This window comes from Aeromicrobium duanguangcaii, assembly GCF_024508295.1.
GTDB lineage: Bacteria > Actinomycetota > Actinomycetes > Propionibacteriales > Nocardioidaceae > Aeromicrobium > Aeromicrobium duanguangcaii.
The window spans coordinates 1,182,362-1,296,308 of sequence record NZ_CP101990.1 but is presented as its reverse complement, the minus strand read 5'-3'; the positions used below and the strand labels follow the sequence as shown (position 1 = coordinate 1,296,308).

Sequence of the window (113,947 nt, the reverse complement as noted above, 5' to 3'; positions counted from 1 at the left end):
GAGATGGTCTCGGCCACCCGGATGGACTGCATCCTCGGATCGGCCTCGATCATGCGCAAGGCCTTCGCCGAGGCGGCGTGGCACACCCGGCACCGCTCGGCATTCGGTGCCCGCCTGATCGACCAGCCCGCCATGGTGGGCGTGCTGGCCGACCTCGCCCTCGAGTCCGAGGCCGGCATGCTCGCAGGACTGCGCCTCGCCGCCGCCATGGACCGCCCCGACGACGAGCACGAGCGCAACCTGCGGCGCATCGGGCTGGCCCTGGAGAAGTACTGGGTCTGCAAGCGCACGCCGATGATGGTCGGCGAGGCGCTGGAGTGCCTCGGCGGCAACGGCTACGCCGAGGAGTCGGGCATGCCACTGCTGTTCCGCGAGTCGCCCCTGAACTCCATCTGGGAGGGCAGCGGCAACGTGAACGCCCTCGACGTCCTGCGGGCACTCTCCCGCGAGGACGGCACGCTCGACGCCTGGCGCACCGAGGTCGGCACCGTCCGCGGCGAGGACGCGCGGCTCGACGCGGCCGTCGCCGAGGTCATGCAGCGCCTGGCCGATCCGCACGACGCGGCGGCCTCGGCACGCTGGCTGGCGTCGCGGATGGCGGCCATTCTTCAGGGCGCCCTGATGATCCGGTACTCCACCCCTGCGGCGGCCGACGCGTTCTGCGCGTCGCGGCTCGGTGGTCAGTGGGCGGGCACGTTCGGCACCCTGCCGGCCGGACTCGATCTGCAGGCGATCCTCGAGAGGGCTCAACCGGCCGTGTGACTTTTCGCTGGAATCCCGGACCAAGTGCTCTCATAATCTTGCCATTCGGACAACTGTCTCGTCATTCGAGACGTCCGCTTGTTGGACGGGCGTCTCAGTGGACAGACTGTCTGCATGCTCGCCGCACAGACCGTATGGCTCGTGGAACGACTCCACGTCGACCTCGGTCGTGCGCGCTCGATGATGTGTCGTTGATCCTGCCCGCCTGCAGTTCCCGCGCCGAGGCGACGCCGCCCGCGCACCAGCCACGCGACAGAGAGCACCATGACCTCCACTTCAGCCGCACCTGCTCGTCCCCGCCGCCGTAAGGGCGAGGGCCAGTGGGCCCTGGGCTACCGCGAGCCGCTCAATGCCAACGAGCAGTCCAAGAAGGACGACAACCCGCTCAACGTGCGCGCCCGCATCGAGAACATCTACGCGCACCGCGGCTTCGAGAGCATCGACGGCGGCGACCTGCGCGGCCGCTTCCGCTGGTGGGGCCTCTACACCCAGCGCAAGGCCGGCATCGACGGTGGCAAGACCGCCACCCTCGAGCCCGAGGAGCTCGATGCCGACCGCTTCATGCTGCGGGTGCGCGTCGACGGCGGCCAGCTCTCGCTCGAACAGTTGCGCACGATCGCCGACATCTCGGTCGACTTCGCCCGCGGCACCGCCGACGTGACCGACCGTCAGAACATCCAGTACCACTGGATCGATGTGCGGGACGTGCCCACGATCTGGCAGCGGCTGGAGTCGGTCGGTCTCTCCACCCAGGAGGCCTGCGGCGACTGCCCCCGCGTCATCCTGGGCAGCCCTGTCGCCGGCGTCTCGGCCGAGGAGATCATCGACGGGCGCCCCGCGATCGAGGCCATCGAGAGCCGGTACATCGGCGACCAGGCCTTCTCGAACCTGCCGCGCAAGTTCAAGTCGGCCATCAGCGGCCACCCGGGGCACGACGTCGTCCCGCAGATCAACGACGTCGCGTTCATCGGCGCGATCCACCCCGAGCACGGGGCCGGCTTCGACGTGTGGGTCGGTGGCGGTCTCTCGACGAACCCGCACCTGGCCAAGCGCCTGGGAGCCTGGGTCCCGATCGACGAGGTGCCCGCGGTCTGGGAGGGCATCGTCAGCATCTTCCGCGACTACGGCTACCGCCGCCTGCGGTCGCGTGCCCGCCTGAAGTTCCTCGTCCAGGACTGGGGCATCGAGAAGTTCCGCGAGGTCCTCGAGACCGAGTACCTCGAGCGGACGCTGATCGACCTCGACGCTCCCCCGGTTCCGGACACACCCGTCGACCACGTGGGCGTGCACCGCCAGGTCGACGGCCGCTACTACGTCGGCGCGGCCACCACGGTCGGCCGTATCTCGGGTCCGATGCTGCAGCAGCTGGCCGACGTCGTCGAGGCGCACGGATCGAGCCGGATCGCGCTGACCCCGATGCAGAAGATCGTCGTGCTCGACGTCGAGGAGACTCAGGTCGAGTCGCTCGTCGCCGCCCTGGCCAACCTCGGCCTGCACGCCCGGCCCTCAGCCTGGCGCCAGCACACGATGGCCTGCACCGGCATCGAGTACTGCAAGCTCGCGATCGTCAACACCAAGGACCGCGCGGCGCAGCTGATCGACGAGCTCGAGCAGCGCGTGCCCGAGCTGGACACGCCGATCACGGTGAACGTGAACGGCTGCCCCAACTCGTGCGCACGCATCCAGACCGCCGACATCGGCCTGAAGGGCCAGCTCGTCCTGGACGACGAGGGTCGCCAGGTCGAGGGGTTCCAGGTGCACCTCGGCGGCGCGCTGGGCATGGACGCCGGCTTCGGCCGCAAGCTCCGGGCCCACAAGGTCACCGGCGACCAGCTGCCCGACTACGTCGAGAAGCTGTCGCGCACCTACCTGGCCCACCGCGACCAGGGCGAGTCCTTCGCCCGCTGGGTCGCCCGCGCCGACGAGGAGATGCTGCGATGAGCGAGCGCCTGGTCCCCTACTCGTGCCCGTACTGCGCCGACGAGAACCTCCGTCCGCACGGCGAGACGCACGGCGAGTGGGAGTGCCGCAGCTGTCTGCGGGCCTTCCGCCTCAAGTTCCTGGGCCATCTGGCCCGCCACACCGACACCACCACAGCACCGCAGGAAGGGAGGAACGCACGATGACCGCACCCGCATTGATCGCCCTGGCTCATGGCAGCCGCGATCCGCGATCGGCCGACACCATCAACGCCCTCACGGAGGTGGTGGCCTGCATGCGTCCCGACCTGCGTATCGAGACCGCCTACCTGGACCTGTGCGGACCGAGCTTCGACGAGGTCGTCGAGCGCCTGGCCGCCGAGGGCTTCGGCGAGATCGTCGTCGTGCCACTGCTGCTGACCGACGCCCACCACGCGAAGGTCGACGTCCCGCAGGCCGCGCAGGCGGCCGCCGCCAAGCACGACGTCCGCATCGAGGTCACGAAGGTCCTGGGCATCGAGGGCACGTTCCTCAACGTCCTGGACCGTCGCCTGCGCGAGGCGCTGGCCAAGAACCGGGTCCGCGAGCTCGACGCCCTGGTGCTGGCCGGCGCCGGCTCCTCGGACTCGCTGGCCAACGCGATGATCGCCCGGGCCGCTCGCGCCTGGGGCGCCCATCACAAGCTGCCGACGATCGCGGCGTTCGCGTCGGCCGCTCCCCCGGCCGCCAGCGAGGCCGTGCGGGCGCACCGTGCCGACGGCCGTCGACACATCGCCGTGGGCATGCTGTTCCTGGCCCCGGGCGTCCTGCCCGACCGGGTCACCGAGCTCGCTCTCGAGGCCGGCGCCGTGGCGGTCGCCGAGCCGCTGGGCGTCGCCGACGAGGTGGCCGAGGTCATCTTGGCCCGCTACGCCGTGGGCGCCGTCGACCTCGTGCCGATGGACGCGCTCTTCGCGGACGTCTGAGTCGAGCGCTCGGAGAGGCGCCTGGTCACATCGTGGCCAGGCGCCTCTTCTGTTCCGCGACGTCGAAGTCGGCGCGGGGCCAGTCGAGTCCCAGATCGGTCAGCGTCTCGGCCAGCATGGTGGCGACCGCCCAGTTGCGGTACCACTTGCGACCGGACGGGACGACGTGCCACGGGGCGTGGTCGGTCGAGCATCGCTCGAGCACCGTCTCGTACGCCGCTTGGTACTCCGGCCACAGCTGACGGTCGTCGAGGTCGCCGGGGTTGTACTTCCAGTACTTGGTCGGGTCGTCGAGCCGAGCCGCGAGCCGCTCCTCCTGATCGTCGGGGCTGATGTGCAGGAAGCACTTCAGCAGGACGCCCCCGCCGTCGACGAACCGCTCCTCGAAGTCGTTGATGGCGTCGTAGCGCCGCTCGATCTCCTCGGCCGGCGCCAACGCGCGGACGCGCCCGACGAGGACGTCCTCGTAGTGCGACCGGTCGAAGACGCCGATCATGCCCGGTGCCGGCAGGCGCTTCTCGATCCGCCACAGGAAGTCGTGCTCGCGCTCCTCGTCGGTGGGCGCCTTGAACGCGGTGATGGCCAGGCCCTGGGGATCGACCAGGCCGGCGGCGTGACGCAGCGTGCCGCCCTTGCCCGACGTGTCCATCCCCTGCAGCAGGATCAGCACCTTGCGGTCGGTCGTGCCGGCGATGCCGTTGGCGAACAGCAGCTCCTGGGAGTCCATCAACTCCTCGCCGATCTGCGGCAGTCTTCGCTTGGCGTCCTTCTTCTTTCCCTCGAACCCCGGGGTCTCGTCCGAGGCCCGCGAGGAGAGGTCGATGGGGCCGCTGGTCGCCAGCGTGGATCGCAGGTCCGTCATGATCGGCAGTATGCCCCAGGTTCCCCTACCGTGGCTCCATGCCGGATCTGAACGAACTCGCTGACCTGTACGCCTACCCCGAATCCCACAAGCCGTGGCTGCGGACCAACTTCGTCGCATCGATCGACGGCGCCGTCCAGAATCCCGAGGGCTTGTCCGGCAACCTCGGCGGCGAGCCGGACGCCAAGGTCTTCAAGGTGCTGCGCAGTCTGAGTGACGTCATCCTCGTGGGGGCCGGCACCGTTCGCGCGGAGGGCTACCACCCGATCTCGGCGGACTCGATGCACGAGTCGCTGCGTGAGGGCCGCTCCCGCGTCCCCGTCCTGGCCGTCGTCAGCCGCAGCCTGGACCTGCCCGAACAGGTGGTCGCGCCCGGGCTCATGGTCATCACGCCGGCGACCTCCTCGGTCGAGAAGCGCCAGGAGCTGTCGCGCACGGTCGAGGTCATCGTCGCGGGCGAGACCGAGATCGACTGGGCCGCAGTGCTCGACGCCTTCGCTGCCCGCGGCCTCAACCGCGTCCTGTGCGAGGGCGGGCCCGACCTCAACGGCACCCTCGTCGACCTGGACCTCGTGGACGAGACCTGCCTGACGATCTCGCCCCACCTGGTGGGCGGTCCGGCCAAGCGCATGACGCTCGGCGCCCGAGCCGTCGAGCGCCCGATGCGGCTGGGCCACTCCTTCGACGAGGACGGTGTCCTGCTCACGCGATGGGTCCGAGACCGCCGAGCGGCCTAGGCTGGGCTCATGTACAACGTTGCCCTGCTGGTGGAACGCAAGCTCATCGAGATCGACGCCGACCAGATCCTCGCCCTGCACGAGGGGGTCGACGACGACGTGACCTATCACATGCTCATGCCGGTCGACGGCTCTCCGGCGGCGCTCAGCGTCTCGATGACTGCATTCGGCGGGGGCCAGTTCGCCCCGATGGAGGAGCCTGCCACCTACGACCAGGTCGAGAAGGAGATGCGCCAGGACGCCCAGGAGGAGCTGGACGCCTCTGCGGCCCTGCTCGCCGAGCGCGGCCAGACGGTCACGACCAAGCTGGTGGACTACGACCCGATCGACGCGCTCTCGGACCTGGTCAAGGAGAAGTCCTGCGACGAGGTCATCATCCTGACCGAGTCGCACGTGGTGCGTGAGTTCCTTCACCTGGATTGGACGTCGCGAGCGAGAAGAAAACTGGACGTTCCGACGTTGCACCTGTTGGAACACCGGAGCTTCGACGAACAGGCGGAGATGTGAGCGACAAGACTGACAAGACCTACGCGGTCGATCGTCCCGACGACGAGTGGCGCGAGGAGCTGAGCGCCGCGGAGTATCACGTTCTGCGCCAGGCCGGCACCGAGCGACCCTTCAGCAGTGACTACGAGCACGACCCGACGGTCGGCGTGTACCGCTGCCGCGGCTGCGGAGCCGAGCTGTTCCGCAGCGAGACCAAGTTCGACGCCCAGTGCGGTTGGCCGTCGTTCTACTCCCCGCTGGCGGAAGACCGTGTCGAGTACATCGAGGACACGGCGCTGGGGATGAAGCGCACCGAGGTGCGCTGCGCGAACTGCGGTTCGCACCTGGGACACGTGTTCCAGGGCGAGGGCTTCGCCACCCCGACCGACCTGCGCTACTGCATCAACGGGATCGCCCTGGACCTCCAGGCCGACTGACCCGTCTCGCGCCGCCGCGCGCGAGATGTGTAGCGGTGAGTACCTTCTCCGTGCGAGAAAGGTGCTCACCGCTACGCATCTGTACCGGCCTTCGTCCACAGCTGTGAGACGAGGGCTCCCCCTCTCCCCCTGCGGGTCGCTAGGGTTCCTGCAACTCGGCGTCCCAGCGCCGGCCCTTGGGGGGAACACATGCGGATTCTGGCCACCGCCGTCGTCGCGTCGCTCGCGCTGAGCCTCGGCGCCTGCAGCGAGGACGACCCTCGTCCTGCCGACCCCACCTCCGCCGCGACGACTCCTGCGAACCCGGACGCCACGCTGCCGCCCATGCCGGCAGAGGCAAAGGCGGATTCCCACAGTGGTGCCTCCCAGTTCGTGCGTTACTACGCCGCCGTCCTCAACTACTCGGCACTCACCGGGGACGTCCGACAAATGGAGACGTTGTCAGATCCTGACTGTGACTCATGCAGGACTTACATCGACCTCTTCGCAAAGACGTACGAGGACGGCGGATTCTTTAGGGGCGGGACGTGGAGCTTCGGCGAGGCGAAGGTGCGGTACACCTCAGCGAACGACCCTGCCCATGTAACAGCGACTGTTCACATCTCGGGCGGTAGTCAGAAACTGACCTCGGATTCCGACCTGTCAACGAGCACACCGAAGAAGTCGGTCTTGACGTTCCAACTCGCGCCGGGCGAGCCGCGCAGAATGGCCGAGATCCTGAAGGGCGACTTCCGGTGAGCATCTTGGTGCTCGCGTTCGCGATAACTGCCCTCGCGCCGAGTTCGTTCAACTCGGACCCGATCGTTGAGGAGGACGCGCGGGATCCCGATTTGGTAATCAAGAAGACGGTCGAGAATCCTCCGAGGACAACGCCGATTCGGGGCCGCCAACCTGGCTCACCACCAGAGCAAGCTGGTCCGCCCATACCCGCCGCACCGGAGCCGTTTTACTGCCGCGTCGAGGCACCGTTCCCGCAGGAAGACTGCCTGCCGCCACCGGAGCCCGGCGAGCCAGCAGAGCCCGCTGACCCGGACCAACCGGAGGTCACCCCCGGTGACGTGGTCGAAGCAGTCCGACGCGTCGGACTACCCCGCCTGAGCGTCGCGGTCCAACCGGCCGGCTCGACGCTGGTCAACCTCGAGACGATCTTCCACACGACCGCCGCTCCGTTCGAGCGCAGCGTGCCGATCCTGGGGTCCACGGTCGACCTGCGTGCCACTGCGGCCACCTACACGTGGCACCACGGAGACAACACCACCCAAACCACCACCAGCCCCGGCCGCCCGTATCCCGCGCTCGACGTCATTCATCGGTACCGCCAACCCGGACAGGTCGCTCCGCGGGTCGACGTCACCTACGCGGTCACCTACCGCGTCGACGGCGGCGCGTGGCAGGACCTCGGCACCACGATCACGGCGCCGGGTCCCGCCACCACGCTGCGCATCCGGGAGGCGCGGCCGGTCCTCACCGACTGAGGTGAGGGATCAGGGCCAGAGCTCGGTCAGCTCGGCCACCGACATCGCGCGGCCCGTGTAGAAGGGCAGCTCCTCGCGCACGTGGAGCCGGGCGTCGGTCGCGCGCAGGTCGCGCATCAGGTCGACGATCCGGTGCAGCTCGTCGGCCTCGAAGGCCAGCAGCCACTCGTAGTCGCCCAGGGCGAAGGACGCGATCGTGTTGGCGCGGACGTCGGCGTAGTCGCGAGCGGCCTCGCCGTGCTCGCGCAGCAGACGGCGACGCTCGTCGTCGGGCAGCAGGTACCACTCGTACGAGCGAACGAACGGGTACACGCACAGGTAGTGCTTCGTGGTGTCGTCCGCGAGGAAGTTCGGCACGTGCGAGCGGTTGAACTCCGCCGGGCGGTGCAGGCCGACGTTCGACCACACCGGCGCCAGGTGCGAGCCCAGCTCGGTCCGGCGGAACGCGTTGTAGGCGTCCTGCAGGGCGTCGGCCGTCTCGGCGTGCCACCACACCATCAGGTCAGCCTCGGCGCGCATGCCGCTGACGTCGTAGGTGCCGCGCACGACGACGTCGTCGAGCTTCGCGAACAGCGCCTCGACCTCGGCGGCCATCGCGGCACGGTCGCCATCCGCGAGCGGACGCTCGACGCGGAACACCGAGTACATGGCGTACCGGATGGTGGCGTTGATCTTCTCGGGGTCGACCTCGTGCGTACTCATACGTCCATTCTCACCCGGCGAGGGTTCGTTCGGCCGCGGCCCTCCCGGTCGCCACGACGGCCGCGATCCCGACGCCCTCGTAGGCGGCGCCACAGAGCTCCAATCCGCGAACCGTCGCCACGTCCTCGGTCACCGTCCGCACGAGCTCGCGATGTCCCACCTCGTACTGCGGCAGTCCGCCGCCCCACCGCTGCACGACCGACGCGCGGACCGTGCCGAGGGAGCCCTCCGGCTCGACGATCGAGCGCAGATCGGTCACGGCGAGGTCGACCAGTGCCGCGTCGTCGCGCTGCAGCACGGCCGTGTCACCGGCGCGGCCGATCGACGCGCGGACGACCGTCGCCCCATCGGCAGCCTCGGCGAGCCAGGCCCACTTGCGGGTCGAGAACGTCGCAGCCTTGATGTCCATCGGCTCGACCGGAGGCACCAGGAATCCGGTCCCCGCGGGCAGGTCCGCGTCGTCGAGCAGCAGCGCCACGACACCCATCGACGCGTAGTCGACGCCGGCGAGTGCGAACGCGGCGCGCGGCGCGGCCTCGGCCAGCAGTCGGGACGCGGCCGGGGCCGGAGCGGCCATGACGACCGCGTCGAAGCGCTCACGGACGGGCGCGGTCGTGGGTCCCACGACCAGCTCCCACCCGTCTCCGTCTCGACGGACCGAGCGGACCGTCGCGCGGGTGCGCACCTCGAAGCCGCCGGCGTCCACGATGGCCTGCGGCAGCCGTCCGACTCCGCCACGCAACCCGATCAGGGCGGGGCCGGGAGCCTTCGGAGCCGCGGCACGAGCCGCGGCACCGGCCAGCAGATCCGGGCCGAGCTCTCCGATGACGGACGCGGCGGCCTGCAGCGAGAGCCGATCCGCGTGTCCGGCGTAGACGCCGCCCAGCAGGGGCTCGACCAGTCGGTCGACGACCTCACGTCCCAGCCGGTCGGCCACGAACGAGGCCACCGACACGTCCTCGTCGGGCACGGGCAGCGCCGTCGACGTCACCGCGGACTCGAGGATGCCCGCCTGCGCGAGCGCGTCCAGGTCCGACGGCACGCCCATGATCGTGGGCGGCAGCGGGCGCAGGGCTCCGCGACTCCAGACCATGGACGGGACCGGTTCGGGAGCCACGAGGTCACCGGCGAGGCCGACCGCCTTCACCAGGTCGACGGCCTCGGGCCGCCGCGCCAGCATCGCCTCGGCGCCCACGTCGACCGTCAGGTCCCCCAGCTGCGCCTGGCGGACCTTGCCGCCGATCTCGGGCGAGCCCTCCAGCACGACCGGCTCGGCGCCGGCCGCCGAGAGATGGAACGCCGCCGACAGTCCGGCGATGCCGCCACCGATGACCGCGACGCGCATCAGGCCTCCGGCTCGTAGCCGTGGACGAAGTCGACCAACCGGGTGATGGCGTCCGGGTCGGTCGCCGGCAGCACCCCGTGACCGAGGTTGAACACGTGCCCGTGGGCGGCGCGTCCGGCGTCGATGATCTGGGCGGCGCGGGCGTGCACGACATCGGTCGGCGCGAACAACAGCGTGGGGTCGAGGTTGCCCTGAACGGCACGCTGTCCGACGCGGCCGATCGCCTCGTCCAGCGGGACCCGCCAGTCGACGCCGACGACGTCGGCTCCGGCCTCGCCCATCCGCGACAGCAGCTCGCCGGTGCCGACGCCGAAGTGGATCCGCGGGACGTCGAGGTCCGCGACGGAGTCGAGCACGGCGGCGGAGTGCGGGCGCACGTAGGTGTCGTAGTCGGCCGGGGACAGCGCGCCGGCCCACGAGTCGAACAGCTGGATCGCCGAGGCGCCGGCCTCGACCTGCAGCCGCAGGAACTGCGAGGCGATCGCCGCGATCCGGCCGAGCAGCGCGTGCCAGAGCTCGGGGTCGCGGTACATCAGCTCCTTCGTGCGGCGGTGGTCGCGCGACGGACCTCCCTCGACGAGGTAGGACGCCAGGGTGAACGGCGCGCCGGCGAACCCGATCAGCGGCGTCTCCCCCAGTTCCTGCACGAGGCCCTTCACCGCATCGGTGATGGAGGTGACGTCGTCGGGCTCGAGGTCGCGCAGCGTCGACAGCTGGTCCGCCGAGCGGATCGGGTCGGCCACGACGGGGCCGGTGCCCGGGACGATGTCCAGGTCGATGCCGATCGCCTTGAGCGGCACGACGATGTCGGAGAAGAAGATCGCGGCGTCGACTCCGTGGCGACGCACCGGCTGCATCGTGATCTCGACGACCATGTCCGTGCGGAAGCAGGACTCCAGCATCGGGACGCCCTCGCGGATCGCCAGGTACTCAGGCAGCGAGCGCCCGGCCTGGCGCATGAACCACACCGGGGTGTGGGCCGGTTCGAGGCCTCGGCAGGCTCGGAGGAAGGGACTCGTGATGGCGCTCTCGACTGCGGTGGCGCTGACGTCATGGGTCACCCTTCGAGTCTGTCACGCCCTGCGTGTCGAGCCGCCCGACCCTGTCTCCCGTGCCTAAGATCACGGTGTGGGAGCCCGCACGAAGGTCGAAGGCGTCCCGGCACCGTTCACCCGCGCTGTCGAGGAGGTCGAGCGCGCCGTCGCGCGCCCCGAACTCGAGCTCGGACAGATGCCGGCACCGCAGCGCATCGCCCCGTTCGCCCATGCCATCACCGCCGACGTCATCGTCGCGGACACCGAGGTGGGCACGGGACGCTTCATCCTCCTGCACGATCCGGCCGGCAACGACGCGTGGAACGGCACCTTCCGGTGCGTCACGTTCGCCCGCGCCGACATCGAGCACGAGATGGCCATCGACCCGCTGATCACCCAGGTCGGCTGGAGCTGGCTCACGGACGCACTGGGCGACGCCGGCGCCGAGCACACCAACACTGCCGGCAGCATCACCGTCGTGCGCTCCGAGGGATTCGGAGCCATGGCCGAGGACGAGTCCGACGCCCAGATCGAGGTCCGCGCCTCCTGGACCCCGCACGGCGGACTCGACGCCCACGCCTCGGCGTGGATGGAGCTGCTCGGCAAACTCGCCGGACTCCCGCCCCTGGCGCCCGGTGTCGTTCCCCTGACCCGGAGGCGTACGAGCCGTTGACCACCGAACACGACGAGGTGCCCGACCAGGCCCCCGATGAGTCCCCCGAGCCGGCCCTGCCGCGCCTCGGACTTCGTGAGCCGCTGACCCCCGTCGTGGACACCGACGACGCGCTGGCGCGTGCCTGCGCCGAGATCTCGCTGGGCGAAGGGCCGATCGCTCTCGACGCCGAGCGCGCGTCCGGCTATCGCTACTCCCAGCGCGCCTACCTCGTGCAGGTGCGCCGTGAGGGCTCGGGAACCTGGCTGATCGACCCCATCGCCTTCCCCGACCTCACCGAGCTCGGGCTGGCCTTCGGCGACTCCGAGTGGATCCTGCACGCGGCCACGCAGGACCTGCCGTGCCTGGCCGAGGTCGGACTGCGGCCCGCGTCGCTCTTCGACACCGAGCTGGCCGGCCGGCTGCTGAACCTGCCGCGCGTCGGCCTGGCCGCTCTCGTCGAGCACTACCTGGGCATGAGCCTGGCCAAGGAGTTCTCGGCGGCCGACTGGTCGACCCGGCCCCTGCCCGATCCGTGGCTCGAGTACGCCGCGCTCGACGTCGAGGTCCTGCTGGAGCTGCGCGAGGCGGTCCTGGCCGACCTCGTCGCCGCCGGCAAGGACGGCTGGGCGCGCGAGGAGTTCGACGCCCTGCTGTCCTTCACCGGCCCGCCGGAGCGCAAGGACCCGTGGCGCCGCACCTCCAGCATCCACAAGATCCGCAGCCGCAGAGCCCTGGCCATCGTCCGCTCCCTGTGGCAGGCCCGCGACGCGATCGCGGCCGACCGTGACGTCACCCCCGGCCGGATCCTGCCCGACTCGGCGATCGTGGCGCTGGCCACGCACGCCCCGACCTCGCTGGTCGCCCTCAAGAACGACCCCACCATGCGCCGCCGCGGTCCGCGGCGCTTCCTCGACGACTGGTACACCGCCATCGAGGAGGCCGAGGGGCTTCCCGAGGACGAGCTGCCCACCTCGGGCCAGCGGTCCGACGGTCCCCCGCCCCCGCGCGCCTGGGCCGACAAGGACCCCGTGGCCGCCGCTCGCCTCGTACGAGTCCGCGAGGTGGTCACGCAGATCGCCGAGCAGAACAACCTGCCCGCCGAGAACCTCATCTCGCCCGGCGTGGTGCGCGCCCTGGCGTGGCAGCCGCCGCAGGACCGGGACGAGGACACCGTCGCCGCGGAGCTGCGCGAACGGGGCTGCCGCAACTGGCAGATCCAGCTGGTGGGTGGCCCGATGGCTGCCGCGCTCGTCGATCCCTGAGCCGACTGCCGCCCCCGGTCACCGTCGCGGGTTTACTCTCGAACGCATGGCCGACTTCCACAAGCCGTCGTTGCCCGGGGCCGCCCTCTTCGAGACGCTGCGCGACGACAACGATCCCGCCGAGCGCTCGGCCGCGGGCCACCGCATCGCCAATCTGCTGGTGCGCGGCGCCCACGACCGCGAGGACCGCGCCCTGATCGACCGGGTGCTGCACCTGGCCGACTCCGAGGGACTGGGCTCGATCGCGGAACTGTGGTCGAAGGCCCATCCCGAGACGGTGGCCGGAGCACTGTGGCGGCTGTACGCGCTGCGGACGTGGGTCCATCGCAATCCGGTCCAGGCCTCGCGTGAGTTCAGCGCGGGCCGTGCCTACGCCCCGGTCCAGGAGGTCCTGGCCGGCGTCGTCGACCCGCCCGGCCCGAACGAGGTCATCGAGCTGGTCGACACCGTGGTGCGCGGCATCGTCGCCACCGACTTCGACGTGGCCCTCGACCGGGCCGCCGCCTTCGCCCACATCGTCGGTGTGGGCCGTGGGCAGCTGGAGGACACCGACCCTGGCAGCGCCGCCCGCCTGGTCGACACGGCGCGCCAGCTGCGCGCCGCCGCGGACGCCGAGCGGCGCCACGAGCTGCACTGAATCACCGCCGCCAGCGGGTCGCGCAGCCCTCCTGAGGTGAGACGACAGGTGCCTGTGGGCTTGGGCGGGGTCGTCTAGAGTGGTGCTCGCGCCGGGTCGCGGTAGCCCCGGGTCCCAACATCAGCCGCTTCGAGCGGCCTTGCGCCGTGAGGCGCTCCCGACCCGGCGCACCCACCGACTCCCCTGCCCGCTCAGCGCGGCGCGAACGTCGTGTACGAGTGCTGCGGAGCCATCAGCTCGTCGAGTGCGGCCGTGTCCTCGGCCGTCGGCACCCAGGCGGCCGCCGCCACGTTCGAGGCCACCTGCTCCGGACGCGAGACACCGGCGATGACCGACGCCACGGCCGGCCGCGACGCGAGGCCGCCCATCGCGAGCTCGAGCAGGCTGATGTCGCGCTCGCGTGCGAACGCCTGCAGCGCCTCGATCCGGTCCCAGTCCGCGCTCTCCCAACGGGCCCGCTGGCCGGCCAGCCGGGTGCCCTCCTGCGGCTCGCTGTCGCGCGAGTACTTCCCCGTCAGCAGGCCGTAGGCGAGCGGGAAGTACGGCAGCAGGCCCACTCCGAGCTCGAGGCAGGCCGGGACCAGCTCGACCTCCGCGGCCGGGTTGTAGAGCGAGTACTCGTTCTGGGCCGTCGCGAAGTGCGCGAGGTCGGCCGTGCGCGAGATCCAGTCCGCGTCGACGAGCTGCCACGCGGTGAAGTTCGAGCAGCCGATGGCGCGGACCTTGCCCTCGTCCACCAGCCGCGTCATCGCGCCCAGCGTCTCCTCGACCGGAGTGTTCGGGTCGGGCGTGTGCAGCTGGTACAGGTCGATCACGTCGGTGCCGAGCCGGCGCAGGCTGGCCTCCGCCGCCCGGCGGACGTAGTCGGCGCTGCCGCGGCGGCCACGGTCGTCGCCGTTGCGCCCCTGCATGTCCATCCCGAACTTCGTCGCGATGACGACCTCGTCACGGCGACCCTTCAGTGCGGCACCGAGCAGCGTCTCGCTCTCACCGAGCGCATACGTGTCGGCGGTGTCGAAGAATGTCACCCCCTGCTCGAAGGCCGCGTCCACGACCGCGACCACCTGGTCACCGTCGATCCGCGCTCCGAATGCGTTGCAGCCGATCCCCACGGGGCCGACCTCGATGCCACTCGTTCCCAGGACATGTCGTGTAGTCACGGGATCCACCGTAGGACCGTTACACTCGCGGGGTGATCCGGACCACCCACGCCGCGCGACGCCTCGTCGCGGCCCTGGCAGCCGTGCTGTTGGCCGGCATGCTCGGGCTGGGTGCGCTGGCCGGATTCTCCGGGGCTGACCGGCGCTCCGGCGCCGCCTCGGCGTCGGCCGGACAGGACGGCTCCGGGAACCCCCGGGTCACGATCGCCAAGGCCACGTCGGACGACCACGCGTTGTCGATCGACCTGCCCGCCGGCACCCTGGACGCCGCGTTCACGCTGGGGACGGTCGTCCTCGTCTCCCTGGTGGTGGCCCTCGGCGCCGCCCAGATCGGCACTGCTGCGCCGGTTCCTGCGGGGCGCGCCCCGCCGCGCCGCTGACCGGTCGCCACGACCGGCTCAGCCCGCCCATGCACCTGCCGCCCCGCGGCTCCACCGAAAGCTCACTCATGTCTTCCAAGACCAATCTCTGGCGAGGTCTGATCTGCCTCGCCGTCATCGTCGGCGCCGCCGCCGTGGCCCTGACCATGAAGCCCAACCTCGGCCTCGACCTGCGCGGCGGCACGCAGATCACCCTCGAGGCCAAGTCCACCGACCGCGTCAAGGCCGACGCCGAGGCAACCGACCGGGCCCTCGAGGTCCTCCGCGGCCGCGTCGACGGACTCGGTGTCTCCGAGCCCACGCTGGCGCGCTCCGGCGAGAACCGCATCATCGTCGAACTGCCGAACGTGCAGGATCCCTCCAAGGCCGCCGAGGTCATCGGCCAGACGGCCAGCCTGGAGTTCCGCGAGGTGATGGCTCCCGCCGAGGAGGGCACCAAGCCCGGCAAGGGCGAGATCGTCCTTCCCGACGAGCAGGGCCAGCAGCTGCTGCTCGGTCCGGTCGCGTTCGACGGCAACGGCATCAGCGACGCCGAGGCCGCGATGCCGCAGAACAGCATCGGCGACTGGGTCGTCAATGTGCAGTTCAACAAGACCGGCCGCACCCCCTGGAGCAACTTGGTCGCCTCCGCGTGCCAGAACCCCGCCGCCGGCAACCGCATCGCGATCGTGCTCGACAACGAGGTCATCTCGTCCCCGGGCATCGTGCCCGAGCTCTGCACCAGCGGTGGTGGCTCCAGCACCAGCATCACGGGCGACTTCACCCAGACCGAGGCGCAGGACCTCGCCGTGCTGATCAAGGGCGGCGCCCTCCCGGTCCCGGTCGAGATCATCGACCAGCGCACCGTCGGCCCGACGCTCGGCGCCGCCGCCATCGACGCCTCGATCAACGCCTCCGTCATCGGCCTGCTGCTGACCGGCCTGTTCATCATCTTCATCTACCGGCTCACCGGCGTCATGGCGACGATCGCGCTGACCGTGTACGCCCTCATCTCCTACGGCGCACTCGTCCTGATGGGCGCCACCCTGACCCTGCCGGGTCTGGCCGGCTTCGTGCTGGCGATCGGCCTGGCCATCGACGCCAACGTCCTGGTCTACGAACGAGCGCGCGAGGAGTATCACGACAATCCGAAGGCCGGCCTGCTGTCGGCTCTGACCACCGGCTTCTCCAAGGCCTGGTCCGCCATCATCGACTCCAACGTCACGACGATCCTGGCCGCCCTGCTGCTGTTCTTCCTGTCCGCCGGTCCCGTCAAGGGCTTCGGCATCACCTTGACCATCGGCGTCATCGCGTCGATGTTCTCGGCGCTGGTCGTCGCCCGATGGCTGACCGAGTGGCTGGTCAAGCGCAAGTGGATCCGCAACCACCCGCAGGCCAGTGGCATCGGCGGCATCTCCAGCGTGCGCCGCTGGTTGAACGAGCACGGTCCCTACCTGGTCCGTCGGGCCGGCATGTGGGTCGTCATCTCGCTCGGCGTCGCCGGCGTCATGATCGGCGGCATCCTGGTCCGCGGCCTCGACCTCGGCGTCGAGTTCGCCGGTGGCCGTCAGCTCGAGTACTCCACCGCCAAGGCCGTCACCCCGGACCAGGCCCGCGAGGCCGTCGCGGACGCCGGGTTCCCCGAGGCCGTCGTGCAAGCCTCGTCGGCCGACGGCGGCGAGAACATCTCGGTCCGCCTGCCCAAGATCGACGAGGCGGAGGCCGAGAAGGTCCGCTCCTCGATCGCCGAGGTCGGCGGGGACACCGTCCAGGTCCGCTCGGACACCATCGACCCGACCTTGGGCAAGGAGCTGCGCAACAAGGCGCTGCTGGCCTTCCTGATCGCCGTTGCGGCGCAGATGGCCTACCTCGCCTGGCGCTTCCGGTGGACGTGGGCCGCGGCCGCCATCATCTCGATGGCGTCGGTCGTGCTCGCGGTCGTCGGCGTCTTCGCCTGGTGGGGCAAGCCGATCGACGGCGTGTTCCTGGCCGCGATCCTGTCGATCATCGGCCTGTCGGTGAACGACTCGATCGTCGTGCTCGACCGCATCCGAGAACGCACGCGCACCGCCGACATCCCGTTGCGTCAGATGGTCAACGAGGCGATCCTGTCGACCCTGCCGCGAACCATCAACACCGCCATGGGCGCGACGTTCATCCTCGCCGCACTGATGGTGCTCGGCGGCGACTCGCTGCGCGACTTCTCGATCGCGGTGCTGCTGGGTCTGCTGTTCGGTCACTTCTCGACGGTCTTCACGGCCTCGACCCTCGGCCTGCTGCTCGAGGAGAAGTGGCCCTACAACCCGGACAAGGACCCGCGCAAGACGGTCGACCCGTACGCGCACGTCGTCGACGGGCGCGGGATGCCCGAGGACGGCGGTGCCGTGGTCTGATCGGCGGTACGGTGCGTCCATGACGACGCCACCGCCCGAGGACCCGCGACCGGACCCGGACCCCGGCGCGGGCGACCACGATCCAACCGTGCGCTTCGGCGCCACGCCTCCACCGCCACCGCCTCCCCCGCCGCCAGCGGCGGGGTGGGCGGTGCCGGGGGCGCCGTACGGCATCGACCCGAAGTCCGGGCTGCCGTACTCCGACAAGTCCAAGATCATCGCCGGCCTGCTGCAACTGCTGATACCCCTGGGAATCGGCCGGTTCTACACCGGCCACACCTCCCTGGGCGTCGCCCAGCTGCTGGTCACCGTGTTCACCTGCGGCATCGGCGCCATCTGGCCGTTCATCGACGGCATCCTCATGCTCGTCTCGGACTCGCGTGACGCGAACGGCCGACCGCTGCGATCCTGATCCTCGGCCTCATTGGTGCGATGACATGATGGAGTCATGACCATCGCGAACCACGTGGTCGACCTCATCGGCGACACTCCCCTAGTCCGGCTGAACTCCGTCGTACCCGAGGGTGGCGCGACGGTCGCCGCCAAGCTCGAGTACCTGAACCCCGGAGGCAGCTCCAAGGACCGCATCGCGGTCAAGATGGTCGACGAGGCCGAGGCGTCCGGCGCTCTCAAGCCCGGCGGCACCATCGTCGAGCCGACCTCCGGCAACACCGGCGTCGGCCTGGCGCTCGTCGCGCAGCAGCGCGGATACTCCTGCGTCTTCGTCTGCCCCGACAAGGTCAGCGAGGACAAGCGCAACACGCTCAAGGCCTACGGCGCCCGCGTGGTCGTGTGCCCCACGGCCGTCCCGCCGGAGCACCCGGACTCGTACTACAACGTCTCCGACCGCCTCGTCCGCGAGATCGAGGGCGCCTGGAAGCCCGACCAGTACTCGAACCCGGCCGGCCCTGCCAGCCACTACGAGACCTCGGGCCCCGAGATCTGGAAGGCCACCGAGGGCAGGATCACGCACTTCGTGGCCGGTGTCGGCACCGGCGGCACGATCACCGGCGTCGGCCGCTTCCTCAAGGAGCAGAACCCCGACATCAAGATCATCGGCGCCGATCCCGAGGGCTCGGTCTACTCCGGCGGCACCGGCCGCCCGTACCTGGTCGAGGGCGTCGGTGAGGACTTCTGGCCCAGCGCCTACGACCCGAGCGTCGTCGACGAGATCATCGCGGTCTCGGACGCCGACTCGTTCGACATGACGCGTCGCCTGGCGCGTGAGGAGGGCCTGCTCGTCGGCGGCTCGTGCGGCATGGCCGTCGTCGCCGCCGCGCGCGTGGCCGAGAAGGCCGGTCCGGACGACCTCATCGTGGTGCTGCTGCCCGACGGTGGCCGCGGCTACCTGTCGAAGATCTTCAACGACGACTGGATGGCCTCGTACGGCTTCCTGCGTACGCCGCTGTCGGGCGACGCGACGGACCTGCGCGTCCTGGACATCCTGCGCCGCAAGAGCGGCGAGATGCCCGCGCTGGTCCACACGCACCCGTCCGAGACGGTGCGCGACGCGATCGAGATCCTGCGCGAGTACAACGTCTCGCAGATGCCGGTCGTCGGCCCCGAGCCGCCGGTCGTCATCGGCGAGGTCGCGGGCAGCGTCAGCGAGCGCGAGCTCGTCAGCGCCGTCTTCGAGGGACGCGCGCAGCTGACCGACGCCGTCGCCGAGCACATGGAGCCCCCGCTGCCGATCATCGGCTCCGGCGAGGACCTCGCCGCCGCCCTGGACATGTTCAAGGGCAACGACGCGCTGATGGTCGTCGACGAGGGCAAGCCGCTCGGCGTCCTGACCCGACACGACCTGCTGGGAGTGCACGTATGAGCGACGAGCCGCAGCAGGGCTTCTCCACGCGGGCGATCCACGCCGGCCAGGAGCCCGACCCGCGCACCGGCGCGGTGAACATCCCGATCTACGCCAGCTCGACCTTCGCCCAGGACGGCGTCGGTGGCATGCGCGAGGGGTTCGAGTACGCCCGCACGGGCAACCCCACCCGCCGGGCGCTCGAGGCCAACCTCGCCGCGCTCGACGGCGGCACGTACGGCCGGGCGTTCTCGTCGGGCATGGCCGCGACGGACACGGCGCTGCGCGCGATCCTGCGTCCCGGTGACCACCTGGTCATCCCCGATGACGCCTACGGCGGCACGTTCCGGCTGATCGACAAGGTCTTCTCGCAGTGGGGCATCGATCACACCCCGGTGGCGGTCAACGATCCCGAGGCCATCGCCGCGGCGATCACCGACCGCACCAAGCTGGTGTGGCTCGAGACGCCCACCAACCCGCTGCTGAACATCGCGGACATCGCCGCTGCCGCCGAGGTCGCGCACGCGGCCGGCGCGAAGCTGCTGGTCGACAGCACCTTCGCGTCGCCGTACCTGCAGCAGCCGCTCGCGCTGGGCGCGGACATCGTCCTGCACTCCTCGACGAAGTACCTCGGCGGCCACAGCGACGTCGTCGGCGGCGCGCTCGTCACGAACGACGCCGACCTCGACGCCGCGTTCGCGTTCCTGCAGAACGGCGCCGGCGGCGTGCCCGGGCCGTTCGACGCCTACCTGGTCATGCGCGGCATCAAGACGCTCGCCGTGCGCATGGAGCGACACTGCGACAACGCCGAGGCCGTCGTCGAGATGCTGACGGCGCACCCCGCCGTCAGCGAGGTCCGCTACCCCGGCCTGGCCGACCACCCCGGCCACGACGTCGCCGCGAAGCAGATGCGCCGCTTCGGCGGCATGATCTCGCTGCGCCTCGCCGGCGGACGCCAGGCGGCGCTCGACCTGTGCGCGCGCACGAAGGTCTTCACCCTGGCCGAAAGCCTCGGCGGCATCGAGTCGCTCATCGAGCACCCCGGCGCCATGACGCACGCGTCCACCGCCGGATCGCAGCTCGAGGTGCCCGAGGACCTGGTCCGGTTGTCCGTCGGCATCGAGGACATCGAGGACCTGCTGGCCGATCTGGGGCAGGCCCTGGCCTGACCCGGCCGCCCGGCCCTCGGCGGATCGCCGGGGGCTCACCGGGCCTTCGTTACCCTCGAAATCATGTCTCCCAAAGGCTTCCTCGGCGGTTTGTCCTGGCTCCAACTGGTGGCCGGTGCGCTCGCGGCGATGACGTCGGCGTGGGTCGCCTCGTTCCTCGGAGTGGCCGGCACGATCATCGGCGCGGCGCTCGGCAGCCTCGTCGCATCGATCGCCAGCGCCCTCTACGCGCGCGGGCTCGATCGCGGCACCACGCTCATCACCGAGAGCGGCTCGGTGGTCGCGCGCGCCCGCCCGTCGGGCGAGGGCGGCGAGGACGTCGACGTCGCGGTGACGCGGGAGCAGACCGTCGTGTCCGTCGACGAGGCCGAGCGCGCCTTCCCGTGGAAGCGCGTGTTGACGTGGAGCGGGCTGGCGCTGGCCGTCTCGCTGCTGGCGATCGGCGGCTACGAACTGGTCACGGGCGACTCGTTCGGCAAGGCCGACAACCCCACGATCGGCCGGCCCTGGAAGGACCAGAGCAGCACGCCGAAGTCGCCGACCGAAGGCAGGACCAACGGGCCCGCCGACTCCACGGAGCCGACCGGCGAGCCCGACGACGGCCCGACGAACACGCCGTCCGCCCCGGCCCGCCCGGAGCCGACGCAGCCTGCCCCCACTACCGAGGCGCCGAACGACTCCGTGCCGGAGCCGGAGCTCGAGCAGACTCCCCCGCCGGCCGGCCAGCAGGCACCCCAGGCCGTCCCGGAGTGACGCGGGAACATTCGCACCGGTCGCGCGGTTGAGAGCGGTGACGAAAGGAACTGCGATGACCATCTGGATGAAGCCGACGCTGACCGCGGAGTCGATCGCGGCGATGGAGCCGCTGGACGCCTTCCGTTACGCCGAAGACCTGCTCGACTCGCGCTTCCCGCGTGAGGCCGTGCGGGTCCTGCAGCCCCTGGCCGAGCTCGAGCCGCGCAACGCCGCGGTGTGGGAGCTGCTGGGGCGCGCGCACTTCGCGGCCGCTCACCTCGGCCCCGCGGAGGACGCGTTCCGCACGCTGACCTCGCTGGAGCCGACCAGCGCCTGGGCGCACACCGCGCTCGGACTGGCCCTCGACCGGCAGAGCCGGCACAGCGAGGGTGCGGTCCATCACCGCCTCGCCGCGGCGATGGGCGCCAACGACCGCGACAACACGCGCGTCGCACTGGTCGACCGCCCCGGCGCCTGATCGGGAGCACGGCCCCGTCTGTTTGGATGGGGCCGTGTTCACCGTCGGAAGCACCCTGCCGGACGCCCCCGGAAGATCGGGCACCATCACCACCCCCCACGGGGAGATCCGCACCCCGGCGTTCATCCCCGTCGGCACCAAGGCCACCGTCAAGGCGGTCCTGCCCGAGTCGATCGTCCAGCTGGGCGGTCAGGCGGTGCTGTCGAACGCCTACCACCTCTACCTGCAGCCCGGCGCCGACATCGTCGAGGAGGCCGGCGGCCTCGGCGCCTTCATGAACTGGCGCGGGCCGACCTTCACCGACTCGGGCGGCTTCCAGGTGCTGAGCCTGGGCGCCGGCTTCAAGAAGACCCTCGCGATGGACGCCGTGGGCACCGAGGCCGACGACGTCATCGCCCCGGGCAAGGACCGGCTCGCGCACGTCGACGACGACGGGGTGACCTTCAAGAGCCACCTCGACGGCTCCAAGCACCGGTTCACGCCCGAGGTGTCGATGCAGATCCAGCACCAGCTCGGTGCGGACATCATCTTCGCCTTCGACGAGCTGACCACCCTGATGAACAGCCGTGAGTACCAGGAGGACTCGCTCAAGCGGACCCAGGCCTGGGCCGAGCGATGCCTCGCCGAGCACCAGCGGCTGTCCGCCGAGCGCGCCGACAAGCCGCGTCAGGCGCTCTACGGCGTCGTCCAGGGCGCCCAGCACGAGGACCTGCGCCGTCAGGCGGCCCGGGGCCTGGCCGGCCTCGACTTCGACGGCTACGGCGTCGGCGGGGCGATCGAGAAGGAGAACCTGGGAACCATCGTCCGCTGGGTCACCGACGAGCTGCCCGACGACCGGCCCCGGCACCTGCTGGGCATCGGCGAGCCCGAGGACCTCTTCGCCGGCGTCGAGGCCGGCTGCGACACCTTCGACTGCGTCACCCCCACGCGGGTCGCGCGCTCGTCGCGGATCTACACCGCCGACGGCCGTCACAACCTCATGGTGGCCGCCTCGCGCCGCGACTTCGGCCCCATCGAGGAGGGTTGCGACTGCTACACGTGCGCCCACTACACGAAGGCGTACCTGCACCATCTGTTCAAGGCGAACGAGTACAACGCGGCGACGCTGTGCTCGATCCACAACGAGCGCTTCTTCATCCGATTGGTCGACAGCATGCGCGACGCGATCGAGGCCGGGGACTTCGCCGCACTCAAGCAGGAGTGGCTCGGCCGGTACCTGTCGAAGTCGGCCTGAGCGGCCTCAGCCGGCGTAGTAGCCGGGCTCGCGCCGCTTGAGCCACCCGATGACGCGCACGGTCAGCGGCATGAGCGCCAGCTCGACGCCGACCTTGAGCACCACGCCCATCACGAAGTAGTTCAGGAACGCGCCGAACGTGGTGACGCCGATGGCGGAGGCAGCGATCGCGCAGAAGATCAGCGTGTCGGCCACCTCGCCCACGCCGGTCGAGCCGACCAGACGCGCCACCAGCCGGCGCTCGGCCGACCGCTGCTTCATCCGCACCAGGACCCACGAGTTGAGGAACTGGCCCGCGAGATAGCCGGCCACGCTGGCCAGCACGATCTGCGAGACGGGGCCCAGCACCGCCGAGTAGGCGGCCTCGTTCTCGTACCAGGACGCCGCGGGCAGCAGCTCGACGACGAAGAACGTCCCGGCGGCCAGCACGGCCGCGGCGAACCCGGCCAGGATCGCCCGCCGGGCGGCACGCAGGCCGTAGACCTCGGCGATCACGTCGCCGAGCACGTACGCCAGCGGGAAGAGCACGACTCCCCCGTCGAGCACGAGCGGCCACAGCTGGACGGGACCGAGCAGGACCTGTCCCGAGCCGACCTCGACGGCCTTGGTGGCCACGACGTTCGAGATGACGATCACGACGCAGAACATCGCCAGCAGCAGGTCGAAATGACTGGACCCGCGGGCAGCGAAGCGGACGGCATCGTGGTTCGGTGTCGGCGCGGTGGACATGCCGGTCATCTTCCCACCTCCCGTGTCCCGGGCGTTGTGCCCCCGGTGCGAGAATCGACTCATGATCCTGCCGTCCACCACCGACGTCCTCGTCGTCGGCGCGGGGCCCGCCGGCTCGTCCGCCGCCGCCTGGACCGCCCACCTCGGCATGGACACCGTGCTGGTGGACGCGGCCACCTTCCCCCGTGACAAGACCTGCGGCGACGGCCTCACGCCGCGCGCCATCGCCGAGCTCGACCGGCTCGACCTCGGTGACTGGGTCCGCGGACACACGATGAACCGCGGCCTGCGCGCGGCGGGCTTCGGCCAGGAGCTGCTGCTGCCGTGGCCCGGCGGCTCGCTGCCCGACCACGGCTCCGCGGTCCCCCGCACCGAGCTGGACGCCCGCATCCGCGATCGCGCCCTGGCCGCCGGGGCCATCGGTGTCGACGGCGCGAAGGCCGTCGACGTCGAGCGCGACGCTCGCGGCGCGGTCACCGGCGTCGTCGTCGAGACCGCCGAGGGCCGTCACACGATCGGCTGCCGCCGCCTCGTGGTGGCCGACGGCGTGCGCTCGCCGCTGGGCCGGGTGCTCGGCCGCGAATGGCACCGCGACACCGCCTACGGCGTGGCCGGCCGCAGCTACGTCAAGTCCGGCCGGAGCGACGATCCGTGGATCTCCTCGCACCTGGAGCTGCGCGGTGAGGACGGCGAGCTGCTGCCGGGCTACGGCTGGATCTTCCCCCTCGGCGACGGGCAGGTGAACCTCGGCGTCGGCGCGCTCGCCACGGCGAAGCGGCCCGCCAAGATCCAGATCCGTCCGCTCATGGAGTACTACGCCACGCTGCGGCGCGAGGACTGGGACCTCGGCGCCGACCTGCGGATGCCGACCTCGGCCCTGCTGCCCATGGGCGGCGCCGTGTCCGGCGTCTCGGGCCCGAACTGGATCGTCATCGGCGACGCCGCCGGCTGTGTCAACCCGCTGAACGGCGAGGGCATCGACTACGGCCTGGAGACCGGCCGCATCGGCGCCGAGCTGCTGGCCACCGGCGACTCCCCCGCCGAGGCTTGGCCCGCCATGCTGACGGCTCACTACGGCCCGGCGTTCTCCATCGCGCGGCGTCTGGCCGGCCTGATCACCGTGCCGCACCTGCTGCCGACGGCGGGTCCGGTCGGGATGCGCTCGCACAAGCTGATGACCATCGCCCTGCGCGTCATGGGCAATCTCGTCACCGACGAGGACCGCGATCTCACCGCCCGCGCCTGGCGCTGGGCCGGTCGCCAGTCGATCCGTCTGGACGAGCGCCCGCCCTTCTCGCGCTGACCTCACCGGGGGCCGGGAGCGTCGGCGCCGCCGACTATCCTCGATCAGGTGCTCAGGATCGCGACCGTCAACGTCAATGGCATCCGCGCCGCGTGGCGCAAGGGGATGAAGGAGTGGCTCGAGAGCCGCGACGCCGACATCATCACGCTGCAGGAGGTCCGGGCGCCCGACGCGATCGTGCACGAGATCCTCGAGGGCACCGGCTACCACGTCGTGCACACCGAGGCCGTTGCCAAGGGCCGCTCGGGCGTGGCCGTGCTCAGCCGGCTCGAGCCCACCAGCCATCGCGTCGGCAACGGTGACGCGTTCTTCGACGACTCGGGTCGCTGGATCGAGTCCGACCTGACCCTGCCCGACGGCTCGGTGCTCACGGTGGTCAGCGTGTACGTCCACTCCGGCGAGGCCGGCACCCCGCGCCAGGAGGAGAAGTACCGGTTCCTGGACCAGATGACCAAGCGCATGGCCGAGCTGGGCGGCATGGACGGGCACGCCCTGATCACCGGCGACCTGAACGTCGGCCACACCGAGCTGGACATCCGCAACTGGAAGGGCAACCTCAAGAAGGCCGGGTTCCTGCCCGAGGAGCGCGCCTATTTCGACCAGTTCTTCGGCGATCTCGGCTGGTACGACGTGCACCGCCACCTCGCCGGCCCGGTCGAGGGCCCGTACACGTGGTGGTCCATGCGCGGCCAGGCGTTCGACAACGACACCGGCTGGCGGATCGACTACCAGATCGCGACGCCGGAGCTGGCCGCCGCGGCTCGGGTCGCCACCGTGGACCGCGCCGCGAGCTGGGGCGAGCGGTGGTCCGACCACGCGCCGCTGACCATCGACTACGACCTCGGCTGACGCGCCGAGACCACGGGCAAACGAGAGCGGGGGACGCGCCGTCCCCCCGGATGCACGCCCCCCGCCGGCCCCCGGAGAACCGGTGGCCCCACCTCTCACGAGAGTGGTTCTTACTGACTATACCGACGTAGTCTCTTGTGACGCGCGGTGGACGCGCCGGATTCACCGGAGATTCACTCCGACACGTCGAAAATTGGGGGCTCCCCGGCTCGGTCCGGTTGTCGTAGGGTGTTGGCAGTTGCACGACGTTGGACAGCAAAAGGATGCAGTTCCCTACCGGGGCGTGGTTCCTCTCGCGGTTGGATGTGCGTCGCGACCGTCGGGCGTGAAGAGCGCGTTCGACCATCGCCAGAAGGATCGAAGAGGAGAAAGACCATGGCCACCGGTACCGTCAAGTGGTTCAACGCCGACAAGGGCTTCGGATTCATCGCCCCCGATGACGGCGGCGAGGACGTCTTCGCGCACTACAGCGCGATCCAGACCAACGGCTACCGCTCGCTGAACGAGGACCAGAAGGTCGAGTTCGACGTCGAGCAGGGGCAGAAGGGCCTCCAGGCCGCCAACATCCGGCCGCTCTGAGACCCGCAGCACCGCAGAACGCCAAGAACCCCACCACCGCGAGGTGGTGGGGTTCTTGCTGTCAGTGCCGGGAGGGAGCCGGACTCACAGGGCGGCGAACCGCCGTTGTCACACTCGCGTTCCGAAGCGGACGCGAGGGACGGTGGAAGACGATCCGAGCGTGACGTGGGCACGTATACCCAGAGGCGCTGCATTCCCCATGACGTCGGTGCGCCGAGTCATCCCCCGCAGTCGACGATAACCACAAACCGTTGAAATGACCAGAGATTTTTCACGCTGAGATCGCGACGCGGACGATGCGGTCGTCGCCCCGGCGCACGTCTCCGCGGCCGTCGGTGTTGGAGGTTCCGACCCACAGCGAGCCGTCCGGAGCGACGGCCACGGAGCGCAGCCGACCCAGCTCGCCGGTCAGGAACGCGCGCGGCTTTCCGGCCTTCCCACCGTCCAGCGGGACCTGCCACAGCCGCTCGCCGCGCAGGGCCGCGAGGAACGCCCGCTCGCCGCTGATGGCCAGCCCGGCCGGTGACGCCTCGTTCGTCGACCAGGTCGCGGCCGGGCGCACGAAGCGGTCGTCGCCGCCGTCGCCCTCGACCTCCGGCCAGCCGTAGTTGCCGCCCTTGACGATCCGGTTGAGCTCGTCGGTGCGCTGGTCGCCGAACTCGCTGGCCCACAGCCGGCCGGAGCCGTCCCAGGCCAGTCCCTCGACGTTGCGGTGCCCCAGGGACCAGACGCGGTTCCCGAAGGGGTTGCCCTCCACCGCGCGTCCCTCCTGGTCGATCCGCAGGATCTTGCCGTTGAGCGAGTCGCGATCCTGCGCCGTCTGCGCCTGCGCCGCGTCGCCGACCGCCACGAAGAGGTGCCCCTGGCGGTCGAAGGTCAGTGCACCGCCCTGGTGGTTGAACGCCTTGGCCATTCCGGTCAGGATCGGCTCGGCCCGGCCGATGCGCTCGCCGTCGAACTCGAGCCGGACGACGCGGTTGTCGTCGGGACCGGTGAGGTAGGCGAACAGCGCGGACTCGTCGCCCGGCGCCAGGGCCAGCCCCTGCAGTCCTCCCTCTCCCCCGGGCGCCACTCCGGGGACGTCGCCGACCTGCGAGACCCTGCCGTCGGGCGTGACCCGCACGATCGACGCGTCGTCGCGCTGGGTGACCAGCGCGGTGCCGTCCGCGAGGAAGACGATCGCCCACGGCACGTTCAGGCCGGTGGCCACCGTCCCGTCCAGCCGGGGGTCGATCGGCTCGGGCGTCGCCGGACTCGAGGGCGGCGACGACGACGGCGGCGGGGACGACGTGTCCGTGGACGGTCTCGGACGGGGGGATTCCTCGCCGCCTCGGCAGCCGGCGAGCCACAGGGCCCCCAGTGCGGCTCCCCCGGCGATCACGGATCTGCGGTCCATGGATCGATCATGCCGCAACCACCGGAATGCCACTGTGGAGGTGAACGTTGACCATGAGGTACCCGAGGAAAGGCCATCATGACCACGATCAACCTGACTGCCGACACCTTCCAGGACACCGTGACCGGAGACGGCATCACCCTGGTGGACTGGTGGGCCGGCTGGTGCGGACCCTGCATGCAGTTCGCTCCCGTCTACGAGGCCGCCAGCGAGCGGCACCCGGACATCACCTTCGCCAAGATCGACACCGAGGCCGAGCAGGAGCTGTCCGCCGCGGTGCAGATCACCTCGATCCCGACACTGATGGCGTTCCGCGACGGCGTCCTGCTGTACGCGCAGCCCGGCGCGCTGCCGGCCCAGGCGCTGGACGAGATCATCGATCAGGTCCGCAAGCTCGACATGGACCAGATCCGTCGTGAGATCGCCGAGCAGGAGGCGCAGTCCGCCGCAGGCGCGCCCGACGTGCCGGAGGCCTCGCAGAACTGACAGACTGCGACACATGAGTCGTGTGTCGTGCCCTGTGGCGTCCTCGCGCATCATGAGTGCCGAGGAAGCCGTCCAGTTCATCCGCCCCGGCGACAACGTCGGGATGAGCGGCTTCACCGGGGCCGGCTATCCCAAGGCCGTTCCCTCGGCGCTCGCGGCGCGAGCCCGGGCGGCGCACCAAGCAGGCGAGGACTTCCGGATCGGCCTGTGGACCGGTGCTTCCACCGCTCCACAGGCCGACGGCGTCCTGGCCGACGCGCACGCGATCTCGACGCGGCTGCCGTACAACTCCGACCCGATCCTGCGCCGGCAGATCAACGCCGGCGAGGTCGACTACGTCGACGCCCACCTGAGCCACTCGGCCCAACAGATGTGGTTCGGCTTCTACGGCCCGCTCGACGTCGCCGTCATCGAGGTGACGGCCATCCTGCCCGACGGACTCCTGGTCCCGAGCAGCTCCGTCGGCAACAACAAGACCTGGCTGGACCAGGCCGACAAGGTGATCCTCGAGGTCAACCACTGGCAGCCGCGCGAGTTCGAGGGCTTCCACGACATCTACGGCGGCACGGCCCTGCCCCCGTACCGCCGCCCGCTGGAGCTGACCGAGCCCATGCAGCGCATCGGCGAGCCCTACCTGAAGGTCGACCCCGCGAAGATCGTCGCCGTCGTCGAGACGGACGCGCCGGACGAGGGCGCCGCGTTCTCCGCGCCGGACCACGTCTCGCGAGCGATCGCCGGCCACGCGCTGGACTTCCTGCGCGGCGAGGTCGGCGCCGGGCGCATGCCCCCGGAGCTGCTGCCGCTGCAGTCCGGCGTCGGCAACGTCGCCAACGCGGTCCTCCAGGGCCTCGACGGCAGTGAGTTCACGAGCCTCGTGGCCTACACCGAGGTCCTGCAGGACAGCATGCTGACGCTGCTGGACTCCGGCACGCTGCGCGCCGCCTCGACCGCCTCGTTCGGGCTCTCCCGCGAGGGCATGCAGCGCTTCCGCAGCGGCATCGACGGGTACAAGGGCCGCATCCTGATGCGCAGCGAGGAGATCTCGAACCATCCTGAGATCATCCGGCGTCTGGGCATCATCGCCATGAACGGCCTGATCGAGGCCGACATCTACGGCAACGTGAACTCGACCCACATCATGGGCAGCTCGGTGATGAACGGCATCGGCGGCAGCGGCGACTTCGCCCGCAACGCCTACCTGAACTTCTTCCTGACCCCGTCGACCGCGAAGAACGGGGCGATCTCGACGATCGTGCCGATGGTCAGCCACGTCGACCACACCGAGCACGACGTGCACGTCATCGTCACCGAGTTCGGGCTGGCCGACCTGCGTGGCCTCTCGCCGCGCGAGCGTGCCGAGCAGGTCATCGCGAACTGCGCCCACCCGGACTTCCGGCCGCGGCTGCGCGACTACTTCGAGCGGGCCTACGCCGCGCGCCCCGACGCCCGGCACACGCCGCACCTGCTCGACGAGGCCCTGTCGTGGCACCAGCGGTACCTCGACACCGGGAGCATGTGAGCGCACGCGCGACAGCCGGCGTCCTGCTCGCCGGGCTGTTGCTCGCCGCCTGCACGTCCTCCCCGCCCGCCGGAAGGTCCGCCATGTCCGACGCCAGCCTGCCGACCCCGTCGCGGTCCCCCGCGACCACGGCGCCTCCCCCGACCGACTTCACCGCGCTCGACCGGCTCGTCGACGCCAGCGGCTCGACGTGCACCCTGGTGATGCGCGGGGACGAGGTCGTCCACGAGCATCCGGCCGGATCGCGCGACGCCACGCGCCGGGTCTACTCGATCACCAAGTCGATCGTCGGCGTGCTGCTGGCGATCGCGGCCGCCGAGGACGAGCTGAGCCTCGACGACCCGGTGTCCCGGCACGTGCCGCGGTGGCCCGCGGAGTCCGGGGACGTCACGATCCGGCACCTCATGTCGATGACGTCGGGACGGGCGTGGACCGAGGCGCTGGACGGCGCCATGATCCGGGCCGCGGACCAGACCTCAGCAGCGCTCGCCACGGGACAGCAGAACACCCCGGGCGCCACGTGGCAGTACGACAACCTGGCCAGTCAGGTGCTCTCGGCCGTCCTGACCTCCGCCGTCGGCGACATCGAGACCTACGCCGACGCACGGCTGTTCACGCCACTGGGCCTGACCGACACGTCGTGGTCACGCGACCGTGCCGGCAGCGTCACGACCTACGCCGGCATCGTCTCGTCCTGCGCCGACCTGGCCCGCCTGGCCGTCATGATGCGCGACCAGGGCCGTTTCGCGGGACGCCAGGTGGTGCCCGCGGCGGCCGTGTCCGAGCTGACGACCCCCAGCTCGGACCTCAACGCCGCCTACGGGCTGCTGTGGTGGACCAACGCCGAGGGACGGGTGCAGGAGGTGCGCCGCGCCGCCGGGTTCGAGCAGGACCGCGAGCCGTACCGGGGCCGGCTGTCGCCGGCCGCTCCCCCGGACGCCTTCTGGGCCCTCGGCTGGGGCAACCAGCTGATCGCGGTCGTGCCCTCGGCCGACACCGTCGCGGTGCGCCTCGGCCCCAAGCCCGCCGGCCCCGACGACCTGACGATCGACGGCTTCACGGCCGCGGTGCTGGAGGGGCTCGGGATCAGGCAGCCGTGATGAACGACCGCATGCCGACCGAGCCCATGTCGATCTCGGTGTTGAAGAACCCGACCTGCTCGTCGGGCTCCAACAGGCTGAGCGAGGCGACCATCGGGCGGTAGTGGTCGTCCGTGGGCACCGCGACGCGGGCGGCGGACCACGAGCGGTACGGGTCGAGCAGGCGCGTGACGTCGCCGGTCGAGATCGCGTCGGCGGTTTGGGTGTCGAACTCGACCGCCCAGTCCCACGCGGGGCCGCCACCCCAGCGCACCCGGTTCAGCGCGTGCACGATGTTGCCGCTGCCGATGAACACGACCCCGCGTCGACGCAGGTCGCGCAGCCGCGAGAACAGCTCGTACAGCTTCGGCAGGGGCATCGAGTAGTCGATGCTGATCTGCAGGACAGGCACCTTCGGCGCCGGGGCGAGGAACTTCAGGACGCTCCAGGTGCCGTGGTCCAGTCCCCACTGGCTGTCCAGGCGCGCCTCGTACTCGACGAGGTGCTGCGCCAGCAGCCGGGCCACCTGCTCGTCGCCATGCGACTCGTACTGCACGCGGTAGAGCTCGTCGGGGAAGCCGCCGAAGTCGTAGATCACCGGGTTGCGCGGCGCGTCGGTGATGTGGGTCCCGCCGGGCGTGAGCCAGTGGGCACTGATCACGACGATCGCCTGGGCGTCCGGCAGCCCGGCGCCGACGCGCTGCCACTCGCGGGTGAACGTGTTGTCCGCCAGGGCGTTCATCGGGTTGCCGTGACCGACGAACAGCACCGGCATCCGAGGACTCGGCACCAGCCGGTTCGTCAGGTCGGACAGCCGATGGGTGGGTACGGTCTCCGGGCGGCGGGTCATGTCATGCTCCTTGTAGTTGACGATTCAACTATACCAGACGGACGCCATTTGAAGGCGTGCGTGACAATGGAGGGATGCCGACCCCGACCGAGCTGCAGATCGCGCTGCGGCACCCGGTCCGATTCGTGTCCGACCCCGACGACCCCAGCCGCTCGCGGTTCGTCTTCGACACGCCTCGTGGCGCCCTCGAGGCGACCGCGAACGAGGCGGTCGGGCCGCTGAGCGGCGGCATCCGCGCCCTCTCGGCCGATGCCAGTGCCCGCGCGTGGGCGACCCCGGCGATCATCGCCCTGCGCCTCATGGCGACCGGCACGCTCGCCTCCCCCGATCCGTCGCAGCTGCAGCAGATGCTCAACTCCGCCCGCGCCATCGGGCCCACCGAGGCCGAGGGGCAGGCCGTGATCCGCGGCTTCCTCGCCGCCCTCGTCGCCGAGGCGCCCGCCGTCGCGACCACGCCGCAGCGCCGCCGCGAGACCGAGCAGCCCCGGCCCACCATCGAGCGACCGACGAGCTTCTCGTACCGGCTCGTCGTGACCCTCAGCGGCGACGCGGACGCCATGGCCGACGTCGAGGTCCACGTCCGCCCCCAGGCGATGAACCGCGCCTCGGTCTCGGCGCCCACCGTGCTGACCCGCGACGACCACCACCTCGGTCCCGCCGCCAAGCCCGCACTGCTCGCGATGCTGGAACGGCTCGCCGCCGCCTGGCCGCCCGCCGAGCGGCTCGCGGACGAGGGCCGCGCCCGCGTGACCCCCGAGGAGCTCGGCCAGCTCGGGCAGGGCCGGCCGCTCGTGTCGGCCCTGGCCAACCGCATCGAGATCGAGTGGCCCGAGGGCCTGCGGCACGACGTCCGCGCCACCGGCGTGGTCAGCCGCATCGACACCGACGAGTCGCCGCTGGACCGCGAGCACGACCGCCCGCGTGCGTTCACGGCCGACCAGCTGTTCCGCTTCGACTGGAGCGTCTCGGTCGGCGGCGAGCACCTGAGCCGGGCCGAGGTCGAGCAGCTGGCCGCGTCGCAGTCGGGCATGCTCCACCTGCGCGACCGCTGGGTCATGGTCGACCAGCAGCAGGTCGAGCGCGTCCTCGCCGGCCACGGCCGCACTCTGGACCCGTCCGAGGCCCTGCGCGCCGCGATCACCGGCAGCCTCGAGATCGACGGGTACGAGACCGAGGTCGACACGGTCGGCTGGCTCGAGGACGTCCGGCGCCGGCTGGCCGAGCAGGACTCCGACATCAACCCCGCGGCGCAGCCCGAGGCCCTCGACGGCCAGCTGCGCGAGTACCAGCTGCGCGGACTGCGCTGGATGAGCCAGCTCGTCGACCTCGGCCTGGGCGGGATCCTGGCCGACGACATGGGCCTGGGCAAGACCCTCATGCTGATCGCGCTGCACCTGCACCTGGACTCCCCCGAGCCGACCCTCGTCGTCTGCCCGGCGTCGGTGCTGGCCACGTGGGAGCGCGAGATCGGCCGGTTCGCGCCCGGCGTGCCGGTGTCCCGCTACCACGGCCCCCGGCGCAGCCTGTCCGACGCGAAATCCGGGTTCGTCGTCACGACCTACGCGACGATGCGCTCGAGTGTCGAGGAGCTCTCGGCCCACCGCTGGAACCTCGTCGTGGCCGACGAGGCGCAGCATGTCAAGAACCCCGGCAGCGGCGCCGCCCAGGCCCTGCGCCGGATCGAGTCCGACGCGCGGATGGCGCTGACCGGCACGCCCGTCGAGAACCACCTCGGCGAGCTCTGGGCGCTGCTGGACTGGACGACCCCCGGCCTGCTGGGCACTCGCGAGCAGTTCCGTCGCGAGTGGTCGCGCCAGATCGAGCGCGACCACGACACCGAGCGCGCCGCGGGCCTGTCGCAGCTGATCCGCCCGTTCGTGCTGCGCCGGCGCAAGTCCGATCCGGGCATCGCGCCCGAGCTGCCGCCGAAGATCGAGACCGACCACCGCGTGCCGCTGAGTCGCGAGCAGGTCGGCCTCTACGAGGCCGTCGTGCAGCGCACCATGTCCGAGATCGCCGACTCCAGTGGCATCCGCCGGCGCGGCCTCGTGGTCAAGCTGCTCACCCAGCTCAAGCAGATCTGCAACCACCCCGCGCAGTTCCTGCACGAGCCCGAGGCGCGCCTGGCCGGGCGCTCGGGCAAGCTCGAGACCTTCGACTCCCTGGTCGAGGAGATCATCGACGAGGACGGCGCGGCGCTGGTGTTCACGCAGTACGCCCAGATGGGCCGGCTGCTGGCGCGGCGTCTCGGCGAGCGCAAGGTCCGCCACGACTTCCTGCACGGCGGCACGCCCGTCGCGCGGCGCGAGAAGATGGTGAGCGCTTTCCAGGACGGCGAGACCGACGTGTTCGTGCTGTCGCTCAAGGCGGCCGGCACCGGCCTCAACCTGACCCGGGCCGACCACGTCGTGCACTACGACCGCTGGTGGAACCCGGCCGTCGAGGACCAGGCCACCGACCGCGCCCACCGCATCGGGCAGACCCGCAACGTGCAGGTCCACCGGCTCGTCGCCGAGGGCACGATCGAGGAGTCCATCGCCGAGCTGATCAGCTCGAAGCGCGCGCTGGCCGACGCCGTGGTCAACGCCGGCGAGACCGCCCTGACCGAGCTGACCGACTCCGAGCTCGAGGTCCTGGTCCAGCTGCGGCACTGACGGCCGACGGCGCCGGGGTCAGGCCCCCGTGCCGCCGAGGCGGCGCGAGCCCACCGGGCGACGCTGCGCGATCGTCAGCACCTGAGTCAGGTCGAGCTCGAACTCGCGCACGACGCGGCCCATGCCGCCGGACTCGCCCAGTCCCGACGGGTCGACCGTCAGCAGGTGCAGCATCGACGGTCCGCCGGGCTCGCGAACCCGCATCTGCGTGCCGGGGCGCAGCCCCATGCTCGCGGGGAAGACGATCGCGATGTCGGAGGCGTTCAGACCTCGGCCGGCGGCGATCAGCGGGCCGACCAGCTCGTCGACGAGGTCCTCGGTGTGGTCCTGCGGGCAGACCGTCATGGCGACGAGCTCGCTGGAGGACTCCACGATGGTGTCCACCGCGGAAGCCGTGGAGCTGACGTCGTTGAGGCGCCGGGCGCGCGTGCCCCGGTAGGCCGTGAACCCGGCCTCGCGGGCGGCCCGCTCGGCCAGCACCTGCACGAAGTCGCCGAAGATCCTGCCCGTGCTCCACACGAAGGCGCGGGTCGGGCCGTCGGCGCGGCCGGTGGCCCCGTTCTGCGGACCCATCGACAGGACCCGGGCGATGTCGAGCGCGTCGCTGAGGAACCCGAACTGCGGCGTGAGCTGCAGCCCGTCCATGATCCCGGGCGGGGGCAGCTCCGGTGAGGTCTCGGGGAACAGCTCGGCGTAGTTCGCCAGCTCGGACTCCAGCCAGGGCTGCTGCACCGCGCCGGACAGCTCGCGGCACGCCCACTTCAGGGCCGAGGTGACCGGCCCGTCGGCGACGAACTCCGAGAACCGGCAGTCGACGCTGTAGGGGTCGACGACGCGGCGCCACATCTTGGCGGCGTCGACCTGCCCGCGGATCGAGGAGGTGACGGCACGGCGCTCGACGTAGGTGCGCGGAACGCCCTCGGAGGATGCCCGGGCCATGGCGCCGGCGACGATCATCCCGAGCAGGTCGGGCAGGCCCGCGTGGCGCGTGCCGCGATCGACCTGCGGAATCCACTCGAGGTGGTGGATCGTCGTCAGCATCGTCAGCAGCGAGACCCGCCAGCCCGGATCGTGGCGCAGGAAGTGCGGCATGATCTCGAGCGTCGAGTCGCCCAGGGACAGGAAGCCGGCCAGGCCGCGCACCTGGATCGTGCCGGCCGCCTCGTCGATGACGAACGGCTCCTCGGACAGGCCCAGGCGGGTCGCCAGCTCGGGCGACCGCAGCCGCAGCTCGGCCAGGTCGGCCGCCGTGCCGGTGAACGGCTGGGCGGGTCCGCCATCAACCAGGGTGTATTCAGGCATCATCCACGCACCAAGAAGTCGAAGGTGATCGCCGCGTCCTCGTCGGACCGCTCCATCAGCGAGTCGACGGCCAAGGCCCGACCGGTGAGGGTACGCGTGCGGAAGGGGTAGTCAGCCGGCGCCTGACGCGAGTTGACCCGCAACAGGTCGGCCAGCTGGTCGGGACGGGCGCCGAAGCGGTCCCGGATCTGGGGCCACACATCGTGGTCCCAGACCCGCTTGAGATCGCTCCAGGTCGCGATCTTCCAGAAGTACAGGTGTCCCAGCTCGTAGTCCTGGCCGAGTCGCTCGGTGATCTCGTCGTTGAGGTACGCCAGCAGCGCCACGGCGGCCGCCTGCGGCGTCCAGTGCTCGGCGTCGACCTCGGGGCCCGTCGCGACCTCGAGGCTGACCCCCAGGTGCCGCGCCAGGAAGTCCAGGTCGGCGTACGCGTCGATCCGCTCGAAGCGACGGCCGATGGCCGAGTCGAGCGGGGCGACGGCGCGGTCGACCGAGTTCATCGTGGCGAGGATGTGCAGGTCGTGCGGGAAGAACCACGGCTGCGGCAGCATGTAGGAGTCGCCCGAGATCAGCCAGATCGGCTCGGTGACCGGGTCGCCGGTGGGGCTGCGCTGCACCTTCGGCAGGTTGACCGGGATGGCCGACCGGGTGTCGCCGTTCGGCGCGGCCCGGTACGAGTCGTCCATGTAGGTCATGAAGTCGCCCAGGATCTTGGGCACGTTGCCGCGGTTGATCTCGTCGATCACGAGCAGCGACGAGCCACGGCCCTGGCGGTCCAGCCGGATCGCCAGATCCAGCAGCCGGCCGGCGAACGGCGCGAGTCGGATGCCCTCGCCCGTCGGCCGCAGGCCGACGACGAAGTCCTCGTAGCCGTACTCCTGGTGGAACGTGACCCAGTCGGTGATGACCGGGGGCGCGATCGGCGAGGACTCGAAGCCGGAGGTGAACGGCTGGTCCGCGCGGTGCGGGTCGATGTCGATGGCCTCGCCAGCGGTCCACGCCTCGTCGAGGATCTGGCGGACCTGCGCGACGGCGTGCGTCTTGCCGGTGGCGGGCGGGCCGTAGACCAGGACGCTCTTGCGGTCCCGGAAGGCGTCGAGGATCTTGCGGGCCAGCGGCGTCAGGCTCTGCAGCGAGCCACGGCCCACCGTGATCACACCGGAGTCGACACCGGTGAACAGCGGCTCGCACGAGGCGGGCCAGCCGGCGGGCAGCCGGGTGCCGGTCGTCGACCCGGCGAAGTACTGGCCCGACTCGGTGCAGGCGACGTAGATGTGGAGCCCGCCGATCTCGGCGAGGATCGCCTTGGCGTCGTCGACGGACTGCGGCGTGCGCAGATCCGGCCAGCCGCCTCCGGGAAGCCAGGCGGGGTGGCGCTCGTGGCGATCGTCGTGGCGGTTCTGGGCGTGCAGCTCGTACACGTGGTGACGGCGCGCGGGCTTGAAGGCCAGGGGCGAGGTGACCTCGGGATTGCCGATGACGCGCGGGACGATGCGCACGTCCTGCCACGCGTCCTGCGGCAGCGTCCGATCGAGGCCGATGAACTCCAGCAGCGCCGGGACCTGGGCGATCTCGACGGCCGTGCGTCCTCGCAGGGTCCGACCGGACCGCTCCATCGCGAAGAAGTCCTCCGGACCGATGTCCCGCCACCAGATGCGTTCGACCTTCACTGCACCGTCCTCCCTTCGTGCGCCGTCCGAGTCCGGGCTGTTGTGCCTGTGAGACGGCGTCCACTCCGCACCATGACGCTATCTGCGTCACATTTCTTTCACGTGTCACATCCCGGGACGGCGTACGCTGCGGTGGTGAAGTGGCTCACACGGTCCGGCTCGAGGGCGCGCGGTCTCCCGCTCGCCCGCCCCACGCTCGCCGGCGACGCCTGGCCGGCGGCCGATCCCGCCGCCCGGCACGGCTTCGGCGCCGGCACGATCCACCGCCTCGGGATGGACGCCGCGTTCACCCCGCAGGCCCATGAGGTCGCCGACCTGCTGGCGGCGCGGCTGCTGCCGCTGCTGCCGATCGACGCCTCCCCCGCCGATCTCCCCCACGTCGTCCAGCTGCTGCGCAGCGCCGCGCAGGCCGGCGCGGGGATCGGCATCGTCGACGCCCGCAGTCAGGCGGAAACGCCTGATCGCATGGGCTCCGACGCCGCCGGCGCCCTGGGCGAGGCGGAGCGCGAGCTTCCACCGATGCCCGCCGCGCTGCGGGTCCATGCTCGCTACCTCTTGCACGCCGGCCACCATGTCGCCCGGCTCGGCCCCGGTGTCGTCGACGACCTCGAGGCGGACCTGCGCGACCAGGCCCCGCCGGCCTGACGGCGTCCACCGGACCTACCGCCCGCCCCGCCGGCCGACCGTTCGTCGCAGAATCGGGTCGTTCGTCGCATCCGGCTCGACGGCTCGTGACCTCCTCGAATCGCTGCCCCTAGCGTGCGATGTGACGCCCATCACTGTGATGGCCGTCATGAATCCGCCCGCCACCGTGGAGGTGTTGCTGTGAGCCATCCGACCGAATCCGATCCGGCGTCCCCGGCGCCGACGGGGCGCGAGGCCGCGTACCTGCGCGTCCTGGCGTCACCTGAGTTCCAAGAGCTGCGCCACAAGTACCGCAGCTGGGTCATCCCGGCCACGCTCGCCGGCCTGGCCTTCTACTTCGTCTATGTCCTGATGTCGACCTACGCGGTGGACTTCATGAGTCGTTCTGTCATCGGGAACGTCAACGTCGGGCTGATCTTCGGCCTGCTGCAGTTCGTCGCCACCTTCGCGGTGACGATGGCCTACGTGCGGTACGCCGATCGCGAGCTGGACCCCCGCTCGTCGAAGATCCGTGAAGAGATGGAAGCCGAGGGCCTCGCATGATCGCGACCGCACTGCCGCTGGCCGCCGAGGTCGAGTCCGAGCAGATCGGCAACACCGCGCTGAACATCTCGATCTTCGCGGCGTTCGTCGTCCTGACGCTGGTCTTCGTGATCCGCGCCAGCCGGACGAACAAGAGCACCGACCAGATGTACACCGCCGGGTCGTCCTTCACCGGGCGCCAGAACGGCATCGCCATCTCCGGCGACTACCTGTCGGCGGCGTCCTTCCTGGGCATCGCCGGCGCGATCGCCCTGACCGGCTACGACGGATTCCTCTACAGCATCGGCTTCCTCGTGGCCTGGGTCATCGCCCTGTTGCTGGTCGCCGAGCTGCTGCGCAACACCGGCCGGTTCACGATGGCCGACGTGCTCAGCTTCCGGATGCAGGAGCGCCCGGTGCGCACGGCCGCCGCCGTGTCGACGCTCGTGGTGAGCTTCTTCTACCTGCTGGCCCAGATGGCCGGCGCCGGTGGCCTCGTGGCACTGCTGCTCAACATCAACGACGAGTTCGGTCAGGCCCTGGTCATCGCGGCGGTCGGCGCGCTCATGATCGTCTACGTCCTGGTCGGCGGCATGAAGGGCACCACGTACGTCCAGATCATCAAGGCGATCCTGCTGATCGGTGCCGCGCTGCTCATGACCGTGTGGGTCCTGGCGCAGTACGGGATGAACTTCTCGGACCTGCTCGGCGACGGCGCCGCGGCCGGTGCCGCCCTGGAGCCGGGCAAGAAGTACGGCCTCGACGGCGTGACCAAGATCGACTTCATCTCGCTGTCGGTGGCCCTGGTGCTGGGCACCGCGGGACTGCCGCACATCCTGATGCGGTTCTACACGGTGCCCACGGCGAAGGAGGCCCGCAAGTCCGTGGTCTGGGCGATCTGGCTGATCGGCCTGTTCTACCTGTTCACGCTGACGCTGGGCTACGGCGCCGCGGCGCTGGTCGGACCGGAGCGGATCGCGGCCGCGCCGGGTGCGGCCAACTCGGCAGCACCGTTGCTGGCGTACGAGCTCGGCGGCACCCTGCTGTTGGGCATCGTGTCGGCGGTGGCGTTCGCGACGATCCTGGCGGTCGTCGCCGGACTCACCATCACCGCATCGGCCTCGTTCGCGCACGACATCTACACGAACGTGATCCATCGGGGGAAGGCGCCCGACGGCCGTGAGGTCAAGGTGGCCCGCATCGCAGCCCTGGTGATCGGTGCCGTCGCGATCGTCGGCGGCATCGCCGCCAACGGCCAGAACATCGCGTTCCTCGTGGCGCTCGCGTTCGCGGTGGCGGCCTCGGCCAACCTGCCGACGATCCTGTACTCGCTGTTCTGGAAGCGGTTCAACACCCGCGGCTGCCTGTGGAGCATCTACGGCGGCCTGATCATCACCGTGGGTCTGATCGTCTTCAGCCCGGCGGTGTCCGGTTCCGAGACGGCGATGTTCCCCGACCACGACTGGTCCTGGTTCCCGCTGGCGAACCCGGGCCTGGTCTCGATCCCGGCCTCGTTCCTGCTGGGCATCCTGGGCACGCTCACCAGCAAGGAGCACCTCGAGAACAAGGCCGCCGAGATGGAGGTCCGCTCGCTCACCGGCGCCGGCGCCGAGGGCCGGGCGATCAGCCACTGACGCAGCGCTGAGACGACGATGGGGCGGCCCCGAGAGGCCGTCCCATCGTCGTTCTCTCGTCGTGCGTCAGGAACGCACCAACCGGCGCGACAGGTCGCGGTGCAGCGCCTCGACCTGTCGCTCGTCCAGGGACCCGCCGGCGCGCAGCCGCCGCAGGGTCGATCGGACCGAGAGGACGCGCACGCCGCCGACCTCCAGGGGACGCAGGGGAAGCTCGCCCTCGACGAAGCAGTAGCTGCTGTGGACGTCCGCGTCGGGAATCGGTCCGGTCGAGACCGTCGCCTGCAGGGCCTCGGCGTGCTGCTGCATCTGCTCGGCGATCCGGGTGTGACGGACCCCGTCGATGACGAAGGTGCTGCCGTCCCGGCAGGCCCGGACCTTCTTGCCCGGGTACGAGCGCGGCTCGATCAGGTGCACGCCGGACGGGGTCACGGCGATGATCGGCAGGTCCCCGGACTGTCCCGCCAGACGCCGGTGGAACAGGAACAGCGCCCGGTCCCCGAACGCGTCGATCAGGATCTTGGCCAGGGCGTCGGTGGCGTCGGCCCGCTCGGGCGGCGGCTCGGTGGGCTGCGAACCGTCGCCCTGCACCACCCTCAGCTGGGGGCGCGACAGCGGGTCCACGCTGCGCACGGTCTTGCGACTCATGCCCATGAGACGAAGGTCTCACCCGGACATGACGCGAGTCCGGCCAAGTAGTTTCCCGCCGCTCGTCCCGATGTCGGAGGCACACGGCAGACTGGGCCCGACATGACCTTCCACCTGCACCGCGCCGAGCGCACCGACGTGCTCGCCGACGCCCTGGCCGACCTGCTGGCCGAGCCGACGGACGACCCGTTCGCGACCGAGCTGGTGGTGGTCGCGGCGCTCGGCACCGAGCGCTGGCTGTCGCAGCGGCTCAGCCACCGCCTCGGCGCCTCGGCGCACGGCGGTGACGGCGTGACCGCCGGGATCCGGTTCGCGCGCCCGCAGTCGATCGTGGCCGAGCTGCTGGCCGAGGACGACCAGGACCCCTGGCGGCCCGACGCGCTCGCCTGGCGGGTGCTCGAGGTGCTCGAGGCCGCACTGTCCGAGCCGTGGCTCGACACGGTGGCGCGCCACCTGGGCCAGCACGACGACGGGCCCGAGCGCGCCCTGCGTCGCGACCGCCGGCTCGGGGTGGCCCGGCACCTGGCCGGCCGGTTCCACGCGTACGCCCGGCAGCGTCCCGCCATGACCTCCGCGTGGACCGACGGACGCGACGAGGACGGCACCGGCCGCGTGCTGCGAGCCGACGTCCGCTGGCAGGCCGAGGTCTGGCGTCGCGTCCGCTCCCTCGTCGACGCTCCCTCACCCGACGAGCGCATCGCCACCACCGTGGCCGCCCTGCGACGCTCGCCCGAGGCCGTCGACCTGCCGCCGCGGTTCAGCCTCTTCGGCCACAACCGCCTGCCGCTGGGCGAGCTGCAGGTGCTGGCCGCCCTCGCCGGGCACCGTGACGTGCACCTCTGGCTCCCCCACCCCTCGCCGGCGGCGTGGGACCGTCTCGCCGGGATCGACACGATCGTCCCGCGCGACCAGGACACCACGGCCGAGCTGCTCGGCAACCCGCTGCTGGCCGCCCTGGGCCGCGACGTCCGCGAGCTGCAGCGGTCGATCGCCGCGGTGGCCCCGGACCTGCGGGTCCATCCGCCGATCGCCGTCTCGCGCCCCGACACGCTGCTGGGCCGGGTGCAGTCCGACGTCGCCGCCGACCGGGCCGGCGCCGGCGGACCGGCTCCGGCGGCGTCCGACCGCACGATCCAGGTCCACGCCTGCCATGGCCGGGCCCGGCAGGTCGACGTCCTGCGCGACGTGATCGTCGGCCTGCTCCAGGACGACCCCACCCTCGAGCCGCGGGACATCCTGGTGATGGTGCCCGACATCGAGGCGTACGCGCCGCTGTTCCATGCCGCCTTCGGCCAGGCCGAGACGGTCGACCGCGGCCACCATCACCCCGGCCACCGCCTGCAGGTGATGCTCGCCGACCGGGCGGCATCTCGCACCAACCCCCTGCTGGGCTTGACCGTCGCGGTGCTCGAGCTGGCCCGGCGCGGTCGGGCCACGAACGCCGAGGTCCTCGACCTGCTGGCGACGGCGCCCGTGCGGCAGCGGTTCGATCTCGACGACGCCGCGGTCGAGCGGATCACCCAGTGGGTCGAGTCCAGCGGAGTCCGCTGGGGCTTCGACGCCGAGCACCGGCGCCGCTTCGGCGTGCCGCTGGAGCAGAACACCTGGCGCGCGGGGTTGGACCGGCTCGTCACCGGCGTGGCCGCCACCGAGGACCCGGCCCGCCCCGTGGCCGAGGTCCTGCCGCTCGACGACGTGCCCAGTGGCGACGTCGACCTGGTCGGCCGCCTCGTCACCTTCGTCGACGGGCTCGAGCGCGCGGTCGACGCCTTCGGGCGCGAGGCCACGATGGCGCAGTGGTCGCGCCGCATCGACACCCTGCTCACCGACCTGGCCGATGTCCCGCACTCGCTGGCCTGGCAGCGCCAGCAGGTCGATCGCGAGCTCGAGCGGCTCGACGACGAGGCCACCGTGCTGCAGCCCGGCGAGGTGCTCTCGATGGTGCGTGACCGGTGGGCCGGCCGGCCGTCGCGGGCCAACTTCCGCACCGGCAGCCTGACGGTCTGCACGATGGTCCCGATGCGCTCGGTCCCGCACCGGGTGGTGTGCCTGGTCGGCCTCGACGACGGCACCTTCCCGCGCTCGACCCACGCCGATGGCGACGACGTCCTGGCCCGCCGGCCCCTCACCGGCGAGCGGGACGCCCGCGCCGAGGACCGCCAGCTGCTGCTCGACGCCGTCATGTCGGCCACCGAGACGCTCGTCGTCACGTACACCGGCGCCGACGAGCATCGCGGCCAGCCGCGGCCGCCCGCCGTGCCGCTGGGCGAGCTGCTCGACCAGGTTCGGCGCACCGCCGGCGAGGACGTGGACGTCGTCACCCATCACCCGCTCCAGCCGTTCGATCCGCGCAACCTGCTGCCCGGCGCCGTCGTCCCCGACGGCCGTCCCTTCAGCTTCGACCCGGCCGCCCTCGCGGGCGCGCGGGCCAGCCTCGGCCCCCGTCGCGAGCCGGGCCCCTTCCTGCCTTCCCCCCTGCCCGCGCCGCCGCGCGACGACCTCGCCCTCTCCGATCTGGTGGCCTTCGTCCAGAACCCCATCCGGTCCTTCTGGCGCCAGCGCCTCGACGTGTCACTGACCGGCGACGACGACCTGCTCGACGAGGACCTGCCGATCACACTCGACGGGCTCCAGCAGTGGCACATCGGCCAGCGACTGCTCGACGACGCGGTGCGCGGCGTCGGCGCCGACGACGCGTGGTCCGCGGTGTGGCGCGCCGGGATGCTTCCCCCGGGACGCCTCGGCACCGCCGTCGGCGCCAGCGTCGGCACCCGGGTCGCGACGCTCGTCGCCGGCACCGCCGCGCTGCGGTCCGGCGACGCCACCTCGGTCGACATCGACGTCGCCCTGCCCGACGGGCGTCGCCTCCTGGGCACCGTCGAGGGCGTTCACGACGACCGGCTCGTCACCGTCTCCTACTCCACCGTCCACGGTCGACACCGGCTGCGCGACTGGGTCCGGCTGCTCGCCCTGGCCGTCCAGCGCCCCGACGTCCGCTGGGTCGCCCACACCGCCGGCAAAGTCGGTCGCGGCACCGCCCAGATCGTCACCACGCTCCCGACCGACCCCGACGCCACCCTCGGGCTGCTGGCCGACCTCGTCGACCTGCGCGACGCGGGTCTGTGCCGCCCTCTGCCCGTGCCGGTCGAGCTGGCGCTGACCTACACGACCCAGCTGCGGTCGCGAGGTCCCGAGGCGGCCGCCCGGATCGCGTCGCGTGAGTGGCAGCGCGACGGCCGGACCGCCGGTCCCCCGCCGGACCGCGACGCCGACGAGATCGTCCGGGTCTGGGGACCCCGGGCCCCGTTCTCGGCGCTGGTCGACGACGGCTTCACCACGCTGGCGCCGCGACTGTGGGACGGCGCCCTCGACCACCAACGCGAGGCGGCCCTGTGACCGACATGGACCTGCAGGCGTTCGACATCACCGCTCCGCTGCCGTCGGGCACCGCCCTGCTCGAGGCCAGCGCCGGCACCGGCAAGACGTGGACCATCGGCGCGCTCGTCACCCGGTACGTCGCCGAGGGTGTCGTCACGCTGCCCGAGCTGCTCGTCATCACGTTCGGCCGTGCCGCCAGTCGCGAGATGCGCGAGCGCGTCCGCGACCAGCTGGTCGCGGCCGAGGCGGCGCTGGCCGATCCCGCCGCACACCGTGACGGCGGCGATCCCCTGCTGCGGTTGCTGACCGACGTCCCCGACGCCGAGGTCGCGACCCGCCGCGCCCGGGTGCGGGCCGCGCTGGCCGACTTCGACGGTGCGACCATCGCCACGACCCACCAGTTCTGCCAGACGGTCCTGCGCAGCCTCGGCACGGCCGGCGACTCCGACGGCTCCGCCGAGCTCACCGACGACCTGACCGAGCTGGTCGACCAGATCGTCGACGACCTCTACGTCGCCAAGTACGCCCGCGAGGACGATCCGGCGCTGTCCCACGGTCAGGCTCGCGCCCTGGCCCATGCGGTCGTGGCCGACCCCCACGCCGCACTCGTGCCCCTCGATGCCGACCCCGACTCTCCGGCCGGCGTGCGCGTCCGCTTCGCCGAGGTCGTCCGGCGCCGGCTCGACCAGCGCAAGCGCGAGCTGGGACTGCTGGACTACGACGACCTGCTCAAGCGACTGGAGTCCGTGCTCGAGGACCCCGACTCCCCTGCCCGGGCGCTGATGCGCGACCGCTGGCGCGTGGTCCTGGTCGACGAGTTCCAGGACACCGACCCCGTCCAGTGGAACGTCCTGCACCGTGCCTTCGGCGGCGTGGCCACGCTGGTGCTGATCGGCGATCCCAAGCAGGCGATCTACGCCTTCCGCGGCGGCGACGTCCACACCTATCTGCGCGCCGCCGCCACGGCCACCGAGCGACGGACCCTGCCGGTCAACTGGCGCAGCGACGCCCCGCTGGTCGAGGCGCTCGGCGCGACGTTCGCCGGCGCCCAGCTCGGCCACCCCGACATCGCGGTGCGCCCCGTCCGGGCCCAGCACGCCGAGAGCCGGCTGCGCGACCTGCCCCGTCCCGCGGCGTTCCGGCTGCGGGTGATGGACCGCGACGGCGCCGCCGAGCCCCACCGCGACCTCGCCGTCGCGGCGGCCCGCAGCACGATCGTCGAGGACCTCGCGGCCGATGTCGCCGAGGTGCTCGCCTCCAGCGCCTCCTTCGACAGCGGACCCGACGGGGTCCGTCCCCTCGCCGCCGGCGACATCGCCGTGCTGGTCGCCACGGGCGTCGAGGCCGACCTGGTCCGGCGCACCTTCGAGCGACACGGCATCCCGGCCGTCCTCGGCGGCGGCAGCAACGTCCTGCGCAGCAGTGCGGCGGACGACTGGCTGACCCTGCTCGAAGCCATGGAGTCGCCCCAGCGCTCCGGGCTCGTGCGGGCCGCCGGCCTGACGGACCTGCTGGGCCAGGACGCCACGACCCTCGTCGTCGGCGGGGACGAGCTGACCGACCGGATCGCCACGCGCGTCCGCGACCTCGCCGACCTGCTCGCGGCGCGCGGGGTCGCCGCCGTGGTCGAGTCCCTCACCGACGAGGCCTTCGCGGCCCGCATCCTCGCGCGGCCGGACGGCTACCGGCGGATGACCGATCTGCGTCATGTCGCGCACCTGCTGCACGAGGTCGCCCTGCGCGAGCACCTCGGACTCTCCGGACTCGTGCAGTGGCTGCGGCGCCAGCGCAGCGAGAGCGGCGACTCCGCCGAGCTCACCCGGCGGCTCGACAGCGACGCCAAGGCCGTCCAGGTGCTGACCATCCACGCCAGCAAGGGCCTGGAGTTCCCCGTCGTCTACCTGCCGTTCCTGTTCAACCGCTGGCGTCCCGACCGCGAGGAGCGGCCTCGCTTCCACGACGCCTCGGGACAGCGGTTCCTCGACGTCGGCGGCTCGGGGCACCCCGCGTTCGCCGAGCACTCGCGCGCCGCCCAGGCCGAGGACGCCGGCGAGGTGCTGCGGCTGGCCTACGTCGCCATGACCCGGGCGAAGTCCCAGCTCGTCGCGTGGTGGGCCCCCACGCGCGACGCCCGCAACTCCGGCCTGCACCGGCTGCTGTTCCGACCCGATCCCGCACGCCCCGACGTGCCCGAGGTGGCGCCCGTCCCCGACGACGCCACGGCGCTCTCGGTGCTGCGCGGCTGGCAGGACCGCGACGGGCCCTCGCTCGAGCGCGTGGTCCCCCGCGCCGGCGCCGACGTGTCGCCCGCCGACGCTCCCTGCGACCTGGCCGTGCGCCCGTTCGACCGCGAGCTGGACACCGCCTGGCGCCGCACGTCGTACTCGGGCCTCATCCGCGCCGAGCAGGACGCGCCCCATGTCGGCAGCGAGCCCGAGACCGAGGGCACGACGGACGAGGACGAGTCGATCCCGGCCGTCGTGACCGACGCGGCGGACACCCGCCCCTCCCCCATGGCCGACCTGCCGAAGGGCGCCACGTTCGGCAGTCTCGTCCATGCCGTGCTCGAGGAGGTCGACGTCACGGCCGAGGACCTGCCCGCCCAGATCGAGGCGCGGGTCCGCGAGCAGCTGGATCTGTGGACGGTCGAGATGGACGTCGCCACCGCAGTGACGGCCTTCGAGGCCATCCTCACCACCCCGCTGGGCCCGCTGGCCGCGGACCTCGACCTGCTCACCCTCCTGCGCGAGCACCAGCTCAAGGAGCTCGACTTCGAGATCCCGATGGGCGGCGGCGACCACCCGGTGGCCGGGCTCGCCCGGCTGGGCGACCTCGCCGACGTGCTGGACGCGCACCTGACGAGCGACGACCCGCTGCGGCCGTTCGCCGCGCGGCTGAGGTCCCCCGCGCTGGCGGACCAGCCGTTGCGGGGCTACCTGACCGGCTCGATCGACCTGGTCCTGCGGCTGCCCACGGGAGGCTTCCTGGTGGTCGACCACAAGACCAACTGGCTGGGTCCGACCGATGTGCCGCTGACGATCGCGGGCTACCGGCCCGATGCGCTCGCCGAGGCGATGAACGCGGGCACCTACCCGCTGCAGGCGCTGCTCTACTCCGTCGTGCTGCACCGCTTCCTGCGGTGGCGGGTGCGGGACTACGACCCCGAACGTCACCTGGGCGGAGTGCTCTATCTGTACCTGCGGGGCATGGCCGGGCCTGACGCGCCGCGGTACGGGGACGTGCCGTACGGCGTCTTCTCGTGGCGTCCGCCGGCGTCCCTCGTCCTCGCCCTGTCCGAGCTGCTCGACGGAACCGGAGCGAGCCGATGACGACGCACGCCACGATCGACGACTTCGTCGCCGCCGAGGTCCTGACGACCGGAGACGCCCTGGTCACCGCGCGGCTCGGTCGGATCACCGGCGAGACGGCGGACCTGCCACTGCTCGCGCTGGCGTTCGCCGTGCGGGCGGTCCGGCACGGGTCGACCTGCTTCGACCCGCGCCATGATCCCGAGGTGCCAGGTCTGACGTGGCCCGACCCGGCCGCGTGGCTGCGCGCCGTCGAGGCCAGCGACCTCGGCCGGGTACTCGTGGTCGAGCACGGGCTCGTCTACCTGGATCGCTACCGCCGGCTGGAGGTCGCGCTCTGTGACGACCTCACGGCCCGGGCGACACTCTCGGCGCCCCCGCTCGACGAGGCACGGCTCACCGAGGACCTCGACCGGCTCTTCCCCGGCGCCGAGCACGAGGACCAGCGCGCCGCGGCCGAGCGCGCGGCCCGCGTCGGCACGATCGTGCTGACCGGCGGACCGGGCACCGGCAAGACCACGACGGTCGCCGGCGTCCTGGCGATCCTGCAGGCGCAGTCGCTGGCCATGCACGGCCGGTCGCTGCGGGTCGCCCTGACCGCCCCGACGGGCAAGGCCGCGGCCCGCATGCGCGAGGCCGTCGCAGCCACCGCCAGCCGGCTGGCGCTCACCGACGACGAGCGGACGTGGCTCACCGGGCTGCCGTCCTCGACGATGCACCGGCTGCTCGGCTGGCGACCGGACAACCACACGCGGTTCCGGCACGACCGTCTGCGGCGCCTGCCCCACGACGTCGTGGTGGTCGACGAGACCTCGATGGCCTCCCTCGAGAACGTCGCCCGGCTGCTCGAGGCGCTGCGCCCCGACACCCGGCTCATCCTGGTCGGCGACGCCGACCAGCTGGCCTCCGTCGAGGCCGGGGCCGTCCTGCACGACGTCGTCGCCGGGTGGTCCGACGAGCACGTCGTCCGGCTCACCCGCAGCCACCGGTTCGGGGCGGGGATCGGCAGGCTCGCCGCGGTCGTGCGCGACGGCGACGCCGACACGGCGGTCGAGCTGCTCACCGCCGGCGATCCCGCGATCCGTCTCGTGCAGCCCGACCAGGGCGCGTCACTGGTCGAGTCGACTCTCATGCCGATCGCCCGCGACCTCGTCGCGGCCGGACGCCACGACGACGCGGACGCCGCCCTGCGGCGCCTGGGCGAGCACCGGCTGCTGTGTGCCCATCGCGACGGACCGTTCGGCGCCACGACGTGGAACGAGCGCGTCACGGCCGGCCTGCGTCACGACGTCGGCTACGGCGATTGGTACCCCGGACGGCCCGTCCTCGTGACCCGCAACGACGCTCAGCTGGGTGTGTTCAACGGCGACGCCGGGGTGGTCGTCGAGCGCGACGGTCAGCTGGTGGTGGCCGTCGACGGCGAGCCCGTGCGCGAGTTCGCCACCTCGCGGCTGCCCGACGTCCAGACCGGCTACGCGATGACGATCCACCGCAGCCAGGGCAGCGAGTTCTCCCACGTCACCGTGCTGCTGCCCGATGCCGACTCGCGGGCGATGACCCGCGAGCTGCTCTACACCGCGATCACGCGCGCCGTCGACACCGTGACGGTCATCGGCACGCCCGACGACATCAGGACGGCGATCGGGCGGCGAGTCGCCCGATCCAGTGGGATCGCGGAGCGACTCGCCGCCCGTCAGTCGGCAGCGCGCTGAGTCAGCGCTCGGCGCCGGTCATCGCCTCGGCCGCGTCGAGCGTGTGCTCACCCAGCGACTCGTCCTTCTTGGCAGTCTCGATGGTGTGGCGCAGCGGCTTCTCGTGGACGAACCACAGGACCGCCGCCGAGACCGCCGCGAACGGGGCCAGCCACAGGAAGATCGGCATGAGCGCCTCGTTGTAGGCGCCCACCACGAGGTCGTGCAGCGCGGGCGGCAGGCTCGAGACCATGTCGGGCGTCAGCGACGACGACCCGCCGCCGGTGCCGGACTCGGGCAGCGTGGCCGCGAGCGAGTCGGTCAGGCGCGTCGTGAAGATCGAGCCGACCGCCGCGGCGCCCAGCGTGCCGCCGACCTGGCGGAAGAAGTTGTTCGCCGCGGTCGCCGTGCCGACGATCCGGTGCGAGAACGAGTTCTGCACGATCAGCGTCAGCACCTGCATGCCCAGGCCGATGCCGATGCCCAGCACCAGCAGCCCGCCCTCGATGTGCCAGCGCGGGTCGCCGATGTCGACCGTCGACAGCAGGAACAGGCCCAGGCCCGTGACCACGGCACCGGCGATCGGGTACCAGCGGTAGCGACCCGTGCGGCTGACCGCCTGGCCGACGACGATCGACGTGACGAGCATGCCGCCCATCATCGGGATCATCATGAGGCCGGCCTGGGTGGCGGTGACGCCGACCGACATCTGCAGGTAGGTGGGCAGGTACGACAGCGAGCCGAACATGCACACGCCCAGGATGATGACGCCCACCGTGGTCAGGTTGAAGTTGCGGTCGCGGAAGAGGCCCAGCGGCATGACGGGCTCCTCGGCCCGGCGCTCGACCGCGACGAACGCGAACGCGGCGACGACGGTGATGACGGCCAGGCCGATGATCTGCGGGCTGGTCCAGGCGTACTGGTGGCCGCCCCACGTCGCGCCCAGGATCAGGGCGCTGGTGGCGATGGCCAGCAGCGTCATGCCCAGGTAGTCCACGCGGGTCTTGGCGCGCTCGACGACCGGCTTCTGCAGCAGCGCCACGACCGCGACGAAGGCCACCACGCCCAGCGGGACGTTGATCCAGAAGGTCCAGCGCCAGCCGGGACCCTCGGTGAACCAGCCGCCCAGCAGCGGGCCGGCGACTGACGACAGGCCGAAGACGGCCCCGAGGATGCCCATGTACTTGCCGCGCTCGCGCGCGGGCACGACGTCGGCGATCGCGGCCTGCGACAGCACCATGAGTCCGCCGCCGCCCAGGCCCTGCACGGCGCGCGCCGCGATGAGGACGTTCATGTCCTGCGCGACCGCGCCCAGCAGGGAGCCGACGGTGAACAGGGTGATCGCGAGCAGCAGCATGGGCTTGCGACCGAGGCGGTCGCCGAGGCGCCCGTAGATCGGCATCGTCACGGTCATGCCCAGCAGGTAGGCGGTCATGACCCAGGCGATGTGGTCGGCGCCGTTGAGCGAGCCGACGATCGTCGGCAGCGCGGTCGAGAGCACGGTCTGGCTCAGCGAGGCCAGCAGCATGACGAGCATGAGGGCCGCGAATACCAAGATGACGGTGCGCTTCTCGTGCGCCCGAGTGGAGGGGGTGGTGATCGTCATAGTGCGGTGGAGGTGACCTTTCGGAAGATGGTGATGGCGCAGATGAGAGCGGCGTCCCGGTCGGTGTGGAAGAAGTCCGGGTCGCCCGTCCAGGTGAGAGTCACGACCGCCCCGGCGAGCAGGACGAGAGCGTGAGCCTCGATGGGGTCGGTCGGCAGGCCCTCGATGCCCAGCCACGGCGGCTCGGTGTCCTCGATCATGCGGGCGATGACGAGCTTGCGGCTGTCGGTGAAGACCTGCGAGAGGCGGGCGCGGAGCCGCGGGTGCGAGGCGGCCAGCGCCCGGCGCTGGACGAGGTCGACCCCGGGACCGATCGTGCTGGCTGCGACCTCGGTCACGAGCTTGCTGACCCGTAGCAGGGCCGGCTCGTCGCGGGAGTCGCGCAGCATCTGGACCGCGTCCTCGGTGATCCGCGGAGCGCGGACGCCGACGATGGCGTCCTCCTTCGAGTCGAAGTAGTTGAAGAAGGTGCGCGGCGAGATGCCCGCGGCCGCGGCGATCTGGGCGACGGTGACCTCGTCGGGTCCGTGCTCGCGGGTGGCCGCCGAGGCGGCGTGGTGGATGGCGGTCCACGTCTGGCGCTGGCGCTCGGCCACCAGGGGGCTGACGGTTTCTGTTTGCACAACTGCATTCTATGCAGTCATGCAAAGCATGCACGAATGCAACGCGGCTGTCACTCCAAGTTGCCTGAGTGTGCTTCCTCACCTACGGTCGAAGTGCCCGCGATCGCCCCCCTCTGGGGCTGCGGGCACAGCGAGACCGGGTCCCGGGGGCGGTGCATCCCCCGGGGCCCGGCACGGTGCCGGCTCAGCCCACCGCCGCCAGCTCCGCCGGATCGACCCGGCGGCCCACCATCTCACGCAGCGTGTCGCTGACATCCCAGATCCCGACGTTCATGGCGGCGGTCAGCAGGTTCTGCCCGTCGAACCAGTAGGCGATGAAGCGGTTCGCGGTCAGGTCCCCGTGGATCTCGAGCCGGTCGTCCGGCCCGGCCCGGCCCACGTACTCCATCGAGAGCTCGAACTGGTCGGTGAAGAAGTACGGGAGCCAGTCGTGGGTGGTGTCCAGGCCCAGCAGCACGTCCGCGGCCGCCCGGCCCTGACGGATCGCGTTGTCCCAGTGCTCGACCCGCAGCCGGTCGTGCAACGTCGTGTTCCAAGCGTTGGCGACGTCGCCGATCGCCATCACGCGCTCGTCCGCGGTCTGGAACCGCTCGTCCACCACGATGCCGCCGTCGACCTCGAGCCCGGCGTCCTCCGCCAGGACGACATCAGGGACGGCACCGACCGCGACCAGGACGTGATCGGCGTCGATCGTGCCCTGCGAGGTGCGCACGCCGGTCGGACGCCCGGACCGGACCAGCACCTCCTCCACCGCGACGCCGGTCCGCAGATCGACGCCGTGGGACCGGTGCAGGCCGACCAGGTGCTCGGCCAGTTCGACGCCCACGACGTTCGCCAAGGGCAGGTCGGCCTGCTCGAGGACCATCACCTCGACCCCGTGATGACGGGCGGCGGCGGCCACCTCGAGGCCGATCCAGCCCGCGCCGATGATCACCAGGCGGCCACCGGACTCCAGCGCCCGGAGCAGTTCCGCCGAGTCCTCGCGCGTGCGTAGGTAGAGCGCCGTGTCGGCGCCGGGCACGTCGGGAACGCGCGGTTGCGCGCCCGCGGCCAGGATCAGCAGGTCGTACGGGAGCCGCTCCCCCGACTCCAGGGTCACCCGTCGCCCGTTCCGGTCCAGCGAAGTCGCCCGGTCGCCGGTGAGCAGCCTGACGTCGTGGTCGGCCCACCAGCCGGGGTCCAGCACCTCCGGATCGGTGTCCTTGCCGAGCAGCAGATCCTTCGACAGCGGTGGGCGCTCGTACGGCGCGTGCGGCTCCGCCCCCACGACGGTGATCGACCCCTCGTAGTCCTCGTCCCTCAGCCGCTCGACGGCCTTCGCGGCAGCCAGCCCTGCCCCGACGATCACCAGACGCTCCATGCCTCCATGCTGCGCCGCATGACCCGCCGCGCAAGCCCGCGACCGGAATACAGCCGGGAGGTGGACGACCTGACGCGGGGTTACGTTGGCTGATGTGGCGGTCCTCGACCTGGTCCAAGAGGTTCTCGCCGGACAGGATCCGGCGGGACTGCTGCCCGCCCGCCAGCAGATGGCGCTCTCCCTGGGGTGGCACATCGTGCTCGCGTCGTTCGGGGTCGCCTTCCCCGCGATGATCTTCGTCGCGCACTGGCGCGGCGTGTACCGCGACGACGCGAACGCCCTGACCCTGGCGCAGCGGTGGGCCAAGGTCTCGGCCGTGCTGTTCGCCATCGGCGCGGTCTCGGGGACGGTGCTCAGCTTCGAGATGGGCCTGCTGTGGCCCGGTCTGATGGGTCCGTTCGGCGACGTCCTGGGACTGCCGTTCGCGTTCGAGGGACTCTCGTTCTTCACCGAGGCGATCTTCCTGGGGATCTACCTCTACGGCTGGGGGCGCATGCCGCCGCGGCTGCACCTGCTGATGATCCTGCCGATGGCCGTCGCCGGCGTCGTGGGGACGTACTGCGTCGTCGCGGTCAACGCCTGGATGAACATGCCGGTCGGCTTCGCCATCGAGGGCGGCGAGGTCGTCGACATCCGGCCCTGGGAGGTGCTGTTCAACCCCGGCGCCATCTTGCAGTTCGCGCACATGTGGGTCGCGGCCTACATGGTCGTGGGATTCCTGGTCGCGGGCGTCTACGCCGCCGGAATGCTGCGCGGACGGCGCAACCGGCACCATCGCCTGGGATTCACGATGGCGTTCGTCTTCGCGAGCGTGGCCGCCGTGATCCAGCCGTTCGTCGGACACCTGCTGGGCCTGCGCATCGCCACCCGTCAGCCGGCGAAGCTGGCCGCCTTCGAGCTCGCCACCACGACCGAGAGCCCCTCCCCACTGCGACTGGGTGGGCTGCTGGTCGACGGCGAGGTCCGCTACTCCCTCGACATCCCGTACCTCGGCTCGATCATCGCCCGGAACTCATTCACGAAGCCGGTGGTGGGACTCGACGAGATCCCGGTCGCGGACCAGCCGCCCATCAACATCACGCACGTCGCGTTCCAGACCATGGTGGGCATCGGGACGCTGCTGGCCGTCGCCGTCGTCGTGTACTGGTTCGCCCGGTGGCGCGGGTGGGACCTGCTGGCCAACCGGTGGATGCTGCGGGCCGCCGTGGCGGCCGGGCCTCTCGCGCTGATCGCGCTGGAGGCCGGCTGGATCGCGACCGAGGTCGGGCGACAGCCCTGGGTCGTCTACGACGTCCTGAGAACCGCCGACGCCGCGGGCGACAATCCCGATCTGTGGATCCTGCTGGTCGCGACCACGATCCTGTACACCGCCCTCACGATCGGCGCGATCACCGTCCTGCGCTCCATGTCGCGGCGGTGGCGCGCGGGCGAGGAGGACCTGCCCAGTCCGTACGGACCCGAGCTCCAGGAGCCCGGTGTCGACGAGCGCCCGGTGGGCTCGTGACCCTCCAGGTGGCGGTCGCCGCCGCGCTGTTCGTCGGTGTCGTGGCGTACGCCCTGTTCGGCGGCGCGGACTTCGGGTCGGGCTTCTACGACCTGACGGCCGGCGGTGCGCGGCGCGGCGCCGAACTGCGCACGCTGGTGGACCACAGCATCGGTCCGGTCTGGGAGGCAAACCACGTGTGGCTGATCTACGTCCTGGTGATGTGGTGGACCGGCTTCCCCCAGTCCTTCGCGTCCGCGATGAACACCCTGATCCTGCCGATGCTCTTCGCCCTGCTGGGCATCGTCCTGCGCGGCTCCGCCTTCGCCTTCCGCAAGTTCGCCCCGACCATGAGCCAGGCCCGGCTGTACGGCACGGTGTTCGCCGGCTCCTCGCTCATCACGCCGTTCTTCCTCGGGACGGTCGCCGGCGCGATCGCCTCCGGCCGGGTCCCGGCGCAGGGGCGCGGCGACCTGTGGACCTCATGGCTCAACCCGACCTCGATCCTCGGCGGGATCATCGCCGTCGGGACCTGTGCCTTTCTCGGCGGGGTCTTCCTCACCGCGGACGCCGACCGCGGCGGCCACGCCGCACTGGCCGACAGCCTGCGCCTGCGCACCCTGGCGGTCGGCGTCGCCACCGGTGTCGTGGTCTTCGCCGCGCTCGTCCCCATCGCCCAGGACTCCCCCACGCTGGCAGCGGGCCTCGAAGGACGGGCCGCCCCGCTCATCGTGGCGTCGGCGCTGGCCGGCGCGGGAACGCTGGTGTTGCTGTTCCGGCGGCGCTACAGCCCCGCCCGCGTGACCGCGGTCGTCGCCGTGGCGTCGGTCGTCACCGGCTGGGGCGTCGGGCAGTACCCGTGGCTCCTGGTCGACCAGGTCCGGATCGAGGACGGCGCCGGGGCGGACGCCACCTTGGTCGGACTGCTCGTCGTCGTGGGGCTGGCCGCTGTGCTCGTGGTGCCGCCACTGGTCTACCTCTTCCGGCTGACCCAGTCGCAGGAGTGGACCCGGGGCTGACGCCCGGACAAAGGGACCGGCCCGGACCCTCCGCGAGGAGAGTCCGGGCCGGGACGAGGGGCGGCTGCACCTGCCGCCGCCTCGAGATCAGCTGCAGCCGCTGGTGCTGCCGCAGCCCTCGCACACGTGGCAGGAGCCGGCGGGACGCATCTTCGTGCCGCAGGTCATGCACAGCGGGCTGTCGACCGCCGATCCGGTGATCTCCTCGAGCAGCTCGGCCGAGGTGTGGGCCCGACCGGAGGCCGGACGTGCCGTCTCGACCTGGACCGCCACCGCGTCGGCGTCGGCGATCTGCGCCTCGGCCTTGATCTCGGCAGCCGCCTCGGGCGTGGTGCCCGCGGACTCGTCGGTGACCAGCTCGGCGGCGGTGGAGCCGTCGCCCGTGACCGGCTCGTACGAGCCCGTGTCCAGGTACCGCTGACGCTCGTCGACCGAGAAGATCGACATGGCCGACCGGGTGTCGAAGTCGATGTAGTCCAGCGCCAGGCGACGGAAGACGTAGTCCATGATCGACTGCGCCATCCGCACGTCCGGGTCGTCGGTCAGACCGGCCGGCTCGAACTTGAGGTTCGTGAACTTGCTGACGAACGTCTCCAGCGGCACGCCGTACTGCAGGCCGATCGAGACCGCGATGCTGAACGCGTCCATCACGCCGGCCAGGGTCGAGCCCTGCTTGCCCAGCTTGAGGAAGATCTCGCCCAGCGTGCCGTCGTCGTGGGCACCGGAGGTCATGTAGCCCTCGGCGCCACCGACGCTGAAGCTGGTCGTGATCGCAGCGCGCGACTTGGGCAGACGGCGACGGATCGGCTTCTCGACGATCTTCTCGACGATCTTGACCTCGGCCTCGGCCGCGGCCTGGCCACTGGTCGCCTTGTCCTGCGTCTTCTGGCTGGACAGCGGCTGGCCGACCTTGCAGTTGTCGCGGTAGACCGCCAGCGCCTTCAGGCCGAGCTTCCAGCCCTGGAAGTACACGTCGGCGATCTCCTCGACCGTCGCAGTCTCGGGCATGTTGACCGTCTTGCTGATGGCGCCGGACAGGAACGGCTGGCAGGCCGCCATCATCCGGACGTGGCCCATCGGCTTGATGGCCCGCTCACCCACGGCGCAGTCGAAGACCTCGTAGTGCTCCGGGCGCAGGCCCGGGGCGTCGATGACGTGGCCGTTCTCGGCGATGAACTCGACGATCGCCTCGATGGTCTCGCCGGTGTAGCCCAGCTTCTCGAGAGCCGCCGGGACCGTCTGGTTGACGACCTGCATCGAGCCGCCGCCGACGAGCTTCTTGAACTTGACCAGCGAGAAGTCCGGCTCGATGCCGGTCGTGTCGCAGTCCATCATGAAGCCGATCGTGCCGGTGGGCGCCAGGACGGAGGCCTGGGAGTTGCGCCAGCCGTTCTTCTCACCGATCTTCAGGTTGGCCGCCCACTGCTTGGTGGCCTCCTTCTGCACGGCGATGTCGATCGCGTGCTTGGTGCGGATCTCGTCGTTGGCGGCCTGGTGCTTGCGCATGACGCGCTGGTGGCCGTCGACGTTGGCGGCGTAGCCCTCGTAGGGGCCGACGACTCCGGCGAGCTCGGCGCTGCGGCGGTAGGACGTGCCGGTCATCAGCGAGGTGATGCCCGCAGCCAGCGCCCGGCCACCCTCGGAGTCGTACGCCAGGCCCGAAGCCATGAGCAGCGCGCCGAGGTTGGCGTAGCCGATGCCCAGCTGACGGAACTTGCGCGTCGTGTCGCCGATGGCCTCGGTCGGGAAGTCGGCGAAGCAGATCGAGATGTCCATCGCGGTGATGATGAACTCGACGCTCTTGACGAACTTCGTGGTGTCGAAGGTGCCCTCGGCGGTGAGGAACTTCAGCAGGTTCAGGCTGGCCAGGTTGCAGCTGGAGTTGTCCAGGTGCATGTACTCGCTGCACGGGTTCGAGGCGGTGATCCGGCCCGACTCCGGCGTGGTGTGCCAGTCGTTGATGGTCGAGTCGTACTGGATGCCCGGGTCGGCGCACGCCCACGCGGCGTGGGCCATCTTGCCCCACAGCTCGCGGGCGTCGATCTCCTCGATGACCTCGCCGCTGGTGCGGGCGCGCAGACCGAAGGAGGTGCCCTCCTCGACGGCCTCCATGAACTCGTCGTTGACGCGAACCGAGTTGTTGGCGTTCTGGTACTGGACGCTGGTGATGTCCGAGCCGCCCAGATCCATGTCGAAGCCCGCGTCACGCAGCACGCGGATCTTCTCCTCCTCGCGCTCCTTGGTCTCGACGAACTCGACGATGTCGGGGTGATCGACGTCGAGCACGACCATCTTGGCGGCGCGACGGGTGGCGCCACCGGACTTGATCGTGCCGGCGGACGCGTCGGCGCCGCGCATGAAGGACACGGGGCCCGAGGCGGTGCCACCGGACGAGCGCAGCAGCTCCTTGCTGGAGCGGATGCGCGACAGGTTCAGGCCGGCACCGGAGCCGCCCTTGAAGATCAGGCCCTCCTCGCGGTACCAGTTCAGGATCGAGTCCATCGAGTCGTCGACGGCCAGGATGAAGCAGGCGCTGACCTGCTGGGGGCTGGACGTGCCGACGTTGAACCACACGGGGCTGTTGAAGCTGAAGATCTGGTGCAGGAGCATGTAGGTCAGCTCGTGCTCGAAGATCTCGGCGTCGGCGTCGGTGGCGAAGTAGCCGAAGTCCTTGCCGGCCTTGACGTAGGTCAGGACGACGCGGTCGAGCAGCTGGCGCAGGCTCGACTCGCGCTCGGGGCTGCCCACGGCGCCGCGGAAGTACTTCGTGGTGACGATGGTCGAGGCGTTGAGGCTCCAGAAGTCGGGGAACTCCACGCCGCGCTGCTCGAACACGGTCTCGCCGGTCTTCCAGTTGGTCTGGACGACGTCACGCCGCTCCCAGGTGACCGCGTCGTACGGGTGCACGCCCTCGGTGGTGTGGACTCGCTCGATCTTCAAGCCGCTCTTCGCGGACTTGCGGCTGGTGCGAGGGGCGGATCCCGAGGTCCCGCCGACCGTCTCGGTCATGTGGTGCTCCTGTCGTGGTGTGCAGCGTGGATGTGTGTCGTCTGGGGACTGCGGGTCGGTCAGGACCCGGAGTCGGGGTGCTTCGGCGATGCGGCCTCGGCGGTGCGGTCGAGCACCTGGGCGATGTCGGCCTGGTCGGCCATGAGCCCGGCGATCTCGGCGACGAAGTCGTCGGCGGAGTCGAAGGACTTGTAGACCGACGCGAAGCGCAGGTACGCGACCTCGTCGAGGGCGCGCAGGGGCTCGAGGATGGCCATCCCGATGTCCTGCGTGTTGATCTCGGCCTGGCCGGAGGCGCGCAGGGCGTCCTCGACCTGCTGGCCGAGGCAGGCCAGGTCGTCGGTCGAGACCGGCCGACCCTTGCAGGCCTTGGCGACGCCGGCGACGGCCTTCTCGCGGACGAACGGCTCGGTGGCCCCCGAGCGCTTCACGACCATGAGCTGCATCTGCTCGATCGTGGTGAAGCGCTTCTCGCATTGCGAGCAGGCCCGGCGACGGCGAATGGAGCCGCCCTCGTCGGCCACCCGCGAGTCGAGCACGCGCGTGTCGGTGTTCTTGCAGAACGGGCAGTGCATCGTTTCCTCCTCGCATCGGACCGAATTGCGTCCCCGGTGGAGAACCTGGGGACGAAGTGTGGACATCTTCACATGTGATGTGGACAACAGGACGGTGCCTGTGGACCTATATGTGGAGAATCACATCTGTGTAACTACTAGATGTAGTGGTTACTCTACGTGGCGTGTCACCGGTAAGCAACAACATCGCAAAGAAGTCCGACACAATCGGACCCGTGGGTCTCGAGGACGACGTTTGCGCAGGTCAGCCGGGGGGCAGCGCTGGTCAAGTCGCGGATCACGGGCGTGTCGGCCACCATCGAGGGGTCGCATCGAGTGCCCGCGCCCATCACGACCGACCGCACGGAACGAGAGGAGTCGCCTTGTCCCTTGCGCACCTTGGACACCGCGACACCGACATGACCCACAGCCTCCCCCGAGACCTTCGCGCCGCGCGCCTGCGGGCGCTGGGCGTGGTCACCGCGCACGTCGGCGACCTCGGTGAGGCCCGGGACGCCGTGGACCGGGCGCTCGTCTCCCTGGACGAGCAGGAGCCGCCGGCCGACCTGGCCGGGACGCTGCTCGAGATCGCCTGGGCCACCGCCGGACGGACCGATCCGGTCCCCCACGTGGCCGAGGACGACGCGTCGGCCGTGCTGAGCCTCCTGGCGGCCTGCTGCCACTCGTCGTTGCCCATGGCCGCGCGCATCGCGCTCATGCTGGCCGTGGCCGGCGGCTTCCCGACCGATGAGATCGCGCGCGCCTTCGCCGTTCCCGACCAGACGATGGAGCGGCGCCTCGCCTGGTCCGAGGACCGCGCCCGGGCCCTGCTCGGCCGGGTCATCCCCGACGAGCTGACCGCCGAGCCGCTCGACAGCGTGCTGGACGTGCTGATGCTGGTCTTCGACGACGGCATCATCCACCCCCACTGCCACCTCGACCTTCCCTACGAGGCCGTCGAGACGACCCGGGTCCTCGTGGAGCAGTTCCCGGCCGAGTCCGAGCCGCGCGCTGCCCTGGCCATCATGCTGCTGACCCGCGCGCGCCGCGACGCCCGCGTGGCCCCCGACGGCTCGCTCATCCCGTTCGGCCTGCAGGACCGCTCCCGCTGGCACCGCGACGAGATCGACGAGGGCCTGTTCCTGCTGCGCGCGAGCCGGCGCCAGAACCCCTCGGGCCCGTACCAGATCCGCGCCACCATCCAGTCCGAGCACGTCAACGCCCCGAGCGCCGAGGACACCGACTGGGACCGCATCCTGGCCCTGCACGACCAGCTGATGACCCTGGCGCCCTCCGACCTCGTCGCCCTCAGTCGCGCCACCGCTCTCGCGGAGGTCCGCGGCGCCGAGGCCGCACTCAAGGTGGTCGAGGGCTTCGGCCTCGACAGTCACCTCTACCACGCGACGCGAGCCGATCTGCTGTCGCGGCTGGGCCACCAGGAAGAGGCCGATCGGGCCTGGACGGCGGCCGTCGCACGGGTGCGAAGCGCCCGTGAACACGCCCGCCTGCGCGGCACCCTCGAGGGCTGAGAAAGTCACACGCGCTGCGGTTGCGGCGCCCGGCGATCCCTCTACGGTGGAGGCATGGCCACCAAACCCAAGTACACGGTTCCCGGTCTCAGCATCGCCGACGGCGAGAGCCTCGCGAAGACGCTGCAGGATCGGCTGAACGCACTCAACGACCTGATGCTCACCCTCAAGCACGTGCACTGGAACGTCGTGGGCCCCCACTTCATCGCGGTGCACGAGATGATCGATCCCCACGTCGTCGAGGTTCGCGACATGGTCGACGAGACCGCCGAGCGCATTGCGACCCTGGGCGCCGTCCCGCTGGGCACGCCCAAGGCGATCGTCGACGGACGCTCGTGGGACGACTACCCGTTGGGCCGCGCGACCACGACGGAGCACCTCAAGGCGCTCGACGCGGTCTACATCGGCCTCATCGACGACCACCGCAAGGCGCAGGCCGCGGTCGAGGACCTCGACCCGGTGACCGAGGACATGATCATCGGGCAGACCAAGACGCTCGAGCTGTTCCACTGGTTCGTGCGCGCCCACCTCGAGAGCGCCGGCGGACAGCTCAAGAGCTGACGCCCGACGCCTGAACGTACGAACGCCCCGGTCCTTCGACCGGGGCGTTCGTTCGTGCGCACGGCTGTCCGCCGGTTCCGTTCAGTCCGGCGTCGTCTCGTGGCGTCGGGCCGCCAGCACGGCCAGCCCGTGGCCGGCCAGCACGGCCAGGACCTGCAGGGTCATCGAGGTGACGACCACGCCGACCCCGAGCCACCAGTAGACCGGCCCCTCGCCCGAGCCGACCGCCACGACCAGAGCGAGCGACACGAAGCCCAGGGCGCCCCCGGCCACGACCCAGGCCAGCGCGCCCATGTCGGCCGGACGCACCCGCTGCCACACGTACCCGACACCGACGAGCGCCAGCAGGACGACGAGGGCGGGCAGGACCTGCGCCTCGGTCAGGGCGCTGCCGAGCCAGCGGACCGGCGCATCGACGCCGTGGGTGCCCTCGCGCGCGGGCAGGGCCCACGTCACCGCGCTGGCCGCCAGCAGGACCGCGGCTCGACTCAGCACCTGCCCCCGGAAGCGGGTCATCACGTGGATGCGGTGCTGGTGATGGCCGTGAGCGGCGATCGTCATGCGGACCTCCTCTGTCGATGTCCAGACCCCACGCTACGCCGCGTTCATCCTCAGCGGAACGAGTCGGCGATGAACGCGTGTCGAACCCCCGGACAACGCAACGCGGCGCCCACCGGCCCCTTCCCCAGGGCATCGATGGGCGCCGCGCGCGGGCTCAGAAGATGGCGATCAGTCGGTCGTCGGCACGGCGAGGGTGGTGCCGATGGGAAGGGCGGCGCCGTCCTCGAGGGCGTTGAGCTTGACGATCTCGTCCACGGTGGACCGGATGTCGGCGTCGGGACGCGCCTCGGCGGCGATGCTCCAGAGGGTCTGACCCGGCTGGACCGTCACCGTGGTGACGATGCCCGGCTCGGCGGCGGAGTCGGAGGCGACCACGGCGGAGCCGAAGACGATCACCAGGGCGCTGATCACGGCGAGGGCGACGGCCACCAGGGCGATCCGGCCACGACCGGTCAGGCGCAGCGGCGCGGCGGGCGCGACGCCGGTCGCCTGGTACGTCGTGCGGGTCACCATCGGACGACGGGGCAGGTCGACGACCGAGAAGGGGCTGTGGTCGAGGGTGATGCTCATGGTGGCCTCCGGGGAAGTGCGGCTGTTCGATTCGATCACGTGTTCTATCGAACACACGAACGACTGTACGGGTGACCTCTGACAAAATCGAGCATTGTCGAAATCTTGTTCGAACGGGCGTGTCGTTCGCACCGGAACATCAGCGCGCTCCCCCGGCGCCGGCGCTACCGTCGGGCCATGCCCCTGCTGCAGACGCTGGTCACGGCCTGGCGGCAGGCGTCCGCGCGTCAGGCGTCACTGCTGGCGGCGGGCGTGGCGTTCTTCCTGTTCACGTCCCTGGTCCCCGCACTCATCGCCACGGCCTCGATCTACGGGCTCGTCGCCGATCCCGGCAGCGTCGCGGACCAGACCCGCTGGCTGACCGCCGTCCTGCCGGCCGAAGCCGCGTCGCTCGTCACGAACCAGATGCGCCAGATCACGACCGCGTCGACCGGGTCGCTGGGAGCGAGCGCCGCCGCCGCCGTGGTGGCGGCCCTGTACTCCGCGTCCAGTGGGGTCTTCCACCTCGTCGCCGCCGTCAACCAGCTGTACGGACTGCCGCGCCGCCGCCGGTACGTCGTCCGCCGGCTCGTCGGGGTGGCACTGACGGCCGGAGCCATCGCGTTCGGCCTGCTCGCGATCGCAGTCGTCGCGGTGGTCCCCGTCGTGCTCGACGTGCTCGGCGCGGGCACGGTCACGCGCCTGGTCGCGCACCTCGTCCGCTGGCTCGCACTGGCGGGCGCGGTCCTCGTGGCGATCGGCGTCCTCTATCGCCACGCGCCACAGCGACCCGCCACCGGCCCGCTCATCACCCGCGGGGTCCTCCTGGCCGGGGCGATCTGGCTCCTGAGCTCGGCCGGGTTCTCGATCTACGTCGAGACCGTCGGCACCTACGCCCGCACGTACGGCGCGCTGGCCGGCGTCATCGTGCTGCTGCTGTGGCTGTGGATCGGGATGTGGGCCATCTTGTTCGGGGCGTGCGTCGAGGCCACCCGCGAGGGCATCGTCAGCGAGGAGACGATCACCCGGGAGGCCTTGCTCGCGCAGGAGCGTGCGACGCTCGGCGCGCCGGCAGAGCCGCTCAGCCGAGCGCGCGACCCACGAGGAAGGCGATCGCGCCGACGACGACCACCAGGGCGATGAGGGCGCTGATCAGCTCGACCGGTCCGAGGCCGTGGCGCGGCACGCCCTGCTGCTGCAGGTCGACCTCGAAGTCCGGCAGCAGCAGCTGCAGGTCGACGGTCGCGTGGTCGGCCACCGCGTGCTCGCGCAACACCTCACGCGCGACCGACTCGATCTGGCCGAGCTCGGCCGCGCGGGCCGTTCCGACGCCCGACACCTCGACGTTCCACTGCTGACCGTCCCGGGTTCCCACCACCACGTAGCTCACGTCCCACACCCTAGGCCACCGCGGGGACACGCCGTATCGAACACCTGTTTGATCGCGCCGCCCACCCCGGCTACCGTCGTCCCATGAGCGAGAACCTGGACGAACCGGTCGACCTGACCGGCCTGACCAAGCGCCAACGTCGCATCCTGGTGTTCCTCAAGGAGCACATCGAGGCTCAGGGCTACCCGCCCAGCATGCGCGAGGTCGGCGCCGCCTGTGACCTGGCCAGCACGTCCTCGGTCTCGCACCAGCTGCGGATGCTCGAGCGCAAGGGCTTCATCCGCCGCGATCCGCACCGCCCGCGCGCCCTGGAGATCTACCTGCCCGACTCCAAGCCGGCGATGCGCGCCCGCCCCACCGACCACGACGAGACCGACAGCGGCGACGCCGCTCCCGAGCCGGCCTACGTGCCGATGGTCGGTCGCATCGCGGCCGGCGGTCCGATCCTGGCCGAGCAGCGCGTGGAGGAGGTCATGCCGCTGCCGCGCTCGCTGGTCGGCGACGGCACGCTCTTCCTGCTCGAGGTCAAGGGCGACTCGATGGTCGACGCCGCGATCTGCGACGGCGACTACGTGGTGATCCGCCAGCAGCAGGTCGCCGAGAACGGCGAGATGGTCGCCGCCATGATCGACGGCGAGGCCACGGTGAAGACGCTCAGCCGCCGCGACGGGCAGGTCTGGCTGCTGCCGCAGAACCCCGCCTACGACCCGATCGACGGCACCGACGCCCAGATCATCGGCAAGGTCACCGCGGTCCTGCGCCGGGTCTGACCCGACCCGTCAGGCGGTCGCGTCCGCAGGCCGCGCCCGCCAGGCGCTGGCCACCATGTCGTCGAGGGTGTGCCGCATCTTCCAGTCCAGGTCGCGCGTGGCACGCTCTCCCGACGCGACGATGCGCGCCGGGTCCCCGGGGCGACGCTCCGCCTCCACCGGATCGAAGTCCACGCCCGTCGCGCCCGCGACGGCCTGCATGATCTGCCGGACCGACACGCCGTCGCCGCTGCCCAGGTTGTAGACCGGCTCGAGCTCGTCGCCGGCCAGCAGCCGGCGGACCGCCGTCACGTGGGCCTCGGCCAGGTCGGCGACGTGCACGTAGTCGCGCACGCACGTGCCGTCCGGCGTCGGGTAGTCCGTGCCGTTGATCCGCGGCTGCTCTCCCCGGCTCAGCGCGCGGATGACCAGCGGGAACAGGTTGTGCGGGCTGGAGTCGTAGAGGTCCGGCTCGCCCGAGCCCACGACGTTGAAGTACCGCAGCGACGTGTGCCGCAGGCCCGTGGCCACGGCCTGGTCGCGGATCATCCACTCCCCCACCAGCTTCGACTCGCCGTACGGCGACTCCGGGCTGGTCGGCGTGTCCTCGGTGACGAGGTCGATGTCCGTCGTGCCGTAGACCGCCGCGGAGCTGGAGAAGACGATCGCGCCGATCCCCAGCTCGGCCATCGCCTGCAGGAGGCTCAGCGTGCCGCCGACGTTCTGCCGCCACGTGTGCAGCGGCTGCTCGACCGACACCCCCGCGTACTTGAACGCGGCCAGGTGGATCACGGCGTCGATGCGGTGCTCGGAGAGCTGCTCGACGAGGGCCTGGGTGTCGAGGATGTTGAGGTCGATGAAGGGCACCTGCGGCCGCACGAACTCGCGATGTCCGCTGGACAGGTCGTCGACGACGACCGAGTCCAGGCCCGCGCGCTCGAGCGCGCGGACGACGTGAGCCCCGATGTAGCCGGCTCCACCAGTCACCAGAATCGACATGTTTCCAGCCTAGGGCGCGCGGTCACCCGCACCCGTCCCCGGGGTCACTGACGGAAGTTCAGCGTCCCCACGGACTTGTTCTTGCCCCGCTTGACCGTCACCGTCTTCGGGCCGGAGAACGCGCGCGAGATGCCACGCCACGAGTCGGCGTTCACCACGATGCGGTACTTGCCCGACGCCAGGCCGGTGACCTTGAACTTGCCGGCGCCGTCGGTCATGGCCGTGCGGTAGACCTTCTTGCCGTCGGTCGAGGTCAGCCGGACCATCAGCTCGGTGCGCGGCTTGACCTTCTTCGCGGTGACGCGGCCGCTGACGGACCCGCCCTTGGCGTTCTTCAGCACGACCCGCATCGACGAGCCCTTGACGTGGACCAGCTTGTACGTGCCGGCCGTGTAGGCGCGGCAGTGCTGGCGGTACATCTTGTGGTTCTTGGCCTTCCACTTCTCGAACCCGCGGTCGAGACCGTTGAAGTAGCCGTCGTTGTTCTTGTAGCGGCTCTTGTACCAGGCCGAGCAGCCCGTGCGGCGGCCGATCTCGAACCAGTAGTGGCCCTCGCCCAGGCTGACCTGGCGGCCCGAGCCGGCGCGCACGACGTCCGAGGACAGGATCGTGCGGCCCTTCGCGTACTCACGGACGGTGAGGTAGCGGTCGACCTTGGCCGTGCTGGACGGTCCCTGGTAGCCGCCGACGGCGACGGTGACCTTGGTGCGGCCCCGGCCGACGTTCTGGACCCGGTTCGCCAGGCCGGCGGCGGGCAGCGGCAGCATGCGGCTGGTGGAGGACTTCTCGGCGCGGTTGTTCACCACGGCGTGGCACGTTCCCCAGGACTTGTCGCCCGAGCCGAACCACAGGCTGCCGGCAGGCTTCACGGCGTAGATGCGCGCGGAGGACGTGGGCAGGAAGCCGACCTCGTAGTTGCCGTTGCCGTTGGTGGTGGTGCGCCCGTAGACGTTCGCACAGGCCATGAAGTCCAGGTCGCGCAGCACGCGCGAGGAGGAGGACCAGTAGGGCGGGCGGCCGACGATCGTGACCTCGGTGCCGGCGACCGGCTTGGAGCCGTTGCGCACCTGGCCCTTGATCGAGGCGTAGCGCGCGTTCGCGACGTAGCGGTACTTCTGGCCGCGGGTCACCTTGATCGAGGTGCCCGCCGACATGTCGCGCGCTCCCCCGGCGAAGCCGCCGGTGCCGTTGCCGCGCCACCACCACGAGCGGCGCTCGCCACCGGAGGTGCCCACGACGTGCAGCTTGTACGTGGCCGACGGACCGTTGTTGGCGCCCATCGCCACGCGGAAGGAGAACCGACCGCCGTTGCGCTCGACATCAGTGGCCGTGGAGATCAGGACGTTGCGGTTGCGCGATCCGATGCGCCACAGCTCGACCTTCACACCGCTGGCGCCGGCGCCACTGGCGCGGGACACCGTTCCGGAGATGGTGCCGTAGGCGACGCGCGCCTCCTGCTGGATGCGCTTCGGCGAGGCGCCGCTCATCCGCAGCACGCCCGAGGGGCGCGTCTTCCAGTTGGTGTTGCGGAAGGTGACCCAGCGGGCCGACCGGGCCTTGACCGTGAAGCTGCGCTTCTGCGACGCGGCTCCCTCGACGTAGACGTTGCCCTTGCAGGCCTTCTTCTTGGTGCAGCGGGCCCAGACCGAGCCGTAGCCCGATCCGTTCATGGCCACGACGGAGGTCTTGGTCGACAGACCGCCCGCCGCCTGCGCGGGAGCGATGCTGACGATGAGAGACCCGACGAGCGCCACGAAGGCAGCAGCGAGCGAGGGAAGACGGAACGGCATGGGATCCCCGAGGAGTTGAACGATGAGTCCGGGCCACGGTATCAAACTGCGGCCTGATTACCGTCCTTCGCCGATTCGTCGAGTCGTCGCAGCGCGGCCGTGACCACGGCCCGGTCCGTCGTGCGCCACAGCGGAGGCAGAGAAGAGGCCAGGAAGCCGCCGTACCGGGCGGTCACGAGCCGCGGGTCCAGGACCGCCACGACCCCTCGATCGGTCGAGCGACGGATGAGCCGTCCGACGCCCTGGGCCAGCAGGAGCGCCGCGTGCTGGGCGGCGACCTGCATGAAGCCGTTGCCGCCGCGCTTCTCGACCAGCCGCTGCCGGGCGCTGCTCAGCGGATCGTCGGGCCGCGGGAACGGGATGCGGTCGATGATCACCAGCGTGCAGGTGTCGCCGGGCAGGTCGACGCCCTGCCACAGGCTCAGCGTGCCGAACAGGCAGGCGCTGGGCTCCTCGGCGAAGCGGCGCGCCAGCTCGGGCAGCTGGGCGTCGCCCTGGCACCACACATCGAGATCGGGCAGCGACGCGCGCACGTACTCGGCCGCCTTCTCGGCGCCGCGACGGGACGAGAACAGCCCGAGTGTGCGGCCGCCGGCCGCCTTGATCAGCGCCGTGATCTCGCCGAGCTGCTCGGCGTCGGCGCCGTCGCGGCCCGGCGGCGGCAGGTGCTTGGCGACGTAGAGGATCCCCTGCCGCGTGTAGTCGAACGGCGAGCCGACGTCGAGGCCGGTCCAGTCCGATCCCTGCATGTCCAGTCCCAGGGACGCCGCGACCGGCCCGAACGAGCCGCCGAGGGTCAGCGTCGCGCTGGTCAGCACGACCGTCTTCTCGCCGAAGAGCTTCTCGCGCAGTGCGCCGGAGACGTCGATGGGCGCGATCTTCAGGTGCAGGCCGCTGCGACCCTCGCCGAGCCACAGCACCTCGGTCTCGCGACCTGCGGCCATCCGCTCGGCGACCAGGCGGACGTCCTCGATCGTGCTGCGCGCCTGCTGGCGGCCCGGATCGGCGTCCTCGCCCTTCTCCTTGGTGAAGTTCGAGAAGCAGGCGCGGGCGCTGTCGCGGACGAGCGCGAGGGCCCCGGCCAGAGCAGGCTCGATCGCGTCGATCCGGCCCGGCTGGACGTGGGTGAGCGCATCGGCGAGGGCATCGGCGGCGTCGCTGAGGTCGTCGGCCGTGCCCCCGTCGTCGAGATACGGCCGCGCTCGTCGCGCCGCCCGCTCGATGAGGCCGGGATCGAGCTCGTCGGTCGACGCCTGGGTGACCCGGGCGGCCAGCTCGTGCGCCTCGTCGACCACGACGGCGTCGAACTCCGGCAGCATCGGCACGCCCTCGATCGCGTCGATCGCGAGCATCGCGTGATTGGTCACCACGACATGGGCCTTGGAGGCGTCCTCACGGGCGCGCTCGGCGAAGCACTCGGTGGCGTACTCGCAGCGGGAGGCGCCCAGGCACTCGCGCGACGTGACGCTGACCTGACGCCAGGCACGATCGCCGTGGGTGGGGGCGCCGTCGCGGTCGCCGTTGTGCCCGCCCTCGGCCTGCTCCTCGGCCCACTCGCGCAGCTTCACGACCTCGGCGCCCAGCGACCCCTCGGGCACCTCGACCAGGATCCCCTGCTCGTCCGGCGCGCCCAGGCGCACCCGGTGCAGGCAGGCGTAGTTGGCCCGGCCCTTGAGGACGGCGTGGTGGGGCACCGTGTCCATCGTGTCCCGCGCGGCCTCCTTGAGGGCCGGGATGTCACGCTCGACCAGCTGGTGCTGCAGGTTCAGGGTGGCGGTAGCGACGATGACGCGCTTGTCGTGCAGGAGCGCCGGCACGAGGTAGCCCAGCGACTTGCCCGTGCCGGTGCCGGCCTGGACCAGGAGGTGTCGCTCGTCGCTCAGCGCCTGGGCCACGGCCTCGGCCATGGCGACCTGTCCCGGTCGCTCGGAGCCGCCCACGGAGGCGACCGCGGCGGCCAGGACGTCGGTCACGGCAGGGCGGGAGGGCATGAGGGAACGCTACCCGGCCGCCGCAGGCGCGAGAGCACCGATCCACAGTGCCGCGCCGCGGCGACACTGTGCTCTCAGTGGTCGGCCGACGCGAACGGGGCCAGCTCGGCGGCCAGCTCGGGGTGCGCCCGCGCGACGACGTGGGTGCCGTCCGCGACGTGCTCGAGGACCTCGATCTCGGCGTGCAGGTGCAGCTGGTTGACGAGGTCGCCGCGCGCGTACGGCACGACGGCGTCGACGAGCACCTCGGGAACGGGCAGGTCGGCCTCGATCGCGTTGAGCAGCTCGTCCATCCCCTCCCCCGTGCGCGCGCTGACCACGACCGCGTGCGGCTCACGGGCCAGCAGGGCCTTGAGCACGAGCGGGTCCGCCGCGTCGGCCTTGTTGATCACGATGACCTCGGGCACGCCCAGGGCGCCGATCTCGGAGAAGACCTCGCGCACGGCGCTGATCTGGCCCTCGGGATCGGGGTGCGAGCCGTCGACGACGTGCAGGATCAGGTCGGAGTCGGCGACCTCCTCCAGCGTCGAGCGGAACGCCTCGACCAGCTGGTGCGGCAGGTGCCGGACGAAGCCGACCGTGTCCGAGAGCGTGTACACGCGCCCGTCGGACGTCTCGGCCCGGCGGGTGGTGGGGTCCAGGGTCGCGAACAAGGCGTCCTCGACCAGCACCCCGGCGCCCGTCAGCCGGTTGAGCAGGCTCGACTTGCCGGCGTTCGTGTAGCCGGCGATGGCCACCGAGGGGATCTTGTTGCGTCGGCGCTCGGCCTTCTTGGTGTCGCGCGTGCCCCGCAGCTCCTTGAGCTCGCGGCGCAGCTTGGCGATGCGGGCCTGGATGCGGCGGCGGTCGGTCTCGAGCTTGGTCTCACCGGGGCCACGGCCACCGATGCCCTCGCCGCCCGCGGCCTGGCCGCCGGCCTGACGGGACAGGTTGCCGCCCCAGCCGCGCAGGCGCTGGGTCTGGTACTGCAGCTGCGCCAGCTCGACCTGGGCCTTGCCCTCGGCGCTCTTGGCGTGCTGGGCGAAGATGTCCAGGATCAGGGCCACGCGGTCGACGACCTTGACCTTGACCTTGTCCTCGAGGTTGCGCAGCTGGCTGGGCGCGAGCTCGCCGTCGCAGATGACGGTGTCGGCGCCGGTGGCGCGGACCGCCTCGCGGAGCTCCTCGACCTTGCCGCTGCCGATGTACGTGGCGGGGTCGGGCTTCTGGCGGCGCTGGATCAGGGCGTCCAGCACCTCCGAACCCGCGGTCTCGGCGAGCGCCTTGAGCTCGGTCAGCGAGTTCTCGGCGTCCTCGACGGTGCCCTCGTTCCAGACCCCCACCAGCACGACGCGCTCGAGGCGCAGCTGGCGGTACTCGACCTCGCTGATGTCCTCCAGCTCGGTGGACAGGCCCGCGACGCGCCGCAGCGAGGACCGGTCCTGCAGGTCCATCTCACCGCGGTCGACCTCGTGGTCGGTGGATTCGTCGGGTCGGTTCTGGTCGGTCATGCGCTCCACTCCATCGTGCCGCCGGCGACGATCACGGCCGGTCCGGTCAGCACTGTGCGGTCGGGTGAGACGGTCACGTGCAGCGTGCCGCCGGGGACGTCGACCCGGTAGGTCGCCGGCCCGCTCTCGCGGTCGGCCTTCGCGGTGGCGATCGCCGTCGCGCAGGCGCCGGTGCCGCACGACCGGGTCTCGCCCGAGCCTCGTTCGTGCACGCGCATCGCGACGTGCTGGGGGGCGATGCGCTGGACGAACTCCACGTTCACGCCCTCGGGGTACACCGACTCGTCGTGGTGCGGCGCCTCGATCAGCGTGCCCGCGTCGGCCAGGGAGTCGACGAACGCCACCGCGTGCGGATTGCCGGTGTGGACCTCGAGCGCCTCCCACGTGCGGTCGTTCGCGGTGACCTTCGTGTGGGTCCCGGTGGTCCAGGCGCCCATGTCGACCGAGAGCTCGTCGCCGTCGACCGACAGGAACTTGAGCCCGTCGCGGGTGTCGATGGGGAACTCGGGCCCCTCCACGAGGCCCTGTTCGAGCAGGTGACGGGCGAAGACCCGGATGCCGTTGCCGCACATCTGGCTCAGCGAGCCGTCGGCGTTGCGGTAGTCCATGAACCACTCGGCGGGCGAGTTGTGGCCCAGCGCGGTGCACCGCACGACGCGCATCACGCCGTCGGCGCCGATCCCCCGGCGGCGGTCGCACAGGGCCGCGACGAAGGCCGGATCGAGGTCTCCGTGCACCGTGCCGTCATGGTCGGGCAGCACCACGAAGTCGTTCTCGGTGCCATGTCCCTTGAACCACGCGAATTCCATGGGCCCAGCCTACGGGGACTCGACGAGCGCGACCGCGCGCGCGAGCAGGTCGGGGGCGTCGAAGGGCAGCCAGTGGATCCGCGGGTCCTTGCGCATCATCCGATCCTGGCGGCGCGCGAACCGTCGCGTCCCGGACTTCGTCTCGGCGCGCGCCTCGTCCTCGGTCATCTCGCCGGCGAGGAACGCCAGCACCTGCTGGTACCCGAGCGCCCGTGATGCGGTCGGCGATCCGGCCAGCCCCGCCAGCGACCGGACCTCGTCGACCAGGCCGTCGGCCCACATCTGGTCCACCCGGGCGTCGATGCGGGCGTCGAGGACATCGCGCGGGACGTCCAGCCCGATCATCACGACCCGCGGGTACACCGACACCGGCTCGGGCATGGTGGCCACGAACGGCCGGCCGGTCAGCTCGCCGACCTCGAGGGCCCGCACGATCCGGCGACCGTTGGTGGGCAGGATCGCCGCGGCGGCGGCAGGGTCGCGCCGGGCCAGCTCGCCGTGGAGGGCCTCGGCGCCGACCTCGTCCAGCCGCGCCGCCCACTGCGCGCGCACCCGCGGATCGGTGCCGGGGAACTCGAGGGGGTCCAGTGCGGCGCGGACGTACAGCGACGAGCCGCCGACCAGGATCGGGAGCCGTCCTCGGTCGCGGACCTCGTCGATCGCAGCGCGCGCCCACTGCTGGAACTGCGCGACGTTCGCCTCGTCGGTGACCTCGAGGACGTCGAGCAGGTGATGGGGCACGCCCCCGCGCTCGGCCACGGTGGCCTTGGCGCTGCCGACGTCCATGCCGCGGTACAGCTGGACGGAGTCGGCGTTGACGACCTCGCCGTCCAGCTCCTGCGCCAGGGCGACCGAGAGACCGGTCTTCCCCGACGCCGTCGGGCCGACGATCGCGACCACGGGACGGCTCATGGATCCAGTGTCCCAGCCTCGGTCAGGCGGGGGTGTCGGCCGGTTCGTCCTGGTAGCGCCGCCGCGCCCACAGGAAGTAGGCCAGTCCCGCGCAGAAGACGATGATCGACGTCCACACGTTCAGGCGGAACGGGCCGAGATGGTTCACCGTGTCGATGCGCAGCATCTCGATCCAGCCGCGGCCCAGCGTGTAGAGCATGACGTAGAGCGCGAAGACCCGGCCGTGCGTGAGCTTGAGGCGGCGGTCGAGCCACACGAGCAGCACGGCCGCGGCCAGGTTCCACAGTGCCTCGTAGAGGAACGTGGGGTGGAACGTGGCGAACTGCTCGTACCCGTCGGGACGGAACTGGCGGTCGATCTCCAGGCCCCACGGCTGCGTCGTCGGCTTCCCGAACAGCTCCTGGTTGAAGTAGTTGCCGAAGCGCCCGATGGCCTGGGCCACGAGCAGCCCGGGGGCCAGCGCGTCGGCCATCTTCAGGAAGTCGATGTCGTACCGGCGACAGGCGATCCAGGCGCCGACACCACCGAAGGCGACGGCGCCCCAGATGCCCAGGCCGCCCTCCCAGATCTTGAGCGCGTCGATCGGATCGCGGCCCGGCCCGAAGTAGAGCTCGGCATCGGTGATGACGTGGTAGATCCGGCCGCCCACGATCCCGAAGGGGATGGCCCAGACTGCGATGTCGCCGATGGCCCCGGCGCGGCCGCCGCGCGCGACGAACCGGCGCTCGGCGATGAAGATCGCCGCGACGGCGCCGGCGATGATGCACAGCGCGTAGGCGCGCAGCGGGAACGGGCCGAGGTGCCAGACCGCCTGGTCCGGGGACGGGATGTACGACGCGATGGTCATGTCAGTCCCGCTCGACGCCGGCGCGCAGCTCGGCGGCCAGCTCGCGCAGGGAGGTCAGGGCGCTCGCCTCGTCGGGCTGGTCGAGCAGGCACCGCACGAGGGCCGATCCGACGATGACCGCGTCGGCGAACTCGGCGATCTCGTGGGCCTGGGCGCCGTTGCTGACGCCGAGTCCCACGCCGACGGGCTTGTCGGTGACCTTGCGCAGCCGCGCGACCAGCTCGGGCGCGAGGCTGCTGGTCTGCTCGCGCTGACCGGTGACGCCCATGACCGCGGTGGCGTAGATGAAGCCGCTGGCCGCATCCGCCGTCATCGCGAGGCGGTCGTCGGTGGACGACGGCGACACGAGGTAGACGCGGTCGAGGCCGTGGGCCCGCGACGCGCGCTCCCACTCGGTGCCCTCGTCGGGGATCAGGTCGGGCGTGATGAGGCCCGCTCCCCCGGCAGCGGCCAGATCGGCGGCGAACCGGTCGACGCCGCGGCGCTCGACCGGGTTCCAGTAGGTCATGACGACCGTCGGCGCACCCGTGGCGGCGGAGGCCGCGACGACGCGGAAGACGTCGTCGACGCGGGTGCCGTTGACCAGCGCCGCCTCGGCGGCCGCCTGGATCGTGGGCCCGTCCATCACCGGGTCGCTGTACGGCAGGCCGACCTCGACCAGGTCGACGCCACCCTCGACCATCGCCTGGATCGCGGCGATCGAGGCGTCGACCGTCGGGAAGCCGGCGGGCAGGTAGCCGACCAGGGCGGCGCGGTTCTCGGCGCGGGTGCGCTCGAAGAGCTCGTCGATCACGGTCATCGGTCGGTCTCCGCCTGGTCGTTCTCGTCGAGCAGCCCGAAGTACTTCGCTGCGGTGTGCACGTCCTTGTCGCCGCGGCCCGAGAGGTTCACCAGGATCGTGGCGTCGGGACCCATCTCCTCGGCGAGCATGATGGCGCCCGCCAGCGCGTGCGAGGACTCGATCGCGGGGATGATGCCCTCGGTCTTGCACAGCAGGTCGAACGCGGACATCGCCTGGGCGTCGGTGGCCGGCCGGTACTGGGCCCGGCCGATGTCGGCCAGGTGCGCGTGCTCGGGGCCGACGCCCGGGTAGTCCAGGCCGGCGCTGATCGAGTGAGACTCGATCGTCTGGCCGTCCTCGTCCTGCAACAGGAACGAGCGGGCGCCGTGCAGCACGCCGACCTCGCCGGCGGTGATCGTGGCCGCGTGACGACCCGTCTCGAAGCCGTCGCCGCCGGCCTCGATGCCGATCAGCCGGACGCTCTCGTCGGGGACGAACGCGGTGAACAGGCCGATGGCGTTCGAGCCGCCGCCGACGCACGCGACCGCGGCGTCGGGCAGCTTGCCCATGAGCTCCAGGCACTGGGCCCGGGCCTCGTCGCCGATGCCGCGGGTCAGCTCGCGCACCATCGTGGGGAACGGGTGCGGGCCGGCCGCCGTGCCGAACAGGTAGTGCGTCGTGTCGACGGTCGTGACCCAGTCGCGCAGGGCCTCGTTGATGGCGTCCTTGAGCGTCGCGCTGCCGGTTGTGACCGGGATGACCTCGGCGCCGAGCATCTGCATCCGGGCGACGTTGAGCGCCTGGCGCTCGGTGTCGACCTTGCCCATGTAGACCGTGCAGTCCAGGTCGAGGTAGGCGCACGCGGTCGCCGAGGCGACGCCGTGCTGACCGGCGCCGGTCTCGGCGATGCAGCGCGGCTTGCCGATCCGCTTGGCCAGCAGCGCCTGGCCGATGACGTTGCGGATCTTGTGCGCGCCGGTGTGGTTCAGGTCCTCGCGCTTGAGCAGGATGCGCGCGCCCACGGCCCGCGAGAAGCGGTGCGCCTCGTAGAGCGGGCTGGGCACGTTCGCGTACTCGCGCAGCATCCGGTCGAGCTCGCCCGTGAACGTGGGATCGGCCTGCGCGGCCTCCCACTCGCGGGTGATCTCGTCGAGCGGGGCGATGAGCGCCTCGGGCATGAACCGGCCGCCGAAGCGGCCGAAGTGGCCCGGGCCGTCGGGAAGTGCCGACCGCTGGCGCGATCGGTCGGGAGTTTCAGTCATGGTCGTCCTGGGTGAGAGATGGTGTGCCGGCGCGATTTCAGCTCGGCTGCCATCGGTGCTGCAGGGCCGGGTGCTGGCCGGCAGCAACGAGGTCCGCGACGGTCGCGCGGGGGTCGTCGCCCTTCACGAGCGTCTCGCCGACCAACACCACATTGGCGCCGGAGCGGGCGTACTCGATGACGTCGTGCGGACCGCGCACGCCGGACTCGGCGACCTTGACCACCGAGTCGGGGATCCGCGGCGCGAGCCGCTCGAAGGTGCCCCGGTCGACCTCGAGGGTCTTGAGATTGCGCGCGTTGACGCCGATCAGGTCGGCATCGGCGTCGACGGCTCGCTCGACCTCGGCCTCGTCGTGGACCTCGACCAGCGGGGTCAGACCCATGGAGCGGGCCCGGTCGATGAGCGAGGACAGCGCGTTCTGGTCGAGGGCGGCCACGATGAGCAGGGCCATGTCGGCGCCGGCGGCGCGGGCCTCCCACAGCTGGTAGGAGGTCGTGATGAAGTCCTTGCGCAGCACCGGGACGTCGACGCGCGCCCGAACGGCGCGCAGGTCGGCGAGGGTGCCGTTGAAGCGGCGCTGCTCGGTGAGCACGCTGATGGCCGCGGCGCCGCCGGAGGCGTAGTCGCCCGCCAGCTCGGCCGGGTCCTTGATGTCGGCGAGCGCGCCCTTGCTCGGGCTCGCGCGCTTCACCTCGGCGATGACGGACACGCCATCGGAGCGGAAGGCCGGCATCGGGTCGAGAGCCGGCGGCTGCTTGGCCGCCTGCTGCTTGAGCTCATCCAGGCCGACCCGAGCCTGACGCTCGGCCAGGTCCTCGGCCGCGCCGGCGAGGATGTCGTCGAGTACGGACATCGCACTGTCCCTTCCCCTGTTCGGTCTCGGCTCCGAACTGACCTCCAGAGTATCGCCGCCGGCACGCAAAGCGGCACGCGCCCTCCGTTTCGGGACGGAACCGGCGTCGCCGGTCGGTGTACGTCGAGGCCGAAGATCCCTAGGCTCGCCTCATGTCGACCAACGAGCCGCCCACCGGACCCGAGCCGCAGGATCCGGACCAGCCGGTTCCCCCGCCGCCGCCGACCTACGGCAGCACGTCCTACCCGCCCCCGCCGCAGGATCCGCCCGGCGGGTCGGGCGGCTATCCCCCGCCCCCGGGTCAGTTCGGCGGCTACGGCTCCGGCGGGTACCCGCCCCCGCCCCCGGGCGGGCCCGGGTACGTCCAGCCGTTCAGCGCCCCGGACGCCATCTCGTACGGCTTCAACAAGTTCGGGGCCAACGCCGGACAGTGGCTGCTGGCGGGACTGGCGATCGTCGCCGTGTCCATCGTCTTCTCGATCCTCAGCTGGATCGTGCAGCCCGACGACCTGAGCGACAGCAACCCGTTCGCCGCCCTCAACTTCGGCGGAGCCGTGGTCAACCTGCTGTCGACCCTCGTCGGCTACCTCATCACGGCGTACGTCTATCGCGGCGCCCTGGACGAGACCGAGGGCCGTCGCTTCACCCTGTCGGGCCTGTTCGAGCGCGTGCCGGTCGGCAACGCCATCCTCACGTCGCTGCTGGTCTCCATCGGCGTCACGATCGGCCTGTTCCTGTGCATCGTGCCGGGCATCATCTTCGCGTTCCTGAGCTACTTCGCGCTGCTGTTCGTGGTGGACCGGAACGAGTCCCCGGTCGAGGCGATCAAGTCGAGCATCTCGCTGATCTCGGCGAACGTCGGGTCGTCCCTGGTGCTGGCGCTGCTGTCGATCCTGATCCTGATCGTCGGCACCTGCCTGTGCTTCATCGGCCTGTTCGTGGCGTACCCCGTCGTGGCCATCGCCACGGCGTACGCCTACAAGAGGTTCCAGAACCAGCCGGTTCTCTGACGACGGTCGGCGCGGCCGGGCCGGCGCCCGGCCGCGTCACCCTATGCTCGGCGCGTGACCAGCTATCCCCCGCCGCCCGGCGGCGCCTCGCCCTGGGGCTACGGCCAGGCCCAGCCCCAGGACAACCAGGCCGTGTGGGCCCTCGCGACAGCCATCATCAGCCTGCTCCTCAGCTGCTGCTGCGGGCTGTTCTCGATCGGCGGCGGGATCGCCGCGATCGTGCTGGCTCGCGGCGCGAGGGACCGGGCGCAGCAGCTGGCCGGCCCTCAGGCCGACACCACGATGGCGACGGCCGCGTTCTGGGTGGGCGTCGCGTCCATCGCCGTGGGAGTGCTGTCGATCGTCGTCAGCGTGGCGAGCATCGGACTCGACGTGTGGCTGAACGGCTGGTGACGGGCGAGTCAGGCGTGGGACTCGCTCAGGGAGCGAGCCAGGCGCCCCACGGCGTCAGCCGCACGACCCCGAAGGCGACGATCGCCAGTCCGCCGAGGGTGACGGTCCGCGCCGACCAGGTCAGGTAGGGCGCGGGGATCGCACGGGCCCGGCGCTGGAACCAGACCAGCCACGCCACGGCGGCCACGAGGAGCAGGCTGACGGCGACGAGGTTGCTGGAGACGGCTCCGGCGAGGTCACCGCGCGTCAGCAGGTTCATCGCCCGCAGACCGCCGCAGCCCGGGCAGGGCCGGCCGGTCAGGACGAGGAACGGACAGAATCCGTAGGCGCCGTCGACGTGCGGGTCGCGCACGTGCAGCAGGGCGAGCGCCCCCACCCCCGCCGCAGCGGCGAGGAGCGGGGCGCGCACCAGCCGACCGCGCGAGGCGGTCGGGGGCGAGACCGGGAGGGTCAGTGACCCTTCACCCGGTCGGAGCCGAATCCGGCGAGGCTCATGACCTTGCCCAGGGGCAGGGCGCCCACCGCGAGGACGACACCGATCGAGAAGACGACCCAGTTCGGCTCGGGGATCAGGCCGATCCCGCCGACGAGGAAGCCAGCGAGGCTGACGAGGACGGCGGTCCAGGCGGCCGGCGACGATCCGTGCGACATGCGGTGTGCTCCTAGCGATGCTGGGGGTGGTTCGGACGACAGCCTACTGGGTGGTCAGGCCGTCGGATCCACGCCGTCGTCCATCGCCTTCCACAGGTCGCTCGATTCGGGCTCGCGTGCGGCCGGCGTCTCGTACTTGCGGCCCATCGTGGCCCAGCGCGGACCCAGCCAGGCGACCAGGACCCCGGTGATCGCGATGAGCACGAAGCCCGCCACGGACAGCGCCTGGGCGGCGGTGGTGCTCCAGTCGACGGCGATGCCGGAGACGGCCGCCTCGTCGATGGCGCGGGCGCGGGCGGTGTCCATCGCGGAGTCGGTGGCGACCGACATGACGACACCGACCACGCCGGCGAGGGCGACGATCGCGCCGATGACCCGGCGCAGGCGGGGACCCGCCGCGAGGACTCCGGCGCCGGCGGCCATGGCGAGCATGGCCAGTCCGACGGCTCCGGGGACGACGTCGGACCCCGAGACCGCGAGATCCACCTCCGGCAGACCGGCCGCGGACACCGTCGCGCTGGCCCACGTCGCCCGGACGGCGGCCAGGGTGCCGCCGCCGACCGCCAGGAGCAGCAGCACCGAGGGCGCCAGCAGGTTGCGCCTCATGACAGCAGGTCCTCGTCGAAGCAGGTGGTCGCTCCGGTGTGGCACGCCGGACCGGTCTGGTCGACGACGACGAGCAGCGTGTCGCCGTCGCAGTCGAGCCGGACCTCGCGCACGCTCTGGGTGTGGCCGGACGTCTCGCCCTTGACCCAGTACTCGCCGCGGCTGCGGCTCCAGAACGTGGAACGGCCCGTGGTGAGCGTGCGGTGCAGCGCCTCGTCGTCCATCCAGCCGACCATCAGCACGGCCCGTGAGGTCGCGTCCTGCACGACGGCCGGCACGAGTCCGGCGGGGTCGCGCTTCAACCGTGCCGCGATCGCGGGATCCAAGGAAGTCACGCCTCCCAGTGTCTCAGGCGACCCGCCACGACCGGACGTCACGCCAACGAGGCCTGCGCCACCCAGGACGCGTGGAGCCGCGAGTAGACGCCGCCGGCCGCCACGAGGTCGCGGTGCCGGCCGTCCTCGACGAGCCGGCCCTGATCGAAGACGAGCACGCGGTCGGCGTTCTCGGCGGTCGACAGGCGGTGCGCGATGGTGACGCTCGTGCGGCCCTGGAGCAGCCGGTCGAGCGCCCGGGTGGCGCGCAGCTCGGTCTGCGGATCGACGGCGCTGGTGGCCTCGTCCAGGACGAGGAACGCCGGGTCGGCCAGCGCCGAACGCACGAGGGCGACCAGCTGGCGCTCCCCCGCCGACAGCGACTCGCCGCGCTGGCCCACGCGCGTGGCCAGGCCCTGCGGCAGCGCCGCGAACCAGTCGGCCAGGCCGAGCTGCTCGATGGCGTGCACGAGGTCCTCGTCGGTGGCGGTCCGCGATCCGTAGCGCAGGTTCTCGGCCAGCGTCGCGTCGAAGAGGAACCCCTCCTGGGGCACCATCAGCACGTGCCGGCGCAGGTCGTCGAATGGCACCCGCGAGATGTCGACGCCGCCGAGCAGGACCCGGCCCTCGGCGGGGTCCATCAGGCGGGTCAGCAGCTTCGCGAAGGTCGTCTTGCCCGAGCCGGTCTCGCCGACCACGGCGACCCGCTGCCGCGGCGCGATCGTCACGTCGACGTCGGCCAGGACGGTCGGGCCGTCGGGGTAGGCGAACGACACGTGGTCGAACCGCGCGTCGAGGTCGCCCTCGGGGAGGCGCTCGCCGCCCGGACCGGGGTCGACGACGTCGGCCGGAGTGTCCAGCAGGTCCAGGACCCGCCGCCACGACGAGATCGCGTTCTGGGCCTCGGAGATCACCTGGGTCGCCATCTGGGCCGGGCCGGTGAACAGGCCGACGAGGAACACGAACGCGACGATCGTGCCGACCGAGAGCTCGCCCACGACGCCCAGCCACACGCCGATGCCCAGGACCGCCGCGTTGGCGATGCCGGCGACCACGATGGCGGCGGAGAACGCCCCGGCGGTGATCGTCTGGGCTCGGATGTTGTTGCGGTAGTTCGCCCGCACGGCGATGTCGACGCGCTGCTGCGTCCGGTCCTCGATGCCGTAGGAGCGCACGACGGCCGCGCCCACGACGGGCTCGGCGATGACGGCGAGCATCTCGCCCACGCTGGCGCGCACGCGGTCGTAGGCACGCGACATCGCCCCGGCCAGCCAGCGCAGGCTCAGCGCCAGGGGGACGAAGCTGATCAGGACGACCAGCGTCAGCTGCCAGGACAGGAACGCCATGACGACCGTCGCGACCAGCATCTGACCGATGCTGACGATCATCATGATCCCGGTGAACTGCAGGAACTGGCTGATCTGGTCGACGTCGGAGGTCACGCGCGAGACGAGCGAGCCGCGGCGCTGGGTGTTCTGGGTCAGCATCGACAGGTCGTGCACGTGCCGGAACGCCGCGACGCGCAGGTTGGCCAGCCCGCGCTCGCTGGCGGTGAAGATCCGCACCTTGGACCAGTAGCCCGTGGCGGCGATCGCGACCATCAGCACCGCGGCGATGACCACGTAGCGCGTGATGGTGGAGGTCTGGACGTCGCCGGAGCCGAAGCCGTCGTCGAGGGCCGACCGGACGACGATGGGCACCAGCGAGCCACCGGCCGTGCTGATCAGCGCCAGGATCATGGTCAGCCAGAGGCCCTCGGTGATCTCGGGGTTGTGACGCATGCCCCGCAGCAGGACGGCGACGCCGCCCTCGCGCTCGGGTGTCTCACTCATGGTCGACCTCCTCACGGGCCTGGTCGTACGCGTCGACGAGATTCCGGTAGGCCTCCGACCGGTCGCGCAGTTCCGCGTCGGTGCCGTGATCGGCAACGTGACCGCCCTCGAGGAAGACGACCTCGTCGGCCAGCGCGATGGTGGCCTTGCGGTAGGCGACCACGACGGTCGTCGGCGACCCGTCGCGGTCGGCCAGCGCCCGCAGGATCCGCTGCTCGACCTCGGGGTCGAGCGCGCTCGTGGCGTCGTCCATGACCAGCACGCGCGGGTCGCGGACCAGGGCGCGCGCCAGGGCCAGCCGCTGGCGTTGTCCACCGGAGAGCGAGGTGCCCCGCTCCCCCAGCTCGGTGTCGAGGCCGGCGGGCAGCGCAGCCACGAAACGGTCGGCCTGCACGATGCGCAGGACCTCCCACACCCGCTCGTCGGGGACGTCGAGGTCCAGCGCGACGTTGGCGCGCACGGTGTCGTCGAACAGGAACGTCGACTGCGGGACGAGCGCGACCGCCCGGGTCAGCTCGTGCTGCGACAGCTCGCGAGCGTCGATCCCTCCCACGAGGACCGCGCCGGAGTCGGGATCGACCAGCCGGGTCACGAGCGACGCCAGCGTGCTCTTGCCGCTGCCGGTGCCGCCGACGATCGCCGTGACGGTGCCCGCCGGCACCGTGAACGAGATGTCGCGCAGGACGGCCGTGTCGGGCTCGTCGGGGTGGCTGTAGTCGAGGTCCTCGACGGTCAGGTCGACCGGTCCCCTGCCGGGGACGCCGGCCGTGCCGTAGTCCATCGCCTCGTCCTCGTCGATGACGCGCGAGACGCGATCCCAGCCGACCACGGCACGGGGCAGCTCGCCCAGCACCCAGCCGAAGGAGCGGATCTGCATGCCGATGACGGTGAAGAGGTACGCGACCTGGACGACGTCGCCCGCGTCGGCCGCGCCGGACCGCACGCGCAGCGCGCCGATCAGCACGACCGCCAGAACGGCCAGGTTCGGCAGCATCTCGATCACGGGGTCGAAGACGGCGCGGATGCGTCCGATCGCGATCGCGGCGTCGCGCAGGCGCTCGCTGGCGGCGCGGAAGCGGTCCGTCTCGTCGGCCTCGCGGCCCAGCGACTTGACCACCAGGGCGCCGTCGAACGACTCGTGCGCGACGGTCGAGACGTCACCGCGCAGGCTCTGGGCCATGGCGATCCGCGGACCCTGGGCCCGCTGGTAGACCGCGTTCGCCACGAAGAGCAGCGGGATCACGACCAGGCCGACGAGCGTGAGCACGGGGTCGGCCAGCACCATCGTCGCGATCGCGGCCACGAGCATCGCGATCGTGCCCAGCGCCATCGGCAGCGGCATGAACACCGACCACGTCGCCTCGACGTCGGCGTTGGCGTTGCTGAGCAGCTGGCCGGCGGGATGGCGGTGGTGCCAGCGCAACGGCAGCTGCAGGTAGCGACGGGTGACGCGCAGCCGGTCGTCGCGCACGAGGCGGTAGAAGACGACGCCGCCGAGCAGGCGCCGGCCGACGACGCCGACGGTGCGCAGCAGGGCGGCCAGCAGGAACAGTCCGATGCCGGCCCACAGGGTCGACCACGTGATCGAGGCGGCCTCGACCGACGGGGTGATGACGTGATCGGTGGCCCAGCCCAGGACCCAGGCGTCGGCGACGGTCATGACGCCGAAGAGCAGGGAGGCCAACGCGGCCCACGTGAACATGAGCCGCTGGCGCATGATGCCGCGGCCGACGACGGCGAAGCCGCGTCGGGTCAGGTTCTCGGTGCCACCGCCCCCGAGGGAGTCCAGGATCGGGGTGGTCACCGGACCACGTGTCCCGCGGCTCGCAGCGTCTCCTTCACCGCGGGGATCGTCAGCGAGCCGAAATGGAAGACGCTGGCGGCCAGCACCGCGTCGGCGCCGGCCTCGACGGCCGGCGGGAAGTGCTCGAGTCTGCCGGCACCGCCGCTGGCGATGAGGGGAACGTCGGTGACGCCGCGCACGGCGCGGATCATCTCGAGGTCGAACCCGGCCTGCGTGCCGTCGGCGTCCATCGAGTTGAGCAGGACCTCGCCCACGCCGAGCTCACTGGCACGCCGCACCCACTCGATCGCGTCGATGCCGGCCGAGCGGCGGCCGCCGTGGGTGGTCACCTCGAACCCGCTGGGCTGATCGTCTGCACGTCGAGCGTCAACGCTGAGCACGAGCACCTGATTCCCGAAGCGGTGCGCGATCTCGGCGATGACCTCGGGTCTGGCGATGGCGGCGGTGTTGATGCCGACCTTGTCGGCGCCGGCCCGCAACAGCCGGTCGACGTCCTCGACCGTGCGCACGCCACCGCCCACCGTCAGCGGGATGAAGACCTGCTCGGCGGTGCGGCCCACGATGTCGAACGTCGTGGAACGGTCGCTGCTGGAGGCGGTGATGTCGAGGAAGGTCAGCTCGTCGGCGCCCTCGGCGTCATAGACGCGGGCCATCTCGACGGGATCGCCCGCATCACGCAGGTCGACGAAGTTCACACCCTTGACGACTCGGCCGCCGTCCACGTCCAAACAGGGGATCACACGGACAGCTAGGCTCACGCGCATGAGCGTAGTCCGTGGGTCCCACGTCCGGTCGAGCCGCCTGTGGGTGGTCGCGGTGACGACAGCGCTGACCCTCGCGGCCTGCTCCGACTCCCCCGACGAGGAGCCCTCGCCGACGCCGAGCAGCCCGTCCGCGACCGCGTCGCCCAGCGCGACGGCGACCCCGACCACCGAGTCCCCCACCACGGAGCCGACGGCGGCACTGCCCGCCCTGGCCGAGCTCGTGGTGGCCCCCGGGCGCGTGGGTCCCGCGGCGGTGGGGATGTCTCGCGACGAGGCCCTGGAGACCGGGCTGTTCGAGGCCGACGCGCAGGTCCCGGGCGAGGACTGCGGCCGCGTCGCGCCGCTCGCCTGGAAGCCCGAGTACGCGTCGTCCCTGGACGTGCTGGCCCGCGAGGACGGCACGATCGTCTCCCTCGGGGTTCGCGGCGAGCAGCCGCGCACGGCCGACGGCCTCGGGGTCGGCAGCACGCTGCGCCAGGTCTCGGGCGTGCACGAGACCGCCGAGCTGACCGAGGCCGGCTACGGCCAGACGGGCGTGTTCGTGACCGAGGGCGACCGCTGGCTGGGCTACCTGTTCGACGCCGACCCCGACGAGGTCGGCCCGAAGGACAAGGTCGTGCTGGTCGAGGTCACGCAGGGCACGAGGCCCGACCTCATGCGCGACGGCTGCTGAGCCTCAGCCCTCGGGGTCCTCGGACTCGTCCTTGCGGCGCCGTCGCTCCAGGCGCCGCGCGATCTTGCGCTCGTGCCGCTCGATGAGCTCGCCGCGGTTCGCCACCTTCATGAACCAGCCGGCCCCCACGGCCAGCATCGGGAACACCGGCCAGAAGAAGTACGGGTCGCCCCCGTAGATGCTGGTGGCGCCCCAGATCCCGGTGGTGATGGTGCCGACCGTCAGGAAGCCGTTGCGGGCCTCGCGCGCCTCACGGCGGTACCGGCGCACCGCTTCGTCGTGGACCGACAGCGTCGCCGGAACGGGTGCCTCCAGGTCCTGCAGCAGCGGCGCGAACTCGCCCAACAGGGCGGCCGCGAGCGCGGCATGGGACCTGCGGTCGAACTCGGCGCGGTCGAGCCGCCCGTCGGCGAAGGCCTCGCGCAGCGCCTCGACCGCGGTCTCACGGTCGCCGTCGGAGGCGCGGACGCCGGCCACCTCGGCGCGACGCGGATCGGCGCTGAAGCCGTCCCACCGCACCACGCCGGTCACGACTACTCCGCGACCGCGCTCAGGGCGTCGGGCAGGGTGAAGGCCCCGGCGTACAGGGCCTTGCCGACGATCGCGCCCTCGACGCCGATGTCGGCGAGCGAGGCGATCGCGCGCAGGTCGTCCAGGCTCGAGACGCCGCCCGAGGCGACGACCGGCTTGTCGGTCTGCTCGCAGACCTGGCGCAGCAGCTCCAGGTTGGGGCCGGACAGCGTGCCGTCCTTGGTGACGTCGGTGACGACGTAGCGGGCACAGCCGTCGGCGTCGAGGCGGGCCAGGGTCTCGAAGAGGTCGCCGCCCTCCTTCACCCAGCCGCGCGCGGCCAGGGTGCGCCCGCGGACGTCGAGGCCCACGGCGATCCGGTCGCCGTAACGCGCGATCGCCGACCGGCACCAGTCCGGGTCCTCGATCGCGGCGGTGCCCAGGTTGACCCGCCGGCAGCCCGTGGCCATCGCCGCGTCGAGCGACGCGTCGTCGCGGATGCCGCCGGAGAGCTCGACGTCGATGTCGAGGCGTCCGATCACGTCCGCCAACAGCTCGCGGTTGCTGCCCTTCCCGAAGGCCGCGTCGAGGTCGACCAGATGGACCCACTCGGCTCCGTCGGCCTGCCACTGCAGCGCGGCGTCGAGCGGGGATCCGTAGGAGGTCTCGCTGCCGAGCTCGCCCTGGACCAGGCGCACGGCCTTGCCCTCGGCGACGTCGACGGCGGGAAGCAGTTCGAGAGTCACCCCGCGATCGTATCCATCACCCTCCGTAGAGTGGTCAGGCCATGAACGACAGCGCACCGCACCACCCGTCCCACGACACCGCCGACACTCCCGACGTCCCCGACACCGAGCCGAGCGCCGTCACCCTGCCCCACACCGCGGCCGAGGACGTGCTGGGCGTCCTCACCGGGACGTGGCTGGCCTCGCTCGGCCTGCACCTGCTGCACGAGGCGCACGCCGTGACGGGCGGCACCGCCGGCCTGTCCCTGCTGGTGACCTACGCCGCGCCGTACTCGCTGTCGCTCGTGCTGGTCCTGGTGAACCTGCCCTTCTTCGCCCTCGCGCTGTGGAAGAAGGGCTGGCAGTTCACGCTGCGGTCCGCGATCGCGGTCGGCCTGCTGTCGGCCTTCACGGCGCTGCACGGCGAGATGATCCCCTCGCCGGGACTGGAGCCGGTCTACGGCGTCCTGACCGGCAACATCCTGGCCGGTGTGGGCATCCTCATCCTGTTCCGCCACGGGTCCAGCCTCGGCGGCTTCAGCGTCCTGGCGCTGATCGCCCAGGAGCGGGCCGGGCTGCGCGCCGGGTACGTCCAGATGGCGCTCGACGTGCTCGTGGTCGTCGCCGCCCTGCTGGTCGTGCCGTGGGACAACGTCCTGCTGTCCGCGGCGGGCGCGGTCGTGCTGAACCTCATCCTGGCCTTCAACCACCGCCCGGAGCGCTACCGCGCCTGACCGGGCCGCGGGGGCCCGGTCTCAGAGGGTCGCGATCCAGTTCTCGAGCAGCCGGCGACCGGCGTCGCCGGACTTCTCGGGGTGGAACTGCGTCGCCCACAGCGGACCGTGCTCGACGGCCGCGACGAACCGGTCGCCGCCGTACTGCGTCCACGTGACGCCCGGCGCCTTGAAGGCCGTGCCCTCGGCGTCGAGCTGCCACTCGCGCACCCCGTAGGAGTGCACGAAGTAGAAGCGCTCGTCCTCGATGCCGGCGAACATCGCCGAGTCGGCGGGCGGCTCGACGGTGTCCCAGCCCATGTGCGGCACGATCGGCGCCTGGAGCTTCTCGACCGTGCCGGGCCACTCGCCGCAGCCGGTGCTGCGGACCCCGTGCTCGATGCCCTCGGCGAAGAGGATCTGCATGCCGACGCAGATGCCCAGGACCGGACGACCCGCGATCAGGCGACGCTCGATGATGCGCTCGCCGTCGACCTCGCGCAGGCCGCGCATGCACGCCTCGAAGGCGCCGACGCCGGGCACGAGCAGGCCGTCGGCGTGCTCGGCGACCTTGGCGTCGGAGGTCAGCTGGACCTCGACGCCCCGCGACTCGCCGGCGCGCTCGACGGCGCGCACGGCGGAGCGCAGGTTGCCCGATCCGTAGTCCAGGACCGCGACGGTGGTCATGCTCGTGCTCCGCTCACACGCGTCACAACGCGCCCTTGGTCGAGGGGATTCCCGTCTCGCGGGGATCCGGCTCGACGGCGGCGCGCATCGCCCGCGCCAGCGCCTTGAACTGGCACTCGGCGATGTGGTGCGGATCGCGGCCCGCCAGCAGGGTCATGTGCATCGTGATGCCCGCGTGGTGCGCGATCGACTCGAAGACGTGCGACGTCAGCGAGCCGATGTAGGAGCCGCCGATGATCGCGGTGATCTGACGCTCGGGCTCGCCGGTGTGCACGAAGTACGGACGCCCGGAGACGTCCACGACGCACTGGGCGATGGCCTCGTCGAGCGGGACCGTCGCGTTGCCGTAGCGGCGGATGCCGGCCTTGTCGCCGAGCGCCTCGCCGATGGCCTCGCCGATGCAGATCGCGGTGTCCTCGACGGTGTGGTGCGCGTCGATGTGCAGGTCGCCCTCGGACCGGACCGTGAGGTCGATCAGCGAGTGGCGGCTGAACGCGGTGAGCATGTGGTCGTAGAAGCCGACGCCGGTGCTGATCTCGTGCCGGCCCGTGCCGTCCAGGTCCACCTCGACGACGACGTGCGACTCCGAGGTCTTCCGCTCGATCCGTGCCGTCCTGCTCATCGTGGATCCACCTCCATCAGCGCGGTGCGAAACGCCCGCATCTCGTCCGGGGTGCCGATCGACACCCGGAGCCAACCGTCGGGCCCGACCTCACGGATCAGGACCCCTCGATCGACCAAACCCTCCCACACCGCGTGACGATCGGTGAAATGCCCGAACAGCACGAAGTTCGCGTCGGACGCGGCGACGTCGTACCCGCGGTCGGCCAGCCAGGCCGAGGTCTCGTCGCGCGTGCTGCGCAGCTCGTCGACCCGCGCGAGCAGCTCGTCGGTGTGCCGCAGGGCGCCGAGCGCCGTCGCCTGCGTGACGGCCGACAGGTGGTACGGCAGTCGCACGATGCGCAGCGCGTCGACGATCGCCGGATCGGCGGCCAGGTAGCCCAGCCGCCCACCGGCCAGCGCGAAGGCCTTGCTCATCGTGCGCGTGACGATCAGGCGCGGCTGCTCGTCCAGCAGCTCCAGGGCCGTCGGAGTGCCGGCGCGGCGGAACTCCGCGTACGCCTCGTCCACCACGACCACGCCGGGCGCGACCTTCAAGACGGCGTTCAGCTCGTCCGCGCCGAGCGCCGTGCCCGTCGGGTTGTTGGGCGACGTCAGGAAGACGACGTCGGGCTGCTCGGCCTCGATCAGCGCGACGGCCGCCGGGACGTCGATCGCGAAGTCCTCACGGCGGCGTCCCGCCACCCAGCGGGTGTGGGTGTTGCGCGCGTACTCGGGGTACATCGAGTAGGTCGGCGCGAACGACAGCACCGTGCGACCGGGCCCGCCGAACGCCTGCAGGATCTGCTGCATGACCTCGTTCGAGCCGTTGGCGGCCCAGACGTGCGCCGCCGTGAGCCCGTGGCCCAGGTAGCCCGCCAGCGCCTCGCGCAGGGCCGTGGCCTCGCGGTCGGGGTACCGGTTCAGCTCGAGCGCGGCCTGCCGCACCGCCTCGGCGATGTCGGCCGCGGCCTCGGGGCTGGGGCCGTACGGGTTCTCGTTCGTGTTGAGTCGCACCGGCACGTCGATCTGCGGGGCGCCGTACGGCTCCTCGCCGCGCAGCTCCTCACGAATCGGCACCCACGACGGAATGCTCATCACGCGCGGTCCAGCCGGACCGTGACGGCCGCGCCGTGCGACGGCAGGTCCTCGGCCTCGGCCAGCGTGACGACCCGGTCGCCGACGTCGCGCAGCGCGGCCTCGGAGTACGTCACGACGTGCATGTTCTTCAGGAACGCGCGCACGGACAGGCCCGAGGAGTGGCAGGCGCACCCGGCGGTGGGCAGCACGTGGTTCGAGCCGGCGGTGTAGTCGCCCAGCGAGACCGGCGCGAAGGAGCCGACGAAGACGGCGCCGGCGTTGACGATCCGGCCGGCGACGCCCGCCGCGTCCGCGGTCTGGATCTCGAGGTGCTCGGCGGCGTAGGCATTGGCGACGTCGACCCCCTGGTCGACGTCACGCACCAGCACGGTGGCGGACTGCTGACCGGCCAGGGCGGTGCGGATGCGCTCCTCGTGACGCGCGGTGGGCACCTGTCGCTCGAGCTCGGCGTCGACGGCGTCGGCCAGCTCGAGCGAGTCCGTGATCAGCACGGCGGCGGCGAGCGGATCGTGCTCGGCCTGGCTGATGAGGTCGGCGGCGACGAACTCGGGATCGGCCGTGGAGTCCGCGACGATCGCGATCTCGGTGGGGCCGGCCTCGGCGTCGATCGCCACGACGCCCTGCAGGTGGCGCTTCGCAGCGGCCACGAAGATGTTGCCCGGCCCGGTCACGAGGTTGACCGCCTCGTTCTCCTGCGTGCCGTAGGCGAGCATCGCCAAGGCCTGGGCGCCACCGGCGGCGTAGACCTCGTCGATGCCCAGGCGCGCGCACGCTGCCAGGATCGTCGGGTGCGGGAGGCCACCGAACTCGGCCTGCGGCGGGCTGGCGAGCGCGATGCCCGGCACCCCGGCGACCTGCGCGGGGACGGCGTTCATGATGACGGTGCTGACCAGCGGCGCGAGGCCGCCGGGGACGTAGAGGCCGACGCGCTGCATCGGGACGATCCGGCGCTCGACCGTGGCGCCCGGGGCGACATCCACGGACACCGAGCGCTCGAGCTCGGCCTCGCACGTGAGCCGCAGCCGCGTGATCGACTCGTCGATCGCGGCCAGCACGGCCGGGTCGACGTCGGCGAGCGCCTGCTTCAGCGCCTCGGCGGGCACGCGGAGCCGCTCGGGGCGCACCCCGTCGAACCGCTCACCCGCGTCGAGGACGGCCTCGGCGCCGCGGTCGCGGACGTCGTCGCAGATCGGCACGACGGCCGCGAGCGCATGCTCGACGTCGACCTCCGCGCGGGGAACCGCATCGCGGTATCCGTCGGTCTGGTCACGCAGGTCGAGTCGTCTGAGCACCCCCCAAGTCTAGGTCGCACGATGGCCTAGCCTCACAGCGTGTCCCCCTCCCCCGCGGCCCACGACCGGCTGCAGCCGGTCACCGCCGGAGTCGTGACGGCCCTCGTGGGCTTCACGTCGTCGTTCGCGGTCGTGCTGGCGGGGTTACGCGCTGTCGGCGCGACGGAGTCGCAGGCCGCCAGCGGGCTGTTCGCGCTGACGGTCGGGTTCGGCCTGCTGATCATCGCGCTGGCCCTGACCCACCGCGTCCCCGTCACCCTGGCGTGGTCCACGCCCGGAGCGGCCCTGCTGGTCTCCACCGGAGGCGTGGACGGCGGATGGTCGGCCGCGGTCGGCGCCTTCGTCCTCACCGGTGTGCTCATCGCGCTGATCGGCGCGATCCCGTTCCTGGGCGCCCTCGTGGCGCGGATCCCCGCGGAGATCGCGCAGGCGATGCTGGCCGGCATCCTGCTGCCGCTGTGCCTGGCTCCCTTCCTCTCACTGGCCGACTCCCCCGGCCACGTCGCACCGGTCATCGTCACGTGGCTGGTCGTGAGCCGGGTCCGGCCCCGCTGGGCGGTGCCCGCAGCCTTGCTGGTCGCCGTGGCGGCGATCGCGGTCTCGGTGCAGCGGTCCGGCCGGGCGTTCGACACGAGCGCCCTGGCGCCGACCCTGGAGTGGACCACGCCGACGTGGACCTGGTCGGCGATCGTCGGGATCGCGATCCCACTCACGATCGTCACGATGGCGTCGCAGAACCTGCCGGGGGCGGCGGTCCTGCGCAGCTTCGGGTTCGCGGTGCCGTGGCGCTCCTGCGTTGTCGCGACGGGGCTCGGCACCGCGATCGTGGCGCCGTTCGGAGGTCATGCCATGAACCTCGCGGCGTTGTCCGCGGCCCTGGCCGCCGGCGACGAGGCAGGGCCTCGCGAGCGACGGTGGCTCGCGGCGGTCTCGGCCGGTGTCGGCTACCTGGTCATCGCGGGCGCGGCGGGGATCGTGGTCGCCCTGGCCGCGGCGGCGCCGGCCGGGATCATCGAGGCGGTCGCCGGTCTGGCCCTCGTCGGCGCGCTCGTGGCGTCGCTGCAGGGGGCGCTGGCCGCACCCCGCCACCGCACCAGCGCGGGCGTCACGGTCCTGTTCGCGGCCTCGGGGGTGACCCTGCTGTCCGTGGGATCGGCGTTCTGGGCTCTGCTGCTGGGACTGATCGTTCGCGCCGTGTTGGAGCGCAGAGACCCCGATCACAGGTAGCCTCGCGGTCGTGGCGAAGAAGAACTCCGGTGACGCGACCCCCGCCCTCGTGGCACTGCACCGCGCCGGCGTGCCCGTGACCGCTCATGCCTACGAGCACGACCCGCGCACTCGCTCGTACGGACTCGAGGCCGCCGACGCGCTGAACCTGGAGCCGGCTCGCGTCTTCAAGACGCTCATGATCGACATCGACGGCACGCTGGCCGTGGCGGTCGTCCCGGTCTCGGGGAGCCTGGACCTCAAGCGCGCCGCCGCGGCGCTGAACGGCAAGCGCGCCCAGCTGGCCGATGCGGCCGCCGCGCAGCGAGCCACCGGCTACGTGCTGGGCGGGATCAGCCCGTTCGGCCAGAAGAAGCAGCACCGCACCATCGTCGACACCAGCGCCCTGTCCCATCCGACGGTGTTCGTCTCGGGTGGGCGGCGCGGTCTGGACCTCGAGGTGGCTCCCGCCGACCTGATCGCCCAGACTCAGGCGGTCACGGCGCGGATCGCTCGCTGACCTCGTCGTCCGGCTCGTCGTCCTCGACACCGTCCGAGCTGAGGTACAGCGTGATCGTGTAACTCAGCACCGCGGCCAGCGGCCAGAGCAGGAAGGGCACGATCGTGTCCACGGCGAACTGGTCGCGAACGACGTCGCCCACCTCGAGCCCCGTGGCATCGCGCGGCGAGCTGGGACCGAGCCACACGCCGAGGCGCCAGCACAGCAGCGACGCAGCCGACGCGGCGGCCGCCAGTCCCACGACGGTCTGCCACTGCGCCGAGCGCGTGAACCGCTGGACCGCGACGCCGGCGACCAGGCCCAGCACGACTCCGACGACGGTGAAGACGGCCACCACCTGGAACCGTCCGGTGGCGTTCTCCTCGGTCAGCACGAGCCCGCGCTCGGTGGCCAGCCACTGCGCCGGCCGACCCAGGCCCCACCAGACGAATCCGGCCGGGATCCCGGAGGCGACCACGGCCAGCAAAGACCCCGAGACGCGATTCACGCGAGACATCCCGGACCGAGCAGTTCCTTCAGGTCGGCGAACAACGAGGACGTCGTCGAGACCCGCAGGCCCTGGTCGAGCCGCATCGTGGTCGTCTTGCCGTTGCCCGAGAGTCGCAGATGGACCTCGGTCACGCCGGGGTGGGCGCCCAGGACCTGCTTGAAGGCGTTGATCGTGTCGAGCGTGCAGCGCGAGGTGGCCAGGCTGACGACCAGCGGCTGGTCGGTGCGTCCTGCGCCGATGTTCGGCCGGGTGACCTCGTTGGCCGACAGGTCCATGCCCTCATCGTTGCGCCGAACGCGCACCTTCGCGACCACGAGCGAGTCCTGCGTCAGGACCGATGCCGCCAGGTTGTAGGCGGCCGGGAAGACGGCGATGTCGACCGAGCCCTCGAGGTCCTCGAGGGTGATCGTGGCCCAGGTGTCGCCCTTCTTGCTCATCCGGCGCTGGACGTTGGTGACGAGGCCGCACAGCTTCAACACGTCGCCGTCCGGACGATCACCGTCGAGCAGCGTGCCGATGGACGTGTCGGAGTTGGCCGCCAGGACGTGCTCGAGGCCGCCCAGCGGGTGGTCCGACACGTACAGGCCCAGCATGTCGCGCTCGAAGGCGAGCTTCTGGGTCTTCTCCCAGTCGGCGATGTCCGGGACCGTGATGCCCAGGCCGTCGAACTCCTCCTCGAACGCGCCGAAGAGCGAGTCCTGCCCGATCGCGGCGTTGCGCTTGATGTCGATGTACTGGTCGACCGCCTCCTCGGCGATCGAGGCCAGTGCCCGCCGGACGTGGCCGAGCGAGTCGAACGCGCCGGCCTTGATCAGCGAGTCCAGGACGCGCTTGTTGCACACCTGGGTCGGGACCTTGTCGAGGAAGTCGGCGAAGTCGGTGAAGGCGCCCTTGGTCTCGCGGGCCTCGACGATGCCGGCCACCACGTTGGCGCCGACGTTGCGCACGGCGGTCAGTCCGAAGCGGATGTCGGGGCCGACCGAGGCGAAGTTCGCGACCGAGTCGTTGACGTCCGGCGGCAGCACCTTGATTCCGAGCCGGCGGCACTCGGCCAGGTACAGCGCGGACTTGTCCTTGTCGTCCTTGACGCTGGTGAGCAGCGCCGCCATGTACTCGGCCGGGTAGCGGGCCTTGAGGTAGGCGGTCCAGTAGCTGATGACGCCGTACGACGCCGAGTGCGCCTTGTTGAAGGCGTAGTCGGCGAACGGGACCAGGATCTCCCACAGCGTCTTGACGGCGTCCTTGGAGAAGCCGCGCTCGATCATGCCGGCCTCGAAGCCGACGAACTCCTGCTGGAGGACCTCGCGCTTCTTCTTGCCCATGGCGCGACGGAGGTTGTCGGCCTGTCCGAGCGAGTAGCCGGCCAGCACCTGGGCGATCTCCATGACCTGCTCCTGGTACACGATCAACCCGTAGGTCGTGCCCAGGATCGGCTTGAGCGCCTCGGTCAGCTCAGGATGGATGTAGTCGATCTCCTGGCGACCGTTCTTGCGCTTGGCGTAGTTCGTGTGGCTGTCCGCGCCCATCGGTCCGGGACGGTAGAGCGCGATGACGGCGCTGATGTCCTCGAAGTTGTCGGGCTGCATCTGCTTGAGCAGCTGACGGATCGGGGGCGAGTCCAGCTGGAAGACGCCCAGCGTGTCGCCGCGGCACAGCAGGGCGTAGGCCTCGCGGTCGTCGAACTCCAGGTCCTCCAGCACCAGGTCGATGTCGCGGTTGGCCTTGATGTTCTCGATGGCGTCGTTGAGGACCGTGAGGTTGCGCAGGCCCAGGAAGTCCATCTTGACCAGGCCCAGCGACTCGCACATGGGGTAGTCGAACTGGGTGATGACCGAGCCGTCGGCCTCGCGCTTCATGATCGGCACGATGTCCAGCAGCGGGTCGCTGCTCATGATCACGCCGGCGGCGTGCACGCCCCAGTTGCGGATCTGACCCTCGAGGCCGAGCGCGATGTCGTAGACCTTGCGGACGTCGGGGTCCTGCGAGTGCAGGTCGCGGAAGTCCTTGCCGTCGTTGTAGCGCGGGTGGGACTCGTCGAAGATCTCGCCGAGCTTGACGCCCTTGCCCATGACGTCGGCGGGCATCGCCTTGGTGATCTTGTCGCCCATCGCGAACGGGTAGTCCAGGATGCGGCTGGCGTCCTTGATCGCGGCCTTCGACTTGAGCCGGCCGAACGTGGCGATCTGGGCGACCTTGTCGGTGCCGTACTTCTGGCTGACGTACTGGATGACCTCGCCGCGGCGACGCTCGTCGAAGTCGATGTCGAAGTCGGGCATCGAGGGGCGCTCGGGGTTGAGGAAGCGCTCGAAGATCAGGCCGTTCTTCAGCGGGCACAGGTCGGTGATCCGCAGCGCGTACGCGGCGATCGAGCCGGCGCCCGAGCCACGGCCGGGTCCGACGCGGATGCCGTTGTCCTTGGACCAGCCGATGAAGTCGGCGACCACGAGGTAGTACCCGCAGTAGCCCTTCTGGGCGATGATGTCGAGCTCCATCTCGGTGCGGGCGCGCACGTCGTCGCCGAAGTCGGCGCCGTAGCGCGACTCGATCCCGCGCCAGACCTCCTGGCGGAACCAGGACTCCTCGGTCTCGCCGGCGGGGATGTCGGCGCGGGCCATGTAGCCGCCCGTGGACTCGGTGAACTCGACCTCGCAGCGCTCGGCGATCAGCAGCGTGTTGTCACACGCCTCCTTCATGCCGTGCTTGTCCTCCCACAGCGAGCGCATCTCGGCCGCGGACTTGATGTAGTAGCCGCCGCCGTCGAAGCGCAGCCGCTTCTCGTCGCTGATGCGCTTGCCCGAGGCGACACAGATCAGCGCGTCGTGCGCCGCCGCGTCCTGCGGGTGCGTGTAGTGGGAGTCGTTGGTGGCCACGGGCGGGATGCCCAGCTCGCGGCCCAGGCGCAGCAGGTCCTCGCGGACCCGGCGCTCGACGCTGATGTCGTGGTCCATCAGCTCGAGGAAGAGGTTCTCCTTACCGAGGATCTCCTGCAGCTCGGCGGCCTCACGACGGGCCTCCTCGTACTGGCCCAGGCGCAGCCGGGTCTGGACGGCGCCGGACGGGCAGCCGGTGGTGGCGATGAGCCCGGTCGAGTACTTCTCGAGCAGCTCACGGTCGGCGCGCGGCTTGTAGTAGTAGCCCTCGAGGCTCGACAGCGACGACAGCCGGAAGAGGTTGTGCATCCCCTCGGTGGAGGACGCCCACATGGTCATGTGGGTGTACGCGCCGCCGCCGGCGACGTCGTCGCCGCCCTCCTCCGCGGCGTTGCCGCGACCCCAGCGCACGCGCTTCTTCTCGGTGCGGTGCGTGCCGGGCGTGAGGTAGGCCTCGAGGCCGATGATCGGCTTGATCCCGTGCTTCTTGGCGGTCTTCCAGAAGTCGAACGCACCGTGCACGTTGCCGTGGTCGGTCATCGCGATCGCCGGCATCTGCTGCTCGGCGGTGCGCTCGAAGAGACCGCCGAGCAACGAGTGTCCGTCGAGCATCGAGTACTCCGTGTGGACGTGCAGGTGCACGAAGCTCGAATCACTCGCCATGCTGAAGCCAACCTCCATTGGGGTACCCAGCAGCCCTGACCGGCGCTGATTGGAAGGTCTTCAGCCTACGCGAGGGATCCGACGGTTCTAGGACGGCGTGGCGAACCGCCGGAGCCCTCAAATTCGCTCAGCGAGCCGCGACACTGCCTTGCTTCGGGCACCCGCCGGTGGTATCGACGCGCTTCGTTCGTTTGATCAGAGTTTTGCCCTGCGACGTCGTCACGTGCACCTCTGCCCAGTACTGCCCAGGAATGCACTTCTGAGTCTTGGTCGTGGGCACCGCGATCCCGTTCTTCTTCGGCTTGAGACACTTGGTAGACACCGGGGCCGCTCCCGGACTGCCGCCCATCGCGTTGTAACTCCAGATTTGGGCGCACACGCGCTTGTACTTGATGGTTGAGCAATTGCGTGCCGTGGCCCAACCCCAGATCTTGCCCTTCTTCCATTGGATGGCTCCAGCGTAAGACGCTTTGCAGGCCGCCGGCCGCGTCGCGCTCTCGCGAGGCGCGACTGATGCCGGTTCCACGGCTGCGGACGCGCCGACAGGCGCGAGAACGCCGATGACGCAGATCATGACGAATGTTGAAAAACTCCCCCGAATTCTCATGACGGCGAAAGTACCAACGAGGTTGGACCGGCCACAAGAGCCGATTTTCGGACCACCGCACGCACTACGACAGCTACTTGGCACTGGCCTTCTGGTACGCCCGCACCGACAGCGGCACGAAGACCGCCACGATCAGCACGACCCAGATGAGGGTGTAGAGCGCGGGGTTCTGAAGGCTCCAGGCCTCGGGTTCAGGAGCCCGATCCGGAACGTTGCCGAACAGTTCTCGAACAGCCTGGGTGACTGCGGAAACCGGGTTCCATTCGACGAACGGCTTCAGGAAAGCCGGGAAGTCCCGGAGAGGGACGAAGGCGTTCGAGACGAAGGTCAGCGGCATGATCACGATGAACGACGCGTTGTTGATCACGTCGACACTCGGCACGATGAGCCCGATCCACGCCATGATCCAGCTGATCGCATAGGCGAACGCGAGCAGGAGCCCGAATCCCGCCATCATCTTCGGAAGGCCTTCATGGGCACGCCAGCCGACCGCGAGACCTGTGAGCGCCATGATGATCAACGAGAGCACGTTGTAGACGACGTCGGCTCCTGTCCGCCCGACCAACACGGCCGACCTGGACATCGGCAGCGACCGGAACCGGTCGATGAAGCCCTTCTGCATGTCCTCGGCCATCGCCGCGCCGGAGAACGTGGCACCGAACACCACGGTCTGGGCGAAGATGCCGCCGATCAGGAACTCCTTGTAGTCCAAGCCGAGACCGGGGTCGATCGCACCACCGAACACGTACGCGAAGAGCAGGACGAACATGATCGGGCTGATGAGGACGAAGACCATGATCTCGGGGACGCGCTTGATCTTGATGAGGTTGCGCTTGGCGCAGACCCATCCGTCGCTGAGGACGCGGAACGGGCGGTTCCGCTCGGTGGTGGTGATGGTCATCGCTGGTCCTCCTGCTCGGTGGAGCCGTTCTCGGCCTCGTGGCCCGTGAGGGACAAGAAGACGTCATCGAGGGTGGGCCGTCGCAGCCCGATGTCGAGGACGTCGATGCCGGCGCCACGGACGTTGCCCAGGACCTGCATGAGGTCGTCGGCGCCCGATCCGCTGACCGCGACCGAGAGCGCGCGATCGCGGACCGAGACCTCGCCCTTGGCGACCTCGGCCAGGAAGTCGCGGACCCGAGGGGCGTGCGCGGGATCCTGCAGGACGACCTCGATCCGGTCACCGCCGACCTGCGACTTGAGCTGGTCGGCGGTGCCCTCGGCGATCGCGCGGCCGCGGTCGATCACGATGATGTTGTCGGCCAGCAGATCGGCCTCCTCGAGGTACTGCGTCGTCAGCAGGACCGTCGCGCCGGAGGCCACCAGGTCGGAGATGACCTCCCACATCCCCTGGCGACTGCGCGGGTCCAGTCCCGTCGTCGGCTCGTCGAGCACGATCACCGGCGGCTCGGCCACGAGGGCACCGGCGAGATCCAGACGCCGTCGCATGCCCCCGGAATAGGTCTTGGAGGGCCGGTCGGCCGCGTCCGCCAGGTCGAAGCGCCGGAGCAGGTCGCGGGCGCGGGCGCCGGCGGCCTTCGCCTTCATCCCGTAGAGCCGCCCGACCATCTCGAGGTTCTCGTAGCCGGTCAGGTACTCGTCGACGGCCGCGTACTGGCCCGACAGACCGATCCGCCGTCGCACCCCGTCGGGGTCGGCCAGCACGTCGACGCCGGCCACGGTGGCCTGCCCCTCGTCGGGGGTCAGCAAGGTGGTGAGGATGCGGACAGCAGTCGTCTTGCCCGCACCGTTGGGCCCGAGCAAACCCAGGACGGTGCCCTCGGGCACCGCCAGGTCGAGTCCCCCCAGGGCCTCGACGTCGCCATAGCGCTTGACCAGTCCGGTCGCGCGGATCATGTCGCTCATCCCTCGATCATGGGCCACGCCACCGACAGAAATCACCCCTTCGAAGGTCGATCTCTCGCGATCGATGGTAGGAATGTGCCAGCAAAATCCAGAAAGTTCGGGGGAACAGCATGGCCGCAGAGCTGCAGATGGTGACCAGATTCCATCCCGACGCGATCGCGGTGCCGGGTGATCCCGACCGCCTGCGCCACGGCGCCGAGCGGCTCCAGGACCTGGTCGCCGAGGTCAAGGACCTCGGCCAGCGCCTGCGGCAGGCGGACGCCCCGAAGGAGTCCCGCGGCCCGACGGTCCGTGCCCTGTCCCGCGTCGCGGGAATGCTCGGCCGGGTGCTCGAGGCTGATGCCGACCAGCTGACCGAGTTGTCCGAGCTGGTCCGCCGTCAGGGTGACCGGCTGACGGACGCGCACGCCGCGCTGGAGGACACCCGCCGGCGCTGGCGCCAGGCCCGCCAGGAGCTGCGCACCGAGATCGACTCGCTCAACCAGGTGGCCGAGCGGGCGCAGCGCGAGCGGGCCGAACGGCGGGCCGAGCGCGAGCGGGCCGAGCGCGAACGGGCCGAGCGCGAGCGGGCCGAGCGCGGGCGCGCCGGGAACGGCGAGCGGATCGAGCGGGGCCCCGCCCACCTCGATCGTGAGTTCCGCGCGGGCGGTCACCACGACGACCGCGAGATCGAGCCGCCCACCGAGGCCGGCCAGATCATCCGGGCGATGGACCAGCAGGTCCTCGACCAGTTCGAGGGACCGCTGCGCCGCCTGACCGGACTGGAGTTCACCGACCGGCACGGGGCCATGGTCATGCCGGCGAACGGCAAGGTCGAACAGGCCGCCGAGCGCTACCGCCAGAGCGTCGACGCCGCCTTCGAGGACCTCGTCGAGGCGCTGCGCCCCGTCAACCGACTCGACCAGCAGGTGATCGAGCAGCTCCCCCGCCACGAGAAGGCCATCGCCACGGCGGTCGTCTCGGGCGGCCAGGAGGCGACCCCCGATCCGATGCGGCTGTCGCGGCCGGACGACATCGCCACGGTCGGCGAGCAGATCCAGGACTGCGCGCGCGCCATCGCCCAGCTCGGCGAGCGACTCCCCGAGATCCGGCTATCGATCCGCGAGGGTCGCATGACACCCGAGGACGAGCGCGTCGGCAGCATGAACGGCTTCCAGCGCACGTGGAAGGACCACTTCGAGCAGATCCGCGAGGACCTCGCCCACGCGTGCCGGACCAGCTCGGAGATCGCGACCCAGCTGCGCGAGCTCGACGAGCGTGGCGCCCGCGAGATTCGCCGGACGTTCCGCGCCGCCGACTAGGCCTGGCGGTAGCTGCTGAGGAAGTTGCCCATCCGCTGGATCGCCTCGGCCAGGTCCCGCGACCACGGCAGGGTCACGATGCGCAGGTGATCGGGATCGGGCCAGTTGAAGCCCGTGCCCTGGGTCAGCAGGATCTTCTCGCTCATCAAGAGGTCGAGCACGAGCTGCTGGTCGTCCTTGATCGGGTGGACCTCCGGGTCCAGGTGGGGGAACGCGTACAGCGCGCCGCGCGGCGCGACCACGCTGACACCGGGGATCTTGCGCAGCTCGTTCACCGCCGTGTCGCGCTGCTCGAGCAGACGCCCGCCGGGCAGGATCAGCTCCTTGATCGACTGGTATCCCCCCAGCGCGACCTGGATGGCGTTCTGCGCCGGCACGTTGGGGCACAGTCGCATCGACGCCAGCAGGGTGATGCCCTCGAGGTAGTCCTGGGCCCGCTGGAGCGGGCCGGTCACGACGACCCAGCCGGCCCGGTAGCCGCACACCCGGTACGCCTTGGACAGGCCGTTGAAGGTCAGCGTCAGCACGTCCGGGGCCACGCTGGACATCGGGATGTGGACCGCGTCGTCGTAGAGGATCTTGTCGTAGATCTCGTCCGACATCAGGATCAGGTCGTGCTTGCGGGCCAGGTCCGCGATCGCCGTGAGCGTCTCGCGGCTGTAGACCGCGCCCGTCGGGTTGTTCGGGTTGATGACCACGATGACCTTGGTCCGGTCCGTGATCTTGGACTCGAGGTCCTCCAGATCGGGGTTCCAGTCGTTGGCCTCGTCGCACAGGTAGTGCACGGGACGTCCGCCGGCGAGGTTCGTCACCGCGGTCCACAGCGGGTAGTCCGGCGCGGGGATCAGCACCTCGTCGCCGTTGTCCAGCAGGGCCTGCAGCGCGACCTGGATCAGCTCGCTGACGCCGTTGCCGAGCCACACGTCGTCGATGTCCAGCGCCGGGAAGCCCTCCTGCAGCTGGTAGTGGTGCACGACGGCCCGGCGCGCGGACTGGATGCCGCGGGAGTCGGAGTAGCCCTGCGACGTCGGCAGCCCGGCGATCACGTCCTGCAGGATCTCGGCCGGCGCGTCGAAGCCGAACGGCTGCGGGTTGCCGATGTTGAGCTTGAGGATCCGGTGACCCTCGGCCTCCAGCTGGGCAGCTCGCGCGCTGACGGGGCCGCGGATGTCGTACAGGACATCCCTCAACTTCTCCGACTGGCGCACGACATGGCTCATGGGCCCATTGTGCCGGACGCGTCCGGCGCCCCGGCCGCGCACCGCCCCGTGAGCGGTGAGTCAGTCCAGGTCGCGAATGACGTCGAGCGCGTGCTGCAGGTCGGCGGGGTACGGGCTCTCGTACTCCACCGGCTCCCCCGTGCCCGGGTGGATGAAGCCCAGGCGGACGGCGTGCAGCCACTGGCGCTCGAGGCCGACCCGCTTGGCCAGCACCGGGTCGGCGCCGTAGAGCGGATCGCCGACACAGGGGTGCTTGATCGCGGCCATGTGCACGCGGATCTGGTGGGTGCGGCCGGTCTCGAGCTTGATGTCGAGCAGCGACGCGTACCGGTGGGCCTCGAGCGTGTCGTAGTGCGTGACGCTCGGGCGGCCGTCCGCGCGGACCGTGAACTTGAAGTCGTGCTTGGGGTGGCGCGCGATCGGGGCGTCGATCGTGCCGGTGTGCGGATCGGGGTGACCCTGGACCAGCGCGTGGTAGGTCTTGTCGACCGTGCGGTCGCGGAACGCCTGCTTGAGGATCGTGTACGCGCGCTCGGACTTGGCGATGACCATCAGGCCGCTCGTGCCGACGTCGAGGCGCTGCACGATGCCCTGGCGCTCGGGGGCGCCGCTGGTCGAGATCCGCACGCCGACACCGGCGAGGTGGCCCGAGACGGTGGGCCCGTCCCAGCCGATGCCGGGGTGGGCGGCGACGCCCACGGGCTTGTCGACCACGACGATGTCGTCGTCCTCGTGGACGATGCTCATCCCGTCGACCGCGCTCGGCACGACGACGGCGCGGCGCGGTGCGGGGATCGTGGCCTCGAGCAGGGCGCCGGCCTCGACCCGCTCGGACTTGATGGGCTGGGCGCCGTCGAGCAGCACCAGTCCGTCGGCGACCAGCTCTCCGGCCCGCGTGCGGGACACACCGAACAGCCGGGCCAGCGCGACGTCGACCCGCTCGCCCGCCAGTCCCTCGGGGACGTAGACGCTGCGCTGCTCGGTCGGGTCGTCGTGGGTCACGTAGGTTCTCTCGTTCCGTCGAAGCGGTGACCGCGCCACGAGCGCCAGATGATGACGATCGCCGCGACGGTCAGGGCGATGTCGGCCACGTTCCCCACGAAGAATCCCGCGTAGTCGATGAAGTCCACCACGTGACCCCGCAGGAACGCGGGCTCACGGAACAGCCGATCCATCAGGTTACCGACCGCTCCCCCGAGGAACAGCCCCAGCCCCACCGCCCACCAGGTGTCGCGCAGCCGGGGGGCGATGACGATGAGGGTGATCGTCACCGCGATGGCGATCGCGCTCAGCACGATCGTGTAGCCCGCGCCGGTGCCGAGCGCGGCGCCGGGGTTGAGCACGAATCGCAGGCTCAGCAGGTCGCCGACCACGGGGATCGGGTCATGGCCGTCGAGCCGGTCGACCGCCCACCACTTGGTGAGCTGGTCCACCGCGACGACGAGGAAGGCGACGACCGAGAACAGGGCGACCCGGCGCCGGCCGACGGGCGCGGCCGCGGGTTCCGCGGAGGAGGCCACGGTGCTCAGCGACGCTCCTCACGGCGCTTGCAGTCCATGCACAGCGTCGCGCGAGGGAACGCCATGAGGCGCAGCTTGCCGATGGCCTCGCCGCACAGCTCGCACACGCCGTACGTGCCGTCACCGAGACGCGCCAGGGCCTTCTCGGTCTGGATCAGCAGCTCGCGCTGGTTCGCGGCGAGCGAGAGCTCGGCGTCGCGCTCGAGGCTGTTGGATCCGACGTCGGCCTGATCGTTGCCCGCGCCGTCGACACCACCGGCCAGAATGTCCTGCAGATCCCGCGCGGAATCGACGAGTTCGGACTTCAGACGGGCGAGGTCCTCGACGAGTTCCTCGCGCACGGCCGCAGCCTCGGCGTCGGTCCAGGGCGTCTCGTCCGAGCGGACGGCCAGCGAAGTCTTGGGCATGCCCGGGACACTAAACCGACCGCGAAGCCGGTGCAAGTCGGCTCACCGTAGAATCGACCGGGTGAGTCAGGACACCCCGAACGCCCCCGCAGCGCAGCCTGCGACCGCCCTCTCCGGCACTGCCGGAGAACCGCTGCGCTACCGCCCGGTACCCGCCCATGTCGACCTCCCGGCGATGGAGCGCGAGATCCTCGATCTCTGGGCCGAGCAGGGCACGTTCGCGGCCAGCCTCGACACCCCCGCCGACGCTCCGCGCTGGACCTTCTACGAGGGACCGCCCACCGCCAACGGCGTCCCCGGCACCCACCACGTCGAGGCGCGCGTCTTCAAGGACGTCTTCCCGCGCTTCAAGACGATGCAGGGCTACCACGTCGACCGCAAGGCCGGCTGGGACTGCCACGGCCTGCCCGTCGAGATCGCGGTCGAGAAGGAGCTGGGCTTCAACGGCAAGCCCGACATCGAGGCCTACGGCATCGCCGAGTTCAACGCCAAGTGCCGCGAGTCGGTGCTGCGCAACGTCGACGTCTTCGAGGACATGACCGAGCGCATGGGCTACTGGACCGACATGGCCCACCCCTATCGCACGATGGACGCCTCCTACGTCGAGAGCGTCTGGTGGGCGCTGTCGCAGATCCACGGCAAGGGCCTGCTGGTCGAGGACTACCGGGTCGCCCCGTACTGCCCGCGCTGCGGCACGACCCTGTCGGACCACGAGCTGGCCCAGGGCTACGAGACCGTCGTCGATCCCTCGGTCTACGTCCGCTTCCCGCTGACGTCCGGCCCGTGGGAGGGCACCGACCTGCTGGTGTGGACCACGACCCCGTGGACGCTGGTCTCGAACACCGCCGTCGCCGTCCACCCCGACGTCGCCTACGTGGTCGCGACCGACGGCACCGACCGGGTCGTCGTCGCCGAGCCGCTGGTCGCCACCGCCCTGGGCGAGGGCTGGGAGGTCACCGACACCATCACCGGCCGCGACATGGAGCGCTGGACCTACCGCCGCCCGTTCGACCTGGTCGAGATCCCGGACTCGCACTTCGTCGTCCTGGGCGACTACGTCACGACCGACGACGGCACGGGCCTGGTGCACCAGTCCCCCGCCTTCGGCGCCGACGACATGGCGGTGTGCAAGGCCTACGGCCTGCCCGTCGTCAACCCGATCACGACCGACGGCCACTTCGAGGCCGACGTCCCCCTCGTGGGCGGCGCGTTCTTCAAGGAGGCCGACCCGACGCTGGTCGCCGACCTCAAGGCGCGCGGACTGCTGTTCCGCAAGCTCGACTACGAGCACAGCTACCCGCACTGCTGGCGTTGCCACACGCCGCTGATGTACTTCGCCCTCCCGGCCTGGTACATCCGCACCACGGCGCGCAAGGACGAGCTGCTGGCGCAGAACGAGCAGACGAACTGGTACCCCGAGACCATCAAGCACGGCCGCTACGGCGACTGGCTCGAGAACAACATCGACTGGTCCCTGTCACGCAACCGGTTCTGGGGCACTCCCCTGCCGATCTGGCGCAACGACGCCGATCCGAGCAAGGTCGTGTGTGTCGAGTCGCTGGCGCACCTGTCCGAGCTGACCGGCACCGACCAGTCGGGCCTGGACCCGCACCGCCCGTACATCGACGACGTGACCTTCACGATCGACGGCGAGCCCGGCACCTACCGCCGCGTCCCCGAGGTCATCGACGCGTGGTTCGACTCCGGCTCGATGCCGTTCGCGCAGTGGGGCTACCCCCACGTCGAGGGCTCGAAGGAGAAGTTCGAGCAGGCCTACCCCGCGCAGTACATCTGTGAGGCCATCGACCAGACCCGCGGCTGGTTCTACTCGCTCATGGCCGTCGGCACCCTGGTGTTCGACCGCTCCAGCTACGAGAACGTCGTGTGCCTGGGCCACATCCTGGCCGAGGACGGCCGCAAGATGAGCAAGCACCTGGGCAACATCCTGCTGCCCATGCCGCTCATGGACGAGCACGGCGCCGACGCCCTGCGCTGGTTCATGGCGGCCTCCGGCTCGCCGTGGTCGGCCCGCCGGATCGGCCACAACGCGCTGACCGAGATCGTCCGCAAGGTGCTGCTGACCTACTGGAACACCGTGGCGTTCCACGTCCTGTACGCCCGGGCCGAGGGCTGGAGCCCTGCCGACGGCGCCGCTCCCCCGGTCGCCGAGCGCGGCGTGCTGGACCGCTGGCTGCTGTCGCAGACGCAGGACCTCGTCCGCGAGGTCACCGCGGCCCTCGAGGACTTCGACACCCAGCGCGCCGGCAGCCTGCTGTCGACGTTCGTCGACGAGATGTCCAACTGGTACGTCCGCCGCTCGCGCAAGCGCTTCTGGCGTGGCGACGCGGCGGCCCTGGCCACCCTGCACGAGGTGCTGGACGTCCTGACGCGCCTCATGGCGCCGCTGGTGCCGTTCGTCACCGAGCGGGTGTGGCAGGACGTCATCGTCCCGGTCACTCCGGACGCCGCCCCGTCGGTGCACCTCGCCTCGTGGCCGCAGGTCGACGAGTCCCTCGTCATCGAGGGACTGGCCGGTCGCGTCTCGCTGGCGCGCCGAGTCACCGAGCTCGGCCGGGCCGCCCGCGCGGAGGCCAAGGTTCGCACCCGCCAGCCGCTGCGTCGCGCGCTGATCGGCTCGGCGCACTTCGATCACCTCGGCGAGGAGCTGCGCGAGCAGGTCTGCGAGGAGTTGAACATCCTCGAGCTCGGCTCACTGGCCGACGCCGGCGCCGACCTCGTCGAGTTCTCGGCGAAGGCCAACTTCCGTCAGCTGGGCAAGCGGTACGGCAAGCAGACCCCGGTGGTGGCCCAGGCGATCGCCGCGGCCGACGCCGGCGAGCTGGCCGCCGCGCTGGAGTCCGGCTCCGCCACCGTCACGGGCGCCGACGGCGCGACGTGGCAGGTCGAGCCCGACGACGTCATCATCACCGAGCGCCCGCGCGAGGGCTGGTCCGTCGTCAACGAGCAGGGTGAGACCGTCGCCCTGGACCTGGCGATCGACGACGAGCTGCGCCTGGCCGGACTCGCCCGCGAGGCGGTCCGCGTGATCCAGGAGGCCCGCAAGTCCGCCGGCCTGGAGATCACCGACCGCATCGCACTGACGTGGGCCGCCGAGGGCGAGACCGCCGAGGCGCTGCGCCAGCACGGCGCCAGCATCGCCGAGGAGGTGCTCGCGGTGACGTTCGAGGCCGGAGCCGCCGAGGACGTGCGCGACGAGGACCTCGGTCTGTCGGTCAGCCTGCGCAAGGCCTGACCCCCGGGAACGAACAACGGCGCCCGACCCCCTGAGGGGTCGGGCGCCGTTGTCGTACGACTCAGTACGCGGCTCGAGCCAGAGTCACTCAGACCCGCCGTCGAGCGCGGTGCCCTGCTTCGGCGCCACCGGGGTGCTGCCCTCGAGCTGGGCCAGCTGATCCTGGAAGTAGGCCTTCAGGCGGGCGCGGTACTCGCGCTCGTAGGCACGCAGGTGGTCGATCTCGCCCTGGAGCTCCTGACGCTCGCGCTCGAGGTTGGAGATGACCTCCTTGCGACGCTGCTCGGTCTCGACGTCCAGCTGCTCGGCGCGCTTGCGCGACTCGTACTGCAGGGTGTCGGCGTTGCGACGGGCCTCGGCGGAGAGCTGCTCGGCCTCGACGCGGGCCTCGCCGATGATGGAGTCGGCCTCTTCCTTCGCCGCGTCCATGAGCTGGTCGGCGTTGGCCGACGCGATCTCGAGCAGACGCGCCGCGGCGGTGGACGCCTCGGAGGTGGAGGTGACGCGCAGCTCCTGCGGAGCGGCGGGCGCCGGGGCGGGCGCGGGCTCGGGCGCCTTGACCGGCTCGGGGGCCTTGACGGGCTCGGGCTTGGGGGCGGCCGCGGGAGCGGGCTGGGCCTTCGACGCCTCTTCGAGTGCGGCCTCGAGCTCGGCGACCTTGGCCTTCAGCTCGGAGTTCTCGTTGACGAGACGCTCGAACTCGACCTCTACCTCGTCGAGGAACTGCTCGACCTCGCCCATGTCGTATCCGTCGCGCAAGCGCACGGCGGTGAACTGCTTGTCGCGAATGTCCTGGGGCGTGAGCGCCATCTGGTCACCTCTGCGTGTGAGTCGTATGTGTCGGTCTGAAAGCTTCGGAGCCGTCGTCAACGGTACCGCTTCATCCTAAGCACCGGGCAGTCGGATGGCGCTCAAGTCTCAATGGCCACCTAAAAGATGACCAGCACCAGGGATTGGGCGATGAACAACAGCAGCAACAGCACCATCGCGGAGACATCGAGCATGATCCCACCCAGCCGGATCGGCGGGATGACCTTGCGCAACGCGCGCAGCGGCGGATCGGTGACCGTGAAGATGACCTCACAGAGCACAGCGATCGCGCCGCGGGGCTGCCACTGGCGAGCCAGCAGCTGCACCCAGTCCACGACGAACCGGGCGATCACGAAGATGATCGCCAGGTAGATCAGGTTGTAGAGGATGGAGCCGATCAGCGACACGGAGCCTCAGCTCTGGTTGTAGAAGCCGCCGGCGGCCAGCGTGGCCCGGTCCTCGTCGGAGACCTGGACCCCCTCGGGCGACAGCAGGAAGACCTTGGCCGTGATCCGGTTGATCGTGCCGTGGACCGCGAACACCAGACCCGCGGCGAAGTCGACGAGCCGCTTGGCGTCGTCGTCGCCGATGTCGGACAGGTTCATGATCACGGGCACGCCCGAGCGGAACGACTCGCCGATCGTGCGGGCGTCGTTGTAGGTGCGCGGCGTGACGGTCTCGATCCGGGCGAGGTCGGCCACGGACATGCCGGGCTGGCGACGGTCGTCGAGCGCCGTCACGGTGCGCGGCGCGACCTGCTGGGGGGCGGCCTGACGCACGGGTGCGGCAGGGCGTGCCGGGGCCTCCGGCTCGTACTCGAGCGCGTCGTCGTACTCGGCCTGCTCGACGAGTCCCAGGTACTCGCCCATCCTCCGCATTGCGCCAGCCATGCTCACTCCCGATCCTCGGTCTTGACGTTGTTGAGACTACTGCAGTATGGACCGCTGCCCGAGCACCGAGCGACCCACGCGTACGTGTGTCGCCCCGTGGGCGATGGCGGTCTCGAAGTCCTCGCTCATCCCGGCCGAGATCGTCGTCGCCGACGGCACGGTGCGGGTGAGCTCGGTGCTGATCTCGCGCAGATGCGCGAAGCTCGGTGCGGGGTCCTGCCCCAGGGGCGCCACGGTCATCACGCCGCCGAGCTCGAGGTGGGGGCACTCGCTGACCACGACCTCGGCCAGCGCGGCCACTTCCTGCGGAGGCACGCCGGCCCGGCCGGGGTCGGTCGTGTCGAAGTCGACCTGGATCAGGCACCGCAGGGTGCGTCCGGCGGCCTGCGCGCCGCGGTCGAGCGCGCGCGCCAGCTTGGGGCGGTCGAGGCTCTGGACGACGTCGGCGTACCGCGCGACGGCTCCGGCCTTGTTGGTCTGCAGGGCGCCGACGAAGTGCCAGCGCAGGTCGATCCCGGCCTCGACGACCTCGCGGTGCTTGTCGCCGGCCTCGGGGTGGCGGTTCTCGCCGACGTCGGTGACTCCGAGCTCGGCCAGGATGGCCACGTCGGACGCCGGGTGGGTCTTGGTGACGACGATCAGCGTGACGTCGTCCGCCGAGCGACCGCTCTGCTCGCACGCGCGGGCGATCCGCTCACGCACGGCGGCGAGATGGTGCTCCAGCTCGTCACGACGCTGCATGGTCGCCACCCTCCCCCAGCACGACGCCGGCGCCGAAGCGGCCGGCCGCGTCACCTTGGCGACGGTGGGACCAGAAGGTGTCGTCCTCGATCGTGCAGCCGCCGAGGTCGTGGACGACCACGTCGGCGCGCTGCAGCTGGGCGATGACGGCTGCGCCGATGTCGAGGCCGGGGGTGCCGCGGCGCGTGGTCGCGCGGGCGGCCGGCTCGACGGCCGCGACGGCGTCGGCCATCTGCTCGGGAACCTCGTAGCACTGTCCACAGGCGCGGGGTCCGACCCACGCCTCCAGTCGCTCGGCGCCGCGCCGGCGCAGTTCGTCGACCGTGGCCGCGACGACGCCGGCGGCCATGCCCACCCGACCGGCGTGCACGACGGCCGCGAGCGGGCGGTCGGGATCCACGACGACGACGGGAGTGCAGTCGGCAACACGGACGACGGCGACGACTCCCGGCCGGTCGACGATGAGCGCATCGGCCTGCGGCGTCGGCGCGCCGGCCTCAGCGACCGCGACCTCGGCTCCGTGGACCTGGCGCATGAGCGCCGGTCGACCGCCCAGGGCCGCCGCGAGGGCCTCGACGCCGGCCACCACCGACCCGTCGGCCGCGGGACCGCGGCCGAGGTCGGTCCGCGCGTCGGTGAAACCGAACCGCGCGTGACCCACGTCGGCCCGGAACCACAGCGGAGCGGGAGCGGCCGTCACGATCAGCGCAGGAAGTCCGGGATGTCGAGGCCGTCGCCGAACTCCTGGCCGGAGGGCTGTCCCACCGGCACGGGCTCGCTGACGACGCGCTGCTCCGCGGGACGCTCGCGCTCGGCCTGGGGCCGGGCGGCGGGCGCCGACTGCTGCGAGGCAGTGGCGGAGGACTGCTGCGGGTCGCGGCCGCGCAACGCCGGCTGGGCCGTGTCGCGCTGCTTGGGCTCGCCGCCGTCGAAGCCGGCCGCGATGACGGTGATCCGCACCTCGTCGCCGAGCGAGTCGTCGATGACCGTGCCGAAGATGATCTTGGCGTCCTCGTGGACGGCCTCCTGCACCAGCTCGGCGGCCTCGTTGATCTCGAACAGGCCCAGGTCGGACCCGCCCGCGATCGACAGCAGGACGCCGCGGGCGCCCTCGATGGACGCCTCGAGCAGCGGGCTGGAGACGGCCAGCTCGGCGGCCGTGGCGGCGCGGTGCTCACCGCGCGCCGAGCCGATGCCCATGAGGGCCGAGCCGGCGTCGCTCATGATCGACTTGACGTCGGCGAAGTCGACGTTGATCAGACCGGGCGTGGTGATGAGCTCGGAGATGCCCGAGACGCCCTGGTAGAGCACCTGGTCGGCCTGGCGGAAGGCGTCGAGCAGGCTGATGCTCTGGTCGCTGATCGACAGGAGTCGGTCGTTGGGGATGACGATGAGGGTGTCGACCTCCTCGCGCAGCCGCTGGACGCCCAGGTCGGCCTGCGCCGCGCGGTTGCGTCCCTCGAACTTGAAGGGGCGCGTCACGACTCCTATCGTCAGCGCGCCGAGCGAGCGCGCGATGCGCGCCACGACCGGGGCGCCGCCCGTGCCGGTGCCGCCGCCCTCACCCGCGGTGACGAAGACCATGTCGGCGCCCTTGAGAGCCGCCTCGATCTCCTCCGCGTGGTCCTCGCACGCCTTCTTGCCGATCTCCGGATCGGCGCCGGCGCCGAGTCCGCGCGTCGAGTCGCGACCGACGTCGAGCTTCACGTCCGCATCGGTCATGAGCAATGCCTGGGCATCGGTGTTGATCGCGATGAACTCCACACCCTTGAGCCCGGCCTCGATCATGCGGTTCACGGCGTTGACACCACCGCCGCCGATGCCGACGACCTTGATCACCGCAAGGTAGTTCTGGACCGCCATGTCGTTCCCCTTCAACCTTAACCTTCAAGTCGAGGCTTATAGTTATGTCAACCTCGTCGATGTCTAGACACTAGGGGCGCGCGCGAGTCGATCAGTGGTGACACGCCGTGTCGACGACGTGTTGTTGTGACGGATGGGGAGAGACGCGTCACTTGAGGGTCGTCGGGCGCTCGGGCGCGCTGACGTCGTAACTGCGTGCCTTGATCTGCAGCAGCGGTCGCAGGACGGCCAGCTTGGGCCGCGCCTCCTCCGCACTCCCCCACACGACGGTGCGGCTCTTCGCCAGGCCCAGCTCGATCGAGTCCGTGGTCTCGGCCCGGATCACGTCGGTGTCGGCGAGCAGATCACGGTCGCCGTCCGCGATGTCGGCCGCCACGCGGGCCACCGCGGCCACGACCCTGCGGTCGTCGACGTCCACGTCGAGGCGCGGCAGGTGCTTGGGTCGAGAGTTCAGCGGACGGTAGGCCAGGCCGGACTCGTCGACGGCCCAGGGCGTGCCCGACCGGTCGACCCAGGCGACGGCCGAGCGCTCGGTGACGACGATCCGGATCGTGTGCGGCAGGTCCCGCTCGATCCGGACCGACTCGACCGGCTTCAAGGTGGCGACCCGCTCGGCGACGGCGTCGGTGTCGATGCGCGGCACCGGCGTGCCCAGCGGCACCGCGGCCGACCGGACGACCCACTCGGCGGGGAGGTGCTCGACTCCGGTCACGTCGACGGTGCGGGTCTCGAGCAGGCTGGAGAACCAGACCGCCCAGCCGGCGGCCACGACCGCCAACACGGCGGCCACGATCCCGGCGATCCGCCAGCGCGACCGACGACGCCGTTCCCGCAGCTTCTCGGTGAAGCGGTCACTCATCGGAGGAGTTCCGCAGCAGTTCGAGCAGCGCAGGGCCGACCGTCGTCACGTCGCCGGCGCCCAGCGTGAGCACGAGGTCGCCCGGGCGTACCAGGGTCGCGAGGAGACGCGGCACGTCCTGCACCGGTCCCCCGGCCAGCGCGCCGGGGCCCGCGGCCCGCACGACGAGGTCCGAGGTCACCTCGGGGTCCGCGGCCTCGCGGGCGAGGTAGAGGTCGGCGACCACGACGAGGTCGGCGGCGGCCAGCTCGTGGCCCATCCGCTCACCGAAGAGGCGGGTGCGGCTGACCAGGTGCGGCTGGAACACCACGACGAGGCGGTCGCCGCCGGCCAGGGCGCGCGTGGCGGCCAGGTCGGCGGCGATCTCGGTGGGGTGATGGGCGTAGGAGTCGACGACGCGCACGCCGCCGGCCTCGCCCTTGGGCTCCATCCGGCGGGCGGCGCCGGTGTAGGCGCCCAGGCCCTCGATCAGTCCGGCCGGGTCGTGACCCAGCTCGATCCCGATCGCCAGGGCGAGCAGCGCGTCGGCGGCGTAGTGACGGCCGGGGACGGCGAGCACGACCTCGGTCGGGTCCAGCCCGGCTCCGGAGACCGTGAAGCGGGTGGTGGAGCCCTCGACCACGACGTCGGTGCCGCGGACGTCGGCGTCCGGGGCGAACCCGGCGGTGACGAGTCGTGCGGACGTGCCCGCCTCGACCAGCCGGCGGCAGCCGGGATCGTCGGCCGAGATCGCCACGATCTGCTCGACCGTCGCGGCGAAGTCGGCGAAGGCCTGCTCGTAGGCCTCGACCGTGCCCCACGTGTCGAGATGGTCGGCGTCGATGTTGGTGACGACCGCCGCGTACGGGCGGTAGTGCAGGAACGCGCCGTCGCTCTCGTCCGCCTCGACGACGAACTCCGGCCCGGCCCCGCGACGCGCGTTGGTGCCCAGGCCCGCGACCTCGGCGCCGATGGCGAAGGACGGGTCGGCGCCGGCGCCGCGCAGGGCGAACGTCAGCATGGCCGTCGTGGTGGTCTTGCCGTGCGTGCCGGCCACCGCGATCCGCCGGTCGGACAGCATCGTCGACATGAGTCCGGCCGACCGGGGCCACAGCCGCAGTCCGCGGCGACGCGCCTCGATCACCTCGGGGTTGTCCTCCGGGACGGCGGTCGACGCCACGACGGTGTCGCGGTCGGCGAGGTGCTCGGCGGCGTGGCCGACGTGGCACACGATCCCCGCCGCGCGCAGGCGCGCCAGCACCGCGGAGTCGCGGGCGTCGCTGCCCGTCACGTCCACGCCGGACTCGTGCATCAGCAGGGCGATCGCGGACAGCCCGGCGCCGCCGATGCCGATCAGGTGCACGCGCCCGAGCCGGTCGGCGGGCAGGACCTCGTCGGGCAGGTCGATCCTCACCGGCCCGCCTCGCCGGCGCGGTGGATCATGGCCGCCAGCTGCTCGGCGGCGTCCCCGCGCACGATGCCGGACGCGGCGCGCGACATGCTCGCGAGACGCTCCGGCGAGGTGACCAGAGGCACCACGGCGCTGTCGACCCACGCGGGAGTGAACGCGGCGTCGTCGATGAGCAGCGCTCCCCCGGCGCCCACGACGGGGTGGGCGTTCAGGGCCTGCTCGCCGTTGCCGATCGGCAGCGGGACGAAGACGGCGGGAAGTCCGACCGAGGAGACCTCGGTGACGGTGTTGGCGCCCGAGCGGCACACGACGAGGTCGGCCGCGGCGTAGGCCAGGTCGATCCGGTCGATGTACTGCTCGACGACATAGGGCGGGTCGCCGGGACGGGGCGACAGCTCGACCTCGTCGGGGCGCCCGGCCGCGTGCAGCACCTGGATGCCGGCGTCGGCGAGGTCGCGCGAGGCGGCCGCCATCGCGGTGTTGATGCGGCGAGCACCCTGCGAGCCTCCGGTGACGAGGATCGTCGGACGATCGGCGTCGAGGCCGAAGTGGGCCCGACCCTCGGCTCGCGAGGCCTCGCGGTCGAGGTCGGCGATCTGCCGGCGGATGGGCAGCCCCACGTACGTGGCGTGGCGCAGCGGCGTCTCGGGGAAGCTCGTGGCGACGTGGGTGGTCAGCCGCGCTCCGAGCTTGTTCGCGATCCCGGGCAGCGCATTGCCCTCGTGGACGACCAGGGGCAGCTTGCGCTTGCGGGCGGCCAGGTAGGCCGGCACCGAGACGTACCCACCGAATCCGACGACGACGTCGGGCCGGAACGAGTCGATCACCTTGAGGGTGGCCGAGACCGATCGGCGCAGGTTGCGCGGCAGCCGCACGAGGTCGCCGTTGGGACGGCGCGGCAGCGGCACGGGCGGGACGAGCTCGAGGGCGTAGCCGGCCTGCGGGATGAGGGTGACCTCGAGACCGCGGGGCGTGCCCAGGCACAGGACGTCGTCACCCGCCTCGGCCAGGACGGCGGCGGTCGCGAGCAACGGAGAGGTGTGGCCGGCGGTGCCTCCGCCGGCGAGCAGGACCCGCATGGTCAACGGCCCACCTTGCGCTGCCTCTTGCGGGCCTTGGCCCGACGGGAGGTCGAGAGGGCACGGGCGGCCCCGGGTTCGGTGGTGGCGCAGTTGGCGAGCAGGCCGAGCGCGGCGAGAGTGGCGAGCATGCTGGATCCACCGTACGAGATGAGCGGGAGCGGCACGCCGATGACCGGCAGCAGGCCCAGCACCATGCCGATGTTGATGACCGCCTGCGTGGTGATCCAGATCGTGATGCCGGCCGCCAGGTAGCGCGCGAAGCGGTCGCGGCTGCGGTGTGCGATCCGGAAGCCGGTGTAGGCCAGCAGGCCGAACAGGGCCAGCACCACGAGGCTGCCGGCCAGACCGAGCTCCTCACCGATCACGGCGAGGATGAAGTCGGTGTGCGCCTCGGGCAGGGCGCCCCACTTCTGCCGGCTGCTGCCCAGGCCCAGGCCCCAGAAGCCGCCGCGGGCGAAGCCCATCATCGCCTTGATGGCCTGGTAGCCGGACTTCTCCGGGTCGGCCATCGGGTTGAGGAACGACATGAAGCGGTCGACCCGGTGCTGCGCGGTGGCGACGAAGAACAGCAGGATGACCACGAGGCCGGCACCGAAGCCGAGCATGGGCTTGAGCGGCAGGCCCGCGATCCACAGCAGTCCGGCGATGATCGCGAACAGGATGACGGCGGTGCCCAGGTCCTTCTGGAACACGACCAGGGCCGAGACCGCGCCGGCGATGGGGACGACCGGGGTGATGACGTAGCGCGCCGTGCCCAGGTACTTGTGGCGGCGCGTGTAGATGTCGGCGATCCACAGCACGATCGCGAGCTTGGCGAACTCCGAGGGCTGCAGGTTGAAGCCGGCGAACAGCGGGATCCAGTTCCGGTTGCCGTTGATGTCCATGCCCAGCGGGGTGAAGGTCAGGCCGATCAGCATCACGACGCCGAACAGGGCCGGGCGGGCCAGCTGCCGCACCCGCTCGAGCGGGATGCGCATCGCGATGACCATCGCGGTGACGCCCACGGCGGCGAAGATCGCCTGGCGCAGGAAGATCTCGAAGGAGTTGCCGTAGACCCGCAGCGCCAGCACCGAGCTGGCGCTGAGCACCATGATGAGCCCCAGGCCGAGCAGCAGCCCGGTCGTGCCCAGCACGAGCT

108 protein-coding genes (2 of these 108 cut by a window edge) are annotated in these 113,947 nt (G+C 71.2%); 47 read left to right on the top strand and 61 right to left on the bottom strand.

Features of this window, described 5'->3' with window-relative positions:
• The 4 genes from NP095_RS06535 to NP095_RS06520 form a co-directional block, all read left to right on the top strand.
• On the top strand, nt 1–762 hold the 3' end of the coding sequence (locus NP095_RS06535) for an acyl-CoA dehydrogenase family protein (protein ID WP_232416779.1). The gene continues 882 nt to the left of window position 1, outside the view; 762 of the gene's 1,644 nt are visible here — the last part of the coding sequence; the start codon falls outside the window, past its left edge; the stop codon is at nt 760–762.
• Between the two features lie 264 nt (nt 763–1,026).
• Complete coding sequence (locus tag NP095_RS06530) at nt 1,027–2,703, top strand: nitrite/sulfite reductase (RefSeq protein WP_232416780.1); 1,677 nt, start codon at nt 1,027–1,029, stop codon at nt 2,701–2,703.
• On the top strand, nt 2,700–2,888 hold the full coding sequence (locus NP095_RS06525) for a hypothetical protein (protein ID WP_154595191.1): 189 nt from the start codon (nt 2,700–2,702) through the stop codon (nt 2,886–2,888). Before NP095_RS06530 ends, NP095_RS06525 begins: the two co-directional genes overlap by 4 nt.
• Nucleotides 2,885–3,646 carry a sirohydrochlorin chelatase gene (locus NP095_RS06520; RefSeq protein WP_232416781.1) on the top strand — a complete coding sequence of 254 codons (762 nt, stop codon included), beginning with the start codon at nt 2,885–2,887 and terminating at the stop codon, nt 3,644–3,646. The genes NP095_RS06525 and NP095_RS06520 overlap by 4 nt, the downstream gene beginning before the upstream one ends.
• 25 nt (nt 3,647–3,671) lie before the next feature.
• On the opposite strand, the gene NP095_RS06515 is transcribed toward NP095_RS06520, so the two are convergent.
• On the bottom strand, nt 3,672–4,508 hold the full coding sequence (locus NP095_RS06515) for a PPK2 family polyphosphate kinase (protein WP_232416782.1): 837 nt from the start codon (nt 4,506–4,508) through the stop codon (nt 3,672–3,674).
• A gap of 38 nt (nt 4,509–4,546) precedes the next feature.
• Here NP095_RS06515 and NP095_RS06510 point away from each other — a divergent pair, with 38 nt between their 5' ends.
• From NP095_RS06510 to NP095_RS06490, 5 genes are all read left to right on the top strand, one after another.
• The gene (locus NP095_RS06510) at nt 4,547–5,245 is read left to right on the top strand and encodes a pyrimidine reductase family protein (RefSeq protein ID WP_232416783.1); all 699 of its coding nucleotides are present in this window, start codon (nt 4,547–4,549) and stop codon (nt 5,243–5,245) included.
• A 9-nt stretch (nt 5,246–5,254) separates the two neighbouring features.
• Nucleotides 5,255–5,752 (top strand): universal stress protein, encoded by a 498-nt coding sequence (locus tag NP095_RS06505; RefSeq protein ID WP_232416784.1) that lies wholly within the window; start codon nt 5,255–5,257, stop codon nt 5,750–5,752.
• On the top strand, nt 5,749–6,168 hold the full coding sequence (gene msrB, locus NP095_RS06500) for a peptide-methionine (R)-S-oxide reductase MsrB (RefSeq protein ID WP_187768597.1): 420 nt from the start codon (nt 5,749–5,751) through the stop codon (nt 6,166–6,168). The genes NP095_RS06505 and msrB overlap by 4 nt, the downstream gene beginning before the upstream one ends.
• Before the next feature lie 189 nt (nt 6,169–6,357).
• Nucleotides 6,358–6,906 carry a DUF6318 family protein gene (locus NP095_RS06495; protein ID WP_232416785.1) on the top strand — a complete coding sequence of 183 codons (549 nt, stop codon included), beginning with the start codon at nt 6,358–6,360 and terminating at the stop codon, nt 6,904–6,906.
• A 320-nt stretch (nt 6,907–7,226) separates the two neighbouring features.
• Nucleotides 7,227–7,643, top strand: coding sequence for a hypothetical protein (locus NP095_RS06490; protein WP_232416786.1), 417 nt, complete (start codon nt 7,227–7,229; stop codon nt 7,641–7,643).
• A 9-nt stretch (nt 7,644–7,652) separates the two neighbouring features.
• Here NP095_RS06490 and hemQ read toward each other — a convergent pair whose 3' ends face one another.
• From hemQ to hemE, 3 genes are read right to left on the bottom strand one after another with little or no spacing between them, the layout of a single operon-like run.
• A complete protein-coding gene (gene hemQ / locus NP095_RS06485) occupies nt 7,653–8,345 on the bottom strand; it encodes a hydrogen peroxide-dependent heme synthase (RefSeq protein WP_232416787.1) in 693 nt (230 codons plus the stop codon).
• Between the two features lie 10 nt (nt 8,346–8,355).
• Nucleotides 8,356–9,690 carry a protoporphyrinogen/coproporphyrinogen oxidase gene (locus NP095_RS06480; protein WP_232416788.1) on the bottom strand — a complete coding sequence of 445 codons (1,335 nt, stop codon included), beginning with the start codon at nt 9,688–9,690 and terminating at the stop codon, nt 8,356–8,358.
• Entirely contained in the window at nt 9,690–10,751 is a 1,062-nt protein-coding gene (gene hemE / locus NP095_RS06475) for a uroporphyrinogen decarboxylase (protein ID WP_232416789.1), read from the bottom strand. Before hemE ends, NP095_RS06480 begins: the two co-directional genes overlap by 1 nt.
• A gap of 67 nt (nt 10,752–10,818) precedes the next feature.
• On the opposite strand from hemE, the gene NP095_RS06470 reads away from it, so the two are divergent.
• From NP095_RS06470 to NP095_RS06460, 3 genes are read left to right on the top strand one after another with little or no spacing between them, the layout of a single operon-like run.
• Nucleotides 10,819–11,397: a DUF3000 domain-containing protein gene (locus NP095_RS06470; protein ID WP_232416790.1), complete on the top strand. Its 579-nt coding sequence runs from the start codon at nt 10,819–10,821 to the stop codon at nt 11,395–11,397.
• Entirely contained in the window at nt 11,394–12,641 is a 1,248-nt protein-coding gene (locus tag NP095_RS06465; RefSeq protein ID WP_232416791.1) for a ribonuclease D, read from the top strand. The genes NP095_RS06470 and NP095_RS06465 overlap by 4 nt, the downstream gene beginning before the upstream one ends.
• 46 nt (nt 12,642–12,687) lie before the next feature.
• The gene (locus tag NP095_RS06460) at nt 12,688–13,278 is read left to right on the top strand and encodes a hypothetical protein (protein WP_232416792.1); all 591 of its coding nucleotides are present in this window, start codon (nt 12,688–12,690) and stop codon (nt 13,276–13,278) included.
• A 191-nt stretch (nt 13,279–13,469) separates the two neighbouring features.
• On the opposite strand, the gene NP095_RS06455 is transcribed toward NP095_RS06460, so the two are convergent.
• Nucleotides 13,470–14,438 carry an aldo/keto reductase gene (locus NP095_RS06455; RefSeq protein ID WP_232416793.1) on the bottom strand — a complete coding sequence of 323 codons (969 nt, stop codon included), beginning with the start codon at nt 14,436–14,438 and terminating at the stop codon, nt 13,470–13,472.
• A gap of 32 nt (nt 14,439–14,470) precedes the next feature.
• Between NP095_RS06455 and NP095_RS06450 the strand changes: the two genes are divergently transcribed.
• From NP095_RS06450 to tgt, 8 genes are all read left to right on the top strand, one after another.
• Complete coding sequence (locus NP095_RS06450; protein WP_232416794.1) at nt 14,471–14,818, top strand: hypothetical protein; 348 nt, start codon at nt 14,471–14,473, stop codon at nt 14,816–14,818.
• A 68-nt stretch (nt 14,819–14,886) separates the two neighbouring features.
• Nucleotides 14,887–17,190, top strand: coding sequence for a protein translocase subunit SecD (gene secD, locus NP095_RS06445; RefSeq protein WP_232416795.1), 2,304 nt, complete (start codon nt 14,887–14,889; stop codon nt 17,188–17,190).
• 19 nt (nt 17,191–17,209) lie between these two features.
• Nucleotides 17,210–17,602 (top strand): TM2 domain-containing protein, encoded by a 393-nt coding sequence (locus tag NP095_RS06440; protein WP_232416796.1) that lies wholly within the window; start codon nt 17,210–17,212, stop codon nt 17,600–17,602.
• A 36-nt stretch (nt 17,603–17,638) separates the two neighbouring features.
• Nucleotides 17,639–19,012: a cystathionine beta-synthase gene (locus NP095_RS06435; protein WP_232416797.1), complete on the top strand. Its 1,374-nt coding sequence runs from the start codon at nt 17,639–17,641 to the stop codon at nt 19,010–19,012.
• The gene (locus NP095_RS06430) at nt 19,009–20,160 is read left to right on the top strand and encodes a cystathionine gamma-synthase (RefSeq protein ID WP_232416798.1); all 1,152 of its coding nucleotides are present in this window, start codon (nt 19,009–19,011) and stop codon (nt 20,158–20,160) included. The genes NP095_RS06435 and NP095_RS06430 overlap by 4 nt, the downstream gene beginning before the upstream one ends.
• A 63-nt stretch (nt 20,161–20,223) precedes the next feature.
• Nucleotides 20,224–20,913 carry a DUF92 domain-containing protein gene (locus NP095_RS06425; RefSeq protein ID WP_232416799.1) on the top strand — a complete coding sequence of 230 codons (690 nt, stop codon included), beginning with the start codon at nt 20,224–20,226 and terminating at the stop codon, nt 20,911–20,913.
• Between the two features lie 55 nt (nt 20,914–20,968).
• Nucleotides 20,969–21,373 (top strand): tetratricopeptide repeat protein, encoded by a 405-nt coding sequence (locus NP095_RS06420; protein WP_232416800.1) that lies wholly within the window; start codon nt 20,969–20,971, stop codon nt 21,371–21,373.
• A 34-nt stretch (nt 21,374–21,407) separates the two neighbouring features.
• Nucleotides 21,408–22,607, top strand: coding sequence for a tRNA guanosine(34) transglycosylase Tgt (gene tgt / locus NP095_RS06415; RefSeq protein WP_232416801.1), 1,200 nt, complete (start codon nt 21,408–21,410; stop codon nt 22,605–22,607).
• 6 nt (nt 22,608–22,613) lie between these two features.
• On the opposite strand, the gene NP095_RS06410 is transcribed toward tgt, so the two are convergent.
• Nucleotides 22,614–23,345: a queuosine precursor transporter gene (locus NP095_RS06410; RefSeq protein WP_249377916.1), complete on the bottom strand. Its 732-nt coding sequence runs from the start codon at nt 23,343–23,345 to the stop codon at nt 22,614–22,616.
• Nucleotides 23,346–23,397: 52 nt separating this feature from the next.
• Here NP095_RS06410 and NP095_RS06405 point away from each other — a divergent pair, with 52 nt between their 5' ends.
• From NP095_RS06405 to cspE, 3 genes are all read left to right on the top strand, one after another.
• A complete protein-coding gene (locus NP095_RS06405) occupies nt 23,398–24,639 on the top strand; it encodes a geranylgeranyl reductase family protein (protein ID WP_232416803.1) in 1,242 nt (413 codons plus the stop codon).
• Between the two features lie 48 nt (nt 24,640–24,687).
• The gene (locus tag NP095_RS06400; protein ID WP_232416804.1) at nt 24,688–25,488 is read left to right on the top strand and encodes an exodeoxyribonuclease III; all 801 of its coding nucleotides are present in this window, start codon (nt 24,688–24,690) and stop codon (nt 25,486–25,488) included.
• 375 nt (nt 25,489–25,863) lie between these two features.
• Nucleotides 25,864–26,067, top strand: a complete 204-nt coding sequence (gene cspE / locus NP095_RS06395; protein ID WP_154595213.1) for a transcription antiterminator/RNA stability regulator CspE — start codon at nt 25,864–25,866, stop codon at nt 26,065–26,067.
• 271 nt (nt 26,068–26,338) lie between these two features.
• Here the strand turns inward: cspE and NP095_RS06390 are convergent, their stop codons facing one another.
• The gene (locus NP095_RS06390; protein ID WP_232416805.1) at nt 26,339–27,463 is read right to left on the bottom strand and encodes a PQQ-dependent sugar dehydrogenase; all 1,125 of its coding nucleotides are present in this window, start codon (nt 27,461–27,463) and stop codon (nt 26,339–26,341) included.
• A gap of 78 nt (nt 27,464–27,541) precedes the next feature.
• On the opposite strand from NP095_RS06390, the gene NP095_RS06385 reads away from it, so the two are divergent.
• The 3 genes from NP095_RS06385 (at nt 27,542) to NP095_RS06375 (ending at nt 30,568) form a co-directional block, all read left to right on the top strand.
• On the top strand, nt 27,542–27,949 hold the full coding sequence (locus NP095_RS06385; protein WP_232416806.1) for a thioredoxin family protein: 408 nt from the start codon (nt 27,542–27,544) through the stop codon (nt 27,947–27,949).
• Nucleotides 27,950–27,962: 13 nt separating this feature from the next.
• On the top strand, nt 27,963–29,468 hold the full coding sequence (locus NP095_RS06380) for an acetyl-CoA hydrolase/transferase family protein (RefSeq protein ID WP_232416807.1): 1,506 nt from the start codon (nt 27,963–27,965) through the stop codon (nt 29,466–29,468).
• 83 nt (nt 29,469–29,551) lie between these two features.
• Entirely contained in the window at nt 29,552–30,568 is a 1,017-nt protein-coding gene (locus NP095_RS06375) for a serine hydrolase domain-containing protein (protein ID WP_232416808.1), read from the top strand.
• Here NP095_RS06375 and NP095_RS06370 read toward each other — a convergent pair.
• Nucleotides 30,555–31,397, bottom strand: a complete 843-nt coding sequence (locus tag NP095_RS06370; protein ID WP_232416809.1) for a dioxygenase family protein — start codon at nt 31,395–31,397, stop codon at nt 30,555–30,557. The two genes, NP095_RS06375 and NP095_RS06370, sit on opposite strands and share 14 nt — an antisense overlap.
• Nucleotides 31,398–31,471: 74 nt before the next feature.
• Here NP095_RS06370 and NP095_RS06365 point away from each other — a divergent pair, with 74 nt between their 5' ends.
• Nucleotides 31,472–34,051 carry a DEAD/DEAH box helicase gene (locus NP095_RS06365; protein ID WP_232416810.1) on the top strand — a complete coding sequence of 860 codons (2,580 nt, stop codon included), beginning with the start codon at nt 31,472–31,474 and terminating at the stop codon, nt 34,049–34,051.
• 18 nt (nt 34,052–34,069) lie between these two features.
• On the opposite strand, the gene NP095_RS06360 is transcribed toward NP095_RS06365, so the two are convergent.
• Nucleotides 34,070–35,356, bottom strand: a complete 1,287-nt coding sequence (locus NP095_RS06360; protein ID WP_232416811.1) for a 5-methylcytosine restriction system specificity protein McrC — start codon at nt 35,354–35,356, stop codon at nt 34,070–34,072.
• Nucleotides 35,353–37,023, bottom strand: coding sequence for an AAA family ATPase (locus NP095_RS06355; RefSeq protein ID WP_232416812.1), 1,671 nt, complete (start codon nt 37,021–37,023; stop codon nt 35,353–35,355). Before NP095_RS06355 ends, NP095_RS06360 begins: the two co-directional genes overlap by 4 nt.
• 135 nt (nt 37,024–37,158) lie before the next feature.
• On the opposite strand from NP095_RS06355, the gene NP095_RS06350 reads away from it, so the two are divergent.
• From NP095_RS06350 to NP095_RS06340, 3 genes are all read left to right on the top strand, one after another.
• On the top strand, nt 37,159–37,668 hold the full coding sequence (locus tag NP095_RS06350; protein WP_232416813.1) for a hypothetical protein: 510 nt from the start codon (nt 37,159–37,161) through the stop codon (nt 37,666–37,668).
• A gap of 180 nt (nt 37,669–37,848) precedes the next feature.
• Nucleotides 37,849–38,211: a DUF485 domain-containing protein gene (locus NP095_RS06345; protein WP_232416814.1), complete on the top strand. Its 363-nt coding sequence runs from the start codon at nt 37,849–37,851 to the stop codon at nt 38,209–38,211.
• The gene (locus NP095_RS06340; RefSeq protein ID WP_232416815.1) at nt 38,208–39,824 is read left to right on the top strand and encodes a solute symporter family protein; all 1,617 of its coding nucleotides are present in this window, start codon (nt 38,208–38,210) and stop codon (nt 39,822–39,824) included. The genes NP095_RS06345 and NP095_RS06340 overlap by 4 nt, the downstream gene beginning before the upstream one ends.
• Before the next feature lie 66 nt (nt 39,825–39,890).
• Here the strand turns inward: NP095_RS06340 and NP095_RS06335 are convergent, their stop codons facing one another.
• The gene (locus NP095_RS06335; RefSeq protein ID WP_232416816.1) at nt 39,891–40,472 is read right to left on the bottom strand and encodes a hypothetical protein; all 582 of its coding nucleotides are present in this window, start codon (nt 40,470–40,472) and stop codon (nt 39,891–39,893) included.
• Nucleotides 40,473–40,574: 102 nt separating this feature from the next.
• Here NP095_RS06335 and recC point away from each other — a divergent pair, with 102 nt between their 5' ends.
• The 3 genes from recC to recD are packed head-to-tail and all read left to right on the top strand — an operon-like array spanning nt 40,575 to nt 48,870.
• Nucleotides 40,575–43,868: an exodeoxyribonuclease V subunit gamma gene (gene recC / locus NP095_RS06330; protein WP_232416817.1), complete on the top strand. Its 3,294-nt coding sequence runs from the start codon at nt 40,575–40,577 to the stop codon at nt 43,866–43,868.
• Nucleotides 43,869–43,873: 5 nt separating this feature from the next.
• A complete protein-coding gene (locus NP095_RS06325; protein ID WP_232417415.1) occupies nt 43,874–47,179 on the top strand; it encodes a UvrD-helicase domain-containing protein in 3,306 nt (1,101 codons plus the stop codon).
• The gene (gene recD / locus NP095_RS06320) at nt 47,176–48,870 is read left to right on the top strand and encodes an exodeoxyribonuclease V subunit alpha (RefSeq protein ID WP_232416818.1); all 1,695 of its coding nucleotides are present in this window, start codon (nt 47,176–47,178) and stop codon (nt 48,868–48,870) included. The genes NP095_RS06325 and recD overlap by 4 nt, the downstream gene beginning before the upstream one ends.
• 1 nt (nt 48,871) lies before the next feature.
• Here the strand turns inward: recD and NP095_RS06315 are convergent, their stop codons facing one another.
• From NP095_RS06315 to NP095_RS06305, 3 genes are all read right to left on the bottom strand, one after another.
• Complete coding sequence (locus NP095_RS06315; protein WP_232416819.1) at nt 48,872–50,455, bottom strand: MDR family MFS transporter; 1,584 nt, start codon at nt 50,453–50,455, stop codon at nt 48,872–48,874.
• Nucleotides 50,452–51,078, bottom strand: a complete 627-nt coding sequence (locus tag NP095_RS06310) for a TetR/AcrR family transcriptional regulator (protein ID WP_232416820.1) — start codon at nt 51,076–51,078, stop codon at nt 50,452–50,454. The genes NP095_RS06315 and NP095_RS06310 overlap by 4 nt, the downstream gene beginning before the upstream one ends.
• Before the next feature lie 184 nt (nt 51,079–51,262).
• A complete protein-coding gene (locus tag NP095_RS06305; RefSeq protein ID WP_232416821.1) occupies nt 51,263–52,438 on the bottom strand; it encodes an NAD(P)/FAD-dependent oxidoreductase in 1,176 nt (391 codons plus the stop codon).
• Nucleotides 52,439–52,532: 94 nt separating this feature from the next.
• On the opposite strand from NP095_RS06305, the gene NP095_RS06300 reads away from it, so the two are divergent.
• Together NP095_RS06300 and NP095_RS06295 are read left to right on the top strand one after the other, a co-directional pair.
• Nucleotides 52,533–53,942: a cytochrome ubiquinol oxidase subunit I gene (locus tag NP095_RS06300; RefSeq protein ID WP_232416822.1), complete on the top strand. Its 1,410-nt coding sequence runs from the start codon at nt 52,533–52,535 to the stop codon at nt 53,940–53,942.
• Nucleotides 53,939–54,940, top strand: a complete 1,002-nt coding sequence (locus NP095_RS06295) for a cytochrome d ubiquinol oxidase subunit II (protein ID WP_232416823.1) — start codon at nt 53,939–53,941, stop codon at nt 54,938–54,940. The genes NP095_RS06300 and NP095_RS06295 overlap by 4 nt, the downstream gene beginning before the upstream one ends.
• An 87-nt stretch (nt 54,941–55,027) precedes the next feature.
• Here the strand turns inward: NP095_RS06295 and NP095_RS06290 are convergent, their stop codons facing one another.
• Nucleotides 55,028–57,949 carry a vitamin B12-dependent ribonucleotide reductase gene (locus NP095_RS06290; protein ID WP_232416824.1) on the bottom strand — a complete coding sequence of 974 codons (2,922 nt, stop codon included), beginning with the start codon at nt 57,947–57,949 and terminating at the stop codon, nt 55,028–55,030.
• 59 nt (nt 57,950–58,008) lie between these two features.
• Entirely contained in the window at nt 58,009–58,524 is a 516-nt protein-coding gene (gene nrdR, locus NP095_RS06285; RefSeq protein ID WP_232416825.1) for a transcriptional regulator NrdR, read from the bottom strand.
• A 398-nt stretch (nt 58,525–58,922) separates the two neighbouring features.
• Between nrdR and NP095_RS06280 the strand changes: the two genes are divergently transcribed.
• Nucleotides 58,923–60,032, top strand: a complete 1,110-nt coding sequence (locus NP095_RS06280; RefSeq protein WP_249377901.1) for an RNA polymerase sigma factor — start codon at nt 58,923–58,925, stop codon at nt 60,030–60,032.
• Nucleotides 60,033–60,086: 54 nt separating this feature from the next.
• Entirely contained in the window at nt 60,087–60,593 is a 507-nt protein-coding gene (locus NP095_RS06275) for a Dps family protein (protein WP_232416827.1), read from the top strand.
• Nucleotides 60,594–60,674: 81 nt separating this feature from the next.
• Here the strand turns inward: NP095_RS06275 and NP095_RS06270 are convergent, their stop codons facing one another.
• Entirely contained in the window at nt 60,675–61,154 is a 480-nt protein-coding gene (locus tag NP095_RS06270) for a hypothetical protein (protein WP_232416828.1), read from the bottom strand.
• A 168-nt stretch (nt 61,155–61,322) separates the two neighbouring features.
• A complete protein-coding gene (locus tag NP095_RS06265; RefSeq protein ID WP_232416829.1) occupies nt 61,323–61,724 on the bottom strand; it encodes a LysM peptidoglycan-binding domain-containing protein in 402 nt (133 codons plus the stop codon).
• Between the two features lie 177 nt (nt 61,725–61,901).
• Here NP095_RS06265 and NP095_RS06260 point away from each other — a divergent pair, with 177 nt between their 5' ends.
• Nucleotides 61,902–62,846 carry a YihY/virulence factor BrkB family protein gene (locus tag NP095_RS06260; protein ID WP_232416830.1) on the top strand — a complete coding sequence of 315 codons (945 nt, stop codon included), beginning with the start codon at nt 61,902–61,904 and terminating at the stop codon, nt 62,844–62,846.
• On the opposite strand, the gene NP095_RS06255 is transcribed toward NP095_RS06260, so the two are convergent.
• Nucleotides 62,785–63,093: a hypothetical protein gene (locus NP095_RS06255; protein WP_232416831.1), complete on the bottom strand. Its 309-nt coding sequence runs from the start codon at nt 63,091–63,093 to the stop codon at nt 62,785–62,787. The genes NP095_RS06260 and NP095_RS06255 overlap by 62 nt on opposite strands.
• Nucleotides 63,094–63,176: 83 nt before the next feature.
• On the opposite strand from NP095_RS06255, the gene lexA reads away from it, so the two are divergent.
• Complete coding sequence (lexA, locus tag NP095_RS06250) at nt 63,177–63,863, top strand: transcriptional repressor LexA (RefSeq protein WP_232416832.1); 687 nt, start codon at nt 63,177–63,179, stop codon at nt 63,861–63,863.
• A 9-nt stretch (nt 63,864–63,872) separates the two neighbouring features.
• Here the strand turns inward: lexA and galE are convergent, their stop codons facing one another.
• From galE to trpC, 10 genes are all read right to left on the bottom strand, one after another.
• Nucleotides 63,873–64,841, bottom strand: coding sequence for a UDP-glucose 4-epimerase GalE (galE, locus tag NP095_RS06245; RefSeq protein ID WP_232416833.1), 969 nt, complete (start codon nt 64,839–64,841; stop codon nt 63,873–63,875).
• Between the two features lie 44 nt (nt 64,842–64,885).
• Nucleotides 64,886–66,631, bottom strand: a complete 1,746-nt coding sequence (locus NP095_RS06240; RefSeq protein WP_232416834.1) for an MSCRAMM family protein — start codon at nt 66,629–66,631, stop codon at nt 64,886–64,888.
• A gap of 41 nt (nt 66,632–66,672) precedes the next feature.
• Complete coding sequence (locus NP095_RS06235; RefSeq protein ID WP_232416835.1) at nt 66,673–68,622, bottom strand: ATP-dependent DNA helicase; 1,950 nt, start codon at nt 68,620–68,622, stop codon at nt 66,673–66,675.
• A 74-nt stretch (nt 68,623–68,696) separates the two neighbouring features.
• Nucleotides 68,697–70,112, bottom strand: coding sequence for a GTPase HflX (hflX, locus tag NP095_RS06230; RefSeq protein WP_232416836.1), 1,416 nt, complete (start codon nt 70,110–70,112; stop codon nt 68,697–68,699).
• The gene (dapF, locus tag NP095_RS06225) at nt 70,109–70,921 is read right to left on the bottom strand and encodes a diaminopimelate epimerase (RefSeq protein ID WP_232416837.1); all 813 of its coding nucleotides are present in this window, start codon (nt 70,919–70,921) and stop codon (nt 70,109–70,111) included. The genes hflX and dapF overlap by 4 nt, the downstream gene beginning before the upstream one ends.
• 9 nt (nt 70,922–70,930) lie before the next feature.
• Nucleotides 70,931–71,833: a tRNA (adenosine(37)-N6)-dimethylallyltransferase MiaA gene (gene miaA / locus NP095_RS06220; RefSeq protein WP_232416838.1), complete on the bottom strand. Its 903-nt coding sequence runs from the start codon at nt 71,831–71,833 to the stop codon at nt 70,931–70,933.
• A 22-nt stretch (nt 71,834–71,855) separates the two neighbouring features.
• Nucleotides 71,856–72,680 (bottom strand): prolipoprotein diacylglyceryl transferase, encoded by an 825-nt coding sequence (gene lgt, locus NP095_RS06215; protein WP_232416839.1) that lies wholly within the window; start codon nt 72,678–72,680, stop codon nt 71,856–71,858.
• Between the two features lies 1 nt (nt 72,681).
• Entirely contained in the window at nt 72,682–73,479 is a 798-nt protein-coding gene (gene trpA, locus NP095_RS06210) for a tryptophan synthase subunit alpha (RefSeq protein WP_232416840.1), read from the bottom strand.
• A complete protein-coding gene (trpB, locus tag NP095_RS06205) occupies nt 73,476–74,723 on the bottom strand; it encodes a tryptophan synthase subunit beta (protein WP_232416841.1) in 1,248 nt (415 codons plus the stop codon). Before trpB ends, trpA begins: the two co-directional genes overlap by 4 nt.
• Before the next feature lie 37 nt (nt 74,724–74,760).
• Nucleotides 74,761–75,576, bottom strand: coding sequence for an indole-3-glycerol phosphate synthase TrpC (gene trpC / locus NP095_RS06200; protein ID WP_232416842.1), 816 nt, complete (start codon nt 75,574–75,576; stop codon nt 74,761–74,763).
• A 152-nt stretch (nt 75,577–75,728) separates the two neighbouring features.
• On the opposite strand from trpC, the gene NP095_RS06195 reads away from it, so the two are divergent.
• Together NP095_RS06195 and NP095_RS06190 are read left to right on the top strand one after the other, a co-directional pair.
• Nucleotides 75,729–76,586: a hypothetical protein gene (locus NP095_RS06195; RefSeq protein WP_232416843.1), complete on the top strand. Its 858-nt coding sequence runs from the start codon at nt 75,729–75,731 to the stop codon at nt 76,584–76,586.
• A gap of 54 nt (nt 76,587–76,640) precedes the next feature.
• Nucleotides 76,641–76,979: a DUF4190 domain-containing protein gene (locus tag NP095_RS06190; protein WP_232416844.1), complete on the top strand. Its 339-nt coding sequence runs from the start codon at nt 76,641–76,643 to the stop codon at nt 76,977–76,979.
• A 25-nt stretch (nt 76,980–77,004) separates the two neighbouring features.
• On the opposite strand, the gene NP095_RS06185 is transcribed toward NP095_RS06190, so the two are convergent.
• From NP095_RS06185 to hisF, 7 genes are read right to left on the bottom strand one after another with little or no spacing between them, the layout of a single operon-like run.
• The gene (locus NP095_RS06185) at nt 77,005–77,388 is read right to left on the bottom strand and encodes a DUF2752 domain-containing protein (protein ID WP_232416845.1); all 384 of its coding nucleotides are present in this window, start codon (nt 77,386–77,388) and stop codon (nt 77,005–77,007) included.
• A gap of 41 nt (nt 77,389–77,429) precedes the next feature.
• Entirely contained in the window at nt 77,430–77,630 is a 201-nt protein-coding gene (locus tag NP095_RS06180) for an HGxxPAAW family protein (protein WP_232416846.1), read from the bottom strand.
• A 54-nt stretch (nt 77,631–77,684) separates the two neighbouring features.
• The gene (locus NP095_RS06175; RefSeq protein ID WP_232416847.1) at nt 77,685–78,236 is read right to left on the bottom strand and encodes a Trp biosynthesis-associated membrane protein; all 552 of its coding nucleotides are present in this window, start codon (nt 78,234–78,236) and stop codon (nt 77,685–77,687) included.
• Nucleotides 78,233–78,571 (bottom strand): phosphoribosyl-AMP cyclohydrolase, encoded by a 339-nt coding sequence (hisI, locus tag NP095_RS06170; protein ID WP_232416848.1) that lies wholly within the window; start codon nt 78,569–78,571, stop codon nt 78,233–78,235. Before hisI ends, NP095_RS06175 begins: the two co-directional genes overlap by 4 nt.
• A gap of 38 nt (nt 78,572–78,609) precedes the next feature.
• On the bottom strand, nt 78,610–80,382 hold the full coding sequence (locus NP095_RS06165; RefSeq protein WP_232416849.1) for an ABC transporter ATP-binding protein: 1,773 nt from the start codon (nt 80,380–80,382) through the stop codon (nt 78,610–78,612).
• Nucleotides 80,375–82,186 carry an ABC transporter ATP-binding protein gene (locus NP095_RS06160; RefSeq protein ID WP_306173289.1) on the bottom strand — a complete coding sequence of 604 codons (1,812 nt, stop codon included), beginning with the start codon at nt 82,184–82,186 and terminating at the stop codon, nt 80,375–80,377. Before NP095_RS06160 ends, NP095_RS06165 begins: the two co-directional genes overlap by 8 nt.
• Nucleotides 82,183–82,944: an imidazole glycerol phosphate synthase subunit HisF gene (gene hisF, locus NP095_RS06155; protein WP_249377888.1), complete on the bottom strand. Its 762-nt coding sequence runs from the start codon at nt 82,942–82,944 to the stop codon at nt 82,183–82,185. Before hisF ends, NP095_RS06160 begins: the two co-directional genes overlap by 4 nt.
• A 4-nt stretch (nt 82,945–82,948) precedes the next feature.
• Between hisF and NP095_RS06150 the strand changes: the two genes are divergently transcribed.
• Entirely contained in the window at nt 82,949–83,623 is a 675-nt protein-coding gene (locus NP095_RS06150) for a hypothetical protein (RefSeq protein WP_232416851.1), read from the top strand.
• A 3-nt stretch (nt 83,624–83,626) separates the two neighbouring features.
• Here the strand turns inward: NP095_RS06150 and NP095_RS06145 are convergent, their stop codons facing one another.
• Nucleotides 83,627–84,154: a DUF1707 SHOCT-like domain-containing protein gene (locus tag NP095_RS06145; protein WP_232416852.1), complete on the bottom strand. Its 528-nt coding sequence runs from the start codon at nt 84,152–84,154 to the stop codon at nt 83,627–83,629.
• 2 nt (nt 84,155–84,156) lie between these two features.
• Complete coding sequence (gene priA, locus NP095_RS06140) at nt 84,157–84,879, bottom strand: bifunctional 1-(5-phosphoribosyl)-5-((5-phosphoribosylamino)methylideneamino)imidazole-4-carboxamide isomerase/phosphoribosylanthranilate isomerase PriA (RefSeq protein ID WP_232416853.1); 723 nt, start codon at nt 84,877–84,879, stop codon at nt 84,157–84,159.
• A gap of 41 nt (nt 84,880–84,920) precedes the next feature.
• On the opposite strand from priA, the gene NP095_RS06135 reads away from it, so the two are divergent.
• Nucleotides 84,921–85,592 carry a YitT family protein gene (locus tag NP095_RS06135; protein ID WP_232416854.1) on the top strand — a complete coding sequence of 224 codons (672 nt, stop codon included), beginning with the start codon at nt 84,921–84,923 and terminating at the stop codon, nt 85,590–85,592.
• Between the two features lie 21 nt (nt 85,593–85,613).
• On the opposite strand, the gene hisH is transcribed toward NP095_RS06135, so the two are convergent.
• Genes hisH through hisD form a run of 4 tightly spaced genes read right to left on the bottom strand, consistent with a single transcriptional unit; the run spans nt 85,614 to nt 89,251 of the window.
• The gene (gene hisH, locus NP095_RS06130; RefSeq protein WP_232416855.1) at nt 85,614–86,258 is read right to left on the bottom strand and encodes an imidazole glycerol phosphate synthase subunit HisH; all 645 of its coding nucleotides are present in this window, start codon (nt 86,256–86,258) and stop codon (nt 85,614–85,616) included.
• 22 nt (nt 86,259–86,280) lie between these two features.
• The gene (gene hisB / locus NP095_RS06125; protein WP_232416856.1) at nt 86,281–86,880 is read right to left on the bottom strand and encodes an imidazoleglycerol-phosphate dehydratase HisB; all 600 of its coding nucleotides are present in this window, start codon (nt 86,878–86,880) and stop codon (nt 86,281–86,283) included.
• Complete coding sequence (locus tag NP095_RS06120; protein ID WP_232416857.1) at nt 86,877–87,956, bottom strand: histidinol-phosphate transaminase; 1,080 nt, start codon at nt 87,954–87,956, stop codon at nt 86,877–86,879. The genes hisB and NP095_RS06120 overlap by 4 nt, the downstream gene beginning before the upstream one ends.
• Nucleotides 87,956–89,251 carry a histidinol dehydrogenase gene (gene hisD, locus NP095_RS06115; RefSeq protein ID WP_232416858.1) on the bottom strand — a complete coding sequence of 432 codons (1,296 nt, stop codon included), beginning with the start codon at nt 89,249–89,251 and terminating at the stop codon, nt 87,956–87,958. Before hisD ends, NP095_RS06120 begins: the two co-directional genes overlap by 1 nt.
• Nucleotides 89,252–89,290: 39 nt before the next feature.
• On the opposite strand from hisD, the gene NP095_RS06110 reads away from it, so the two are divergent.
• The gene (locus tag NP095_RS06110) at nt 89,291–90,478 is read left to right on the top strand and encodes a benzoate/H(+) symporter BenE family transporter (RefSeq protein WP_232416859.1); all 1,188 of its coding nucleotides are present in this window, start codon (nt 89,291–89,293) and stop codon (nt 90,476–90,478) included.
• 10 nt (nt 90,479–90,488) lie between these two features.
• Nucleotides 90,489–90,977: a Cys-tRNA(Pro) deacylase gene (gene ybaK, locus NP095_RS06105; protein WP_232416860.1), complete on the top strand. Its 489-nt coding sequence runs from the start codon at nt 90,489–90,491 to the stop codon at nt 90,975–90,977.
• On the opposite strand, the gene NP095_RS06100 is transcribed toward ybaK, so the two are convergent.
• The 5 genes from NP095_RS06100 to NP095_RS06080 all read right to left on the bottom strand — a co-directional run bounded on the left by NP095_RS06100 (nt 90,955) and on the right by NP095_RS06080 (nt 97,473).
• Nucleotides 90,955–91,464, bottom strand: a complete 510-nt coding sequence (locus NP095_RS06100) for a hypothetical protein (protein WP_232416861.1) — start codon at nt 91,462–91,464, stop codon at nt 90,955–90,957. The two genes, ybaK and NP095_RS06100, sit on opposite strands and share 23 nt — an antisense overlap.
• A complete protein-coding gene (gene dnaE, locus NP095_RS06095; RefSeq protein ID WP_232416862.1) occupies nt 91,461–95,000 on the bottom strand; it encodes a DNA polymerase III subunit alpha in 3,540 nt (1,179 codons plus the stop codon). Before dnaE ends, NP095_RS06100 begins: the two co-directional genes overlap by 4 nt.
• A gap of 127 nt (nt 95,001–95,127) precedes the next feature.
• Complete coding sequence (locus NP095_RS06090; RefSeq protein WP_232416863.1) at nt 95,128–95,607, bottom strand: hypothetical protein; 480 nt, start codon at nt 95,605–95,607, stop codon at nt 95,128–95,130.
• 73 nt (nt 95,608–95,680) lie between these two features.
• On the bottom strand, nt 95,681–96,508 hold the full coding sequence (locus tag NP095_RS06085) for an ABC transporter permease (RefSeq protein ID WP_232416864.1): 828 nt from the start codon (nt 96,506–96,508) through the stop codon (nt 95,681–95,683).
• Entirely contained in the window at nt 96,505–97,473 is a 969-nt protein-coding gene (locus tag NP095_RS06080) for an ATP-binding cassette domain-containing protein (RefSeq protein ID WP_232416865.1), read from the bottom strand. The genes NP095_RS06085 and NP095_RS06080 overlap by 4 nt, the downstream gene beginning before the upstream one ends.
• 110 nt (nt 97,474–97,583) lie before the next feature.
• Here NP095_RS06080 and NP095_RS06075 point away from each other — a divergent pair, with 110 nt between their 5' ends.
• Nucleotides 97,584–98,774: a hypothetical protein gene (locus NP095_RS06075; RefSeq protein ID WP_232416866.1), complete on the top strand. Its 1,191-nt coding sequence runs from the start codon at nt 97,584–97,586 to the stop codon at nt 98,772–98,774.
• Here NP095_RS06075 and NP095_RS06070 read toward each other — a convergent pair.
• Genes NP095_RS06070 through NP095_RS06055 form a run of 4 tightly spaced genes read right to left on the bottom strand, consistent with a single transcriptional unit; the run spans nt 98,771 to nt 101,921 of the window.
• Nucleotides 98,771–99,994 carry a pyridoxal phosphate-dependent aminotransferase gene (locus tag NP095_RS06070; protein ID WP_232416867.1) on the bottom strand — a complete coding sequence of 408 codons (1,224 nt, stop codon included), beginning with the start codon at nt 99,992–99,994 and terminating at the stop codon, nt 98,771–98,773. The genes NP095_RS06075 and NP095_RS06070 overlap by 4 nt on opposite strands.
• A 60-nt stretch (nt 99,995–100,054) precedes the next feature.
• Entirely contained in the window at nt 100,055–100,996 is a 942-nt protein-coding gene (locus NP095_RS06065; RefSeq protein ID WP_232416868.1) for an RluA family pseudouridine synthase, read from the bottom strand.
• Nucleotides 100,993–101,514 carry a signal peptidase II gene (gene lspA, locus NP095_RS06060; RefSeq protein ID WP_232416869.1) on the bottom strand — a complete coding sequence of 174 codons (522 nt, stop codon included), beginning with the start codon at nt 101,512–101,514 and terminating at the stop codon, nt 100,993–100,995. Before lspA ends, NP095_RS06065 begins: the two co-directional genes overlap by 4 nt.
• Before the next feature lie 5 nt (nt 101,515–101,519).
• Entirely contained in the window at nt 101,520–101,921 is a 402-nt protein-coding gene (locus tag NP095_RS06055; protein ID WP_232416870.1) for a TraR/DksA family transcriptional regulator, read from the bottom strand.
• Between the two features lie 133 nt (nt 101,922–102,054).
• Between NP095_RS06055 and ileS the strand changes: the two genes are divergently transcribed.
• On the top strand, nt 102,055–105,174 hold the full coding sequence (ileS, locus tag NP095_RS06050) for an isoleucine--tRNA ligase (protein ID WP_255668799.1): 3,120 nt from the start codon (nt 102,055–102,057) through the stop codon (nt 105,172–105,174).
• A gap of 84 nt (nt 105,175–105,258) precedes the next feature.
• Here ileS and NP095_RS06045 read toward each other — a convergent pair whose 3' ends face one another.
• The 10 genes from NP095_RS06045 to ftsW all read right to left on the bottom strand — a co-directional run.
• Nucleotides 105,259–105,984 carry a DivIVA domain-containing protein gene (locus NP095_RS06045; RefSeq protein ID WP_255668705.1) on the bottom strand — a complete coding sequence of 242 codons (726 nt, stop codon included), beginning with the start codon at nt 105,982–105,984 and terminating at the stop codon, nt 105,259–105,261.
• Between the two features lie 119 nt (nt 105,985–106,103).
• Entirely contained in the window at nt 106,104–106,391 is a 288-nt protein-coding gene (locus tag NP095_RS06040) for a YggT family protein (protein WP_232416871.1), read from the bottom strand.
• 6 nt (nt 106,392–106,397) lie between these two features.
• Entirely contained in the window at nt 106,398–106,874 is a 477-nt protein-coding gene (locus NP095_RS06035) for a cell division protein SepF (protein WP_232417418.1), read from the bottom strand.
• A 36-nt stretch (nt 106,875–106,910) separates the two neighbouring features.
• Complete coding sequence (locus NP095_RS06030; RefSeq protein WP_232416872.1) at nt 106,911–107,615, bottom strand: YggS family pyridoxal phosphate-dependent enzyme; 705 nt, start codon at nt 107,613–107,615, stop codon at nt 106,911–106,913.
• Entirely contained in the window at nt 107,602–108,315 is a 714-nt protein-coding gene (locus NP095_RS06025) for a polyphenol oxidase family protein (RefSeq protein ID WP_232416873.1), read from the bottom strand. Before NP095_RS06025 ends, NP095_RS06030 begins: the two co-directional genes overlap by 14 nt.
• Nucleotides 108,316–108,317: 2 nt before the next feature.
• A complete protein-coding gene (gene ftsZ / locus NP095_RS06020; protein ID WP_232416874.1) occupies nt 108,318–109,478 on the bottom strand; it encodes a cell division protein FtsZ in 1,161 nt (386 codons plus the stop codon).
• A 148-nt stretch (nt 109,479–109,626) separates the two neighbouring features.
• Nucleotides 109,627–110,337 (bottom strand): cell division protein FtsQ/DivIB, encoded by a 711-nt coding sequence (locus NP095_RS06015; RefSeq protein ID WP_232416875.1) that lies wholly within the window; start codon nt 110,335–110,337, stop codon nt 109,627–109,629.
• Entirely contained in the window at nt 110,330–111,730 is a 1,401-nt protein-coding gene (murC, locus tag NP095_RS06010; RefSeq protein ID WP_232416876.1) for a UDP-N-acetylmuramate--L-alanine ligase, read from the bottom strand. Before murC ends, NP095_RS06015 begins: the two co-directional genes overlap by 8 nt.
• Nucleotides 111,727–112,806, bottom strand: coding sequence for an undecaprenyldiphospho-muramoylpentapeptide beta-N-acetylglucosaminyltransferase (gene murG, locus NP095_RS06005; protein ID WP_232417419.1), 1,080 nt, complete (start codon nt 112,804–112,806; stop codon nt 111,727–111,729). Before murG ends, murC begins: the two co-directional genes overlap by 4 nt.
• Nucleotides 112,807–112,808: 2 nt before the next feature.
• Nucleotides 112,809–113,947, bottom strand: partial view of a putative lipid II flippase FtsW gene (ftsW, locus tag NP095_RS06000; RefSeq protein ID WP_232416877.1) — the 3' portion only. Its footprint extends 82 nt past the window's final position; the window shows 1,139 of its 1,221 coding nt (coding positions 83–1,221); the start codon falls outside the window, past its right edge; it ends in the stop codon at nt 112,809–112,811.

Coding starts and splice junctions, on each gene's coding strand:
- lexA (WP_232416832.1), top strand. CDS start 63,177: ATGAGCGAGAACCTGGACGAACCGGTCGACCTGACCGGCCTGACCAAG.
- hflX (WP_232416836.1), bottom strand. CDS start 70,112: ATGACCGACCAGAACCGACCCGACGAATCCACCGACCACGAGGTCGAC.
- NP095_RS06385 (WP_232416806.1), top strand. CDS start 27,542: ATGACCACGATCAACCTGACTGCCGACACCTTCCAGGACACCGTGACC.
- NP095_RS06180 (WP_232416846.1), bottom strand. CDS start 77,630: ATGTCGCACGGATCGTCGCCGGCCGCCTGGACCGCCGTCCTCGTCAGC.
- NP095_RS06480 (WP_232416788.1), bottom strand. CDS start 9,690: ATGCGCGTCGCGGTCATCGGTGGCGGCATCGCCGGACTGTCGGCGGCG.
- NP095_RS06085 (WP_232416864.1), bottom strand. CDS start 96,508: ATGACCATCACCACCACCGAGCGGAACCGCCCGTTCCGCGTCCTCAGC.
- NP095_RS06335 (WP_232416816.1), bottom strand. CDS start 40,472: ATGAGTCGCAAGACCGTGCGCAGCGTGGACCCGCTGTCGCGCCCCCAG.
- dnaE (WP_232416862.1), bottom strand. CDS start 95,000: ATGGCGAGTGATTCGAGCTTCGTGCACCTGCACGTCCACACGGAGTAC.
- trpC (WP_232416842.1), bottom strand. CDS start 75,576: ATGTCCGTACTCGACGACATCCTCGCCGGCGCGGCCGAGGACCTGGCC.
- NP095_RS06015 (WP_232416875.1), bottom strand. CDS start 110,337: ATGAGTGACCGCTTCACCGAGAAGCTGCGGGAACGGCGTCGTCGGTCG.
- NP095_RS06515 (WP_232416782.1), bottom strand. CDS start 4,508: ATGACGGACCTGCGATCCACGCTGGCGACCAGCGGCCCCATCGACCTC.
- murG (WP_232417419.1), bottom strand. CDS start 112,806: ATGCGGGTCCTGCTCGCCGGCGGAGGCACCGCCGGCCACACCTCTCCG.
- hemQ (WP_232416787.1), bottom strand. CDS start 8,345: ATGAGTACGCACGAGGTCGACCCCGAGAAGATCAACGCCACCATCCGG.
- NP095_RS06150 (WP_232416851.1), top strand. CDS start 82,949: ATGAGCGTAGTCCGTGGGTCCCACGTCCGGTCGAGCCGCCTGTGGGTG.
- hisB (WP_232416856.1), bottom strand. CDS start 86,880: ATGAGCAGGACGGCACGGATCGAGCGGAAGACCTCGGAGTCGCACGTC.
- NP095_RS06315 (WP_232416819.1), bottom strand. CDS start 50,455: ATGACGATCACCACCCCCTCCACTCGGGCGCACGAGAAGCGCACCGTC.
- NP095_RS06165 (WP_232416849.1), bottom strand. CDS start 80,382: ATGAGTGAGACACCCGAGCGCGAGGGCGGCGTCGCCGTCCTGCTGCGG.
- NP095_RS06365 (WP_232416810.1), top strand. CDS start 31,472: ATGCCGACCCCGACCGAGCTGCAGATCGCGCTGCGGCACCCGGTCCGA.
- NP095_RS06280 (WP_249377901.1), top strand. CDS start 58,923: ATGACCCACAGCCTCCCCCGAGACCTTCGCGCCGCGCGCCTGCGGGCG.
- dapF (WP_232416837.1), bottom strand. CDS start 70,921: ATGGAATTCGCGTGGTTCAAGGGACATGGCACCGAGAACGACTTCGTG.
- NP095_RS06430 (WP_232416798.1), top strand. CDS start 19,009: ATGAGCGACGAGCCGCAGCAGGGCTTCTCCACGCGGGCGATCCACGCC.
- NP095_RS06260 (WP_232416830.1), top strand. CDS start 61,902: ATGCCCCTGCTGCAGACGCTGGTCACGGCCTGGCGGCAGGCGTCCGCG.
- NP095_RS06055 (WP_232416870.1), bottom strand. CDS start 101,921: ATGCCCAAGACTTCGCTGGCCGTCCGCTCGGACGAGACGCCCTGGACC.
- lgt (WP_232416839.1), bottom strand. CDS start 72,680: ATGACCATCGCGTCGTACATCCCGTCCCCGGACCAGGCGGTCTGGCAC.
- NP095_RS06305 (WP_232416821.1), bottom strand. CDS start 52,438: ATGGAGCGTCTGGTGATCGTCGGGGCAGGGCTGGCTGCCGCGAAGGCC.
- NP095_RS06530 (WP_232416780.1), top strand. CDS start 1,027: ATGACCTCCACTTCAGCCGCACCTGCTCGTCCCCGCCGCCGTAAGGGC.
- NP095_RS06370 (WP_232416809.1), bottom strand. CDS start 31,397: ATGACCCGCCGCCCGGAGACCGTACCCACCCATCGGCTGTCCGACCTG.
- ftsZ (WP_232416874.1), bottom strand. CDS start 109,478: ATGGCGGTCCAGAACTACCTTGCGGTGATCAAGGTCGTCGGCATCGGC.
- NP095_RS06405 (WP_232416803.1), top strand. CDS start 23,398: ATGATCCTGCCGTCCACCACCGACGTCCTCGTCGTCGGCGCGGGGCCC.
- NP095_RS06375 (WP_232416808.1), top strand. CDS start 29,552: ATGTCCGACGCCAGCCTGCCGACCCCGTCGCGGTCCCCCGCGACCACG.
- trpB (WP_232416841.1), bottom strand. CDS start 74,723: ATGACTGAAACTCCCGACCGATCGCGCCAGCGGTCGGCACTTCCCGAC.
- NP095_RS06460 (WP_232416792.1), top strand. CDS start 12,688: ATGGCCGACTTCCACAAGCCGTCGTTGCCCGGGGCCGCCCTCTTCGAG.
- galE (WP_232416833.1), bottom strand. CDS start 64,841: ATGTCGATTCTGGTGACTGGTGGAGCCGGCTACATCGGGGCTCACGTC.
- NP095_RS06275 (WP_232416827.1), top strand. CDS start 60,087: ATGGCCACCAAACCCAAGTACACGGTTCCCGGTCTCAGCATCGCCGAC.
- NP095_RS06525 (WP_154595191.1), top strand. CDS start 2,700: ATGAGCGAGCGCCTGGTCCCCTACTCGTGCCCGTACTGCGCCGACGAG.
- NP095_RS06030 (WP_232416872.1), bottom strand. CDS start 107,615: ATGCAGCGTCGTGACGAGCTGGAGCACCATCTCGCCGCCGTGCGTGAG.
- NP095_RS06425 (WP_232416799.1), top strand. CDS start 20,224: ATGTCTCCCAAAGGCTTCCTCGGCGGTTTGTCCTGGCTCCAACTGGTG.
- NP095_RS06235 (WP_232416835.1), bottom strand. CDS start 68,622: ATGCCCTCCCGCCCTGCCGTGACCGACGTCCTGGCCGCCGCGGTCGCC.
- NP095_RS06135 (WP_232416854.1), top strand. CDS start 84,921: ATGAACGACAGCGCACCGCACCACCCGTCCCACGACACCGCCGACACT.
- NP095_RS06090 (WP_232416863.1), bottom strand. CDS start 95,607: ATGAGAATTCGGGGGAGTTTTTCAACATTCGTCATGATCTGCGTCATC.
- NP095_RS06495 (WP_232416785.1), top strand. CDS start 6,358: ATGCGGATTCTGGCCACCGCCGTCGTCGCGTCGCTCGCGCTGAGCCTC.
- NP095_RS06270 (WP_232416828.1), bottom strand. CDS start 61,154: ATGACGATCGCCGCTCACGGCCATCACCAGCACCGCATCCACGTGATG.
- NP095_RS06045 (WP_255668705.1), bottom strand. CDS start 105,984: ATGGCGCTCACGCCCCAGGACATTCGCGACAAGCAGTTCACCGCCGTG.
- NP095_RS06505 (WP_232416784.1), top strand. CDS start 5,255: ATGTACAACGTTGCCCTGCTGGTGGAACGCAAGCTCATCGAGATCGAC.
- NP095_RS06360 (WP_232416811.1), bottom strand. CDS start 35,356: ATGATGCCTGAATACACCCTGGTTGATGGCGGACCCGCCCAGCCGTTC.
- NP095_RS06510 (WP_232416783.1), top strand. CDS start 4,547: ATGCCGGATCTGAACGAACTCGCTGACCTGTACGCCTACCCCGAATCC.
- NP095_RS06380 (WP_232416807.1), top strand. CDS start 27,963: ATGAGTCGTGTGTCGTGCCCTGTGGCGTCCTCGCGCATCATGAGTGCC.
- NP095_RS06420 (WP_232416800.1), top strand. CDS start 20,969: ATGACCATCTGGATGAAGCCGACGCTGACCGCGGAGTCGATCGCGGCG.
- nrdR (WP_232416825.1), bottom strand. CDS start 58,524: ATGCACTGCCCGTTCTGCAAGAACACCGACACGCGCGTGCTCGACTCG.
- NP095_RS06265 (WP_232416829.1), bottom strand. CDS start 61,724: ATGAGCATCACCCTCGACCACAGCCCCTTCTCGGTCGTCGACCTGCCC.
- NP095_RS06195 (WP_232416843.1), top strand. CDS start 75,729: ATGTCGACCAACGAGCCGCCCACCGGACCCGAGCCGCAGGATCCGGAC.
- miaA (WP_232416838.1), bottom strand. CDS start 71,833: ATGAGCCGTCCCGTGGTCGCGATCGTCGGCCCGACGGCGTCGGGGAAG.
- recD (WP_232416818.1), top strand. CDS start 47,176: ATGACGACGCACGCCACGATCGACGACTTCGTCGCCGCCGAGGTCCTG.
- NP095_RS06340 (WP_232416815.1), top strand. CDS start 38,208: ATGATCGCGACCGCACTGCCGCTGGCCGCCGAGGTCGAGTCCGAGCAG.
- NP095_RS06520 (WP_232416781.1), top strand. CDS start 2,885: ATGACCGCACCCGCATTGATCGCCCTGGCTCATGGCAGCCGCGATCCG.
- NP095_RS06410 (WP_249377916.1), bottom strand. CDS start 23,345: ATGACCGGCATGTCCACCGCGCCGACACCGAACCACGATGCCGTCCGC.
- trpA (WP_232416840.1), bottom strand. CDS start 73,479: ATGACCGTGATCGACGAGCTCTTCGAGCGCACCCGCGCCGAGAACCGC.
- NP095_RS06325 (WP_232417415.1), top strand. CDS start 43,874: ATGGACCTGCAGGCGTTCGACATCACCGCTCCGCTGCCGTCGGGCACC.
- NP095_RS06240 (WP_232416834.1), bottom strand. CDS start 66,631: ATGCCGTTCCGTCTTCCCTCGCTCGCTGCTGCCTTCGTGGCGCTCGTC.
- NP095_RS06390 (WP_232416805.1), bottom strand. CDS start 27,463: ATGGACCGCAGATCCGTGATCGCCGGGGGAGCCGCACTGGGGGCCCTG.
- hisH (WP_232416855.1), bottom strand. CDS start 86,258: ATGACCACCGTCGCGGTCCTGGACTACGGATCGGGCAACCTGCGCTCC.
- NP095_RS06440 (WP_232416796.1), top strand. CDS start 17,210: ATGACGACGCCACCGCCCGAGGACCCGCGACCGGACCCGGACCCCGGC.
- cspE (WP_154595213.1), top strand. CDS start 25,864: ATGGCCACCGGTACCGTCAAGTGGTTCAACGCCGACAAGGGCTTCGGA.
- NP095_RS06035 (WP_232417418.1), bottom strand. CDS start 106,874: ATGGCTGGCGCAATGCGGAGGATGGGCGAGTACCTGGGACTCGTCGAG.
- recC (WP_232416817.1), top strand. CDS start 40,575: ATGACCTTCCACCTGCACCGCGCCGAGCGCACCGACGTGCTCGCCGAC.
- NP095_RS06080 (WP_232416865.1), bottom strand. CDS start 97,473: ATGAGCGACATGATCCGCGCGACCGGACTGGTCAAGCGCTATGGCGAC.
- NP095_RS06075 (WP_232416866.1), top strand. CDS start 97,584: ATGGCCGCAGAGCTGCAGATGGTGACCAGATTCCATCCCGACGCGATC.
- NP095_RS06435 (WP_232416797.1), top strand. CDS start 17,639: ATGACCATCGCGAACCACGTGGTCGACCTCATCGGCGACACTCCCCTA.
- secD (WP_232416795.1), top strand. CDS start 14,887: ATGTCTTCCAAGACCAATCTCTGGCGAGGTCTGATCTGCCTCGCCGTC.
- NP095_RS06290 (WP_232416824.1), bottom strand. CDS start 57,949: ATGACCGAGACGGTCGGCGGGACCTCGGGATCCGCCCCTCGCACCAGC.
- NP095_RS06070 (WP_232416867.1), bottom strand. CDS start 99,994: ATGAGCCATGTCGTGCGCCAGTCGGAGAAGTTGAGGGATGTCCTGTAC.
- NP095_RS06175 (WP_232416847.1), bottom strand. CDS start 78,236: ATGAGGCGCAACCTGCTGGCGCCCTCGGTGCTGCTGCTCCTGGCGGTC.
- NP095_RS06120 (WP_232416857.1), bottom strand. CDS start 87,956: ATGAGCATTCCGTCGTGGGTGCCGATTCGTGAGGAGCTGCGCGGCGAG.